Origin of the sequence: Serratia bockelmannii (assembly GCF_051803255.1) — a bacterium.
Lineage (GTDB): Bacteria > Pseudomonadota > Gammaproteobacteria > Enterobacterales > Enterobacteriaceae > Serratia > Serratia bockelmannii.
This window is the reverse complement of the sequence record NZ_CP196512.1, coordinates 3,915,196-4,028,260: the sequence shown is the minus strand read 5'-3', so window position 1 is coordinate 4,028,260 and position 113,065 is coordinate 3,915,196. Positions and strand designations below refer to the sequence as shown.

Annotated in this window: 108 protein-coding genes, 1 other RNA gene and 1 pseudogene (2 of these 110 running past the window's edge); 85 read left to right on the top strand and 25 right to left on the bottom strand. The window is 59.1% G+C overall.

What is annotated here, in order from left to right; genetic code table 11:
• Window positions 1-128: the beginning of a LexA family protein gene (locus ACSJLU_RS19220; protein WP_099816886.1), read on the bottom strand. The gene continues 544 nt to the left of window position 1, outside the view; 128 of the gene's 672 nt are visible here — the first part of the coding sequence; its start codon is at window positions 126-128; its stop codon lies off the left edge, out of view.
• Between the two features lie 232 nt (window positions 129-360).
• Here ACSJLU_RS19220 and ACSJLU_RS19215 point away from each other — a divergent pair, with 232 nt between their 5' ends.
• The 13 genes from ACSJLU_RS19215 (at window position 361) to ACSJLU_RS19155 (ending at window position 17,801) form a co-directional block, all read left to right on the top strand.
• Window positions 361-669 carry an antiterminator Q family protein gene (locus tag ACSJLU_RS19215; protein WP_244590519.1) on the top strand — a complete coding sequence of 103 codons (309 nt, stop codon included), beginning with the start codon at window positions 361-363 and terminating at the stop codon, window positions 667-669.
• A gap of 271 nt (window positions 670-940) precedes the next feature.
• Window positions 941-1,345 (top strand): phage tail terminator-like protein, encoded by a 405-nt coding sequence (locus ACSJLU_RS19210; RefSeq protein WP_168186788.1) that lies wholly within the window; start codon window positions 941-943, stop codon window positions 1,343-1,345.
• 126 nt (window positions 1,346-1,471) lie between these two features.
• A complete protein-coding gene (locus tag ACSJLU_RS19205; protein ID WP_019455562.1) occupies window positions 1,472-2,134 on the top strand; it encodes a phage tail protein in 663 nt (220 codons plus the stop codon).
• Between the two features lie 73 nt (window positions 2,135-2,207).
• Window positions 2,208-2,561, top strand: a complete 354-nt coding sequence (locus tag ACSJLU_RS19200; protein WP_380826195.1) for a phage tail assembly chaperone — start codon at window positions 2,208-2,210, stop codon at window positions 2,559-2,561.
• Between the two features lie 110 nt (window positions 2,562-2,671).
• The gene (locus ACSJLU_RS19195) at window positions 2,672-2,863 is read left to right on the top strand and encodes a DUF1799 domain-containing protein (RefSeq protein ID WP_244590518.1); all 192 of its coding nucleotides are present in this window, start codon (window positions 2,672-2,674) and stop codon (window positions 2,861-2,863) included.
• 55 nt (window positions 2,864-2,918) lie between these two features.
• Window positions 2,919-5,363, top strand: a complete 2,445-nt coding sequence (locus tag ACSJLU_RS19190; protein ID WP_380826191.1) for a phage tail tape measure protein — start codon at window positions 2,919-2,921, stop codon at window positions 5,361-5,363.
• A 74-nt stretch (window positions 5,364-5,437) separates the two neighbouring features.
• Window positions 5,438-5,779: a phage tail protein gene (locus ACSJLU_RS19185; RefSeq protein ID WP_099816880.1), complete on the top strand. Its 342-nt coding sequence runs from the start codon at window positions 5,438-5,440 to the stop codon at window positions 5,777-5,779.
• An 8-nt stretch (window positions 5,780-5,787) separates the two neighbouring features.
• Window positions 5,788-6,540: a phage minor tail protein L gene (locus ACSJLU_RS19180; RefSeq protein WP_169541376.1), complete on the top strand. Its 753-nt coding sequence runs from the start codon at window positions 5,788-5,790 to the stop codon at window positions 6,538-6,540.
• Window positions 6,541-6,542: 2 nt separating this feature from the next.
• Window positions 6,543-7,253 carry a C40 family peptidase gene (locus tag ACSJLU_RS19175; protein ID WP_380826188.1) on the top strand — a complete coding sequence of 237 codons (711 nt, stop codon included), beginning with the start codon at window positions 6,543-6,545 and terminating at the stop codon, window positions 7,251-7,253.
• Complete coding sequence (locus ACSJLU_RS19170; RefSeq protein WP_099816877.1) at window positions 7,250-7,870, top strand: tail assembly protein; 621 nt, start codon at window positions 7,250-7,252, stop codon at window positions 7,868-7,870. The genes ACSJLU_RS19175 and ACSJLU_RS19170 overlap by 4 nt, the downstream gene beginning before the upstream one ends.
• Window positions 7,871-7,924: 54 nt before the next feature.
• On the top strand, window positions 7,925-13,642 hold the full coding sequence (gene gpJ, locus ACSJLU_RS19165) for a TipJ family phage tail tip protein (RefSeq protein ID WP_380826185.1): 5,718 nt from the start codon (window positions 7,925-7,927) through the stop codon (window positions 13,640-13,642).
• 57 nt (window positions 13,643-13,699) lie between these two features.
• The gene (locus tag ACSJLU_RS19160) at window positions 13,700-15,733 is read left to right on the top strand and encodes a phage tail protein (protein ID WP_380826183.1); all 2,034 of its coding nucleotides are present in this window, start codon (window positions 13,700-13,702) and stop codon (window positions 15,731-15,733) included.
• 121 nt (window positions 15,734-15,854) lie between these two features.
• A complete protein-coding gene (locus tag ACSJLU_RS19155) occupies window positions 15,855-17,801 on the top strand; it encodes a hypothetical protein (protein ID WP_380826181.1) in 1,947 nt (648 codons plus the stop codon).
• Between the two features lie 78 nt (window positions 17,802-17,879).
• On the opposite strand, the gene ACSJLU_RS19150 is transcribed toward ACSJLU_RS19155, so the two are convergent.
• Window positions 17,880-18,293, bottom strand: a complete 414-nt coding sequence (locus tag ACSJLU_RS19150) for a DoxX family protein (protein ID WP_019452262.1) — start codon at window positions 18,291-18,293, stop codon at window positions 17,880-17,882.
• Window positions 18,294-18,485: 192 nt separating this feature from the next.
• Here ACSJLU_RS19150 and ACSJLU_RS19145 point away from each other — a divergent pair, with 192 nt between their 5' ends.
• Complete coding sequence (locus tag ACSJLU_RS19145; RefSeq protein ID WP_025303975.1) at window positions 18,486-18,716, top strand: (4Fe-4S)-binding protein; 231 nt, start codon at window positions 18,486-18,488, stop codon at window positions 18,714-18,716.
• 1 nt (window position 18,717) lies between these two features.
• Entirely contained in the window at window positions 18,718-18,996 is a 279-nt protein-coding gene (locus ACSJLU_RS19140; protein WP_049209586.1) for a GNAT family N-acetyltransferase, read from the top strand.
• A gap of 32 nt (window positions 18,997-19,028) precedes the next feature.
• Here the strand turns inward: ACSJLU_RS19140 and ACSJLU_RS19135 are convergent, their stop codons facing one another.
• Complete coding sequence (locus tag ACSJLU_RS19135; RefSeq protein WP_025303973.1) at window positions 19,029-19,211, bottom strand: YodC family protein; 183 nt, start codon at window positions 19,209-19,211, stop codon at window positions 19,029-19,031.
• 120 nt (window positions 19,212-19,331) lie between these two features.
• Between ACSJLU_RS19135 and ACSJLU_RS19130 the strand changes: the two genes are divergently transcribed.
• On the top strand, window positions 19,332-19,847 hold the full coding sequence (locus tag ACSJLU_RS19130) for a DUF1543 domain-containing protein (RefSeq protein WP_350428419.1): 516 nt from the start codon (window positions 19,332-19,334) through the stop codon (window positions 19,845-19,847).
• On the opposite strand, the gene ACSJLU_RS19125 is transcribed toward ACSJLU_RS19130, so the two are convergent.
• A complete protein-coding gene (locus ACSJLU_RS19125) occupies window positions 19,842-20,768 on the bottom strand; it encodes a LysR substrate-binding domain-containing protein (protein WP_369435382.1) in 927 nt (308 codons plus the stop codon). The two genes, ACSJLU_RS19130 and ACSJLU_RS19125, sit on opposite strands and share 6 nt — an antisense overlap.
• Before the next feature lie 85 nt (window positions 20,769-20,853).
• Between ACSJLU_RS19125 and ACSJLU_RS19120 the strand changes: the two genes are divergently transcribed.
• Window positions 20,854-21,351 carry a GNAT family N-acetyltransferase gene (locus ACSJLU_RS19120; RefSeq protein ID WP_099816870.1) on the top strand — a complete coding sequence of 166 codons (498 nt, stop codon included), beginning with the start codon at window positions 20,854-20,856 and terminating at the stop codon, window positions 21,349-21,351.
• A 62-nt stretch (window positions 21,352-21,413) separates the two neighbouring features.
• Here the strand turns inward: ACSJLU_RS19120 and ACSJLU_RS19115 are convergent, their stop codons facing one another.
• Window positions 21,414-22,148 (bottom strand): class I SAM-dependent methyltransferase, encoded by a 735-nt coding sequence (locus ACSJLU_RS19115; RefSeq protein WP_197824386.1) that lies wholly within the window; start codon window positions 22,146-22,148, stop codon window positions 21,414-21,416.
• Between the two features lie 98 nt (window positions 22,149-22,246).
• Here ACSJLU_RS19115 and ACSJLU_RS19110 point away from each other — a divergent pair, with 98 nt between their 5' ends.
• The 4 genes from ACSJLU_RS19110 to ACSJLU_RS19095 all read left to right on the top strand — a co-directional run bounded on the left by ACSJLU_RS19110 (window position 22,247) and on the right by ACSJLU_RS19095 (window position 25,412).
• Entirely contained in the window at window positions 22,247-22,699 is a 453-nt protein-coding gene (locus tag ACSJLU_RS19110) for a GNAT family N-acetyltransferase (protein WP_060434479.1), read from the top strand.
• Between the two features lie 112 nt (window positions 22,700-22,811).
• Complete coding sequence (locus ACSJLU_RS19105) at window positions 22,812-23,228, top strand: DUF2946 domain-containing protein (protein ID WP_380826173.1); 417 nt, start codon at window positions 22,812-22,814, stop codon at window positions 23,226-23,228.
• Between the two features lie 119 nt (window positions 23,229-23,347).
• Window positions 23,348-24,961: a DUF2534 family protein gene (locus tag ACSJLU_RS19100; RefSeq protein WP_380826170.1), complete on the top strand. Its 1,614-nt coding sequence runs from the start codon at window positions 23,348-23,350 to the stop codon at window positions 24,959-24,961.
• 103 nt (window positions 24,962-25,064) lie between these two features.
• Window positions 25,065-25,412 carry a DUF6404 family protein gene (locus tag ACSJLU_RS19095; protein WP_043138333.1) on the top strand — a complete coding sequence of 116 codons (348 nt, stop codon included), beginning with the start codon at window positions 25,065-25,067 and terminating at the stop codon, window positions 25,410-25,412.
• 97 nt (window positions 25,413-25,509) lie between these two features.
• Here ACSJLU_RS19095 and ssrA read toward each other — a convergent pair.
• Window positions 25,510-25,873, bottom strand: a transfer-messenger RNA (tmRNA) gene (gene ssrA, locus ACSJLU_RS19090).
• Between the two features lie 49 nt (window positions 25,874-25,922).
• Window positions 25,923-26,405 (bottom strand): SsrA-binding protein SmpB, encoded by a 483-nt coding sequence (smpB, locus tag ACSJLU_RS19085; protein WP_016929804.1) that lies wholly within the window; start codon window positions 26,403-26,405, stop codon window positions 25,923-25,925.
• 161 nt (window positions 26,406-26,566) lie between these two features.
• Between smpB and ACSJLU_RS19080 the strand changes: the two genes are divergently transcribed.
• On the top strand, window positions 26,567-27,001 hold the full coding sequence (locus ACSJLU_RS19080) for a type II toxin-antitoxin system RatA family toxin (RefSeq protein WP_033648948.1): 435 nt from the start codon (window positions 26,567-26,569) through the stop codon (window positions 26,999-27,001).
• Entirely contained in the window at window positions 26,994-27,278 is a 285-nt protein-coding gene (locus ACSJLU_RS19075) for an RnfH family protein (protein ID WP_049204931.1), read from the top strand. The genes ACSJLU_RS19080 and ACSJLU_RS19075 overlap by 8 nt, the downstream gene beginning before the upstream one ends.
• Before the next feature lie 118 nt (window positions 27,279-27,396).
• Here the strand turns inward: ACSJLU_RS19075 and bamE are convergent, their stop codons facing one another.
• From bamE to nadK, 3 genes are all read right to left on the bottom strand, one after another.
• The gene (bamE, locus tag ACSJLU_RS19070; protein WP_004929101.1) at window positions 27,397-27,735 is read right to left on the bottom strand and encodes an outer membrane protein assembly factor BamE; all 339 of its coding nucleotides are present in this window, start codon (window positions 27,733-27,735) and stop codon (window positions 27,397-27,399) included.
• Window positions 27,736-27,975: 240 nt separating this feature from the next.
• Window positions 27,976-29,637, bottom strand: coding sequence for a DNA repair protein RecN (gene recN / locus ACSJLU_RS19065; RefSeq protein ID WP_380826165.1), 1,662 nt, complete (start codon window positions 29,635-29,637; stop codon window positions 27,976-27,978).
• A gap of 86 nt (window positions 29,638-29,723) precedes the next feature.
• On the bottom strand, window positions 29,724-30,602 hold the full coding sequence (nadK, locus tag ACSJLU_RS19060; RefSeq protein WP_019452304.1) for an NAD(+) kinase: 879 nt from the start codon (window positions 30,600-30,602) through the stop codon (window positions 29,724-29,726).
• 125 nt (window positions 30,603-30,727) lie between these two features.
• Between nadK and grpE the strand changes: the two genes are divergently transcribed.
• Window positions 30,728-31,312, top strand: coding sequence for a nucleotide exchange factor GrpE (gene grpE, locus ACSJLU_RS19055; protein WP_025303955.1), 585 nt, complete (start codon window positions 30,728-30,730; stop codon window positions 31,310-31,312).
• Between the two features lie 56 nt (window positions 31,313-31,368).
• Here grpE and ung read toward each other — a convergent pair whose 3' ends face one another.
• Complete coding sequence (gene ung / locus ACSJLU_RS19050; protein WP_033635636.1) at window positions 31,369-32,052, bottom strand: uracil-DNA glycosylase; 684 nt, start codon at window positions 32,050-32,052, stop codon at window positions 31,369-31,371.
• 346 nt (window positions 32,053-32,398) lie between these two features.
• Between ung and grcA the strand changes: the two genes are divergently transcribed.
• The 3 genes from grcA (at window position 32,399) to ACSJLU_RS19035 (ending at window position 34,676) form a co-directional block, all read left to right on the top strand.
• On the top strand, window positions 32,399-32,782 hold the full coding sequence (gene grcA / locus ACSJLU_RS19045; protein ID WP_060434327.1) for an autonomous glycyl radical cofactor GrcA: 384 nt from the start codon (window positions 32,399-32,401) through the stop codon (window positions 32,780-32,782).
• A gap of 183 nt (window positions 32,783-32,965) precedes the next feature.
• A complete protein-coding gene (locus ACSJLU_RS19040) occupies window positions 32,966-33,928 on the top strand; it encodes a DUF2974 domain-containing protein (RefSeq protein WP_060434329.1) in 963 nt (320 codons plus the stop codon).
• Window positions 33,921-34,676 (top strand): ankyrin repeat domain-containing protein, encoded by a 756-nt coding sequence (locus ACSJLU_RS19035; protein WP_049209574.1) that lies wholly within the window; start codon window positions 33,921-33,923, stop codon window positions 34,674-34,676. Before ACSJLU_RS19040 ends, ACSJLU_RS19035 begins: the two co-directional genes overlap by 8 nt.
• Before the next feature lie 52 nt (window positions 34,677-34,728).
• On the opposite strand, the gene srmB is transcribed toward ACSJLU_RS19035, so the two are convergent.
• On the bottom strand, window positions 34,729-36,051 hold the full coding sequence (gene srmB / locus ACSJLU_RS19030) for an ATP-dependent RNA helicase SrmB (protein ID WP_025303951.1): 1,323 nt from the start codon (window positions 36,049-36,051) through the stop codon (window positions 34,729-34,731).
• A gap of 99 nt (window positions 36,052-36,150) precedes the next feature.
• Here srmB and trmN point away from each other — a divergent pair, with 99 nt between their 5' ends.
• The gene (gene trmN / locus ACSJLU_RS19025; protein WP_025303950.1) at window positions 36,151-36,930 is read left to right on the top strand and encodes a tRNA(1)(Val) (adenine(37)-N(6))-methyltransferase TrmN; all 780 of its coding nucleotides are present in this window, start codon (window positions 36,151-36,153) and stop codon (window positions 36,928-36,930) included.
• Window positions 36,931-36,968: 38 nt separating this feature from the next.
• Here trmN and nadB read toward each other — a convergent pair whose 3' ends face one another.
• A complete protein-coding gene (nadB, locus tag ACSJLU_RS19020) occupies window positions 36,969-38,570 on the bottom strand; it encodes an L-aspartate oxidase (protein ID WP_025303949.1) in 1,602 nt (533 codons plus the stop codon).
• A 214-nt stretch (window positions 38,571-38,784) separates the two neighbouring features.
• Between nadB and rpoE the strand changes: the two genes are divergently transcribed.
• From rpoE to rseC, 4 genes are read left to right on the top strand one after another with little or no spacing between them, the layout of a single operon-like run.
• Window positions 38,785-39,360: an RNA polymerase sigma factor RpoE gene (gene rpoE / locus ACSJLU_RS19015; protein WP_004929136.1), complete on the top strand. Its 576-nt coding sequence runs from the start codon at window positions 38,785-38,787 to the stop codon at window positions 39,358-39,360.
• Window positions 39,361-39,390: 30 nt separating this feature from the next.
• Window positions 39,391-40,044 (top strand): anti-sigma-E factor RseA, encoded by a 654-nt coding sequence (gene rseA / locus ACSJLU_RS19010; protein ID WP_016929795.1) that lies wholly within the window; start codon window positions 39,391-39,393, stop codon window positions 40,042-40,044.
• Complete coding sequence (gene rseB / locus ACSJLU_RS19005; RefSeq protein ID WP_025303948.1) at window positions 40,044-41,000, top strand: sigma-E factor regulatory protein RseB; 957 nt, start codon at window positions 40,044-40,046, stop codon at window positions 40,998-41,000. The genes rseA and rseB overlap by 1 nt, the downstream gene beginning before the upstream one ends.
• Complete coding sequence (gene rseC / locus ACSJLU_RS19000; protein WP_049209570.1) at window positions 41,000-41,476, top strand: SoxR-reducing system protein RseC; 477 nt, start codon at window positions 41,000-41,002, stop codon at window positions 41,474-41,476. The genes rseB and rseC overlap by 1 nt, the downstream gene beginning before the upstream one ends.
• On the opposite strand, the gene ACSJLU_RS18995 is transcribed toward rseC, so the two are convergent.
• Window positions 41,473-42,309 carry a hypothetical protein gene (locus tag ACSJLU_RS18995; protein ID WP_025303946.1) on the bottom strand — a complete coding sequence of 279 codons (837 nt, stop codon included), beginning with the start codon at window positions 42,307-42,309 and terminating at the stop codon, window positions 41,473-41,475. The two genes, rseC and ACSJLU_RS18995, sit on opposite strands and share 4 nt — an antisense overlap.
• 519 nt (window positions 42,310-42,828) lie before the next feature.
• Here ACSJLU_RS18995 and lepA point away from each other — a divergent pair.
• From lepA to acpS, 7 genes are all read left to right on the top strand, one after another.
• Complete coding sequence (gene lepA, locus ACSJLU_RS18990) at window positions 42,829-44,628, top strand: translation elongation factor 4 (RefSeq protein ID WP_049209569.1); 1,800 nt, start codon at window positions 42,829-42,831, stop codon at window positions 44,626-44,628.
• A gap of 32 nt (window positions 44,629-44,660) precedes the next feature.
• Complete coding sequence (gene lepB / locus ACSJLU_RS18985) at window positions 44,661-45,638, top strand: signal peptidase I (protein WP_015378805.1); 978 nt, start codon at window positions 44,661-44,663, stop codon at window positions 45,636-45,638.
• A gap of 235 nt (window positions 45,639-45,873) precedes the next feature.
• Window positions 45,874-46,554, top strand: coding sequence for a ribonuclease III (rnc, locus tag ACSJLU_RS18980; RefSeq protein WP_004929158.1), 681 nt, complete (start codon window positions 45,874-45,876; stop codon window positions 46,552-46,554).
• The gene (gene era / locus ACSJLU_RS18975; RefSeq protein ID WP_025303944.1) at window positions 46,551-47,459 is read left to right on the top strand and encodes a GTPase Era; all 909 of its coding nucleotides are present in this window, start codon (window positions 46,551-46,553) and stop codon (window positions 47,457-47,459) included. Before rnc ends, era begins: the two co-directional genes overlap by 4 nt.
• A gap of 6 nt (window positions 47,460-47,465) precedes the next feature.
• Entirely contained in the window at window positions 47,466-48,197 is a 732-nt protein-coding gene (recO, locus tag ACSJLU_RS18970) for a DNA repair protein RecO (RefSeq protein ID WP_004929165.1), read from the top strand.
• Between the two features lie 71 nt (window positions 48,198-48,268).
• Window positions 48,269-49,000 carry a pyridoxine 5'-phosphate synthase gene (pdxJ, locus tag ACSJLU_RS18965; protein ID WP_025303943.1) on the top strand — a complete coding sequence of 244 codons (732 nt, stop codon included), beginning with the start codon at window positions 48,269-48,271 and terminating at the stop codon, window positions 48,998-49,000.
• Window positions 49,000-49,380 (top strand): holo-ACP synthase, encoded by a 381-nt coding sequence (gene acpS, locus ACSJLU_RS18960; RefSeq protein ID WP_004929169.1) that lies wholly within the window; start codon window positions 49,000-49,002, stop codon window positions 49,378-49,380. Before pdxJ ends, acpS begins: the two co-directional genes overlap by 1 nt.
• 44 nt (window positions 49,381-49,424) lie before the next feature.
• Here the strand turns inward: acpS and ACSJLU_RS18955 are convergent, their stop codons facing one another.
• The 3 genes from ACSJLU_RS18955 to ACSJLU_RS18945 all read right to left on the bottom strand — a co-directional run bounded on the left by ACSJLU_RS18955 (window position 49,425) and on the right by ACSJLU_RS18945 (window position 52,313).
• On the bottom strand, window positions 49,425-49,685 hold the full coding sequence (locus ACSJLU_RS18955; protein ID WP_025303942.1) for a YfhL family 4Fe-4S dicluster ferredoxin: 261 nt from the start codon (window positions 49,683-49,685) through the stop codon (window positions 49,425-49,427).
• A 91-nt stretch (window positions 49,686-49,776) separates the two neighbouring features.
• Window positions 49,777-51,321, bottom strand: coding sequence for a phosphoethanolamine transferase (locus ACSJLU_RS18950; RefSeq protein ID WP_192973979.1), 1,545 nt, complete (start codon window positions 51,319-51,321; stop codon window positions 49,777-49,779).
• A 143-nt stretch (window positions 51,322-51,464) separates the two neighbouring features.
• Entirely contained in the window at window positions 51,465-52,313 is an 849-nt protein-coding gene (locus ACSJLU_RS18945) for a MurR/RpiR family transcriptional regulator (RefSeq protein ID WP_016929788.1), read from the bottom strand.
• 167 nt (window positions 52,314-52,480) lie between these two features.
• On the opposite strand from ACSJLU_RS18945, the gene murQ reads away from it, so the two are divergent.
• Genes murQ through yfhb form a run of 3 tightly spaced genes read left to right on the top strand, consistent with a single transcriptional unit; the run spans window position 52,481 to window position 55,420 of the window.
• Window positions 52,481-53,374: an N-acetylmuramic acid 6-phosphate etherase gene (gene murQ, locus ACSJLU_RS18940; RefSeq protein ID WP_025303940.1), complete on the top strand. Its 894-nt coding sequence runs from the start codon at window positions 52,481-52,483 to the stop codon at window positions 53,372-53,374.
• Between the two features lie 18 nt (window positions 53,375-53,392).
• Window positions 53,393-54,760, top strand: coding sequence for a PTS transporter subunit EIIC (locus ACSJLU_RS18935; RefSeq protein WP_148123883.1), 1,368 nt, complete (start codon window positions 53,393-53,395; stop codon window positions 54,758-54,760).
• A gap of 3 nt (window positions 54,761-54,763) precedes the next feature.
• Window positions 54,764-55,420, top strand: a complete 657-nt coding sequence (yfhb, locus tag ACSJLU_RS18930) for a phosphatidylglycerophosphatase C (protein WP_148123691.1) — start codon at window positions 54,764-54,766, stop codon at window positions 55,418-55,420.
• Between the two features lie 45 nt (window positions 55,421-55,465).
• Here the strand turns inward: yfhb and ACSJLU_RS18925 are convergent, their stop codons facing one another.
• On the bottom strand, window positions 55,466-56,518 hold the full coding sequence (locus tag ACSJLU_RS18925; RefSeq protein ID WP_148123690.1) for a DUF2157 domain-containing protein: 1,053 nt from the start codon (window positions 56,516-56,518) through the stop codon (window positions 55,466-55,468).
• A 117-nt stretch (window positions 56,519-56,635) separates the two neighbouring features.
• Here ACSJLU_RS18925 and tadA point away from each other — a divergent pair, with 117 nt between their 5' ends.
• On the top strand, window positions 56,636-57,142 hold the full coding sequence (gene tadA / locus ACSJLU_RS18920; protein ID WP_033644114.1) for a tRNA adenosine(34) deaminase TadA: 507 nt from the start codon (window positions 56,636-56,638) through the stop codon (window positions 57,140-57,142).
• Here tadA and mltF read toward each other — a convergent pair.
• A pseudogene (gene mltF / locus ACSJLU_RS18915) lies at window positions 57,143-58,602 on the bottom strand (membrane-bound lytic murein transglycosylase MltF).
• Window positions 58,603-58,877: 275 nt separating this feature from the next.
• Here mltF and purL point away from each other — a divergent pair.
• The 15 genes from purL (at window position 58,878) to ACSJLU_RS18840 (ending at window position 80,807) form a co-directional block, all read left to right on the top strand.
• Window positions 58,878-62,771, top strand: a complete 3,894-nt coding sequence (purL, locus tag ACSJLU_RS18910) for a phosphoribosylformylglycinamidine synthase (RefSeq protein ID WP_380826240.1) — start codon at window positions 58,878-58,880, stop codon at window positions 62,769-62,771.
• 887 nt (window positions 62,772-63,658) lie between these two features.
• Entirely contained in the window at window positions 63,659-65,095 is a 1,437-nt protein-coding gene (locus ACSJLU_RS18905; protein ID WP_025303933.1) for a sensor histidine kinase, read from the top strand.
• Between the two features lie 3 nt (window positions 65,096-65,098).
• A complete protein-coding gene (qseG, locus tag ACSJLU_RS18900; RefSeq protein WP_050505132.1) occupies window positions 65,099-65,971 on the top strand; it encodes a two-component system QseEF-associated lipoprotein QseG in 873 nt (290 codons plus the stop codon).
• Window positions 65,968-67,308 (top strand): two-component system response regulator GlrR, encoded by a 1,341-nt coding sequence (gene glrR, locus ACSJLU_RS18895; RefSeq protein WP_025303931.1) that lies wholly within the window; start codon window positions 65,968-65,970, stop codon window positions 67,306-67,308. Before qseG ends, glrR begins: the two co-directional genes overlap by 4 nt.
• 130 nt (window positions 67,309-67,438) lie before the next feature.
• Window positions 67,439-69,061 carry an NAD+ synthase gene (locus ACSJLU_RS18890; RefSeq protein ID WP_025303930.1) on the top strand — a complete coding sequence of 541 codons (1,623 nt, stop codon included), beginning with the start codon at window positions 67,439-67,441 and terminating at the stop codon, window positions 69,059-69,061.
• A gap of 11 nt (window positions 69,062-69,072) precedes the next feature.
• A complete protein-coding gene (glnB, locus tag ACSJLU_RS18885) occupies window positions 69,073-69,411 on the top strand; it encodes a nitrogen regulatory protein P-II (protein ID WP_004847623.1) in 339 nt (112 codons plus the stop codon).
• A 204-nt stretch (window positions 69,412-69,615) separates the two neighbouring features.
• Window positions 69,616-70,539, top strand: a complete 924-nt coding sequence (locus ACSJLU_RS18880) for a LysR substrate-binding domain-containing protein (RefSeq protein WP_015378793.1) — start codon at window positions 69,616-69,618, stop codon at window positions 70,537-70,539.
• Between the two features lie 115 nt (window positions 70,540-70,654).
• Complete coding sequence (locus tag ACSJLU_RS18875) at window positions 70,655-72,118, top strand: gamma-aminobutyraldehyde dehydrogenase (RefSeq protein ID WP_043138131.1); 1,464 nt, start codon at window positions 70,655-70,657, stop codon at window positions 72,116-72,118.
• Window positions 72,119-72,191: 73 nt separating this feature from the next.
• Window positions 72,192-73,346 carry a putative ABC transporter substrate-binding protein YdcS gene (ydcS, locus tag ACSJLU_RS18870; RefSeq protein WP_025303928.1) on the top strand — a complete coding sequence of 385 codons (1,155 nt, stop codon included), beginning with the start codon at window positions 72,192-72,194 and terminating at the stop codon, window positions 73,344-73,346.
• A gap of 53 nt (window positions 73,347-73,399) precedes the next feature.
• Complete coding sequence (locus ACSJLU_RS18865; protein ID WP_015378790.1) at window positions 73,400-74,428, top strand: ABC transporter ATP-binding protein; 1,029 nt, start codon at window positions 73,400-73,402, stop codon at window positions 74,426-74,428.
• A gap of 1 nt (window position 74,429) precedes the next feature.
• Window positions 74,430-75,374: an ABC transporter permease gene (locus tag ACSJLU_RS18860; protein WP_025303927.1), complete on the top strand. Its 945-nt coding sequence runs from the start codon at window positions 74,430-74,432 to the stop codon at window positions 75,372-75,374.
• Entirely contained in the window at window positions 75,364-76,170 is an 807-nt protein-coding gene (locus ACSJLU_RS18855; RefSeq protein ID WP_004941378.1) for an ABC transporter permease, read from the top strand. The genes ACSJLU_RS18860 and ACSJLU_RS18855 overlap by 11 nt, the downstream gene beginning before the upstream one ends.
• Before the next feature lie 35 nt (window positions 76,171-76,205).
• Complete coding sequence (gene patD / locus ACSJLU_RS18850) at window positions 76,206-77,630, top strand: aminobutyraldehyde dehydrogenase (RefSeq protein WP_033651578.1); 1,425 nt, start codon at window positions 76,206-76,208, stop codon at window positions 77,628-77,630.
• An 85-nt stretch (window positions 77,631-77,715) separates the two neighbouring features.
• Window positions 77,716-79,626 carry an NAD(P)/FAD-dependent oxidoreductase gene (locus tag ACSJLU_RS18845; protein ID WP_127146614.1) on the top strand — a complete coding sequence of 637 codons (1,911 nt, stop codon included), beginning with the start codon at window positions 77,716-77,718 and terminating at the stop codon, window positions 79,624-79,626.
• Entirely contained in the window at window positions 79,623-80,807 is a 1,185-nt protein-coding gene (locus ACSJLU_RS18840) for a c-type cytochrome (RefSeq protein WP_049209555.1), read from the top strand. Before ACSJLU_RS18845 ends, ACSJLU_RS18840 begins: the two co-directional genes overlap by 4 nt.
• Before the next feature lie 37 nt (window positions 80,808-80,844).
• Here the strand turns inward: ACSJLU_RS18840 and hmpA are convergent, their stop codons facing one another.
• On the bottom strand, window positions 80,845-82,035 hold the full coding sequence (gene hmpA / locus ACSJLU_RS18835; RefSeq protein WP_043138113.1) for an NO-inducible flavohemoprotein: 1,191 nt from the start codon (window positions 82,033-82,035) through the stop codon (window positions 80,845-80,847).
• Between the two features lie 357 nt (window positions 82,036-82,392).
• On the opposite strand from hmpA, the gene glyA reads away from it, so the two are divergent.
• Window positions 82,393-83,646 (top strand): serine hydroxymethyltransferase, encoded by a 1,254-nt coding sequence (gene glyA / locus ACSJLU_RS18830; RefSeq protein ID WP_025303922.1) that lies wholly within the window; start codon window positions 82,393-82,395, stop codon window positions 83,644-83,646.
• A 156-nt stretch (window positions 83,647-83,802) separates the two neighbouring features.
• Window positions 83,803-84,948, top strand: a complete 1,146-nt coding sequence (locus ACSJLU_RS18825; RefSeq protein ID WP_025303921.1) for a 3-phenylpropionate MFS transporter — start codon at window positions 83,803-83,805, stop codon at window positions 84,946-84,948.
• Here the strand turns inward: ACSJLU_RS18825 and csiE are convergent, their stop codons facing one another.
• The gene (gene csiE / locus ACSJLU_RS18820; RefSeq protein WP_049209552.1) at window positions 84,949-86,214 is read right to left on the bottom strand and encodes a stationary phase inducible protein CsiE; all 1,266 of its coding nucleotides are present in this window, start codon (window positions 86,212-86,214) and stop codon (window positions 84,949-84,951) included.
• A 182-nt stretch (window positions 86,215-86,396) separates the two neighbouring features.
• Here csiE and ACSJLU_RS18815 point away from each other — a divergent pair, with 182 nt between their 5' ends.
• The gene (locus tag ACSJLU_RS18815; RefSeq protein ID WP_028127507.1) at window positions 86,397-87,032 is read left to right on the top strand and encodes a DUF1007 family protein; all 636 of its coding nucleotides are present in this window, start codon (window positions 86,397-86,399) and stop codon (window positions 87,030-87,032) included.
• Window positions 87,023-88,045 carry a nickel/cobalt transporter gene (locus tag ACSJLU_RS18810; RefSeq protein WP_049204903.1) on the top strand — a complete coding sequence of 341 codons (1,023 nt, stop codon included), beginning with the start codon at window positions 87,023-87,025 and terminating at the stop codon, window positions 88,043-88,045. Before ACSJLU_RS18815 ends, ACSJLU_RS18810 begins: the two co-directional genes overlap by 10 nt.
• A gap of 56 nt (window positions 88,046-88,101) precedes the next feature.
• Here the strand turns inward: ACSJLU_RS18810 and suhB are convergent, their stop codons facing one another.
• On the bottom strand, window positions 88,102-88,905 hold the full coding sequence (gene suhB, locus ACSJLU_RS18805) for an inositol-1-monophosphatase (RefSeq protein WP_025303917.1): 804 nt from the start codon (window positions 88,903-88,905) through the stop codon (window positions 88,102-88,104).
• A 119-nt stretch (window positions 88,906-89,024) separates the two neighbouring features.
• Between suhB and trmJ the strand changes: the two genes are divergently transcribed.
• The 22 genes from trmJ (at window position 89,025) to ACSJLU_RS18695 (ending at window position 109,118) form a co-directional block, all read left to right on the top strand.
• Entirely contained in the window at window positions 89,025-89,759 is a 735-nt protein-coding gene (gene trmJ, locus ACSJLU_RS18800) for a tRNA (cytosine(32)/uridine(32)-2'-O)-methyltransferase TrmJ (RefSeq protein ID WP_025303916.1), read from the top strand.
• A 193-nt stretch (window positions 89,760-89,952) separates the two neighbouring features.
• Window positions 89,953-90,447: a Fe-S cluster assembly transcriptional regulator IscR gene (iscR, locus tag ACSJLU_RS18795; protein WP_004941404.1), complete on the top strand. Its 495-nt coding sequence runs from the start codon at window positions 89,953-89,955 to the stop codon at window positions 90,445-90,447.
• Between the two features lie 54 nt (window positions 90,448-90,501).
• Window positions 90,502-91,716: a cysteine desulfurase gene (iscS, locus tag ACSJLU_RS18790; RefSeq protein ID WP_380826123.1), complete on the top strand. Its 1,215-nt coding sequence runs from the start codon at window positions 90,502-90,504 to the stop codon at window positions 91,714-91,716.
• 24 nt (window positions 91,717-91,740) lie between these two features.
• On the top strand, window positions 91,741-92,127 hold the full coding sequence (gene iscU, locus ACSJLU_RS18785) for a Fe-S cluster assembly scaffold IscU (protein ID WP_004941408.1): 387 nt from the start codon (window positions 91,741-91,743) through the stop codon (window positions 92,125-92,127).
• A 54-nt stretch (window positions 92,128-92,181) separates the two neighbouring features.
• The gene (iscA, locus tag ACSJLU_RS18780) at window positions 92,182-92,505 is read left to right on the top strand and encodes an iron-sulfur cluster assembly protein IscA (protein WP_004941410.1); all 324 of its coding nucleotides are present in this window, start codon (window positions 92,182-92,184) and stop codon (window positions 92,503-92,505) included.
• Between the two features lie 62 nt (window positions 92,506-92,567).
• Window positions 92,568-93,089, top strand: coding sequence for a co-chaperone HscB (hscB, locus tag ACSJLU_RS18775; protein WP_043138098.1), 522 nt, complete (start codon window positions 92,568-92,570; stop codon window positions 93,087-93,089).
• Between the two features lie 32 nt (window positions 93,090-93,121).
• Window positions 93,122-94,972 carry a Fe-S protein assembly chaperone HscA gene (hscA, locus tag ACSJLU_RS18770; RefSeq protein WP_025303914.1) on the top strand — a complete coding sequence of 617 codons (1,851 nt, stop codon included), beginning with the start codon at window positions 93,122-93,124 and terminating at the stop codon, window positions 94,970-94,972.
• Between the two features lie 2 nt (window positions 94,973-94,974).
• Window positions 94,975-95,310: an ISC system 2Fe-2S type ferredoxin gene (gene fdx, locus ACSJLU_RS18765; RefSeq protein ID WP_004941417.1), complete on the top strand. Its 336-nt coding sequence runs from the start codon at window positions 94,975-94,977 to the stop codon at window positions 95,308-95,310.
• A gap of 32 nt (window positions 95,311-95,342) precedes the next feature.
• Complete coding sequence (iscX, locus tag ACSJLU_RS18760; RefSeq protein ID WP_006327336.1) at window positions 95,343-95,543, top strand: Fe-S cluster assembly protein IscX; 201 nt, start codon at window positions 95,343-95,345, stop codon at window positions 95,541-95,543.
• An 83-nt stretch (window positions 95,544-95,626) separates the two neighbouring features.
• Window positions 95,627-96,922: an aminopeptidase PepB gene (gene pepB, locus ACSJLU_RS18755; RefSeq protein WP_380826119.1), complete on the top strand. Its 1,296-nt coding sequence runs from the start codon at window positions 95,627-95,629 to the stop codon at window positions 96,920-96,922.
• Between the two features lie 88 nt (window positions 96,923-97,010).
• On the top strand, window positions 97,011-97,841 hold the full coding sequence (gene sseB / locus ACSJLU_RS18750) for an enhanced serine sensitivity protein SseB (RefSeq protein WP_439041020.1): 831 nt from the start codon (window positions 97,011-97,013) through the stop codon (window positions 97,839-97,841).
• Window positions 97,842-98,002: 161 nt separating this feature from the next.
• On the top strand, window positions 98,003-98,428 hold the full coding sequence (gene ndk, locus ACSJLU_RS18745) for a nucleoside-diphosphate kinase (protein ID WP_004941424.1): 426 nt from the start codon (window positions 98,003-98,005) through the stop codon (window positions 98,426-98,428).
• 236 nt (window positions 98,429-98,664) lie between these two features.
• Window positions 98,665-99,861: a bifunctional tRNA (adenosine(37)-C2)-methyltransferase TrmG/ribosomal RNA large subunit methyltransferase RlmN gene (locus ACSJLU_RS18740; protein WP_004941426.1), complete on the top strand. Its 1,197-nt coding sequence runs from the start codon at window positions 98,665-98,667 to the stop codon at window positions 99,859-99,861.
• 98 nt (window positions 99,862-99,959) lie between these two features.
• A complete protein-coding gene (gene pilW / locus ACSJLU_RS18735; RefSeq protein ID WP_127146618.1) occupies window positions 99,960-100,709 on the top strand; it encodes a type IV pilus biogenesis/stability protein PilW in 750 nt (249 codons plus the stop codon).
• Complete coding sequence (gene rodZ / locus ACSJLU_RS18730; RefSeq protein WP_025303910.1) at window positions 100,699-101,673, top strand: cytoskeleton protein RodZ; 975 nt, start codon at window positions 100,699-100,701, stop codon at window positions 101,671-101,673. Before pilW ends, rodZ begins: the two co-directional genes overlap by 11 nt.
• A gap of 45 nt (window positions 101,674-101,718) precedes the next feature.
• A complete protein-coding gene (gene ispG / locus ACSJLU_RS18725; RefSeq protein WP_016929756.1) occupies window positions 101,719-102,840 on the top strand; it encodes a flavodoxin-dependent (E)-4-hydroxy-3-methylbut-2-enyl-diphosphate synthase in 1,122 nt (373 codons plus the stop codon).
• 139 nt (window positions 102,841-102,979) lie between these two features.
• Entirely contained in the window at window positions 102,980-104,254 is a 1,275-nt protein-coding gene (hisS, locus tag ACSJLU_RS18720; protein WP_025303909.1) for a histidine--tRNA ligase, read from the top strand.
• Between the two features lie 13 nt (window positions 104,255-104,267).
• A complete protein-coding gene (locus ACSJLU_RS18715; RefSeq protein ID WP_025303908.1) occupies window positions 104,268-104,888 on the top strand; it encodes a YfgM family protein in 621 nt (206 codons plus the stop codon).
• A gap of 11 nt (window positions 104,889-104,899) precedes the next feature.
• Complete coding sequence (gene bamB, locus ACSJLU_RS18710; RefSeq protein WP_025303907.1) at window positions 104,900-106,081, top strand: outer membrane protein assembly factor BamB; 1,182 nt, start codon at window positions 104,900-104,902, stop codon at window positions 106,079-106,081.
• 255 nt (window positions 106,082-106,336) lie between these two features.
• Window positions 106,337-107,827, top strand: a complete 1,491-nt coding sequence (der, locus tag ACSJLU_RS18705) for a ribosome biogenesis GTPase Der (protein ID WP_004941442.1) — start codon at window positions 106,337-106,339, stop codon at window positions 107,825-107,827.
• 99 nt (window positions 107,828-107,926) lie between these two features.
• The gene (locus ACSJLU_RS18700; RefSeq protein WP_025303906.1) at window positions 107,927-108,883 is read left to right on the top strand and encodes an AEC family transporter; all 957 of its coding nucleotides are present in this window, start codon (window positions 107,927-107,929) and stop codon (window positions 108,881-108,883) included.
• A 13-nt stretch (window positions 108,884-108,896) separates the two neighbouring features.
• The gene (locus tag ACSJLU_RS18695; RefSeq protein WP_049296119.1) at window positions 108,897-109,118 is read left to right on the top strand and encodes a zinc ribbon domain-containing protein; all 222 of its coding nucleotides are present in this window, start codon (window positions 108,897-108,899) and stop codon (window positions 109,116-109,118) included.
• A 4-nt stretch (window positions 109,119-109,122) separates the two neighbouring features.
• Here the strand turns inward: ACSJLU_RS18695 and ACSJLU_RS18690 are convergent, their stop codons facing one another.
• The 3 genes from ACSJLU_RS18690 to ACSJLU_RS18680 form a co-directional block, all read right to left on the bottom strand.
• Window positions 109,123-109,464, bottom strand: a complete 342-nt coding sequence (locus ACSJLU_RS18690; RefSeq protein WP_033635587.1) for a protealysin inhibitor emfourin — start codon at window positions 109,462-109,464, stop codon at window positions 109,123-109,125.
• Entirely contained in the window at window positions 109,464-110,489 is a 1,026-nt protein-coding gene (locus ACSJLU_RS18685; RefSeq protein WP_033644087.1) for a M4 family metallopeptidase, read from the bottom strand. Before ACSJLU_RS18685 ends, ACSJLU_RS18690 begins: the two co-directional genes overlap by 1 nt.
• Before the next feature lie 62 nt (window positions 110,490-110,551).
• Window positions 110,552-111,634 carry a LacI family DNA-binding transcriptional regulator gene (locus ACSJLU_RS18680; RefSeq protein ID WP_380826110.1) on the bottom strand — a complete coding sequence of 361 codons (1,083 nt, stop codon included), beginning with the start codon at window positions 111,632-111,634 and terminating at the stop codon, window positions 110,552-110,554.
• 359 nt (window positions 111,635-111,993) lie between these two features.
• Between ACSJLU_RS18680 and ACSJLU_RS18675 the strand changes: the two genes are divergently transcribed.
• A protein-coding gene (locus ACSJLU_RS18675) for an MFS transporter (protein ID WP_099816858.1) crosses the window boundary here: on the top strand, window positions 111,994-113,065 show its 5' portion. Its footprint extends 239 nt past the window's final position; 1,072 of the gene's 1,311 nt are visible here — the first part of the coding sequence; it begins with the start codon at window positions 111,994-111,996; its stop codon lies off the right edge, out of view.

Genomic DNA, 113,065 nt, shown 5'->3' with positions numbered 1-113,065 from the left:
TTTTTGCCGATAACTCGGCTGATTTGCGTCGCTTCGCGATCCAACATGGCAGCGAAGTTTGAGTTGCCGCCCACGCCGTCGCGCAATTTTCTGGCGTTTTCCCGCCGGATTTCTTCGATCGTTTTCATATCATTATTACAGCATATGTACCAAAAAGGTACAAGTTACTTGTATAACTATTTTTTATATGCATAATGTATCCAAAGGGTACATTTATTGGTGGTTAAAGTCAGGTTTAATGTACCTTTAGTTCGTTTTTTGAGGGGAAGTGAATTCATAAGGTACATTCTAGGGAGGGGCATGAGAGACATACAGCAGATATTGATGCGGTGGGGAGGATGGGCACGGGAACATCCTTCGATGGGATACTCTCATATCGCTGCGGGCTTTAAGGGATTGTTGCCACATACGGCAAAGAATCGCCTTTCTTGTTGTGATGAAGACGGGTTGGCTGTCGATCGTGCCGTCGCTCGATTGCAGGCTATACGCCAACCAGAAGAGTTGGAATTGATTCTGCGTCACTATGTGTATGGCGAATCAAAATCGGCTATCGCACGTGGTTGGAAATGCTCTGAAGGGAGAGTTCGTCAGCAAATGCAAATTGCAGAAGGCTTTATAGATGGATGTTTATCTCATGAGGAAATAAAATTGCAGATGGAAAGTTATTAGCGCATTCATAATAAACATTGAGATTTCTTACATTTTTATATAGCCCCGTTTATCGGGGCGTTTTTGTTTGTTTTATTTTTTTTAATTTAAAAAATAATAAAATAATTCTTTTCGCTTCGAATTTTATCATGTAGCTTGATAACATCTGAAGTTGATATGCATGAGGCATTAATTCTAAATTTCATTCTCGTTTAGAAAAACACCGTGTAGGGTTGTGTCAATTCCTGATGCGCATGAGAGGATTTATGGATTAAATTATTTGGAGGTTGTGTTGAGTACCTTAAAGATAAAGGATTTGTTTGAGTCGGTACTGTTGCAATGGGCGGAAAAAAACAATATCGACTACACGTTGGCAAATTTCCCTTTTGAGGGAAGTGCGGTATTGCATCTTGAGCCATTTATTGTTCCTGCAGTCAATCAGGGGATTGGTGTTTCTCAGGATGTGACTGTATACAGCGGGAATTATCAGATCAATATTGTGATCAAAAAAGGCGAGGGGAGCCATGAAGGCTATCTGTTAGCGGAGCGGGTGTTGTCACTTTTTCCCAATGGTGCCGAGCTTTCCGATGATTATTTGAGCTGCAGTGTTAATGCTCCAGCCAGTATTTTACCTGCTATTCAGAAAGAAGATAGCTATATCATTCCTGTTAGTATCAGTTATTGGTCTCAGTCATAAGGTTTCTAATGCACTGAGACGTAACCGATTTTAAATGCAATGAAGAAGTACATCAAAATGATGTTTTTCTTTTTATCTGTTACCGCCTCCTGGCGGTTTTTTTATATCTAAAAATGGAGAATTACCATGAGTTTTGCATTACCTAATGGCGCAACTGTATTTGCCGGTATCCCTGCTACTTCGACGGTAGCAACGACGGCGGTGAGCAACGCTAATGGCGCGGTATTTACTCTGGCCACAGGCCATGGTTTGAAAATTGGGGACATTGTCATTGTCAATTCAGGCTGGGGGCTGATTGATGACTTGGTCGCCAAGATCACTGCCTCAACCGATACCAGCGTTACTATTGGCGCGATCAATACTTCGGATGTGAAGTTTTTCCCTGCCGGTATCGGTAAAGGTGCGCTGACTAAAGTCGCCAACTGGACCCAAATTCCGCAAATTACCGAAGTGGCTCAGTCGGGCGGCGATCAACAATATGCTCAGGTTCAGTTTCTTGAGGATGATCGTCAACGTAACCTGGCGACATTCAAGGCGGCGAAAACGCAGACCTTTACCTTCGCTCACGATTCGACACAGCCAATTTATAGCGTGTTGCAGAATGCGGATCGTAATGGCGATGTTTTGGCATTTTATATGTACGTCCCTAAAGCCAACGAGCTGCGCTATTGGTCAGCAATTCCATCTTTTGACCCTCAACCAACAACGGCTGTCAACCAGGTGGAAACTGTGGCCGTATCGCTGGCAATTCAGTCCAGCGACATGACTTTCTATAAAACTACCCTTTAATCGGTACGGCAAACAGGTCTTATCTCGGTAAGGCCTGTTTTTCAACGACACTATTTTTGCTTGGAGCTTTTTCATGATGGCTGAATTTACCCTTAACCCAACCCCAACCTTTAGCATTGACGTCGTTATTCCACGTGCGGGAAGCGAGGATGGAATATTGACATTTTCGTTCAAACATAAAAAACGCAGCCAATTGGAAACGCTGGAAAAATCGCTGCGCGAAGCAACCGAACAGCAATTGGAGGCGGGTAGCTACAACAATGAACCTATGGCCGATTTCTTGCACGAAATTTGTGATGGGTGGGCATTGCCCGATATGTTGAATAGAGAAAGCATTATCACATTGCTTGATAACTATCCGCGCGCGTTTGATGCAATTGCCACTGCGTATACCAAAGAGTTGATGGTGGTACGGGAAAAAAACTGACGGCGCTTGCCGAGGCTTTCTACACGTCTGAACCCCCTCCCGAAGAGCTTGCCGCATTTGGATTAACGAGAGATGACTACGAAACGGTCACTCTGGAAATCTGGCCGGATATGGTATCAGCTGTCACTATTTTCCAGATGATGGCGACGCAGTGGCGTATCGGAATGAATGGTGTCACCGGGTTGGATTATAACTGTCTGGCTTGGTTAATGAAGGTTTATGCGGTAGATGACGAGGCGAGCACATTAAATGATATCCGTATTATGGAAAACGCAGCGCTAAGAATCATTCACCGAAAATGATCGCCTGCGAGGGTGCCAGCCCCGTGCTGGCTTTTGTTGTGGTGAGGAGCCAGACATGGCAGATATTGCAACCATGACGCTGCGTATTCATACCGATGATTTGCAGCGTGCGAATAAAGAATTGAAAGACTTGCAACGTAACGCTTCGGCAACCGTCGGTAAAGTCGATGTGCTGAATCGCGCTTTTCGCAGTGGGGCACAGGATCTCCGCCGCTATAGCGATAGTTTACATCAGATGTGGACTCGGCTGAGTCCGTTAAATAATGAATTGGACAAGTTGATTCGGCAGCAACGTCAAACCCAGAGTTCAGTTTCCCGCAGCGCCTTCGATGAGCAAGGTTTAAGGCGCCATGGGGCGGCGCTGCAGCAACTAAGAAGGCAAATGGGTCAGCAAGCTGCTGATATGCATGCTGGTAATAATAATGCCAAAGCCTATAAGGAAACATTAAACACTCTATCAGCCAATATGTTGGGTTTGGTGTCGTCATTGGCGTCGGGGGAGCCTGTTTGGAAAGTTGCGCTAAATCATGGGGCACAACTGGTCACTTCCTTTGGTGGCGTAAGCAATACGCTGCAAGCATTACGCCCATTGTTGGCGACCACCAGCGCCGCTTTGGGTGGGGTTATCGGCGGTGTCGCAACGTTGGCCAGTTGGGGCTATAACGTCCGTGAATCATTCGACAATATGCGGACCTCCATCATTATGACCAACGGCCAGGCCTTCAACTCGATTGGCCAAATGGAGTCTCTGGCAGTTTCTATCGGTTCAATGACGAACAGCAGCATCAGTTCGAATGAATCATTGCTCGCTTCTTTGAACCGTTTGGGACGTTATTCCGCGCCGCAGATAGGCATTATTGCCAAAGCTACGCAGGATCTTGGTGCGGTGACCGAGGTGACCGCTGAAGAGGTTGAAGCCAACTTCCGTAAAATAGCGGACGATCCCGTTAGAGGATTGGCGGAGTTGGGTAAGCAATATGGTTTTGTCAACGTTGAGATGTTGGAGCATGTCTCTCGTTTGGTTGATGCGGGAAAAAGCACCGAAGCGACTACGTTGGCGATGCAGCTCTATGGTGATGAGACCGGCAGGCAGTCTGCGGCTATCATGGAAAGCATGTCTCCGCTGTCGCTGATGTGGATTGACGTGAAAAAATGGGCTTCTGATGCCGCACATGGCGTTGGCGTGGATATGTTGGCCATGGCCAGGCTGGTGAAGGACATCGTGGGCACGCTTATCGATGAAGTCAGGCTGTTAATCACAAAAGGCGATGGGTTGATTTCCGGCTTTATCATTGATTCTTTGGGGCCTATCGCCAAGATGGCCCACGTTGATTTTCTTAACGGTTTTATTGAGACGAATAAAAAAATTGTTGAGGACAGCCAGAAGACCTCCACTAAGTTAGAAGAGAGCATCTTTCAGGGGCACGCAAGAATCAGTGCCGGTCTTTCAGGGTATCGTGAGGCCATGACGGCGGAACAACCGCCTGTTCACAAGGGGGACAGCCGTGAGCAAATAGACACGTGGCTGGGTAAGCGCAATAAGCGCTCCGGATTTTATTCACCCACGGCGGTAGCGGCCCCTGTCTCATCGGCGAAAGGGCAAGAAAAGCCCGACTACGGCCATATTGCGGCGGATTACATTAATCAACAACGCTCAAAATCCCAGCAAGTACTGCAAGAAAGCGGAATGAGTGAACGTGAATTGCAACGCCGTCGTGAGCTTCAGCAGTTGAGTCGGGAGAATAAAGAAAACCCGTTTGCGGCAAATATGGTGAGTGAGCTGACAAACACATTCGCCGCTGAAGATAAGGTTCGTGGCGACTGGCTCGCCGGTGCGCGTAAAGGATGGAGCGAATATCTGGATACTGCGACCAACGTTTACGCCTCTATGGCGGATGTTGGGCGAGCCACCTTTAACGGCCTTTCCGGAATGTTGACGGATATGGTCACCACTGGAAAAACCAGTTTCCAAGAGTTTACTTCCTCTATCTTGAAAATGATCGTCCAGGTTATCAATCAGTTGCTGGTGGCATTTATGGTGCAAAAAGCCATGGGATGGATTGCCCGAGATGCTTCTTCGGGCGGTAACACTCCTGGGGCGGTGCCGATGGGGTTGAAGTCCTCCGGTGGGTATACCGGTGATGGCGGCAAGTATGATGCTGCCGGCGTTGTGCATCGCGGTGAATTTGTCATGACCAAGGAGGCGACGCAGCGTATTGGCGTAGGTCATCTTTACGCCATGATGCGCGGCTACGCTGACGGTGGTTTGGTTGGCGAGCGTGCACCGATGTTCGGACTGAAAGGCGATCGGGGAGGCGGTATTACGGTAAATAGTACTGTGGTGATGAGCCAGGATGGCAATGCGCGTAACGCCGGCGAGTCTCCTGCGGGAGGGATGGGGAAAATCGTACAGGGTATCGTCAATCAAGCGATTACCGAACGGTTGAGCAAAGAACTAAAACCGGGGGGATTAATTTGGAATGCCTCGGGAGCACACTGATTTTATCGGTGCTGAAACTACGAAATAAACGGTCACAACCCGCTACGGCGGGTTTTTTTATGTCTGGAGTAAATATGCCAATCGATACTTTCCAATGGCGCACGCAGGCGGCACCTGTCGGCAACTTTTCTCACAATGTCCGCAGCGCACAGTTTGGCGACGGATATAAGCAAATCAGCAGCAATGGGTTAAACAGCGTTACCCAATCCTGGCAGCTGGTCTATACCGGCCATCCTACGGTTACGGAGTCGCTGTTGTCTTTTTTAAATGCGCATGTGATCCGCGCCTTTTTCTGGACGCCGCCCGGCGGCAGAAAAAATCTGTTTAGAGTCAAATCTGACTCCATCACGGTATCACCGCTTTCACGCAATGTGTTTTCGGTGAGTTTTACCTTTGAACAGGCCTTCGGGGTGTAGGGGGAGCCATGTCATATCACAGCGATGTGCAAAAATTAGAGCCCGGTGAAGTTATCCAATTGATTGAAATTGATGGGACCAGTTTTGGCGCGGACATCCTGCGCTTCCATGCGCACAGCCTTCCTTGGGAGTCTGAGGAACTTGCCGCGTCTGCAGGGGAAGAGCAACGCCTGAAGCCCAGGTCAATTTGGTGGCGGGGCCAGGAATATGAAGCTTACCCGTATGAAATTACCGGCTTGGCCACGACAACCGATGGTTCACAGCCTACGCCGAAACTGCGCGTTGCTAATATCAGCAATGTGGTGACTGCGTTATGTCTGGCGTACAGCGATCTTGTCCAGGCCAAAGTCTCCGTGCATCAGACCTTTGTGAAATACCTTGATGCGCGCAACTTTCCGGCAGGCAATTCGCTGGCGGATGCCAGTCAGGAACGGGTGCAGGTATTTTATATCGATAGCAAAACTGCTGAGACTAACACCGTCGTGGAATTCCAACTGGCCACACCTTTTGATTTACAGGGGCAACAATTGCCGTCACGGCAAATCCATGGTTTGTGCACGTGGTGTATTCGCGGTTGGTATCGTACAGGAAGAGGTTGCGACTACGGCGGCGTTGCCGGCTTCGACAAAGATGATCAACCGGTGGACGATCCCGCGTTGGACGTTTGTGGTGGCCGTGTTTCTTCATGCAGAAAAAGGTTTGGTGACGCCCAGCCGCTCTCCTTCGGTGGTTTCCCTGGTTCAAATCTTTTAGGGAAATGAGCATGCAAGAACATGTTATGCAGGCCATATATGAGCATGCCCGCTCGGTGTATCCGAATGAAAGCTGCGGTTTTGTGGTGCTCAGTGGCCGCAAAGTACGGTATTTGCCGTGTGACAATGTGGCTGACAGCCCGATGGAGGGGTTTGTTATTGCTCCGCAGGACTATGCTCGTGCAGAAGCATGCGGGGAAATTATTCGCATTATTCACAGCCATCCCGATGTGCCAAATGTTGTTCCTTCTGAGTTGGACCGGGTTCAGTGCGATCATTCGGGTATTGTCTGGGGCATTTTGTCTTGGCCTGAAGGGGACTATCTCGAAATTGCACCGCGTGACGATCGTCCGTTGATTGGCCGCAACTGGCTACTGGGACATGCCGATTGCTGGTCATTGATCATGGATTATTACCACCGGCAGCATGGAATCACGCTGAATAATTACTCCGTAGAGCATGAGTGGTGGAGAGATGGCAATACCCGACTCTATGACGAGCATTGGTATCGTGAAGGGTTTCGTGAATTTGCGGGAGAAATACTGCTGGGTGACATGATCATGATGCAAATTTCAGCTCCGGTGACAAACCATGCGGGGATTTATTTAGGCGATAACATGATGTTGCATCATCTCTATGGCCAGTTAAGCCAACGTTATCCCTATAACGGCTATTTCCAAGAACGGACGGTACGAGTGGTCAGGCGTAAGGAATTGTTATGAACAAGGTAGCGAGAACAATCAGATTAGGAGGCCAACTGGGCAAGCGGTTTGGCAAGATTCACCGGTTGGTGGTCGAAGATACTTGTGAAGCCTTGCGCGCGTTGTGCGTCACGGTTGAGGGGTTTGAGAAATATATGATGTGCGCTCATCGCCAAGGCATTCATTTCGCTTTTTTCAACGGCGATCAAAATATCGGGGTTGAAGAGTTCGCAACCTCGAAAGGTGATGCCGTGATCCGCATCATGCCGATCATTGCGGGCAGCAAGAACGGCGGCATGTTCCAGATAGTGCTCGGCGTTGCCGCTTTGATAGGAGCCTTTTATACGGGAGGCGGCACGTTGGCGCTTTGGAAGGCGTCCATGGCAACTTCTCTCACCGTTTCAACGCTCAGCATGATGGGTGCTTCCATGGTGATGGGCGGTGTCATCCAGATGCTGACACCGCAACCTAGCTTCGGTATGTCTGTTTCACAATCGGTGGAGAACAAGCCCTCGTATGCTTTCGGTTCCCCGGTCAATACCACTGCACAGGGCTACCCTGTGCCCATTTTGTACGGTGAGCGCGAGATCGGGGGGGCAGTGATCTCGGCGGGCATTTACGCCGAAAACCAACAATAGGACGTTTCTTTATTCATCACGGTCGCTCAGGCGGCCTTTTTTTATGGGCGCAATATGGCACAGACACTTATTCGCGGGCGCAAAGGTGGTGGTGGAGCGGCGCATACACCGGTCGAATCACCTGATGACTTGCAGTCCAATGCAAAAATTAAAATCCTCCTGGCGTTATCGGAAGGTGAGATCGCCGGCGAACTGGACGGCACGCGCATTCTGCTGGATGGCACGCCGGTACACAATGCCGACGGCAGCGAGAATTTCACCGGACTGAAATGGGAGGTGCGCAATGGTACGCAAATGCAGGATTACATTCAGGGGATGCCGGACGTTGAGTCGGAAACCTCCGTCAACGTAAAACTGACGACGACCAATGCCTGGACACGTACTTTCACTAATACCGACATCGATGCATTGCGCATTCGAATGGGATTTCCATCGCTGTTTCGTTATGAAAATAACGGTGATATGCATGGCGCAGTTGTGGAGTACAAAATTGAACTCTCCACCGACGGGGCCGCTTATCAAACGGTCGTTGACGGAAAAGTAGAGGGTAAAACCACCAGTTTGTATGAGCGTGACCATCGGGTTAACTTGCCCAAGGCAACAAACGGCTGGACGTTGCGTGTAAGTCGTCTGACGCCGGACTCCACCAGCAGCAAACTGGTAAACAATACCCAGGTTCAGACTTATACCGAGATCGTTGACGCGAAGTTTCGTTATCCCAATACGGCACTGCTGTTCATTGAGTTCGACGCAGCTCAATTCAACGCGGTCCCTAAAATTACCGTCAGGCCAAAAGGCAAGATTATACGCATTCCCGCCAACTACGATCCGTTGGCTCGCAGTTACTCCGGCGCTTGGGATGGCAGTTTCAAATGGGCTTGGAGCAACAACCCTGCCTGGGTGTTCTACGATATTGCGCTTGATAAGAACTATGGGCTGGGGAATCGGGTTTCCGCATTGGAAATGGACAAATGGGGACTCTATCGAATCGCCCAGTATTGTGATGAGCTGGTCAGTGACGGACTGGGTGGTGAGGGCAAGGAACCGCGCTTTTTGTGCGATGTGTATATTCAATCTCAGCAAGATGCTTACACCGTTTTACGCGATATTTCGGCTATTTTCCGCGGTATTACCTACTGGGGTAACGATCAGCTATTTGCCTATGCGGATATGCCGCGCGATATGGATTTTGTCTATTCGCGAGCCAACGTGATTAACGGTGAGTTTACCTATGCCTCAGGTTCTTACAAGAATCGCTATACCTCGGCGTTGGTCAAATGGGGCGATCCATCCAATCATTATGCCGAGGCCGTCGAGGCGGCCTATGATAACGATTTGGTGAAACGGTATGGTGTGAACCAGACCGAAATAACGGCTATTGGCTGTACGCGCCGGACCGAAGCTCATCGCCGCGGTCGCTGGGCTATTTTAAGCAATGCCAAAGATCGTACCGTCAGTTTTAACGTTGGACTGGACGGCAATATTCCTCTGCCTGCGCGTATTATCGGCGTCGCGGACGCGATGTTGGCCGGTAAAGCCAATGGCGGCAGGATCCGATCTGCACAGGAACGAACAGTCGTTTTGGATCGTGAGGTTGAATTTAGCGCGGGCGATCGTTTGTGCATCAATCTGCCGGATGGCACGGCCCAACGCCGCACCATTGCCAGCATTGCCGCTGACAAGAAAACCGTAACGCTCACTGCGGCTTTTCGTCAGCAACCGGAAGCGGAAGCGGTGTGGAGCATCGATTCTGACGACTTGGCCGTTCAACAGTTCCGCGTGATTTCAGTGCAATCCAACGATGACGGCACTTTCACCATCAGTGCGGTAGAGCACGATCCAAATAAATACGCGTTTATCGATAACGGTGTTCGGTTGGATTCTCCGCCGCTCACTGTCACCCCCCCAGGCACGATAGCCGCACCCGCCAATATCACTATTTCCCGGTATGACTATGTCAGCCAAGGGATCAATATCGCCACCCTGCGCGTGCAATGGGCGGTGGTGACCGGTGCGCTGAAGTATGAAGCGCAATGGCGCAAAGACAGCGGCAACTGGGTGAATATCGGTGCGACCTCTTCGCTTGGGTTTGAAGTCAACGGTATTTTCGCAGGCAATTATGATGTTCGGGTGCGTGCGGTTAATGCAGTCGACGTCTCCTCACCTTGGGGCCGTTCGGAAACCACCTATTTGGCCGGTAAAGAAGGGGCACCGCCGCGAATCGTTGGGTTGCGCGCTTCTACCGATCGGGTATTTGGTATCCAACTTTCCTGGATGTTTGGTGCAGGGGCTGAGGATGGTCTGAAAACAACGCTAGCCGTTGCTGCACGGGCGGATTTCTCTGATGAGAAACTGCTGGCAGACGTGCCTTATCCGCAAAATCACTATGACATGCAAGGGCTCAGGGCGGGGCAAACGCTGTATTTTCGCGCGGCGTTTACGGATAAAAACGGCTTACAGTCTGAATGGACGGAGTTTGTACGCGGCATTTCCTCCGATAAAGCGGATATCGTTTTGGAGCAGATTGCCAACAGTATTACCGAGACGGAGTTAGGTAAAGAACTGTTGGATAAAATCTCCAGCCTGCCGTCCGATCAAAACGTTCAGGATCTGGCGAATAAGATCGCTAAGGCGCAGCGTGACATTGAGCAGAACAAGGAGGCACTGGCCGGCGATGTAGGTGCGTTGGAGCAGGCTCTCGAGAGTGTTAAAGAACAAGTTGCCGGCACCAATACCGATCTGAACATGACCGTAGAAGGTTTACAGCGCAACCTGGAGCAAATCAGCAAGGCGGCGATTGAGAACAGCCTGACACTCGATGTGGCACGCACTGATTTGACGATGGCGAAGCAAACGTTGGCCGGAGATATTCAAGATGCCCGGCATGAGCTCAGCGGGACGCGTGCGGCTCTGCAGCGGGCAGATGCCGAGCTGCAGGCTAAAGTAGACGCATTGACCGGTGGTGACGGCACCAGCATTGCAGAGGTGATTTCTCAGGTTAGCGTCTTGCGGGAACAGGACCAAGCGCTGGCAGAGCAATTGGCTGCCGTCGTGGCCAAATCAGCGGGCAACGCGGCGCAAATTGCTCAAGAAAAGCAGGCAAGGAGTGATGCCGATGAGGCGATGTCCCAAATTATCAATTCGGTAAAAGCCGTTTCCGATAAGCAGCAGGGAACGATCGCCCAATTGGAACAAACGCAGGCAGATGCTCAAGCGGCGTTGGCCAAAGTGGAGTCGGATGTGGCCGCCAGTGCCCAAATTGTCGATAACCATCAGGCGGAGCAAGGTCGGGTTAATGCGGCCGTTACGGCAAAAACGGAAGCATTGGCTAACCAGCAGCAGGCAATAGGTGAGCAGTTGAGCGGATTGGGCGCCGAGTTTAGCGATAATCAGGCCCAGGTTACGCAGCATCTGAAGACTTTGACGGATAGCGAGTCGGCTCTGGCGCGGCAACTCAGTGCCCTGGAATCACAAGCGGGCTCCAATACGGCAGCGATAGCAGCGGAATCGCAGACTCGCGCAGAAGCTGACAGCGCGCAGGCGAAAGCGCTTAACACGTTGGGAACGACCGTTGATGGCCAGGCTTCGGCCATCAATGTACTTCAGCAGGCAGCCAGCAATGCCGAAAGTTCAATGGCGGGCATTACGCAATCGCTGGAAGCACTCAGCAAAGCGGATATCGAGAACGCATTAAATCTTGATAACAGCAAAAAAGATCAGCACGAAGTTAACGCCACTATTACCGTCCAACAGCAAGTTCAGGCCGATCAGTTGGCGTCTCAGGCACGGCAGTTGACACGTTTGCAGGCCAACTTTGGTGATGTTTCTGCAGAACTCCAGCAAGAGTTAACCGTGCGTGCAACAGAAGACAGCGCGCTATCACGACGTTTGGACTCGCTCAATAGTCAAGTGGGCGATAGTCGTGCAACCTTGGCCCAACTGCAGCAGGTTGTCAGCGATGCCGAAAGCGCACGGGCGGGAATGACGCAGTCGCTGGAAGCCTTGAGTAAAGCGGATATTGAGAATGCGCTAAACCTTGATAACAGCAAGAAAGAACAGGTTGGGGTAAACGCCGGGCTTATTTCGAAACAGGAGGTTCATGCCGACAAGCTGGAGTCGCAGGCACGGCAGTTGCTTATGCTGCAGGCTAACTTTGGCGATGTTTCTGCCGGGCTGCGGCAGGAGCTGACCGTACGCGCGACCGAGGACAGCGCATTATCACAACGGCTGGATTCACTTAATAGCCAGGTAGGGGAGAGCCAGGCTGCAATTACGCAGCTGCAGCAAACGCAATCTGATGCCGATAGCGCCAATGCCAGTCTGTCACAATCGTTGGCAGCGACGGCGAAAGCCAATATTGAGCTGGCATTGAAGCAAAGTGGGGATGTTCAGCAACAAAACACCATTACTGCGGGGCTCCAGACTCAACAGACGGTTTTGGCCGATCAGCAACAAGCGCAGGCTAGGCAGTTGATTGGCTTGCAGGCCAATTTTGGTAGCGTTGCGGCTAAATTGGCCACAGAGTTGACGGTAAGGGCGCAGGCCGATAGCGCTTTGGCACAACAGTTGACGACGTTAAGCGGCACGGTTGATGAGAATCAAGCGAACGTTGAACAACAGCTGCAGGTTTTGGTGGATACGGGGAGCGCTCAGGCAAAACAGCTTACCGATATATCCAGTAAAACAGAGGGAAACCGCGCTGTACTTACCCAACTGGCGAAAACAGTTACCGATAACCAATCGGCCTCTTCACAACAGATTGTTCAACTTAATACTGAAGTGGGTAAGGTCAAAACCAATCTGCTGAATGAAAGCAGCGTACGTTCAAGCGCCGATAGCGCATTAGGACAACGTATTGATCACGTGACGGCGACCGCCGGTAATAACACTGCGGCGGTACAGGAGGTCAAACAGGCACAGGCTTCATTGAACGGCAAGATATCTGCATCATGGAGTTTGAAGGTACAGGCTGACAACGCAGGGCGGCAGTTTGTTGCAGGGATGGCGTTGGGCGTAGATGGCGCGGGCAACAGTCAGTTCTTGGTCCAGGCGGATCGTTTTGCGTTGCTGAATAATCCAAACGGAAGTGTCTCCTCCCCGTTTGCCGTGCAAAATGGCCAGACGTTTATTAACGCCGCGTTTATCGCCAATGCTTCGATAGACAGTGCAAAAATAGCACAGGAAATCACGTCGTCAAACTATGCTTGGCATGACGACCCCGCCTATCGGCAAGGATGGGCGATCAATAAGAATGGTTATGCCACGTTCAGTAATATGGATGTGCGCGGACGTATTTTCGCCACCTCAGGCGTATTCAACAACGTGACCATCAATGAGAACTGCGATGTCAGAGGCAAGGTTTATGCGAACAGGATAGATGGTGATATTGCCAGCATGCAGGCATTCAGTGCCCAGACACTACGCAAGCATGATGGCGTATACACCTACGTCTATGCGGGTGGAATGAACTATGCCGTGAGACTCGTCATTCCCAATATCAAGGTCGTGTATTACAGCAGCCCGCGAGGTTCGGTATGCAATATGCGAATCAAACTGAACGGGAATATCCTTCGTCAACATCGATTCAGTAGAGTGAGCGGAGGGGATGTTTATGAAGATGCTATTTCAATCGATATTCCCGCGTACGCCGGCGAGCAGCAAATTCGCATTGAGACTGACGCTATGGATGATCGAGATAGCACAATAGTTTCCTCTTTTGTCATGATGGTTTTCCCTCTTAAGAATAATAGATTCTGGTCCTGGAGAGGGTGACTGTTTTTTGGTGTTTAATTACCTTAAGTCAATATTTAGAAATATGGAGAAATAAGCATGTGGTATAAAACGGGTAAAATTAATGTTGTCGCTAATAGCGCCTCTGTTTCTGCGACCGGCACGCAATGGGGAGATGCAAAGTACGGCGTGATGCCGGGGATGATGTTGCTGGCGCCAGATAATAAACTCTATGAAATCAAGAGCGTTAACAGCAATGCTTCATTGACATTGAACAGTAATTATTCGGGTGAGACGGCCAATGGGCAACCCTATGCCATCATTACGACTTACGAGGGAGATATCAGTCAGTTCTCTGCTCGATTCAGTGCCTTGTTAACCTATTTTCAGGGAAGCCGTAGTGAGTTAATCGATGTATTGACTGGTACCGGCGACGTTAAATTAACCAAAGAAGATGGTTCGTTGATCACTGTGCCTTCGTACAGCAAATTGATGGCGGATATGCAAGACAAGGCACTTGTTTCCATCGACCGTTTACGTTTTGCGATGCCGGCGACAACAACAGCAGATGTCACTTATTTGTGGGGAACGCTGGTGAACTTCCCACAAAATGGCGCAACGGTGAGTATAGATATCGTTGGCGGGGCGGGATTTAATGGCCAAGTTTACAATAACACTGGAGCTCAGGTAATTATCAGAACGGGTACGCAGAATAACGTTGTTAATTCACGTGGGCGCATTTCAGCCAGAGTGGTTCACTCAGGTAATGAAGTTATTATTAAAGGTCTTTCTTTAGTAGAAACATCGGCAAATAATTACGATGTTTATGTGACTCTGGGCAGTTTCATGGCCTCCAACTACTATACGGTGCAAGGAGGGTCACTTTCGACCATGCTGAGCCGTTGGGTCAACAAAGGGACTCGTTTCGAGGGCGACCTTCCTGCCAGCAATATGAACGTGGGAATCTATGCGCAGTATGTCGAGAGTTTGGCAAACAAGAAAATAGATCTGCAGAAGTGCATTTGGGCTGGCGATGGTACCGGGATTGGCGGCACTTCTGTGCACAAAGATGATGCGTTTGAAATGCTCAACCGTTTTTATCGGATAAACCAAGACTCGGCTAACTATCCAGGTGGTGCGGGTAACGTAGCGGTGGTTTCCCTGCCACTGGATGGCAGCCCATCGGCGGCTTATTTGGCGGTGAGCGGGCAGCGGCATGCCTGGGTAGGACAAGGAAGCAACTATGGGGAAAATAAAGGAAAAATATTCTGGCAGCGCGTGTTTACCGATCTCTATGCTCCTGCCGTTTCGGAGTTGAGAAATGGCAAGGATTACGGATTGACGGGGGCAGTTACCGCTGCCGCTCGGCTTAATTTAGATTCGCTATACCAGTCCAGTCCGTTGATGGTGATTAATGACGCTATTAATCGACCGGCGGAATTGGGGGTGGGCGCCGCGTTTATTAAAGTTGAAAGCTGGAAAGTGGATGGCGGAGCGGAACCCGGTTCGCTTCGCACGCGGCAGGTGGTTTCCGGTTATGGCAGCCTTGGTTCTGAAAGCGGCAAGGTTTTTACCCGGGTGTGGAACGGTACGAAATGGACTGGATGGATTAAGGACTGGACAGAAGCGACGACGACGGTAGATGGCAACGGCTTTATCAAGAAAGCTTCGCCGATTGCTCGCTTGTCCAGCGATCCGCAGCGCATGAACAGTGATTTTTTAGCCGGCTTTATGCTTGCCGGCGTAGCGGCGATCAATCCCGAGGCGGCGGGAGTCACTGCAGAAAAGCTCACGACTGGCGTTTATCGTCTCACCGGTGCTCGTGGCTTCGCAAAGGAGGGGTGGACGTTTGAAATACCTCAAGATGGCAACGGCAACCGTTTGTGCTTCGTAGAGACGGAGACTGACGACGATGGCGTCGTCACGGTCAGAGTCAGTAAACGGCGCTTCGATGCAGATACGGCGATGGTTATTGCCGGTGAACCCATGGATATTCCGGCGGGGCGCTGGATCGATCTACGATTGGATGTCCTTCAGAATCAGGAAGTTGATGAGAAGGAAAAACATGCGGCAGATTTTCACGATATTGATCTTGCTGATGTAGATGATGCCAACGTTGGAGCTTTGCAGTAATTAGAATCGACTATTTATTTCTCTCTTTTGTGAGTTGCTAATTATAAATATGTCATTAACGGCAGGCATTGGCACGCCTGCCTTTTAATCATGATGCAATTGCATATCAAGGAATTTAAGCATGTGGTACAGAACGGGAAAAATTAATGTTGTCAGCAATGGGACATCCGTCGCAGGGGTGGGGACGCAATGGGCTGACGCAAAAAATGGCGTGATGCCTGGGACGATTTTGCTGGCTCCAGACAATCAACTTTATGAGATTAAATCTGTAAGTAACAACAATCTCTTTGTATTAAGTTCGCCTTATGCAGGCTCGACGGCCACTGGGCAAGATTACGCGGTTATCACTACTTATGAAGGTGATATCAGCCAGTTTTCCGCAAGATTGTCGGCTTTGCTAACTTACTTTCAAGGAAGCCGCAACGATTTGATGAATTTATTGACTTCATCAGGTGATGTCACCATAGAAAAAGACGATGGGCAACGTATTATCTTGCCGGGATATAGGAAAGTGCTCGATAGCATGGATGTCACGGTTAAAAAAGTCATTAATAACACTCGTTGGAAGATGCCTGGTACGGCAAAGAACCCAGGATGGTATTTGCTTGGTGAAATCAGCAAATTTACGCAAGGTGGAAGTACGCTAAAGATCGATGTTACCGGCGGACCAGGTTATAACGGAGCTTGGATCCATAATGCGATGGCGAGTATTGTTATACGTACCGGTGATGGGCAAGTTTCGACTGTCAACGCAGCTGGACGAGCGGGGGTGACATGTTGGAACGCACTGCAAGAGCGTGCGGCGGTCATTGACGTTTGTTTGATTGAGCGAACGGCGAATATGTATGAGGTACATGTCAATCTTGGTAGCTTTATCAATCAGTGTTTCTATGAGATTTCTAGCGTAGATATGGCTATGGTCGATAACTGGAATCATGTCGCCATCAAAGATAGCGTTATACCTGAGAGCTCTCTGGGTAAAAAAGTGATTGCGAACTTGACCGATGCAACTGTCGTTGATCGTGATTATCTCGACAGTCGGTTGATTTCAAAAGGGGAGTTTGGTCTGGGAGCAGGAGCCCAGCATAAAGATGATGCTTTTCAACGAATTTACAACATGTATCGAGTGACGCCGGCCTCTGACAATGCTCCACTTCCCAACAACATTTTTGGCTGTGTCTCGCTGCCGATCGATGGTGGCCCAACAACAGGGTATATGGCTGTGGGCTCATCGGGAGCACTCTTTACCGGTGTATCCAACTCGGTATCGGCGGGGAAAATCAACTGGGGGCGAACCTTCGGAGATACCTGTTTGCCGACGGTATCGGATATTCCCAACCTGAAAGATTGGGGATTGACCTATGGTGTAACGGCAGCGAGAAAGCTGGATTTTAATGATCGATACTTCTCGCGCAGAGGGATGGTAGGAACGGATCCTTTGGGGAATCCGTTCAAAGATGTCGGGACGTATTTTCTGGATGTGTATGGCTGGAAAGTCGGTCAAGAAGACACCAAAGAAAATTATCGCGCGGCCCAAACTTGTTACGGTTATGGGGTGTCGGGAAACCAGAGTGGGAAGATGTTTTTGCGTACCTGGAATGGTACCGAGTGGAGCCAGTGGTTCAAGGTTTGGACGGAGGCCTCCACGATCACGGACACCAATGGGTATCTCAAACCCGCCTCCCCGGTAGTCAAGCTCTTTGGTGATGGCCGCAGCGTATTCAATGAAGACGTTCTGGGGGTAAAAACGGAGAGGCTCAGCGAAGGGGTTTACCGCATGGAAGGGACGCTCGGATTCAATGCCGACCCAATTTGGGGGGGGATAAACGGTGGGATTGAAATTCCATTAGACAGTAACAAGCAAGCATTGATTTGGGTTGATTATCAGGTTGAAACCAATGGCGATATCATCATTCGCAGTTATCACCGTACTCACGACGGTGTTCCTGTTTTCGCGCGGAATATTAAAGAAGGGTATGTGGATGGTCAGCCTATCGACATTCCTGAGGGACGTCATATCGATCTGCGCGTACAAATGCCTGAATTGCCCATAGCGGCTGAGGTGTAAGCGAGACAACGTCTGATAGGTAGCGGAAAAGGGAGGAACGTCAATGGCAGCAGGAGCTGCCATTGACGTATCGATGAATTATTTATTAAATATTTTATAGTCCAGTGAATAACGGCCGGCGCCGGTTACCGCCAGCAACAGCAAGCCGCCAATGATGCTGATGTTTTTAAAGAAGTTGATTTCATTGCCCATCATTTCCATGCCGGTCATTTTCCAGAACGGATGGCCGATAAACGCGGTGCCCAACACGTACAGGGCGAAAATGACCGCGATAGGGCGAGTAAACAGGCCGAGAATAAGCGCGATGCCGAAAATAAACTCCACCACCACGGCGATAATCGCCGCCAAATAAGGCATCGGCGTGCCATAGCCTTCCATCGCCGTGACGGTTGCACCGAAGTTGACCAGTTTCATCCAGCCGAAAATGATAAACAGAACCATCAGTAGAATGCGGGACAGCAGAATTACGCCGTCTTTTGAGCTATCACCCATTTCGAACTCCTTAGCCACTGTCGGAATGATGTTGTCTTACTGAATAAATATTAGAACAATTTACGTTTTTTTCTAGCGGCGACGGGCGGTTGCGCCACTTTTTTCGTTGGGTGAGACGCGTGGTGAAGCCGACGGCATTGCCTATACTTGAGCCTGGAGCAAAAACAATAAAACAGGCAATGTGAGGCCAAGATGGATGAGGAATTGACCGCCGCCGGTTACCGCCGTTATTCCGGCGACAAGATTGACGTTTATTTTAACAGCGCGATATGCCGCCATTCCGCCAACTGCGTGCGCGGCAACGCGGCTATATTCACCTTGAACCGCCGGCCGTGGATTATGCCGGACAATGCCGAGCCGGCCGAGGTGAAACGCGTTATCGACACCTGCCCCAGCGGCGCACTTAAATATAGGGAGAAATAATATGGAACATAAAATACTGGCAGACGAGAAGCGTTTTTATATCAATGATGAGCAAGGCAAGCTGATCGCTGAGATCTCTTTCGTGCCGAGCGGCGACAAACTGACCATTATCGATCACACCTGGGTGGATGAGTCATTGAAGGGGCAGGGCATCGGTAAAAAGCTGGTGGCGCTGGTGGTGGAGAAAATGCGTGCGGAGCAGCGTAAAATCATTCCGCTATGCCCGTTCGCCAAGCATGAGTTCGATACCACCCCAGCCTATCAGGACATTCGCGCCTGAAGCGATAACGGGGCGCGGCGCGCCCCGGTCATTCAGCAGACGCCGAAATCGCCGTCTTCGTGGTACAGCGCCACGTCGCTGGCCTGCACTTCCGTGCGCTGCTCTTTGCCCAGTTCATTCCAGCTGCAAACCAGGGTTTCGCCGTCGATCGCTACCACGGTCATCTTTGGGCCGCCGGTGGTGCGTTGAACAAAATCACCGATATTGAATGCCATGCGTTCCTCCACAACAGATTAAACCTCATCTATTGATAACACAGAATGCCGCCGCCTTTGGCAGGAGTTTCATTATGTATTAATTTATACAGCGATTATCACTAAGGAGAGCAGACTAACATGCCGGGATTATTGATGTTTTATGTGGGCGGTACGGCGCCGGGCGCCAATATTGAGTTGCACGACGTGCAGTTCGCAGCGGCGGATCGGCCGGAAGAGGCGTATCCGCTGCTGCGTGAAAAGTGGTTCGGCGATAAGCGCAAGGTGCATGTCGACGGCTATGCGCGCATCGACTGGGCGGACGGTTACGACGTGAGCCTGGAGCCTGCGCCGTTCGCCGGTGAAGAGAAGCTGTTTTTCGTCAACGTGGGCGGGTACCGCAGCGATGAGCTGGCGGAGTTGCACCAGTTCGGCCTGTTTGTGGCGCGTTCCGCCGACGAGGCGAAGGAGAAAGCCAAACGGGTGCTGCTAACGGACAGTGCGCAGCAGCACAAGGATGACCTGGCCGACGTGGACGACTGCCTGCTGCTGCAGTCGCTGCAGGGCTACCACGTTCATTTGCGCGCCAACCCGCACGGCAAACCGGCCCGGCCGCTGTGGCAGGGGTATCTGCCAATCGGCGAACCCGCGTTATAACGCCGCCAGCGCCTGCAGCTGTTGCCGCAACCAGCGGCAGGCCTCCGGCCGGCCGTTCTTGCGGTGCAGGTAGATTTTGATCTGATACGGCGGCACCGGAAACGGCAGGGGATGGATATCCAGCGCCGCCGCCTGCCGCAATTTTTGCGCGGCGTAACGCGGCATGCTCATCACCAGTTTGCTGTCGGCGACGATGAACGGCGCGCCCAGCAGCGAAGGCGTGCGGATGGCGATATCGCGCTGCAGCCCCAGTTTGTCGAGCTGGTAGTCAATGACGCCACGCTGTTCGTTCCACGGTGTCACCACCAGATGACGCGCCTGCAGGTAGTTTTCCAGCGTCAGCTCGCCGTATTTCGCGCTGAACGTGGGCGAACAGATCGCCACATACTCATCCTCCAGCCAGCTCACCTCGTCGATCTCCGGGTAGCTTTCGCCATCGGTTTCGGTAAAGCCCAGCGCGAAGTCGATGCGCCCCGCCAGCAGATCGTTCAGCGCCACCTTGCGCTCGGAATAGCGCAGCTGAAACGATAACCCCGGCGCCAGGCGCTGCATCTGCGCCATCAGTGCGGGAAACACCGCGAAAGCGGTGTAATCGGTAATGGCGAAGGTGAAGCTCTCCCGGCTTTCGGCGGGGACGAAGCGCGGGCGCGGATGCAGCCCTTTGGCCAGCAGCGCCAGACTTTCGCTGACGGTCGGGGCCAGGCTGTCGGCATACACCGTCGGGTGCATGTCGTTGCCGACCCGGTAGAACAGCTCGTCTGCCAGCGCCTTGCGCAGCCGGATCAGCGCGTGGCTCAACGCCGACGCACTGAGGGCCAGCTCTGCTGCGGCGCGCGTCACCGATCGCAGCCGATACACTGCTTCGAACACCAGCAGCAGGTTGAGATCGAGGCGTTTCAAATCCAGATGCATGATATTCATTACCTGTTGATGAAAATGCAGTTCATACAGTATTGGAGGCGCGATATGCTGGCAAGCACAGTCATTAACACACTCAGGATTTGCCATGACCATTGAGATTTACCCGGCGCAGACAAGCGACGCCAAACTGATTCTGGATATGATTATCGAGCTGGCGGTGTACGAAAAGGCGCGCGAGCAGGTGCTGGCCAGCGTGGAAGATATCGAACGCAGCCTGTTTGGGCCGGGCGCCTGTTCCGAAGCGCTGATTTGTACGGTGAACGGCGAGCCGGCGGGTTATGCGGTGTTCTTTATGAGTTACTCCACCTGGCTGGGTAAAAACGGCATCTATCTGGAAGACCTGTACGTGGCGCCGAAGTATCGCGGCGCGGGCGCAGGTAAAAAGCTGCTGCGGCACATCGCCCAGCTGGCGTGCGAACGGCAGTGCGGTCGCCTGGAGTGGAGCGTGCTGGACTGGAACCAACCGGCCATCGATTTCTACCTCAGCATCGGCGCGCAGCCGCAGGGCGAGTGGGTGCGCTATCGTATGGAAGGCGAGGCGCTGACGCACTTCGCGGCGCACGGGGTGGCGTTGCCGGCATAATAGCCGTTGGGGGGAGGCGGCCTCCCCAACTGTGGTGGTGTGAACGGTTTACTGCGGATCAATCAGGCGGGTTTGCGGGCGGCGAGAATGAAGATCATCGGGCGCTCCTGCTCTTCGTCCAGCGCCGGATTAGCGGCGATTTGCTGCGCGCTGGGGCCCCATTCGTTCAAATGCTGGATGATAAACCCTTGCTGCGCCAGCGGGTTGATATAGCCGCCAAGCGTGCGGTGCTGCTTGATGACGCCTTCCGCCAGCCAGTTGGAAACGCGCTGGCCTTCTCGCTGGTAACCGTTGACCGGCCAGGATTTCTGCCCGTTGCCGTCGGTCAACCAGCCCTGCTGCGCCGGGGCGGTGTAGATCGGGTGCTCGGCGGTGAAGATGAACTGCCCGCCGGGTTTCAGCGCGGCGTACACCGTGGCGAATAGGGTGGACAAATCCTCGAGGTAGTGCAGCGTCAGCGAGCTGTAGACCAGATCGTAACGGTTTACAGGCAGCTGCAGCTGCGCCAAATCCTGCCGACGATACTCAATGCCCGCGTCGGCGGTCATCTCCCGCGCCTTGGCCAGCATCTTTTCCGAGACGTCCAGCCCCAGCACGCTGGCTGCGCCCTGTTCGCGCGCGCTGCGGCAGAACCAGCCGTAGCCGCAGCCGAGATCGACCACGCTTTTGCCCTGCAAATCCGGCAGGATGCGGCGGATGGCGGGCCATTCCGGCGCGCCGTCCAGGCCGTGCTGCGAGCGGCTTAGCTGCGCATAGCCGTCGAAGAAGGCCTGATTGTCATAGATGTTTTGCGTCATGATGACTCCTTAGTGAATGACGGCGGCGGAATACCGCTGCCATACCCTGCATATTGCTGCATAATTCTACGCTGACAACATGGATAACGGGAATGACGATGGACATGATTTCGGTGCGGCAAGCGCCCGAGCTGGCGCCGCGCGCCATTGCGTATTTTCAGCGGCACTGGGCCACGGCAGAGACGTTGATGATGTATGAAGACGCCATCAACTGCAGCCTCGGCGCCGCCAACCCGCTGCCGCAGTGGTACCTGCTGATGGAAAATGACCAGATCCTCGGCTGTGCGGGGCTCATCACCAACGACTTTATCAGCCGTGGCGAGCTGTATCCCTGGCTGTGTGCGCTCTACGTAGAGGAAACGCAGCGCGGCCGGGGCTACGGCGCCAAACTGATCGAGCATGTGGCTGCGGAAACCCGCCGGCTGGGCTTCCCGCAGCTACACCTGTGCACCGATCTGGAAGGCTACTACGAGCGCAGCGGCTTCGTTTATAACGGGCTCGGGTATCACCCCTGGGGCGAAGCCTCACGGGTCTATTCACGGGCGCTGTGATCGCCGCCGCCGGGGGCGCGTAAGAGAAACCTGACTTTTCTTTCACCTCATCGCGCAACGCGGGTTACACTGGCCGCTTGTTCGCCACCGACCGGGTTAATTCGCCGTCGCGATGAGAGTGCCACGTCAGCTACAGCAACGCGTTACCGCCTGCATCGCCATTATGGCGGTGCTGTTGCTGTTTGTGGCGCCGGTGGTGTCGAAATCGCTGATGCACCACCCGATGATGGGCGGCATGATGCAAACGGACGCCGCTATGCCGCACGACATGCACGCGATGGCGATGCCCGCCGCCGAGCATGCCGGCCACCACGGCATGGATCCTGCGGAGATGATTTTCTGTGGCTATTGCGAGCTGCTGATCCACGTGCCGCTGCTGCTGTGGGCATTCGTCCCGCTGCTGTGGCTGATGGCGCGCATCGCGCGCCTGCCTTGCGCGCCGCGCATCGTTTCTCCGCCCATTCGGCGCCTTACTCTGCGGCCGAGCCCGCGCGGGCCACCCGGCCAACCGTTTTTCCCTATTGCTTGATCATGGGTAACGCCGTCCGTATCGCTGCGGATGGTTTGCCTGCGCGCACAGTTTGAAAAACGAGAAAGGCCATGTCTTCAATAACCAAAACTCCACCTGCCGCATCGCCGCGTGGCGCGATGCTGAACTTGATCAGACGGCTGCATTTTTATATCGGCCTGCTGGTCGCTCCTTTTATTCTGGTCGCTGCACTGACCGGCACGCTGTATGTGCTGACGCCGCAGCTTGAAGAGGCGCTGTATCGCGATGCGCTTTTCACCGAACCGCATGGGCAGGCGAGATCGCTGGCTGACCAGATCGCCGCCGCCCGCCGTGCGGCGGGTGACGAGGCGCGCATTTACGCCGTGCGTCCGGCTCCCGGCGCAATGGATACCACGCGCGTACAGTTCGCGAGTGCCGATCTGGGCGCTTCCGAGTCGCGTGCGCTGTTTGTCGATCCCTATACCCTGGCGATCAAGGGCGATATGACGGTGTACGGCACTTCCGGCGTACTGCCGCTGCGCACCTGGCTGGACAAGCTGCACAGCAGCCTGCTGCTTGGCGATCTGGGCCGTAATTACAGTGAGCTGGCGGCCTCCTGGCTGTGGGTGGCCGCGCTGGGCGGCGTGGCGCTGTGGCTGGCGACGCGGCCGAAGCGCAAGCTGAAAAGGGTGAAAGGGGGCTTCGCCGCCAGCCGCCATTGGCATATCACGCTGGGCGTGGCGCTGCTGGCCGGGCTGCTGTTCTTCTCGGCCACCGGGCTGACCTGGTCGCAGTGGGCCGGCGGTAACATCGACGCGCTGCGGGCCAACCTGGGCTGGCTGACGCCGCAGGTCAACACCAGCCTGCAGGCCGATGCGCCGCAGACGCCGGTCGATCCGCACGCCGAGCACCGCGGGATGATGCCGGGCATGAAGATGGGTCCTGCCGCGCAGGCCAATGCGTTGAACGGTGATTGGGATCGGGCGCTGCACGCTGCGCGCGCCGCCGGGATCGACGCCGCCAAGGTCGAGCTGCGCCAGCCGAAAGGCGAGGGCAAAGCCTGGACGGTAACCGAAGTGGATCGCAGCTGGCCGACGCAGGTGGACGCGGTTGCCATCGCGCCGCAAAGCTTCGCCGTCATCGATCAGGTGCGGTTCGACACCTTCCCACTCATCGCCAAGCTGACCCGCTGGGGCATCGACGCCCACATGGGCATTCTGTTCGGCTTGCCGAATCAGCTGCTGCTGGCGGCGTTTGGCCTTGGGCTGTGCTTGATGATCGTGCTGGGTTACCGCATGTGGTGGAGTCGCCGCCCGGCGGCGGGGGCGCAGCATCCGGTGCAGACGCTGGTTGCCGCCTGGCTGGCGCTTTCCCTGCCGGCGCGCGCCGCCACGCTGCTGGTGGCTTCCGCACTGGGGTATTGCCTGCCGGTGATGGGCGTGAGCCTCGCGGCGTTGCTGCTGGTGGACGTATGGCGCTGGCGCGGCCAGCGGCAAGGCCTTCAGAACGAAACGCCGGAAGCGGCCGCCCGCCGCGCCGAGGTGCGCAAGTTCCGCGCGGCGGTGGCGACAGTGGCGGTGGCGGTCGGTTGCGTGATGGGCCGGGCGATCCTCGGCGGCACCGTCGAACAGTTTCAACTGCCGATCGGTGACTGGAGCGCACAGATGGTGATCATGCAGAGCCTGATGGTGCTGCTGTATACGCTGGTGTTCACCCTGCTGCTTTCCATTCCGCTGTGGTATTTCTTCCTGGGGGAAAAAGAGGAGCGGTGAGGTAGCGTCCGGCATGCCTGCGGGCATGCCGGATATTTGGGAATGGGGCTTAAGCGCGTATCATCTCACCGGATAGGCAATTTCCACTGAAAGGAAGCGAACGATGACGTTTGAACAACGAAGGGACAAGGCGATAGCGCTGATGGAGGAAAAGAAGATGTGGCGGAGCAACTATGCGCCGCCAATCTTGCGCCTGCTGTGGCGAATGGATGTGAATATGCCACCGCCGCCGTTTGCGCCTTTCTGGCTGAATATGCTGTTCTTCGGCATTTGGTTTGGCCCGCTGTGGGGCGTGCTGATGTGGTTCATGGTATGGAAAAATCAGGGATATACCGGTGAAGAGGCCCTGACATTAAGCCTCGCCGCCGGCCTGTTGTTTGGCTTTTTTATGGCGCTTTTCCACTACAGGCGGAAAAAGGCGAACAGGCTGCCGGACTGGAACTCGCTTTGACACGTTGGTGACGAACAGACACAAAAAAGCCCGCAACCGAAGTTGCGGGCTTTTTCGCTATTATCGCCGGGTCTATCTGGTTCACTGGCGACGTATTTGGTGGAGCTGGGGGGATTTGAACCCCCGTCCGAAATTACTACACCGTCGGCACTACATGCTTAGTCCAATCTTTACATTCGCCGGCCAGCTGCGGATGGACACGCTACTGACAGACTAGCCTGATTGAGTTTAACGCTTCAGCCCCAGGCAGGACATCCACGCGATCTCTTTTGGGTTTGACCTCTCTTGATCCCCGTCCTAAGAGCGGAGGCTAGGGAGAGAGGGCTCTAAGCAGGGTATTAAGCTGCTAAAGCGTAGTTTTCGTCGTTTGCGACTATTTTTTTGCGGCTTTTTACGAGGCCAACCGCCCCTCGGCATGCTCCTAGGGCTTCGCAAATCCCGTCGAATCCAGAATCAGCCCCAAGTAACTTTGTGCAGTATACCAGAAGTTTACCTCGATAAGCCAGCGGCTTAACGATTGGCGTGCTTCATGATACGGGCTTTCGCCGTCTGCCATTCGCGATCTTTGATGTCATCGCGTTTGTCGTGCTCTTTCTTGCCTTTGGCTACGCCGATCTTGATCTTGCTCCAGGCATTTTTCCAATACAGGGACAAGGCCACCACGGTGTAACCGTCGCGGTTGACGCGGCCGAGCAGGGTGTCCAGCTCGCGTCGGTTCAGCAGCAGTTTACGGGTACGCGTTGGATCGCACACCACATGCGACGAAGCCACGTTGAGTGGGGTGATGGTGGCGCCAAACAGGTAGGCTTCACCGTCACGGAACGTCACGTAGCTGTCGCTGAGGTTGGCTTTGCCTGCACGCAGCGATTTAACTTCCCACCCTTGCAGCGACAGGCCCGCCTCGAACTCTTCTTCAATGAAGTATTCGAAACGCGCGCGCTTGTTTTGGGCAATGGTGGCGGAACCGGGTTTGTGTGCTTTTTTCTTTGTCATAGTGCGTTCATTATACTGGATGCTCCAGCGAAAGAAATCCTTTCCCGTTCAGCACCTGCGCAATTTTTCGCATTTTTGGTTCCCTCATCCCGTAGCAGATTTTTTGTTTGCCGCCAGATAAATGGTATTATCTGTACGTTTTATGTCTTACAGGAAATGATATGCCCCAGATCAGTCGGTCTGCATTAGTGCCGTTCAGCGCCGAGCAGATGTATCAGTTGGTTAACGATGTTCATTCTTACCCCGATTTTCTGCCAGGCTGCACCGGCAGCCGGGTGCTTAATGCTACCTCCAACGAGATGACCGCCGCGGTGGACGTCGCCAAGGCCGGTATCAGCAAGACTTTCACCACGCGCAATACGCTACTGGATAACCAGAGCATCAATATGCAGCTGGTCGATGGCCCGTTCCGCAAGCTGATGGGCGGCTGGCAGTTCACGCCGCTGAGCGAAGAGGCCTGCAAGGTGGAGCTGCACCTGGACTTCGAGTTCACCAACAAACTGATTGAGTTGGCGTTCGGCAAGGTATTCAAAGAGCTGGCGGGCAACATGGTGCAGGCATTCACCCAGCGGGCGAAAGAGGTCTACAGTGTCTGACATCCAGGTCGAGGTGGTGTACGCCTTGCCGGAGCGGCAGTACCTGCGCAAGGTGAAGCTGGCCGAAGGCAGCAGCGTCGAGCAGGCGATCCAGGCTTCGGGCCTGCTGGAGCTGCGCCAGGATATCGATCTTAAAAGCAATAAAATCGGCATCTACAGCCGCCCGGCCAAGCTGGGCGATAGGCTGAACGATGGCGACCGGGTGGAGATTTACCGGCCGCTGATTGCCGATCCGAAAGAGCTGCGCCGGCAACGGGCAGAAAAGGCAAAAAAATAAGGCGCTTATAGCGCCTTATTTTTTTATCTGAAACTGATTTTCTCTTCCGCGTTGCAGCCTGCGACTGTCATGAGGAACACCATGCCCCCTCATGGGCCGGAAGAGCGGGCGGCGCCGATTACTTGGTCAGCGCCGGTTTGTTCTGGATATCGGTCAACACGCCTGCGCTGTCGAAGGTCAGCGTCAGCGTCTGCTGGGTGATATCTTCATGGCCAGGCTGCTGACGGAACACATAGAACCACGTCTGAGTCCCGAACGGGTCTTGCAGCATTGGGGTGCCCAATGTGTAAGCGACCTGTTGTTGGGTCATCCCTTTCTGAATTTTCGCCACGTCGGTCGACGTCAGGTAGTTCCCCTGGTTGATGTCAGGACGATAAACCACCTTTTCAAAAGTAGAACAGCCTGCAGTCAGCATCACAAGAACTACAGCGGCGGCAGTCAGCGTTTTACAGCGCATAGTAATCACATTCCTTTAGGGCATAGGATGCCGATGATAATAGACCTTGCGGCAGTTGGAAACCTTTATACCCTTCATCTTTCACGTTGCGACGCATTGGCTTTCCTTTAGCACCTCAAGCGCTTGACCTGTTTCGGGCCGTTGAGGAGGCTTAAGATCACCGCCGCGCCGCACTTTAGATATATTTCGGGTCAACAGCGTCACTGTCAGACCGCAGGAAAGTGAAAAAGTTGAGCTTTTTTATGCCGCCAGCAGTTCTTTGGCGTTCGCCAACGTATTGCGGGTGACTTCACTGCCACCGAGCAGGCGCGCCAGCTCCTGCAGCCGGGCGCGTTTATCCAGCGGCGCCATCTGGGTTTCGGTGACCGTGCCGTCGGTCTGCTTGCTGACGAACAGGTGCTGATGCCCGCATCCGGCCACCTGCGGCAGGTGAGTCACGCACATCACCTGGGTGGATTCGCCGAGCTGGCGCAGCAGACGGCCGACGATGGCGGCGGTCGGGCCGCTGATGCCCACGTCCACCTCATCGAAGATCAGCGCCGGGGTTTCCATCTTGCGGGCGGTGATCACCTGAATGGCCAGCGCGATGCGCGACAGCTCACCGCCGGAGGCGACCTTCGCCAGCGGTTGCAGCGGCTGCCCCGGGTTGGTGGAGACGCAGAACTCGGTGCGGCTGGCCCCTTCGGCGCTCAGATGCTGCGGTTCGAAGCGCACGTCGATGTGGAACTTGCCGTGCGGCATGGAGAGCGCCTGCATGCTGTCGGTGATGAGCGTGGTCAGCTCGGCCGCGTAGTGCAGGCGTTTCTGGTGCAGCTCTTCCGCCAGCGCCAGCGCCTGCTGATGATGCTGGGTGACCGCCTCGTTCAGGTGCTCATGATCGCTTTCCTGCTGTGAAAGCAGCTGCTGTTCATCCAGCAACTGCTGATGCAGCTGCGGCAGCTCTTCCGGCGTGACCTGATGTTTGCGCGCCAGGCTGATTTGGCGCGACAGGCGCTGTTCCAGCTCGTGCAGGCGGTTGGGATCGAGATCCATGCGATCGGCGTAGTGGCGCAGCTCGTCGCTGGCTTCGCTGATCTGGATAGAAGCCTCTTCCAGCATGTCCAGCAGGCCGCCGAGCTTGTCGTCCAGCCCGGCCAGTTCAAGCAGCAGGTGCTTGGCGCTGTAGAGCTGGCTGAGCATGTTGTTCTCGTCGCTGTCGGCGAGCAGCTGCAGCGTCTGCTGGCTGAGGGTCAGCAGCTGGCCGCTGTTGGCCAGGCGCTTGTACTCGGCGTCAGTCTGCTCGAACTCGCCGGCCTGCGGCGCGAATTCGTTCAGCTCTTTCAACTGGTATTGCAGCAGCTGCTTGCGCGCTTCGCGCTCGATGGACTGCTGCTGATGATGCGCCAGCTCGCGGCAGCTCTGGTGCCAGCGTTGGTAGGCCTGGCTCATCGCCGCCAGCAGGGCGGGTTCATCGGCGTAGGCATCGAGCAGCGCTTTCTGGTGCTCCGGTTTGAGCAGCAGCTGATGGGCGTGTTGGCCGTGGATTTGGATCAGACGTTGCCCCAGCTCGCGCAGCTGCGACAGCGGCACGGCGGTGCCGTTGATAAAGCCGCGCGAACGGCCGTCGGCGTTGATCACCCGGCGCAGCAGGCATTCGTTGCTGTCGTCCAGCTGGTTCTGTTCCAGCCACTCGCGCGCGGACGGGGTGTCCGCCAGCGAGAAGCGGGCGCAGAGGTCGGCGCGGGCGGCTCCCAGGCGCACCACGTTGCCGTCAGCGCGGTTGCCGAGGCACAGCCCCAGCGCATCGATGGCGATGGATTTGCCGGCGCCGGTTTCACCGGTGATCGCCGTCATACCCGGTTGAAAATCGATTTCCAACTCACGAACGATAGCAAAGTTGCTGATGGTTAATTGCGCCAGCATGGGAACCTTCCTGTGTATAAACACATAACTGTAGTTTCATACAGTATAAACTGGTTTTATATACAGTAAAGTGGCCGGCGCAGATTTTAGAACAATTTTTTCGACCAGCCCAGCTTGGTGCTTAACGTGTTGAAATAGCTGTAGTCCTTCGGGTGAATCAAATTCAGGTGGAAATCGCTGCGGCGGATCAGCACTTCTTCGCCTTCCTGGATAGGCAGCGCGATCTGGCTGTCGCAGCTGATCTCCAGATCGCTGCCGATCTGCGAAAACTTCAGGCGGATGGTGCTGTCGCCGTTGATCACCAGCGGCCGGGCGGAAAGGGTGTGCGGGAACATCGGCACCAGCGCGATCGCCTCCAGCGACGGGGTGAGGATCGGCCCACCGGCGGAGAGCGAGTAGGCGGTGGAGCCGGTCGGCGTGGCGATGATCAGGCCGTCGGAGCGCTGTGAGAAGGCGAAGCGATCGTCGATGTACACTTCGAATTCGATCATGTGCGCCACTTTGCCGGGGTGCAGCACCACTTCGTTGATGGCGGTGCTGATGCGGCACTGCTGGTGCTCTTTATGCACGATGGTTTCCAGCAGGAAACGCTGTTCGTCGATGTACTCGCCTTCCAGCACGTCCGCCAGCTGCTGTAGGGCGTTGTCGGGATCGAGATCGGTGAGGAAGCCGAGGTTGCCGCGGTTGACCCCGATCACCTTGATGTCGTAGCGCGCCAGCACGCGCGCGGCGCCGAGCATGTTGCCGTCGCCGCCGACCACCACCGCCAGATCGGCGCGCTGGCCGATATCCGCCAGGCTGCCGGTCACGGCGTCTTTCAGCCCCAAATCATGGGCGATCTGGCGTTCGACCATCACTGAATAGCCGCGGGCGACCAGCCAGTGGAACAGCATCTCGTGGGTTGCCAGCGCTGAAGGGTGACGCGGGTGGCCAACAATGCCAATACAGGCGAATTTTTTATTCATTTGTTGTGATTTTCCTCACCGGGACCCGTTTATGCCCCACATTGTGACCGGTTGACTTGAAACCCCGGTTTTGATCCCCATAATAAGCCAAGTTGCGAGATTAATGCTAAAACGCGGAGATATTCATGAGTAGTAAAGAACAGAAGACGCCAAACGAGCAAGTCTCGGAAGAAATGGAACAACACGCTCATCACGATGATACGCTGCCGGAAGCGGCGGAAGGCGTCGATCTGCGCGATGCGCGTATCGCCGAACTGGAAGCCCAACTGGCGGAAGCGCAGCAGCACGAGCGCGACAGCCTGCTGCGCGCCAAAGCGGAAGCGGAAAACATCCGCCGCCGCGCTGAACTGGACGTCGAGAAAGCGCACAAGTTCGCCCTGGAGAAATTCTCCGGCGATCTGCTGCCGGTGATCGACAACCTGGAGCGCGCGCTGGATCTGGCGGATAAAAACAATCCTGAACTGGCCGCGATGATCGAAGGCATCGAGCTGACGCTGAAATCGCTGCTGGACGTGGTGCGCAAGTATGGCATCGAAATCGTCGGCGACGTCAACGTGCCGTTCAACCCGGAAGTGCATCAGGCGATGAGCATGATGGAATCCGCCGATCACCAGCCGAACCACGTGATGATGGTGATGCAGAAAGGTTATACGCTGAACGGCCGCCTGCTGCGTCCGGCGATGGTCGCGGTCTCCAAAGCCAAGGCGTAATCGCCCCGGCAACGGCATAAAGAAAGGCACCCGAGGGTGCCTTTTTTGTCTCTGGACTATGCCTGCGGCAGGCGCGGCATCCAATCGATCGGCGTGAGTCCTTGCTGCTCCAGCAGCTGATTGGCCTGCGAGAAGTGGCGGCAGCCGAGGAAACCGCGGTGCGCGGAGAGCGGCGACGGGTGCGGCGCCTTCAGCACATGGTGGCGGTTGCGGTCGATAAAGTTGCCTTTCTTCTGCGCGTGCGAGCCCCACAGCAGGAACACCACGCCTTCGCGGTTCTCATTCAGGGCGGCGATCACCTTATCGGTAAAGGTTTCCCAGCCCAGGTTGGCGTGCGAGTGCGCGCGGCCGCCTTCCACTGTCAACACGGTGTTGAGCAGCAGCACCCCCTGTTCGGCCCAGCTTTGCAGGTAGCCGTGATCCGGGCGTTCGAAGCCGGGAATGTCGGTCGCCAGCTCTTTATACATGTTCACCAGCGACGGCGGCGCCGGCACGCCGGGGCGCACCGAGAAAGAGAGGCCGTGCGCCTGATTGGGCCCGTGATACGGATCCTGGCCGAGGATGACGACCTTGACGTCCGCCAGCTCGGTATAGCGGAAAGCGTTGAACACGTCCTTCTGCGGTGGATAAATGGTCTTACCGGCCTGGCGCTCAGCGGCAACAAAGGCGAGCGTTTCAACAAAATAGGGCTGCTCTTTCTCTTTGCCGATCACGTCATGCCAGGTGAGGGAGGTGGCCATAAACGCTCTCCTTTGTTTTCTTTAGCAATTCATGGGCTATAGCTTACCGTTTCGGCACGCGCAGCGAAACCCGCTTTTCATTTCTCACTGTCACGCGTAATGCAATTATTTTTGAAAATTTACAAAAATAATTGGTTTTTGCCGCAGTGGGAAAATTGATATAAAACATAAATTTGTCCCTTCATGCCCTGTGCCTACCCGGTAAAAATTGACTTTAATCAAGGAACTGGCCCGGTCAGGCTGGTATACAGAACAACAAGACAACAATGGTTTTACCAAATGGCCGAAACCAGAATTGGGTTTTCTCACGACGTGAATTTTTACGCCCTTGTACGGAGGCAACATAATGATTACCGGTATTCAAATTACCAAAGCGAACGACCAGGCGCTGGTGAATTCTTTCTGGCTGCTGGATGATGAAAAAGCGGAAGCTCGCTGCGTGTGCGCCAAGGCCAACTACGTGGAAGATCAGGTTGTCGCAGTGAGCGACCTGGGCCAGATCGAATACCGTGAAGTGCCGCTGGAAATGCAGCCGACCGTGCGCGTGGAAGGCGGTCAGCACCTGAACGTCAACGTGCTGCGTCGCGAAACCCTGGAAGACGCGGTCAAGCACCCGGAAAAATACCCGCAGCTGACCATCCGCGTGTCCGGTTATGCGGTACGCTTCAACTCTCTGACGCCGGAACAGCAGCGCGACGTTATCGCCCGCACCTTTACCGAAAGCCTGTAATTTGCGGCGCAGTCAATCAGGGAGCTTCGGCTCCCTTTTCTGCGTTTGGTGGCCGAAAACCGAACGCGGATCACATTCTGTACAAAGATAAGCATTTCTAATACAGAACTCATCCGACCTGCCGATAGCTAAATCAGCACCTATTCAGGTGCTCAATAAAAAGTCTATCGACAAGGAGTCGGCATGAGTATGCCTTTAAGTTTTACCTCTGCAGTATCCCCGGTGGCCGCGATCCCTACACCTCGCGCCGCTGCCGAGACGGCGACGGCGGCGCAGCCTGCGGCAGCGCCGGCAAATCCAGCGCCGGTGGCCACCCCTTCGCAGAACACGCTCAATGCGCAGAACCTGTTGAATACGCTGGTCGGCGATATCTCCGCGGCGGCCCCGACGGCGGCGGCAGCGCCGAGTGTGACACGGGGGCAACAATCGCAGGAAGGTGATTATGCGTTGGCGCTGTTGGCCAAGGATGTTTATTCACTGAACGGCCAGGGCGCTGCCGGGTTCAACCGCCTGAGCGACAGCGCGCTGCTCGGTTTTGGCATCGATCCCGCCAGCCTGCACGACGCGGGCAGCGGTTTCCAGGCCGGGGTTTACAGCAACGACAAGCAGTATGTGTTGGCGTTCGCCGGCACCAACGACTGGCGCGACTGGCTGAGCAACGTGCGGCAGGCGACGGGCTATGACGATGTGCAGTACAATCAGGCGGTTGCCGCTGCCAAAAGCGCCAAGGCGGCCTTTGGCGATGCGCTGGTGATCGCCGGTCATTCGCTTGGCGGTGGCCTGGCGGCCACGGCTGCGCTGGCGACCGGTACCGTCGCGGTCACCTTCAACGCGGCTGGGGTTTCGGATTACACCCTGAATCGCCTGGGTATCGATCCGGCGGCGGCGAAGAAAGATGCCGAAGCCGGCGGCATTCGCCGCTACAGCGAGCAATATGACATGCTGACCAGCACCCAGGAGTCGACTTCGCTGATCCCGGACGCCATCGGCCATAACATCACCTTGGCCAACAACGATACCCTGACCGGCATCGATGACTGGCGGCCGAGCAAGCATCTGGATCGCAGCCTGACGGCGCACGGCATCGACAAGGTGATAAGCTCGATGGCGGAACAAAAGCCGTGGGAGGCGAAGGCCAATGCCTGAAGGGCGTCGCTTGCGGCGGGCGCTGGCGATAGCCTTACTGGCGCTGGTCGCGGTGACCGGTTTACTGATGATGGCTAAGGAGCAACAGATGGGGCAGGAGATTTCGCCGTTTGACGGCCGCAGCAATCTGGCGCTGGCTCAGGCGGTGGCGCGTGGCGATACGCAGGGTATCCGTGCGCAGGCCACGCAGGATCGCTTGCGCGAACGGGGCGATCGGCAGGTCACGCTGTTGCAGTGGGCGGTGCTTTCGCAGCAGCCGGGTAGCGTGCAGGCGTTGCTGGCGCTCGGGGCAGACCCGGCGGCAGCGGGGCTGGACGGCAACAGCGCGTTGCACACCGCGGCGATGTTGCAAGATGCGCAGTACCTGCGGCTGTTACTGGCCGAAGGGGCACAGGTGAACGTGCGTAATGCCGTTACCGGCGCCACGCCGCTTGCGGCGGCGGTGCTGGCCGGGCGCGAAGAGCAACTGCGGCTGTTGCTGGCGGCCGGAGCGGACACCACCTTGAGCGATCGGCTGGGGGATACTCCGCTGCATCTGGCGGCGAAGATTAACGCGCCGCACCTGGCGCTGCTGCTGTTGCAGGCCGGGGCCGATGCCCGGGCACGCAACCAGCAGGGCGTCGTGTTCCAGTTTTACTTCTCGCAAACGCCGGCGCATTTGCAGAATGACGAGCTGAAGGCGCAGTTCCGCGAACTGGATAAATGGCTGCAGGGGCACCGTCTGGCCACGCACTACGCGCAGCAGTAAACGCCCATAAAAAAACCGCCTGTACAGGCGGTTTTTTCTTAGGCAGCGGTGGTTATTCCGCGTCGCCGGCCGGTTTGGCCTTCGCCTGACGGCGTTTGCCGACGTTTTTGGCGTCGCGATGGCGCACTTTCACCTTGGCCTTCTCTTTGTTCTTCGCTTTATCTTCCGCGCGCTTGGCCAGCACTTTCTTCGACGGTTTACCGTTGCTCTTCTCGTTCGGCACCTTGGTTTTCGGCCGCAGTTCGTCGATCACGCGCGCTTTCAGCGGCTCGTTCAGGTAACGGCCCACTTTGCCCAGCAGCAGATGGTCGTGCGCTTCCACCAGCGAAATGGCGGTGCCTTTGCGCCCGGCGCGGCCGGTACGCCCGATGCGGTGCAGGTAGGTATCCGCCGTGCGCGGCATGTCGAAGTTGAACACGTGGGTGATATCGAGGATATCCAGGCCACGTGCGGCCACGTCGGTGGCGACCAGCACGTTAACCCGGCCATCCATCATGCGTTTGACTGCTTCGTTGCGTTTGGCCTGCACCATTTCGCCTTCGAGATAGCAGGTGTTGATGCCCGCTTCGCGCAGCCAGGTGGCCAGCTCATGCACGCGCTCGCGCTTGCGCACGAAGATCACCGATTTCTGCACGTCTGGCTGCTGCAGCAGGTGGATTAGCAGCGCGGTTTTGTGCTGCACGTCATCGGCGCGGTAGTACCACTGCAGGATCTTTTTGCGTTCGCGGCGCGACGGATCGGCCTCCACTTCCACCGGCTCTTTCAGGATGCGCTCGGCGAATTCGCGGATCGCTTCGCCTTCCAGCGTGGCGGAGAACAGCAGCGTTTGGTTGCGCCAGCGGGTTTCGGCGGAGATGGTTTCGATGTCCTGCGCGAAGCCCATGTCGAGCATGCGGTCGGCTTCGTCGAGGATCAGGGTTTCCACCGCGCGGCAGTCGAAGTTCTCTTCTTTAATGTATTGCAGCAAGCGGCCGGTGGTGGCGACCACCACGTCCTGGTTTTCGCTGAACACTTCCGCGTGGTTCATGTAAGCGACGCCGCCGGTGATGGTGGCGATATCCAGCGAGGTATGAGCAGCCAATTCACGCGCCTGGTCGGCGACCTGCATCGCCAGTTCACGCGTTGGCGTCAGGATCAGCACGCGCGGCGGGCCGGATTTTTTGCGTGGAAAGTCCAGCAGGTGCTGCAACACAGGCAGCAGGAAGGCGGCGGTTTTGCCGGTGCCGGTCGGAGCCGAACCTAAGACGTCGCGCCCGTCCATCGCCGGCGGGATCGCTGCGGCCTGAATGGCGGTGGGGCGATCGTAGCCTTTGTCGCGCAGCGCGTCGATCAGGCGATCATCGAGTTCGAGTTCGGAAAAAGTGGTTGCTGTCATGGTCTACCTCTACTTGGGGCGCCGATTATAGACGGGTTGGCCGCGATCTTCACCTATTTAAGCGGAAAGCCGCTCTTTTCCCGCCGATCAGATTGCCTTATGCTACGCCAGTTTTATAGCCAGGTGGTGAGTGTGAGCAAGCGATCGAAAGCCGATTTTACCCCGCGCCGCGGGGGTTTTACCTTTAAACAATTCTTTGTCGCCCACGATCGTTGCGCCATGAAAGTGGGCACCGACGGGGTGCTGCTCGGCGCCTGGGCACCGCTGGGGCAGGCGCGCCGGGTGCTGGACATCGGCTGCGGCAGCGGGCTGATCGCGTTGATGCTGGCGCAGCGCAGCGGCGACGAAGTGACCATCGACGCGGTGGAACTGGATGAAGCCGCCGCCGGCCAGGCGCGCGAAAACGCGGCGGAATCGCCGTGGCCACAGCGCATCCGCGTGCATGCGCAGGATATTCATCATTATGCGCAGCGGCATGCCGCTGAGTATGATCTGATCGTCAGTAATCCGCCGTATTTCGAGCCGGCGGTGGCCTGCCGCGACCAGGCGCGCCACAACGCGCGCTACACCGAAACCCTGACGCACGGCGCGCTGTTGGCCTGCGCGGCGCAGCTGCTGGCGGAACAGGGGACGTTCTGCGTGGTGCTGCCGCACGACGTTGGCGCCGAATTCGAACGCCTGGCGCTGCAAAGCGGCTGGCATACGGCGGTGAAAGTGAACGTCAGCGACCGGGCCGATACGCCGCTGCACCGGGTGTTGCTGGCGCTGACACGGCGCGAAACGCCGCTGCAGGCGCAGGCGCTGGCGATCAAACAGGCCGATGGCAGCTACACCGACGATTTCCGCCGATTGATCACCGACTTCTACCTGTTCTACTGAAAAGAAAAGGGCGCCGATAAGGCGCCCTGTCGCAGAGTTTAAGGCTGCAAAATGGTCGGCAGCGCTTCCGGCAGCAAATCCGGGTAGTCCAGCGTGTAGTGCAGGCCGCGGCTCTCTTTGCGCGCCATGGCGCTGCGCACGATAAGCTCGGCCACCTGCACCAGATTGCGCAGCTCCAGCAGGTTGTTGGAGATGCGGAAGTGCGCGTAGTACTCGTCGATTTCCGCCTGCAGCGTGTTGATGCGGCGCAGGGCGCGCTCCAGCCGCTTGGTGGTGCGCACGATGCCGACGTAATCCCACATGAACAGCCGCAGCTCGTGCCAGTTGTGCTGAATCACCACCCGTTCGTCCGCATCGTCCACCCGGCTTTCATCCCAGTGCGGCACCTGTTTGGCCTGCTGGATGAACGGCAGGCGCTGCAGAATGTCTTCCGCCGCCGACCAACCGTAAACTAGGCATTCCAACAGCGAGTTCGACGCCATGCGGTTGGCACCGTGCAGGCCGGTGTAGCTGACTTCGCCGATGGCGTACAGCCCGTCGAGATCGGTGCGGCCGTGCTGATCGACCATCACGCCGCCGCAGGTGTAGTGCGCCGCCGGGACGATGGGGATCGGTTGCCGAGTCAGATCGAAGCCCAGCGTCAGCAGCTTTTCGTGGATCATTGGGAAGTGCTGGGTGATGAACTCCGCCGGCTTGTGGCTGATGTCCAGGTACATGCAGTCGGCGCCCAGGCGCTTCATTTCATGGTCGATGGCGCGGGCGACGATATCGCGCGGGGCCAGTTCGCCGCGTGGGTCGACATCCGGCATAAAGCGGCTGCCGTCCGGGCGCTTCAGGTAAGCCCCTTCGCCGCGCAGCGCTTCGGTCAGCAGGAAGTTGCGCGCCTGCGGGTGGAACAGGCAGGTCGGGTGGAACTGGTTGAACTCCAGGTTGGCGACCCGGCAGCCGGCGCGCCAGGCCATGGCGATGCCGTCGCCGGAGGAGATATCGGGGTTGGTGGTGTATTGGTACACCTTGGCCGCGCCGCCTGTCGCCAACACCACCGTTTTGGCGCGGTAGGTTTCCACCTGCTCCAGCTCGCGGTTCCAGACGTAAGCGCCCACGACTCGGCGGGTGCCCGGCAGGCCGATTTTATTCGAGGTGATAAGGTCAACCGCGTTGCGGCGCTCCATCACGCAAATATTGGGGTGAGCGCTTGCTTTCCCCACCAGCGTGGTCTCTACTTCCTTACCGGTCGCGTCCGCGGCGTGCAGGATGCGGCGATGGCTGTGGCCGCCTTCGCGCGTGAGGTGATAATGCGCCTCGCCCTGCGCGTTGATCTCGGTGTCGAACAGCACGCCCTGATCGATCAGCCACTGCACGCAGTGGCGCGCGTTGCCGGCGATGAATTCGACGGCCTCTTTGTCACACAGGCCGGCACCGGCAATCAAAGTGTCATCAACGTGTGAGGCAATGCTGTCCGTCTCATCGAACACCGCGGCGATCCCGCCCTGGGCGTAAAAGGTGGCCCCCTCGCTGAGCGGCCCCTTGCTGAGAACGGTAACCTTACAATGCTGCGCCAGGCGCAGCGCCAGTGACAGGCCCGCAGCGCCGCTGCCGACGATCAGGACATCGCTAACATGTTCAGATGATGGTTGCATAACGTATGATGTGTGCAGAAGAAGAGTGAATTTCATGTTAGCCTAACTGTCCGGGCAAAAGCCACGGATAGGGTGACATCAACAGAAAAAACAATGGCGATATGGAACTTCGTGTTCTATATGAACTCCAAGCGAGTGCTTGCTCAGGAAAATAATGTATGGCTGGCAGTACAATTTTACGCGTGGAGACGGATTTGGGGAGAGTTTACCTCGGATGAGCGAGCAGTTAACGGATCAAGTTCTGGTCGAGCGGGTCCAAAAGGGCGATCAGAAGTCGTTTAACCTACTGGTAGTGCGCTATCAGCATAAGGTGGCGAGTCTCGTTTCCCGCTATGTGCCGCAGGGCGATGTGCCCGATGTGGTGCAGGAGTCGTTTATCAAGGCCTATCGCGCACTGGAATCGTTCCGTGGCGACAGCGCTTTTTATACCTGGTTGTATCGAATCGCCGTGAACACGGCAAAGAATTATCTGGTTGCTCAGGGGCGCCGTCCGCCATCCAGTGATGTGGACGCCAACGATGCGGAAAATTACGAAAGTGCGGGCGCACTGAAAGAAATTTCGAACCCTGAGAACTTAATGTTGTCAGAAGAGCTGAGACAGATAGTTTTCCGTACCATTGAGTCTCTCCCTGAGGATCTTCGCATGGCGATTACCTTGCGGGAGTTGGATGGTCTAAGCTACGAAGAGATAGCCGCCATCATGGATTGCCCGGTCGGAACCGTACGTTCGCGTATTTTCCGCGCCCGGGAAGCTATCGATAATAAAGTTCAACCGCTGATCCAGCGTTAGCAATGGCGGGCACAGGAAGGGTACTTAGGCATGCAGAAAGAAAAGCTTTCCGCTCTGATGGATGGTGAATCGTTCGACAGCGAGCTGTTGAGTTCTCTGTCGCAAGATCGAACGCTTCAACAAAGCTGGCAGAGCTATCACCTGATACGTGACACACTGCGAGGTGATGTCGGACAAGTGATGCATCTCGACATCGCCGATCGCGTAGCCGCTGCACTTGAGAAAGAACCCGCCCGGCTGGTACCTTCCGCCGTTCAGGAATCTCAGCCGCAGCCTCACACCTGGCAGAAAATGCCGTTCTGGGACAAAGTGCGTCCTTGGGCGAGCCAGATTACGCAAATCGGTATGGCGGCCTGCGTGTCTTTGGCGGTGATCGTCGGCGTGCAGCAGTACAACCAGCCTTCTGCGCCATCGAACGCGTCCGAATCGCCGGCCTTCACCACGCTGCCGATCATGGGCCAGGCCTCGCCGGTCAGCCTGGGCGTGCCTGCCGACAGTTTCTCTACCGGCAGCGGTCAACAGCAGCAGGTGCAGGAACAGCGTAAGCGTATCAACGCCATGCTGCAGGACTATGAGCTGCAACGTCGCCTGCATTCGGATCAGCTGCAGCTTGAGCAAGGCAACCCACAACAGGCTGCCATTCAGGTTCCCGGAACTCAGTCTTTAGGAATGCAACAGCAGTAATGAAGCAAATCTGGTTCTCCGTTTGTTTATTGACGGGCAGCCTGCTCTATTCCAGCATCGCCCCGGCGCAGCCAACTGCGTCCGGGGCGTTATTGCAACAGATGAGCAGCGCCAGCCGTTCTCTCAATTACGAGCTCGCCTACATCAGCATCAGCAAGCAGGGAATCGAGTCGTTGCGCTATCGCCATGCGGTGATCGGCAACGTGCCGCTCGGCCAGCTGCTGCATATGGATGGCCCGCGTCGCGAAGTGTTGCAGCGCGGCGGCGGGATCAGCTACTTCGAACCCGGTCTGGAACCGTTCACGCTCACCGGCGATCACATCGTCGATGCGCTGCCGGCGATCGTCTATGCCGATTTCACTCGTCTGGCCAAGTATTACGACTTCATCTCCGTGGGCAGCACCCGCATCGCCGATCGGCCGTGTGAAGTGCTGCGCGTAGTGGCGCGCGACGGTTCCCGCTACAGTTACATCGTCTGGATGGACGAAGACACCAAGCTGCCGCTGCGGGTGGATTTGCTCGATCGCGACGGCGAAACGCTGGAGCAATATCGGGTGATCTCCTTCGCGGTCGGCGCCGACGTGCAGGGCGCGATGCAGGGGCTGCTCAAAGCCAACCTGCCGCCGCTGCTGTCGCTGCCGGCGGTGGAAAACGTCCAGCTGAGCTGGAGCACCGGCTGGTTGCCGGCCGGCGTGGACGAGGTGGCGCGCAATCGCCGCAAATTGCCGAATGTCGCCGTGCCGGTTGAATCCCGGCTCTACAGCGACGGCCTGTTCAGCTTCTCGGTCAACGTCAGCCCGGCGGGCAGCGGAGCCGGGCAGCAGTACTACCGTCAGGGGCGCCGCACCATTCAGACCGAAGTGCGCGCGGGCAACGAAATCACGATTGTGGGCGAATTGCCGCCGGCGACGGCCAAGCGCATCGCCGACAGCATTTCTTTCAAGGTATCGCCGTAATGATGAAAGAGTGGGCCACGGTGGTTTCGTGGCAACAGGGCGTAGCGCTGCTGCGCTGTGAACCCAAGGCCGGCTGCGGCAGCTGCACCGCGCGCTCCGGCTGTGGCGCGCGTGCGCTGAACGAGCTGGTGCCGGAAACCGAGCATCAGCTGCAGGTGCATATCGATCAGCCGCTCGAACCGGGGCAGCGCGTCGAGGTCGGCATCGCGGAAGGCAGCCTGCTGCGCTCCGCCATGCTGGTTTACCTGACGCCGCTGCTGGGCATGATGCTGGGCGGCACGTTGTTGCAATATTGTTTCGGCAGCGACGCCTCGGCGGCAGTCGGCGCCGTACTGGGCGGCGGGGCGGCCTTTATGCTGGCGCGCCGGTTGGCCCGGCATTTGGGCGAGCAGGCCGACTACCAGCCGGTGGTGCTGCAGATTGGGTTGCCGCCTACCGCGATGCGCATGCAGGCGGAAAACTCCCCGCTGATTTAAACCGACGGTCGCGTCATCGCCGGGTTGTGATAGGCGGTGATGCGGTTGTGGATCATATGCTCCAACAGCGCGATGAACAGATCGGCGCTGAGCAGCGAATCGTAGTTAATCGCGAACAGCAGATTTCCCTGGCCGTCGAGCAAGCGGATGCCGCGCTGCGGATGGTTTTCCAAGGTGCGGATCTGCTCGATCGGCACGTTTCCCCGTTCAGTCGTCAGCAAGGTGGCGCTCAGCCGCAGCGTTTCGGTCGGCGTGCCTTGCCGCTTGCCGAGCAGCAGCTGCCACAGCCAGCGCGCGTCGCCCTCAACGGTGTGAAACGACACCGTCTCCCCTTGATAGAGCGCATTCAACGCCAGCGGCCCGCGCTGTTGCAGCTGTTGGTCGACGATCACGTCCGCCAATCGCCACGAATGGGCGATATTGCTGAAAACCGTGCACCAGGGCTGATCTGCGCCGGTGCGAAACGCCGTGACGTCAAACAGCCCGCCAAAAGCCTTGCCGCCGCGAAAGCGATAGATATCACCGATCTTCTCAAACGGGATGAAACGCTCTTTGTGATGGTGGTCGTCAAAGACCCGCACGCCGTGCTCGTACAGGCGATAGGTCAGCGTTGGGCGCAGATAATGCCGCAGCGCCAGCAGCGTACAGCCGAGTAAAATCGTGCCCGCGCCGGCCTGCAACAGCGTGATGACCTCGCTCTCGTCAATGCTGCTCAGCAGCGGCAGCACCAACAGCGCCGCCCCCACGCTAAACAGCAGCGCCGCCGCTGCCAGAATGCCCCAGTTGACCTTCGAAAAATCGTGCCGGCTCAGCATTTGCCCTTTATCGATCATAATGCACCTTCCAATCAACGTACGCAGATATGCTGGTGAACCCCGGTGGGCTGCCGATGTTGTGCCCTGAATAATGTTTTGTCGCGGAGTTCATGTCCTTTCTATCCGAGGCGAGGTGGTGGCGTATATGGGGTTTTTCCTAAAGGATGTGGGGCAAAATCGAATTCTAAGAGGTTGATCCAAATATTCTTTTTCGATAATTTCAGAAGGGGTTTATTGCGCTGCGGCCGGTTATGTATTAGCACCGGGGTTTGATGGCCACGGAGCACCGGCAAGCCTCGGGTTCAGGCTGTATCGTCCGCGTTAACATCTGTTTTCACCCGCCGGGGCGACCTGTAACATTTAGCGGCGCATAATAGAATGCCTTCACTGCACCGATCGCTAGGTTTTCAGTGGTGTGGCATGTAGAATGCAGCGATTCAGGTGCAAGACGGCCTCACCCATTCACTGTCGCTTTAGGTCCATGCGGGTTTCTATAGGCGAGTAATTCAGAAATACCAAGGCAGAAAAACTTTTATAATGAAGCATATACGAAATTTCTCCATTATTGCCCATATTGACCACGGTAAGTCGACGCTGTCTGACCGCATTATCCAAATCTGCGGTGGCTTGTCCGACCGTGAAATGGCTGCGCAGGTGCTCGATTCCATGGATCTGGAGCGCGAGCGCGGCATCACCATCAAGGCGCAGAGCGTAACGCTGGATTATAAAGCGCTGGATGGGCAGACCTATCAGCTTAACTTTATCGACACCCCTGGCCACGTTGACTTCTCCTATGAAGTCTCCCGCTCGCTGGCGGCCTGCGAAGGCGCGCTGCTGGTGGTGGACGCCGGTCAGGGCGTAGAAGCCCAGACGCTGGCCAACTGCTACACCGCGATCGAAATGGATCTGGAAGTGGTGCCGGTGTTGAACAAAATCGACCTGCCGGCCGCCGATCCGGATCGCGCCGCGCAGGAAATTGAAGACATCGTCGGCATCGACGCTACCGATGCGGTGCGCTGCTCGGCCAAAACCGGCGTCGGTGTGCCTGAGGTACTGGAGCGTCTGGTGCGCGACATTCCTGCGCCGCAGGGCGATCCGGATGCGCCGCTGCAGGCGTTGATCATCGACTCCTGGTTCGATAACTACCTGGGCGTCGTGTCTCTGGTGCGCGTCAAGAACGGCACGCTGCGCAAGGGCGACAAGATCAAGGTCATGAGCACCGGCCAGGTGTATAACGCCGATCGTTTGGGCATCTTCACGCCGAAGCAGGTCGATCGCGACGTGCTGAACTGCGGCGAAGTGGGCTGGCTGGTCTGTGCGATCAAAGACATCCTCGGCGCGCCGGTGGGCGATACCCTGACGCAGGCGCGTCAGCCGGCGGAAAAAGCGCTGCCGGGCTTCAAGAAAGTGAAGCCGCAGGTGTACGCCGGTCTGTTCCCAATCAGCTCCGACGACTATGAATCTTTCCGTGATGCGTTGGGCAAGCTGAGCCTTAACGACGCGTCCCTGTTCTACGAGCCGGAAAGCTCCACCGCGTTGGGCTTCGGCTTCCGCTGCGGCTTCCTCGGTCTGCTGCACATGGAGATCATTCAGGAACGTCTGGAGCGTGAATACGATCTGGATCTGATCACCACCGCGCCGACGGTAGTCTACGAAGTGGAAACCACCGGCAAAGAAGTGATCTACGTCGACAGCCCGTCCAAGCTGCCGCCGCTGAACAACATCCAGGAACTGCGCGAGCCGATCGCCGAATGTCACATGCTGATGCCGCAGGAATACCTGGGCAACGTCATCACCCTGTGCGTTGAGAAACGCGGCGTGCAGACCAACATGGTTTACCACGGCAACCAAGTGGCGTTGACCTATGAAATCCCGATGGCGGAAGTGGTGCTCGACTTCTTCGACCGCCTGAAGTCCACGTCGCGCGGTTATGCGTCGCTGGATTACAACTTCAAGCGTTTCCAGGCCTCCGACATGGTGCGCGTGGACGTGCTGATCAACAACGAGCGCGTGGATGCGCTGGCGCTGATCACCCACCGCGACAACTCGCAGTACCGCGGCCGTGAACTGGTGGAGAAGATGAAAGAGTTGATCCCGCGTCAGCAGTTCGACATTGCGATTCAGGCGGCGATCGGCACGCACATCATCGCGCGCTCCACCGTGAAGCAGCTGCGTAAAAACGTGCTGGCGAAATGCTACGGCGGTGACGTCAGCCGTAAGAAAAAGCTGCTGCAGAAACAGAAAGACGGTAAGAAGCGCATGAAGCAGGTCGGCAACGTCGAGCTGCCGCAGGAAGCGTTCCTGGCCATTCTGCACGTCGGTAAAGACGGCAAGTAACCGCGACGAGTTCGCGAAACGAGGGAGTTTGCATGGCGAATATGTTTGCCCTGATCCTGGCGTTGGCCACCCTGGTCACTGGGATCATCTGGTGCTTCGAGCGCTTTAAATGGGCGCCGGCCCGCCGCGCGAAGATTGCGGCGGTCAACGAGCAGACCGCGGGCGCAGTAGACGATAAAACGCTGGCGAAAGTGGCGAAGCAGCCAGGCTGGGTAGAGACCGGGGCATCGGTCTTCCCGGTGTTGCTGCTGGTCTTTGTGGTGCGCTCGTTTATTTACGAACCGTTCCAGATCCCGTCCGGATCAATGATGCCGACGCTGTTGATTGGCGATTTCATTCTGGTGGAGAAATATGCCTACGGCATTAAAGATCCGATTACCCAGACTACGCTCATTGAAACCGGCCATCCGAAGCGTGGCGATATTGCGGTATTTAAATATCCGCTGGATCCGAAGCTGGATTATATCAAGCGCGTGATTGGCCTGCCGGGCGACCGTATTACTTACGATCCGGTGAATAAGCGCGTCACGGTGCAGCCGTCCTGCAACAGCGGGCAGTCCTGCGATACCGCGCTGGCCGTGACCTACGCCGATGCGCAGCCGAGCGACTTCGTACAGCTGTTCAGCCGCAGCGGCATGGGCGAGGCCAGCAACGGCTTCTATCAGATCCCGCTGAACGATAACGTGCCGTCGGGCGGTATTCGCATGCGTGAGCGCCAGGAAAGCCTCGGCAACGTCACGCATCGCATCCTGACCGTGCCGGACGCGCAGGATCGGGTGGGCGCTTACTACCAACAGCCGGGTAAACCGCTGGCGGAGTGGGTGGTGCCGGCCGGGCATTACTTCATGATGGGCGACAACCGCGATAACAGCGCGGACAGCCGTTACTGGGGCTTTGTGCCGGAGAAGAATCTGGTGGGTAAAGCCACGGCCATCTGGATGAGCTTTGAAAAACAGGAAGGTGAGTGGCCTACCGGCGTGCGTTTCAGCCGGATCGGCGGTATTCATTAATCGCTGACTGATTCCCTGTTAATTTCACGCCGCAGCCTACTGCGGCGTGAAGGATTAAGGGGATATAAACACAGCATTATGTTTCCACTCGTTGTAGAATACTTTCTCGAGCGATAAAAAGTTGGCCCCTGCTGGGAGCCACTGCAAACGAAACAGCTTTGGATCGGCTTTCGGCGAAGCAGGCCTGTTCCGTATGCTGCAAGTTTTTGACGCATTCTTGATCTATTGGTAACTCATGAACCCCATCGTAATAAACAGGCTGCAGCGGAAGCTGGGCTACACTTTTCAACAGCAGGAGCTTTTACTGCAGGCTTTGACTCACCGCAGCGCCAGCAGTAAACACAATGAACGTCTTGAGTTTCTGGGTGACTCGATTCTGAGCTTTGTCATCGCCAATGCGCTCTATCATCGCTTTCCTCGCGTAGACGAGGGCGACATGAGCCGCATGCGCGCCACGCTGGTGCGCGGCAATACGCTGGCGGAGATGGCACGCGAGTTTGACCTGGGCGAATGTCTGCGGCTTGGGCCGGGCGAATTGAAAAGTGGTGGGTTCCGCCGCGAGTCAATCCTGGCGGATACGGTGGAGGCATTGATCGGCGGCGTGTTCCTGGACAGCGACATCCAGACCGTCGAGCGCCTGATTTTGGACTGGTATCGCAGCCGGTTGGACGAAATCAGCCCCGGTGATAAGCAGAAAGACCCGAAAACCCGTTTGCAGGAATTTTTGCAGGGGCGTCATCTGCCGTTGCCTTCTTATTTGGTGGTGCAGGTTCGCGGTGAAGCGCACGACCAAGAGTTTACCATCCACTGCCAGGTGAGTGGTTTGAGCGAGCCCGTGGTGGGCACCGGCTCAAGCCGCCGTAAAGCCGAGCAGGCGGCAGCGGAACAAGCGCTGAAAAAGCTGGAGCTTGAATGAGTGAAGTAAAACAACACTGCGGTTTTATCGCCATCGTCGGCCGCCCGAACGTGGGCAAATCGACGTTGCTGAACCAACTGCTGGGGCAGAAGGTTTCCATTACGTCGCGTAAGCCGCAGACGACCCGTCACCGCATCATGGGCATCGACACCGATGGCGCCTATCAGGCGATCTACGTCGATACCCCTGGGCTGCACATCGAAGAAAAACGCGCCATCAACCGTTTGATGAACCGCGCGGCCAGCAGCTCGATCGGCGACGTCGAACTGGTGATTTTCGTGGTCGAAGGCACCAACTGGACCGCCGACGACGAAATGGTGGTCAACAAGCTGCGCAGCCTGCGCTGCCCGGTATTGCTGGCGATCAACAAGGTCGATAACGTCACTGACAAATCCAAGCTGTTGCCGCACATCGCCTTCCTCAGCCAGCAGATGAATTTCCTCGACGTGGTGCCTATCTCCGCCGAGAAAGGGATGAACGTCGACACCATCGCCGGCATCGTGCGCAAGCTGCTGCCGGAAGCGGAACACCACTTCCCGGAAGACTACATCACCGATCGCTCCCAGCGCTTTATGGCGTCCGAGATCATCCGTGAGAAGCTGATGCGTTTCCTGGGCGAAGAGCTGCCCTATTCGGTGACGGTAGAAATTGAACAGTTCGTGGCCAACGATCGCGGCGGTTACGATGTGCACGGCCTGATCCTGGTCGAGCGCGAAGGCCAGAAGAAAATGGTCATCGGCAATAAAGGCGCCAAGATCAAAACCATCGGCATCGAAGCGCGCCAGGACATGGAAAAGATGTTCGACGCCAAAGTGCATCTGGAGCTGTGGGTGAAAGTGAAATCCGGTTGGGCGGACGACGAACGTGCGCTGCGCAGCCTGGGCTATGTTGACGATCTGAAGTAACGACCCGTGGACGGCTGGGAGCGCGCTTTCGTCCTGCATGGGCGGCCGTACAGTGAAACCAGTCTGATGCTGGATCTGTTTACCGAAGGTCATGGGCGGGTGCGCTTGCTGGCGAAAGGCGCGCGCAGCCGCCGCTCCAATCTGAAGGGTTGCCTGCAGCCCTTTACCCCCCTGTTAGTGCGCTGGGGCGGGCGTGGCGAAGTGAAAACGCTGCGCAACGCCGAAGCGGTCTCCCTTGGTTTACCCCTCAGCGGCATGATGCTCTACAGCGGCCTGTATGTGAACGAGCTGCTGGCGCGCGTGCTGGAGCAGGAAACCAACTACTCGGTGCTGTTCTTCGACTACCTGCAATGCCTGCAGGCGCTGGCGGCGGAAGACAGTTCGCCGGAACAGGCGCTGCGTCAGTTCGAGCTGGCCTTGTTGCACCACCTGGGTTACGGCCTAGATTTCCTGCACTGCGCCGGCAGCGGCCTGCCGGTGGATGATGCCATGACCTACCGCTACCGCGAAGAGAAGGGCTTTATCGCCAGCCTGGTGGTGGATCACTACAGCTTCACCGGGCGCGAACTGCGCGCGCTGGCGGAGCGTCAGTTTCCCGATGCCGAAACGCTGCGCGCCGCCAAGCGTTTCACCCGCATGGCGCTGAAACCCTACCTCGGCGGCAAACCGTTGAAGAGCCGCGAACTGTTCCGCCAGTTTGTGCGCAAACAGCCGAATACGCCGGTCGACGACGCCTGACCTTTTCCCCTTTTGCCGCCCTGCGCCCGCGTGTAAACTGCTGACACTGAAAATCGTATTTAGAGGTTGTCATGGCTGATTTGCTGCTGGGCGTCAATATCGATCACATCGCCACGTTACGTAACGCGCGCGGAACCCAATACCCGGATCCGGTTCAGGCGGCATTCATTGCCGAACAGGCGGGGGCCGACGGCATTACCGTGCATCTGCGCGAAGACCGCCGCCACATCACCGACCGCGACGTGCGCTTGCTGCGCCAGACCATCCAGACGCGCATGAATCTGGAGATGGCGGTGACCGACGAGATGCTGGATATCGCCATTGAGCTGAAGCCGCATTTCTGCTGCCTGGTGCCGGAAAAACGCGAAGAAGTGACCACCGAAGGCGGCCTGGACGTCGCCGGTCAGCTGGACAAAATGAGCGTGGCGGTTGAGCGCCTGGCGCAGGCGGGCATTTTGGTCTCGCTGTTCATCGATCCCGATCATCGCCAAATCGACGCGGCGGTGGCGGTGGGCGCCCCGTATATCGAAATCCACACCGGTGCCTACGCCGAAGCGCAGGGCGAGCTGGCGGTACAGGCCGAGCTGCGCCGCATCGCGGTAGCCGCCGCCTACGCGGCCGAGAAGGGGCTGAAGGTCAACGCCGGCCACGGCCTGACCTATCACAACGTGCAGCCGATCGCCGCGCTGCCGGAAATGCACGAGCTGAACATCGGCCATGCGATTATCGGCCAGGCGGTGATGAGCGGGTTGCCGGCCGCGGTTGCCGACATGAAAGTGCTGATGCGGGAAGCGCGCCGGTAATGGCGGTGCTCGGGCTGGGTACCGACATCGTCGAGATGGCGCGTATCGAGGCGGTGGTGGAGCGCAGCGGCGATCGTCTGGCGCGCCGCGTGCTGAGCGACGCCGAGTGGGCGCTGTATCAGCAGCACCAGCAGCCGATTCGCTTTCTGGCCAAACGTTTCGCCGTGAAAGAGGCCGCTGCCAAGGCGTTCGGTACCGGCATTCGCAACGGCCTGGCGTTCAATCAGTTCGAAGTGTTCAACGATGCGCTGGGCAAGCCGAATATTCGTTTGCACGGCCGCGCCGCCGAGCTGGCGGGGGAGATGGGGGTCACCGCGATCCACGTTTCGCTGGCCGACGAGCGGCGTTATGCCTGCGCGACGGTGATCGTCGAAAGCTGAAAAGAGAAAGGGCGCCTATGGCGCCCTTGTCAGTCCTGCGGCGATTAAATGCGATCGGCGTGGTGCAACACCACGAACTTGTCCCACAGCTGTTCGTTGCTCTCGCGGTGCTGCGGATCGGTAATGATGGTGTTGTCGATCGGGCAGACCTGCTGACAGGTCGGCGTATCGTAATGGCCGACGCACTCGGTGCAGCGGTCGGTATCTATCTGATAAATTTCATCGCCCATCGAAATTGCCTGGTTCGGGCATTCCGGCTCGCACATATCGCAGTTGATGCATTTCTTGGTAATCAGCAGTGCCATTGTCAGTTATCTTTCCATCGGTGTGCTCGGGCTGGCGCGCAATCTATCATAGAATCGCCGCGCAACGGGCACTTTTTCGTCATCTTACCGCTTAGGGTAACTCAGGCGGATCGTCAGCCAACTGATCGAAATCAACCATTCTCTGCCCGTCAAACACCCAGCGTTTATCTGCATCTGCGATACGTATCGTAGGCATCACTTCGGGATGGGCAATCCGTATTCCCGCCTCTTGGGCAAACAACCCGATAAAATCGAACGCGCTTAAGGGGTCATCAATGATCTGGTGCTGTTGGTCGCGATCGCTCAGCACCAGCAACGGCACCTGGTAATTCTGCCGGGTATCGCCGCTGTGGCGTAAAGAACGCCCACCGCCGATATCCTTGTGGGAAAGGCCGTGATCGGAGAAATAGAACAGTTTAAACGGTGCGCCGCTCTGTTTCAGGCTGTGATAAACCTGCTCGATAAAACGGTCGGTCTTGCGGTAGGTAGAGAGATAGCAGGCCAGCTCCTTATTCGGCGACTCGACGCTCGGCGGTTCGCCGTTAAGCCGCTCGCAAAAGTCGGCGTGCGAGCCCATCAGATGCAGCACATACAGATTGCCTTGTCCCTGGCGACGCAATAATGGGTCAAATATCGGCAGCAGCGCATCGTCATCGGTATTGCGCGATTGGAAGTCGCCTTTCTTCAGGAAATAATGGCTATCGCTGAACATGGCGATTTTTGATACCGGCGTATCGAATTGTCCGAACATGCCCTGATTGGACAGCCAGTGGGTTTTGAGACCGGCGGCTTTTGCCAGGGTGATGATATTATCTCCGATGGCAATGTTGTGGCCGTTGCTCAAAGCCAGCGTGCGGGGAAGCGATTCGAACGTATTTGGCGCAGTGGAAATATAATTGCTGTAAAATCGTCCATTGGCATTATCCAGAAACGGCGTAGTGGACACCGGATAACCAAATAAGGACATATGATCCTTGCGCATACTTTCGCCGACGATAATGACATAGTTTTCATTCGTCGGTGCGCCTGCGGTTATTGACCAAGTATCCGGTGTTGTAGCACCGGCACTTAATTCGTCAACCTGCTGTTGGTATTGATGGTAAGCCGAGTAGAGGGATAAAAAGAAGTCAGGCAATTTAAGATTCGCCACACCGCCATTGAAGGCTCTGGCGATAATGATAACCATCAGCAGGGCTAGCAAGGGAAGTATAGTTTTTTTTGAAATGGCTTGCCGCCAAATAAATAGGCCGAGAATGGCCAGCATAACCAGAATGGCGGCGGGCAGCAGATAACAACTGGCCGGCAGGGTCTGCAAAAACTCCCTCGCTTCTATGAGGTTGGTTTGCAACAGGGCGGACATCACGGCAGCGGAAGGGGTACCGTAAATGGCCCCGACCGGCGCATACAGCGTGCACAGCAGAATAAACGGAATAATCAGGCCGTATCGGGTAAGCGAATGAATAGATAATAATAGCAAAGTAAGCGCAATAAAAAGAATATCAATACCTTTTCCACCGCTGTATCCCATCGCCTTGATTAGAATCAATGCAGTAATGATATAGAGCAAAAAGGTACGCAGAATCGGATGCGTCACGGAATGCCGCAACTTATCTAAAATAACAGTGTGTGTATTCATAATGGTATCGTTAAATAATGCTGTCCATGCACGCTCAATTATTGATCAATAATTGAGCAGGTCACCGCCCGCACATTATTTTTCGAATGCAGAGAAGGGAAATAATTGAACTGGCGGCGTTTTATCGGCCGCCATTATACGCGTCAAACCAACTTTTTCATTAACTGTTCGCTGTGCTTGATGCGATCGCGGGCATGATCGAGATCGTGCTGGATCAATGCCATAAACAGCAGGTCGGTGAGGGCGAACTGGGCGGTGCTGGAGGAGATGGCCGCGCTGCGGGTATGGGGCTCTTCGGCGATGGTATAGAGGCAGTGGTCCGCGCGCTGCTGCAGACCATTGGGCGAGAAGCTGGTCAGCGCCAGCACTCTGGCGCCGGCCTGGCGCGCCTCTTCCGCCGCCAGATTGATTTCACGCCGTTCGCCGCTGAAGGAGATGGCCAGCAGCAGATCGCGTTTGTCCAGCGCCTGCACCGCCGCCAGCTGGACGTGCATGTCCGCTTCGGCCACCGCCATCACGCCGATTTTCAGCAGCTTGAAGGAAAAATCCTTGGCCACCAGCCCGGAGGCGCCGATGCCGATCAGCATCACCCGGCGCGCCTGGCGCAGCATGTCCAGCGCCTGATGCAGCCGCTCTTCGCTGTTGATGTCCAGCGTCGCGCGCAGCGCCGCCTGCTTTTCCGCCAGCAGCTTTTCACCGACGGTTTTCAGCGTGTCGCTGCTGAGGATGTGGTTGTGGACGGTCACTACCGGTTCTGCCTGCGGCTGGGCCAGCGTCTCGCTCAGCGCCAGCTTCAGCGCCGGGAAACCTTTATAGCCCAGTTTTTGGGCGAACTTGACCACGCTCGACTGGCTGATGCCGGCCAGCTGGGCCAGCTTTTGCGAGCTGAGATGGCGCGCCTGCTCGGCGTTATTCAGCAGAAAGTCCGCCAGCTTGCGGTCGTTTTGCGCCAGTGTCGGATACATCTGGCGAATGCGCAGAAGGGTACTCATTGTTCTTTCCCTGGAAACCAGCGGCCATTTTGCCATGCAGAGGGCGAAAACGCGCGGTGAAAATTTTTGTGAGCTCACCGTTAAAATAGCAAATAGCGCTCGCTTTGTTGAATAAAATATTCAAATATTGATTTAATTTTGTGAATTAAAAATTCAAAGGTGAACAGATGAACTTAGGCGCACTGGTATCGGAAACCCGCAACCCGGCCACCATGGGGCTGGATGAGATGTCGACGTTGGACATGGTCCGCTGCTTTAACCAGGAAGACCGCAAGGTGCCGGAGGCGATTGAAAAGGTGCTGCCGGCGATTGCGCAGGCGGTCGATTTGGCTGCGGCGGCGCTGAAGGCCGGCGGCCGGCTGATTTATTTGGGCGCCGGCACCAGCGGCCGCCTGGGCGTATTGGATGCCTCCGAGTGCCCGCCGACCTTCGGCGTGCCGCACGGCGTGGTGGTGGGGCTGATCGCCGGCGGGCCGGGCGCGCTGCTCAAAGCGGTGGAGGGGGCGGAAGACGACGAGGCCCTGGGCGAAGCCGATCTCCGGGCGCTGAACCTCACCGCCGTCGATATGGTGGTGGGGTTGGCGGCCTCGGGGCGCACGCCCTACGTGATCGGCGCCCTGCGCTATGCGCGCGGGCTGGGCTGCCCGACGGCGGCCATCTCCTGCAACCCGGATTCGCCGATTGCGCACGAAGCGCAGGTGGCGATTTCGCCGGTGGTGGGGCCAGAGGCGCTGACCGGTTCGACGCGCCTGAAATCCGGCACCGCGCAGAAACTGGTGCTCAACATGCTGTCGACCGGCGCGATGGTCAAGCTGGGTAAGGTCTACCAGAACCTGATGGTGGACGTGAAGGCCACCAACGTCAAACTGGTGGATCGCGCCTGCCGCATCGTGGTGGAGGCCACCGGCGCTGAACGCGCTCAGGCGGAGGCGGCGCTGGCGCAGACCGGTTTTGAGGTTAAACCGGCGATCCTGATGATCTTGGCCGGCGTCAGCGCCGAAGAGGCGCAGCAGCGGCTGCAGCGGCACGACGGCTACCTGCGCGCGGCGTTGGTGCGTTAATTGACGGTGGGGGTGGCGATGGACAAGACAACGGCATTGGCGACACAGATCTTGGCGGGCGTGGGGGGCGAGGGCAATATCCTCAAACTGGAGAACTGCATGACGCGGGTGCGCATCGAGGTCAGCGACGAGCAGCGTCTGGATCTGGCCGCCCTCAAGCAGTTGCCCGGCGTGAAGGGCTATATCAAACAGGGTGAGCAGCATCAGTTTATCGTCGGCCCGGGCGCCGCCGCCAAGGTGGTGGACGCCATGCGCGGGCTGTTGAGCGGCAATGCACAGCCCGCTGCCGCCGTCGGTGACGCCGCCCGCACCAAGGCGCAGGTCAAGCAAAAATACGCTGCGCCGATGAGCGGCGCGCTGAAAAAGCTGGCCGACGTTTTTATTCCGCTGATCCCGGCGTTTATCGCCTCGGGGCTGATCACCGGCATCATCAACCTGCTGAAACGGCCCGACATCGCCGGTCAGCTGGCCGTGGACTACCCGAACGTGCTGGGGCTGCTGGCGATATTCGGCAGCGCGGTATTCGCCATCATGAACATTCTGGTTGGGGTGAACGCCGCGCGGGTGTTCGGCGGCTCACAGGCGATGGGCGGCGTGATGGCCGGGATCCTCTCCAGCCCTGCGCTGGCGCAGATCACGTTGTTCGGCGAGGCGCTGCAGCCGGGGCGCGGCGGGGTGATCGCCGTGCTGCTGGTGGTGGCGTTGATGTGCTGGGTGGAGAAACGCCTGCGTACGCTGTTGCCGGAGTCGGTCGAACTGATCCTTAACCCACTGCTGACCACGCTGGTCACCGCCTCGTTGGCGATCCTGATCCTGCAGCCGGTCGGGGGGGTTATTTCCGATGCCATCGCCCACGGCGCCAATCTGGCGATCGACAAGGGCGGGCTGCTTGTCGGGGCGCTGCTCTCGGGGCTGTTCCTGCCGCTGGTGCTCTCCGGCCTGCATCAGGGGCTGGTGCCGATCCACGTCGAGCTGGTGCAGGCGCACGGTTCCAACCCGCTGCTGCCGATCCTGGCGATGGCCGGCGTCGGTCAGGTGGGGGCGGCGCTGGCGGTGCTGTTGAAAACCCGCAATGCGCGGCTGAAGAAGGTGATCAAAGGGGCGTTGCCGGTCGGCATTCTCGGCATCGGCGAGCCGCTGATCTTCGGGGTGACGCTGCCGCTGGGGCGGCCGTTTATCGGCGCCTGCCTCGGCGGGGCGGTCGGCGGTGCGCTCATCAGCTACTGGAAGGTGGCGACGGTGATTACCTTCGGCATTTCGGGGCTGCCTTTGGCGTTGACCATCGTCTCAGGTAAGGTGATGTTGTATCTGGCGGGGATGCTGATTACGATTATCGCCGGTTTTCTCTTCACCTGGATGATGGGGTTCAACGATCCCGAGGAGTAGCGTTTGAGCGACAAGCAGCAACCATCGGCCGCAGAAGGGCGCCGCGTGGTCTTTTTCGATCTGGACGGCACTCTGCATCAGGAGGATATGTTCGGCAGTTTCTTGCGCTTCCTGCTGCGCTGTTTACCGCTGAATCTGCTGCTGGTGATACCGCTGTTGCCATTGATTGGCCTGGCGCTGTTGCTGCTGGGGCGCGCCGCGCGCTGGCCGATGAGCCTGTTGCTGTGGGCGATCACCTTCGGGCGCTCCGAAGCGACGCTGAAGGCGTTGGAGCGGCAGTTTATCGAGGCTTTCCGCCAGAAGGTGACCGCGTTTCCGGTGGTGCAAATGCGCTTGCGGCAGTATTTGGATGAGCACGATGCCGAGGTGTGGCTGATTACCGGCTCGCCGGAGCAACTGGTGGCGCAGGTCTATCGGGATTCGGCGTTTCTGCCGCGGGTGCGATTGGTCGGCAGCCGCATCGCGCGCCGCTATGGCGGCTGGGTGCTGACCTTGCGCTGTCTGGGCGTACAAAAAGTGGTGCAGCTGGAGCAACGGCTCGGTGCGCCGCTGAAGCTGTACAGCGGTTACAGCGACAGCAAGCAGGATAACCCGCTGCTGTTTTTTTGCGAACACCGCTGGCGGGTAAGCAAGCAGGGCGAGCTGCAGCAGCTGGAATAAACAAAGGGCGGAGAATTCCGCCCTTTGTTGTTATCGCTACCGCGATCAGTCGTCGGTTACGTCGTGCGGTTTGCGCCCCAGTTGCCAAATCTTCTCCGCATAATGCCCCAACGCCCACAGGCTCAGGCCGAGCAGCGCGAAGAAAATCGCCTTCGGCATGCTGTCCCAGAAAAACTCGAACAGGCGGGTATACAGGTTGATGCCGAGGAAGGTCAATCCAAAGCCGCGCAGCATGGCGTCGTCATGCTTCAACCCCAGCCAGATGGCGGCGAGGGCGGCCAGCCCGAACAGCAGGCTCCAGTGGAACAGCTCAATCTGGCGCGCGCGGTACCAGCTGTCGAGATCGCCGTAGTTGCCAAAGATGGATAGCAGCCACAGCGCGATGAACAGGTACAGCAGGCCCATCGCCAGCGACACCCGCTGCAGGCCGCGCTGCGCCAACAGCGGCCGCAGCAGCAATGCGGCGGCGATCAGCACCGCGCCGAAGGCGATAAAGCGAATCGGGTAGCTCATGCCGAGCCAGTAGGCGCCCCAGCCGGACAGGTAGCCGGTTTCGGCGCCGAAGGCATTGCCGAGCGACAGCAGGGCGAACCACCACACCAGCCCGGAGCGGCTGAACCAGCCGATCGCGCCGTACAGCAGCGCGGCGACCAGCAGCAGTACGGAAACCCGGCCGCTGCCGTTATCCAGCCAGACCCCCAACTGCCATAAGGCGCAGGCGGTGAGCAACACGGCGACAAACAGCGCCGCCTCATTGCCGTAGCGTTTTTCCGGGTGCTGTTGGCGGCGGCGCAGCGCCCAGACGTAGGCCAGCGCCGCCAGTACGCCGGCGATCGCCATGCGCACCGGCGCGTCGAAGCGGAACAGTTCGCTCAGCCATTCAAGCAGTGCGCTGTCGGCGAACAGGCTGGTGACGGCGATCAGCAACGAGGCCAGCGCGGCGAGAAACGCATAGCGCGCCAGCCGTCGCCAGTCGAAAGGTTGTACGTCCACATGCAGCAGCAACTGCTGCCGTTGCTCGGGTGTCAAGGCGCCTTCCCCAACCCAGCCGTCCAGCGCCTTGCGCACCACGACGGCGTTCTTTTTACTGAGTTTCATGTTTCTTGTCCCTGAATCACACGCTGATTCGGCCAGTATAGCCATTGGCGGGCGGCTACGACAAAGGGAGGCTAGTGTGTATAATGCCCGCCGCAAAAGCGCACGAGGAATTATGCGATGACTGAATATAACGATGAGTACTGGATGCGTCAGGCATTGCAGCTGGCCCTGCGCGCGCAGGAAGAGGGCGAGGTGCCGGTGGGTGCGCTACTGGTGCTGGACAATCAGGTCATCGGCGAGGGCTGGAACCGCCCGATCGGCCGACACGATCCAACCGCGCACGCCGAGATCATGGCGCTGCGCCAGGGCGGCGCGGTGCTGCAAAACTACCGCTTGTTGAACGCCACGCTGTACGTCACGCTGGAGCCCTGCGTGATGTGCGCCGGTGCGATGGTGCACAGCCGTATCCGCCGGTTGGTGTATGGCGCCGCCGACGAGAAAACCGGCGCTGCCGGTTCGCTGGTGGACATTTTGCGCCATCCGGGCATGAACCATCAGGTGGAGATCGTCTCGGGCGTGCTGGCGGACGAATGCGCCGCCACCCTGAGCAATTTCTTCCGCCTGCGCCGCGAACAGAAAAAAGCGCTCAAGCTGGCGCAGCGGGCGGCGGATAAGCCGGAATAATCAGTAGTTGAGCGCCAGTTCCGGCATCACCGTCGGATAGCCTTTCCCCAACGCTTCCTGCTCGGCGGCCGCTTGCGCCGCCTTTCTCTCTTTTCCTGCAGATAACCTACCAGGCTGACCTGGTAGCGGCGGATGTTCTCTACATAGTTGTAGGCTTCACGCCCGCGCGCATAGCCGTAGGTCAGCTGCGGGTAGTAGCGCTTTTGGCTGAGCATCGGCAGGCGCTGTTTGACGTCGACCCAGCTGTCCGGATTGCCTTTTTGCGTTTTGGTCAGCTTGCGTGCGTCCAGCATATGGCCCCAGCCCATGTTGTAGGCCGCCAGCGAGAACCAGATGCGCTCGTCTTCCGGCACGCTGTCCGGCACCTTGGCCATCAGTCGCTGCAGGTAGAGCGCGCCGCCCTGAATGCTCTCTTCCGGATCGAGGCGGTCGTTGACCCCCAGGCCGTCGGCGGTGGCGCGGGTCAGCATCATCAGGCCACGCACGCCGGTGGGGGAGGTGGCCTGCGGATTCCAGTGCGATTCCTGATAGGCGATGGCCGCCAGCAGCTTCCAGTCGATCTCGTTGGCGTGCTTCTCGAACAGCGGGCGGAAGTTGGGCAGCACCGAGTCGATGGCCGACAGGAAGGTTTTGGTGTCCACATAGTCGAAGCTGCCGACGTGGCCGAGGTATTTCTCCTCCAGCCGCGCCAGGGTGCCGTCGTCCACCATTTGACTGTAGAAATCCAGCATCGCTGCGTACAGGCTGTCGTCGCCGTCACGTTTGAGATACCAGGTGACCGGCTCTTCGTCGGTGACGTCGAACGCCACCGCCAGCTGCGGATGGATGCGCTGCAGCAGCGCGATGGTCACCGAATCGCCGAGGGTGTAGTCCAGCTTGCCGTCGGCAACCCGCTCCAGCAGCTCTTTGGAGGTGAGATCGCTGGAGGACTCCCAGGTGAGATCCGGGTATTTATCCTGCTTGAGCTGTTTTAGCGTGCTGACGTGCGCGGAACCGGAGGCGACCGCCAGCTTGCCTTTGATGTCGGCGAAGCTTTTCGGCCGCGGGGTGCCCAGTCGGTACACCAGCTGTTGGGAAACAGAGTAGTAGGCCGGGCCAGTGCGTGCGCGGCTGAGGCGTTCCTGGTTGTAGATAAGGCCCGCCGCCAGCAGGTCGGCGTCGTCGTCGTCCAGATCGTCGAACAGGTCATTGATATTCTGATGGGGGATCACCACCAGCTTCACCCCGAGGTAGTTGGCGAAGCGCTTGGCCAGTTCGTAGTCGAGCCCACCCGGCCCTTGCTTGGTGTTGAAATAGGTCAGCGGTGAATTCAGCGTGCTGATACGCAACTCGCCGCGGGAGATGATCTCCTGGAGTTGCCCGCCCTGGCCGCTGCGCCAGGTAATATTGGGCCACAGCGCGAGAGCCAGAAGCAGGGTGACAACGCCGATGAGGATGTAGTTTATTTTAAGACGTTTCAAATAGTTATCCAGTGGTGGCACAGGTACACCGGCGACGACAACCGCGACTTTTCTCATGGTTAAATCACCAGTGCGGGGGGCATTTTGCGCAACAAAACGCCAGTGTGCAACTTTATTGACACGTTATGACAATTCGTCGGTGCGGCACGCTTTTATCAATAATCCCTACGCAAACGGTTTCGTCGGCGGCGAGGATTCTCTATAATGACGCGCGTTTTCCCCTGTTGCGCCCAATGAAGCGTCTTATCCGTCGCTTCGAAGACGAGAGAACTTTGATTATGGAAATTCTGCGTGGTTCGCCCGCTTTATCGGCTTTTCGCATTACCAAACTGCTGTCCCGCTGCCAGGACGCTCACCTGCCCGTCAGTGATATCTACGCCGAGTACGTCCACTTTGCCGATGTTAGTGCACCGCTAAGTGCCGAAGAACACGCCAAGCTTCAGCGTCTGCTCAAGTACGGTCCTTCTCTCGCCGAACACGCTCCCGAAGGCCGGTTGCTGCTGGTTACGCCGCGTCCGGGCACCATTTCTCCCTGGTCTTCCAAAGCCACCGATATTGCCCACAACTGCGGTTTGCAACAGGTGCTGCGGTTGGAGCGCGGCCTGGCGTTCTATGTCAAGGCGCCCGAGCTGACGGAAACCCAGTGGCGCCAGCTCGCCGCGCTGCTGCACGATCGCATGATGGAAACCGTCTTCAGCGAGCTGCAACAGGCCGAACAGCTGTTCGCGCACCATCAGCCGGCGCCGTATCAGTCGGTCGATGTGCTGGGCGCAGGGCGCACCGCGCTGGAGCAGGCCAACGTCCGGCTCGGCCTGGCGCTGGCGCAGGACGAGATCGACTACCTGCTGAATGCCTTTACCGGTTTGGGGCGCAACCCGACGGATATCGAACTCTATATGTTCGCGCAGGCCAACTCCGAGCACTGCCGCCACAAGATTTTCAACGCCGACTGGATCATCGACGGCGAACAGCAGCCTAAATCGCTGTTCAAAATGATCAAGAACACCTATGAGCAGACGCCGGACTACGTGCTGTCGGCGTATAAAGACAACGCCGCCGTGATGGAAGGCTCGCAGGTCGGTCGCTTCTTCGCCGCGCCGGAGAACGGCACGTACGATTACCATCAGGAAGACGCGCACATCCTGATGAAGGTAGAAACCCACAACCACCCGACGGCGATCTCACCGTGGCCGGGCGCCGCGACCGGCTCCGGCGGCGAGATCCGCGACGAGGGCGCCACCGGCCGCGGCGCCAAGCCGAAGGCCGGCCTGGTGGGCTTCTCGGTGTCCAACCTGCGCATTCCCGGCTTTGAACAGCCGTGGGAGCAGGATTTCGGCAAGCCGGAACGCATCGTCACCGCGCTGGATATCATGACCGAAGGCCCGCTGGGCGGCGCGGCATTCAACAACGAATTCGGTCGTCCGGCGCTGCTGGGCTACTTCCGTACCTATGAAGAGCGCGTCAACAGCCATAACGGCGTTGAGCTGCGCGGCTATCACAAACCGATCATGCTGGCGGGCGGTATCGGCAACATCCGCGCCGATCACGTGCAGAAAGGGGAAATCACCGTCGGCGCCAAGCTGGTGGTGCTGGGCGGCCCGGCGATGAATATCGGCCTGGGCGGCGGCGCAGCCTCGTCGATGGCGTCAGGCCAGTCCGATGCCGATCTGGACTTCGCTTCGGTGCAGCGCGACAACCCAGAAATGGAGCGCCGCTGTCAGGAAGTGATTGACCGCTGCTGGCAGCTGGGCGACCAGAACCCGATCCTGTTTATCCATGACGTCGGTGCCGGCGGCCTGTCCAACGCCATGCCGGAGCTGGTGAGCGACGGCGGCCGCGGTGGCCGCTTCGAGCTGCGCGATATCCTCAACGACGAGCCGGGCATGAGTCCGCTGGAAGTGTGGTGCAACGAATCGCAGGAACGTTACGTGATGGCGATTGCCCCGGCGCAGATGGCACAGTTCGACGAGATTTGCCGCCGCGAGCGCGCACCTTATGCGGTGATCGGCGAAGCGACCGAAGAACAGCACCTGACGCTGAACGACCGCCACTTCGACAACCAGCCGATCGACATGCCGCTGGACGTGCTGCTCGGCAAGACGCCGAAAATGACCCGCGACGTTACCCGCCTGCAGGCGCATCGCGAGGCGGTGCAGCGTGAGAACATCACGCTGGCCGACGCGGTGAAACGCGTGCTGCATTTGCCGGCCGTTGCGGAGAAAACCTTCCTGATCACCATCGGCGACCGCACCGTTACCGGCATGGTGGCGCGTGACCAGATGGTCGGCCCGTGGCAGATCCCGGTGGCCGACTGTGCGGTCACCACCGCCAGCCTGGACAGCTATTACGGCGAAGCGATGTCGCTCGGCGAACGCGCGCCGGTGGCGCTGCTGGACTTCGCCGCCTCCGGCCGCCTGGCGGTCGGGGAAGCGCTGACCAACCTGGCCGCCACGGAAATCGGCAGTCTGAAGCGCGTGAAGCTGTCCGCCAACTGGATGGCCGCCGCCGGCCACCCGGGTGAAGACGCCGGCCTGTACGAAGCGGTGAAAGCGGTGGGCGAAGAGCTGTGCCCGGCGCTGGGCATCACCATTCCGGTGGGTAAAGACTCCATGTCGATGAAAACCCGCTGGCAGGAAGGCAATGAACAGCGTGAAATGACCTCGCCGCTGTCGCTTGTCATCACCGCCTTCGCTCGCGTGGAAGACGTGCGCCACACCGTGACGCCACAATTGCGCACCGATAAGGGCGACAGCGCGCTGCTGTTGATCGACCTGGGCAACGGCCATAACGCGCTGGGCGCCACCGCGCTGGCGCAGGTTTACCGCCAACTGGGCGACAAACCTGCCGACGTGCGCAACGTTGCGCAGCTGGCGGGCTTCTTCAACGCCATGCAGCAGCTGGTGGCCGATCGCGCGCTGCTGGCTTACCACGATCGCGCCGACGGCGGCCTGCTGGTGACGCTGGCGGAGATGGCCTTCGCCGGTCACTGCGGCGTAGAGGTTAACCTCGATGGCCTCGGCGACGATGCGCTGGCGGTGCTGTTCAACGAAGAGCTGGGCGCGGTGATCCAGGTGAGCGCCGAACGCCTCGACGACGTGAAGCGGGCGTTCGCGCAGCACGGTCTGACCGACAACGTGCATCACATCGGCAGCGTGCAGGCCGGCGATCGTTTCGTCATCACCCAGCACGGCAAGGCGCTGTACAGCGAAAGCCGCAATACGCTGCGCACCTGGTGGGCGGAAACCACCTGGCAGATGCAGCGCCTGCGCGATAACCCGGCGTGCGCCGATCAGGAACATCAGGCCAAGCAGGATGAACAAGATCCTGGCCTGAACGTGAAACTGACCTTCGCACCCGAGGAAGACATCGCCGCGCCGTACATCGCCAAGGGCGCTCGCCCGAAAGTGGCGGTGCTGCGCGAGCAGGGGGTGAACTCCCACGTTGAAATGGCGGCGGCGTTCCACCGCGCCGGCTTTGACGCGGTGGACGTGCACATGAGCGATCTGCTGGCAGGGCGCCGCGATCTGCAGGACTTCCACACGCTGGTGGCCTGCGGCGGCTTCTCTTACGGCGACGTACTGGGTGCTGGCGAAGGCTGGGCGAAGTCTATCCTGTTCAACGAGCGGGTGCGTGACGAGTTTGAGGCGTTCTTCCACCGTCCGCAGACGCTGGCGCTGGGCGTATGCAACGGCTGCCAGATGATGTCCAACCTGCGTGAGCTGATCCCGGGCGCCGAACACTGGCCGCGCTTCGTGCGCAACCTGTCGGATCGCTTCGAGGCGCGCTTCAGCCTGGTGGAAGTGGCGGCCAGCCCGTCGCTATTCATGCAGGGCATGACCGGTTCGCGCATGCCGATCGCCGTTTCCCACGGTGAAGGGCACGTCGAAGTGCGCGATGCGGCGCATCTGGCGGCGCTGGAAAGCCAAGGCCTGGTGGCGCTGCGTTTCGTCAACAACGCCGGTCAGGTGACGGAAGCTTACCCGGCTAACCCGAACGGTTCGCCGAACGGCATTACCGCCGTGACCAGCGCCAACGGACGTGCCACGGTGATGATGCCGCACCCGGAACGCGTGTTCCGCACGGTGAGCAACTCCTGGCACCCGGAAGAGTGGGGCGAGGACAGCCCGTGGATGCGCATGTTCCGCAACGCCCGTAAGCAGCTGGGCTAAAAACGGCCACCACCGTACAGAGGGCGCAAGCAATTGCGCCCTTTTTTATGGCCGGCGTTCGCCGAATGGCGGCAGTGTCTGCATTTTGCGACAGGCGCCATTTTTCCTGTCGCTAAATGGAGACATTTAACTGTTTGATTTTATTGATGGTAAGCGGGTTTGGCTTTAGTTGTCTGCATTTGGCGACAGCGCGGCGTTTTTTTCATCACTCATCGGGGCGTGATGCGCAAAGAAATTTGCTGATATAATTTTATTTTTTAATAAAATCATGTGATTATAATTTTAATTGCAAAGTTGGCACGCAACGTGCATTATTCTCGTCAGTTGCTCATTCAACTTTTTATGACGGCGCCGTCATTAGACGGCAAATCGCCTCATAAGCCTCCGAATGATGCCAAAGAAATGGTGCCTATCGTCCAACTAAACCGATAACAGACCGTGCAAGCGGCTTTATCAAGCATCGGGCGACACGTGGAGTGAGGCACCGCCTGTATCCAACTGTGATGAAGGGTTCATCAATCCTGGATACTTACGTATGCTATTCGTCCTGTTCGATGCCAGCCGCTGCGCTACATCACCCTGGGGACGAGGTTCAAGGGCATCCACACTTTCCTTGCGTTGGGGCAAGTTTCTTGCCCCGATGTCAATTCTCAACGCTGCGCTTATCCCTGTTTCGTTGCCTATGCCCTCGAACGCAGACGCTCTCCCCACACTCTCGTTTTCGCACCGGTTGATATTACCGGGGCCGCATGTCGTCGGCAGGCCAGGCCTATGGGCGCGGTTCACCAATCCCGCGGCTTTTTCCTTGTGCGTTCAGGATTCTCCCTTGCCGGGCTTTTTTCTTTCCGGCGAGTCAGTTAGCATCGTGACAGAGCTGAGAGAATGAGATGATTTCGTTGAAAAAATGGCGTTTATTTCCCCGTTCGCTGCGGCAATTGGTGCTGCTGGCCTTTCTGTTGGTGCTGCTGCCGCTGTTGGTGCTGGCCTATCAAGCCTACCAGAGCCTGGATCACCTCAGCGCGCAGGCGGCGGACATCAACCGCACCACGCTGGTGGACGCGCGGCGCAGTGAGGCGATGACCAGCGTGGCGCTGGAGATGGAGCGCAGCTATCGTCAGTACTGCGTGCTGGTCGATCCTACGCTGCAGAAGCTGTACCAGAACCAGCGCAAGCAATATTCGCAGATGCTGGACGCCCACGCGCCGATTCTGCCGGACGAGCGCTACTACCAAACGCTGCGTCAGTTGTTGACCCAGCTGGCGGCGATCAAATGCCATAACAGCGGGCCGGACCAAGAGGCTTCGGCCTTGCTCGAATCGTTCTCCCGTTCCAACGCCGAAATGGTGCAGGCCACGCGCGCGGTGGTGTTCTCGCGCGGCCAGCAGCTGCAGCAGGCCATCGCAGAACGCGGCCAGTTCTTCGGCTGGCAGGCGCTGCTGCTGTTCCTGGTCAGCGTGCTGCTGGTGGTGCTGTTTACCCGCATGATCATCGGGCCGGTCAAGGCCGTGGAACGGATGATCAACCGCCTGGGGGAAGGGCGCGCGTTGGGCAGCACTGCATCGTTCAAAGGGCCGCGCGAGCTGCGTTCGCTGGCGCAGCGCATCATCTGGCTGAGCGAGCGGCTGGCGTGGCTGGAATCGCAGCGCCACGAATTCTTGCGCCATATCTCGCACGAGTTGAAAACGCCGCTGGCCAGCATGCGCGAAGGCACCGAGCTGCTGGCCGACGAGGTGGCGGGGCCGCTGACTTCCGATCAGAAAGAGGTGGTGACGATCCTCGACAACAGCAGTCGCCACCTGCAGCAGCTGATTGAACAGCTGCTGGATTACAACCGCAAACTGGCCGATGGCCCGGCGGAACACGAGAACGTCGAGCTGCGCGAGATGGTCGATTTGGTGGTCGCCGCGCACAGTTTGCCGGCGCGGGCGAAGATGATTTCCACCGAAATCGTGCTGGAGGCGGAAATCTGCTGGGCAGAGCCTACGCTATTAATGCGCGTGCTGGATAATCTCTACTCCAATGCGGTGCACTACGGCAAGGAATCCGGTAACATTTGGATCCGCAGCCGTCAGGTTGGACAACGGGTGCAAATCGACGTCGCCAATACCGGCACGCCGATCCCCGAGGCTGAAAGAGCCATGATTTTCGAGCCTTTTTTCCAGGGTAGTCACCAGCGAAAAGGGGCGGTAAAAGGAAGCGGACTGGGGTTGAGCATCGCTCAGGACTGTATCCGTCGCATGCGCGGTGAGCTGCAACTGGCGACGGTCGCCGGTGCAGACGTCTGCTTCCGCATTGAACTGCCGTTAACCGCCGAGAATGAATAAATAATGTACACATGGTCTAAGCGCCTTCGTCTTTCACAGACCGAACGTTCACCGCGTGCCACGCACAGAGCGCCGCTCGGCAAACGCCCGATCAGCTGGTTGGGCGCAGTCTTCTTTATGCCGCTGTTGCTGGCGGGCTGCGTCGATCGCGCCGTCAGCGGCGGCCTGAACTCTCAGCAGCAAGAGGCGATCCCGGATACCAAGGTGATCGATTACCGCACCGCGGCTTGCGATACCCTGTGGCAGTTGGACGACAAGGATGCGCTGGATAATGCGCTCTACTGGCTGCGCGCGATGGACTGCGCCGATCGCATCGGGTCGACCCAGGCGCGCGCGCTGGCGAAAACGGTGCCTGGTGACAGCTGGTCCGGCGTTTTCAAACAGAGCATCCTGCTGGGTAGCGCACAGCCGACCTCCGGCGAACGCCGCCAGATGATCGACAGGATCAACAGCTATCGGATGGAGTTCCCCGGCTCGCTGCGTCCACTGACGCAGCTGTGGCGCCAGCAGCAGATGCTGCAGATCACGCTGTTCGATGAGAAAGCGCGCTATCAGCATCTGCAGGAGAGCAGCGACAGCCAGATCGATTCGCTGCGCCAGAGCCAGGCGCGTTTGCAATCGCAGCTGCAGGACACCTCGCGCAAGCTGGAAAACCTGACCGACATTGAGCGCCAGCTCTCTTCGCGCAAGCAGCTGCAAGGGGAAATCCCGGACAACGGCGCGGGCTCCCAAAAGGGCGAAGCCGCCGGTAAAAACGGCGCGGCCGCCAAAGGGGCTGAGCCGCAGGACGAGCCGGAAAAGGGCACCGCGCTGCCGGTTGAACCGGAAGACACCTATACGCCGCCCCCTGCCAATAAGGAGTCCCACGCGCAATGACCGCACGCAAACCGGCCAACCTGTTATTGGTTGACGACGATCCCAGCCTGCTGAAGCTGCTGGGCATGCGCCTGACCAGTGAAGGTTTTCACGTCACCACCGCCGAAAGTGGCCAGGAAGCGCTGCGCCTGCTGGCGCGCGAACAGATCGATCTGGTGATCAGCGATCTGCGTATGGACGAGATGGACGGCATGGCGCTGTTCGCCGAGATCCAAAAACATCAGCCGGGCATGCCGGTGATCATTCTCACCGCGCACGGTTCGATTCCCGATGCGGTGGCCGCCACCCAGCAAGGGGTGTTCAGCTTCCTCACCAAACCGGTGGATCGCGATGCGCTGTACAAGGCCATCGACGAGGCGCTTGCGCTGTCGGCCACCCCGGCCGGCGACGAGGCCTGGCGGGAAGACATCGTCACCCGCAGCCCGCTGATGCTGCGCCTGCTGGAGCAGGTGAAAATGGTGGCGCAGTCCGACGTCAGCGTATTGATCAACGGCCAGAGCGGCACCGGCAAAGAGGTGGTGGCGCAGGCGATCCACGCCGCCAGCCCGCGCGCCGGCAAGGCGTTCATCGCCATCAACTGCGGCGCGCTGCCGGAGCAGCTGCTGGAGTCCGAACTGTTCGGCCACGCCAAGGGCGCCTTTACCGGCGCGGTCAGCAGCCGCGAAGGGCTGTTCCAGGCGGCGGCGGGCGGCACGCTGTTCCTCGACGAAATCGGCGATATGCCGCTGTCGCTGCAGGTGAAGCTGCTGCGCGTGCTGCAGGAGCGCAAGGTGCGGCCGCTGGGCAGCAACCGCGATCTGGACATCGACGTGCGCATCATCTCCGCCACCCACCGCGATCTGCAAAAGGCGATGGCGAAGAACGAGTTCCGCGAGGATCTCTACTACCGCCTCAACGTGGTGAACCTGAAGATCCCGGCGCTCAACGAGCGCGCCGAAGACATTCCGCTGCTGGCCAACCACCTGTTGCGCGAGGCGGCTCAGCGGCACAAGCCGTTCGTGCGCAGCTTCTCGACCGACGCCATGAAGCGGCTGATGACCGCCAGCTGGCCGGGCAACGTGCGTCAGCTGGTCAACGTCATCGAGCAGTGCGTGGCGCTGACCTCGGCGCCGGTGATCAGCGAAGCCCTGGTGGAGCAAGCGCTGGAAGGAGAAAACACCGCGCTGCCGACCTTTGCCGAAGCGCGCAACCAGTTTGAGTTGCACTACCTGCGCAAGCTGCTGCAGATCACCAAGGGCAACGTGACCCAGGCCGCACGCATGGCGGGCCGCAACCGCACCGAGTTTTACAAATTGCTGTCGCGTCACGAGCTGGACGCCAACGATTTCAAAGAATGACAGATTCCCGCCGGTGCCTGCCACGCAGGTTCTCAACAAATCCGGCGGAATGATTTACACTCCGTTCTCTTTGCCGCGGCGCGCCCCGGCGTAGAGCACCATGGAACGTATTAAGCGGGATCGTACACAAATGAGCAGATCACTTTCCATCGCCCTGGCCCAGCTGAACCTGCTGGTCGGCGACATTGAAGGCAACACCGAACGCATGTTGCAAATCGTGCAGGAGCAGCAGAAGGCGGGAGCCGATCTGGTCATGTTCAGCGAACTGGCGCTGTCCGGCTACCCGCCGGAAGACCTGCTGTATCGCAATGATTTCTACCAGCGCTGCGACGCGCAGCTGCTGCGCCTGCAGCAGGCCTCCGCCGAGACGGCGATCCTGGTCGGCCACCCGTGGCGCGAAGGCGACAAGCTGTATAACGCGCTGTCGCTGTTTGCCGAAGGCCGCCTGCTGACCCGCTACTTCAAGCAGCAGCTGCCGAACTACGGCGTGTTTGATGAGAAGCGCTATTTCCATGCCGGCAACGACACCTGCGTGGTGGAGCTGAAAGGCTACCGTCTGGGGCTGCTGATTTGCGAAGATCTGTGGTTCCCTGAGCCGATCGACGCCGCCAAGGCGGCCGGCGCGGAGATTATCCTGTCGATCAATGCCTCGCCGTATAACCGCGAAAAACCATATATCCGTAAAACGCTGATGGCCGGCCACTGCCAGCGCACCCAGCTGCCGCTGGTGTACCTCAACCAGGTCGGCGGCCAGGATGAGCTGATCTTCGACGGCTGCTCCAAGGTATTCGACGCCGCCGGCACCATGACCCACCGTCTGGCGGCCTTCGACGAGCAGGTGACTCGTCTGGAATTCAACGAGCTGGCCGTGGTGCCGATGGCCGATCCGGCCGCTGAACTGCCGCAGCTGGCGCAGGTGTATCAGGCGCTGGTGCTGGCGGTGCGCGACTACGTGACCAAAAACGGCTTTAAAGGCGCGGTGCTGGGGCTGTCCGGCGGCATCGACTCGGCGCTGACGCTGGCGATCGCCGTGGATGCGTTGGGTAAAGACAAGGTGCAGGCGCTGATGATGCCGTTCCGCTATACCGCGGATATCAGCATCGCCGACGCCAAGGAAGAGGCGGAAATCCTTGGCGTGGAGTTCGATATCGTCTCCATCGAACCGATGTTCGACGCCTTTATGGGCCAGCTGTCGCCGATGTTCGCCGGCACCGAGCGTGACACCACCGAAGAAAACCTGCAGGCGCGTTGCCGCGGGGTGGTGCTGATGGCGCTGTCCAACAAACGCCGTAGCATCGTGCTGACCACCGGTAACAAGAGCGAAATGGCGGTGGGTTACGCCACGCTGTACGGCGATATGGCCGGCGGTTTCGACGTGTTGAAAGACGTGCCGAAAACGCTGGTGTTCAAGCTGTCCGAATACCGTAATACCGTCTCCTACGTGATCCCGCAGCGGGTGATCGATCGTCCGCCGTCCGCCGAGCTGGCGCCGGATCAGGTCGATCAGGACAGCCTGCCGCCGTACGATATCCTGGATGCGATCCTGGAAGGCTACGTTGAGCGTGACAAGTCGGTCGCCGATCTGGTGGCCGAAGGGTTCGACGAAGCGATCGTGCGCAAGGTGATCCGCCTGGTGGACATCAACGAATACAAGCGGCGTCAGGCCGCCGTCGGGCCGCGCATCACCGCCCGTAACTTCGGCAAAGACCGCCGCTACCCCATCACATCCGGTTTTGGCCGCAAAAATTGGTAAAAGGAAAGAAGATGAAAAAGATCGACGCGATTATCAAGCCGTTCAAACTGGATGACGTCCGCGAAGCACTGGCCGAAGTGGGCATCACCGGCATGACGGTCACCGAAGTGAAAGGTTTCGGCCGCCAGAAGGGCCACACCGAGCTATACCGCGGTGCCGAGTACATGGTCGACTTTTTGCCTAAGGTGAAGATCGAGATCGTGGTTGCCGACGACATCGTTGACACCTGCGTGGAAACCATCATGCAGACCGCGCAGACCGGCAAGATCGGCGACGGCAAGATCTTCGTCTTCGACGTGGCGCGCGTGGTGCGCATCCGTACCGGCGAGCAGGACGAAGAAGCGATCTGATCCTCTGCCATCAAGGGCGCAGCGTGCTGCGCCCTTGTCATTTCTGTCCTCCGCGCATCATGCTTCTTCGCCTCGCCGTTTCCCCCTTTTTGCCTGTCAGCATTCTAAAAAAGCGAACGCTATCGCGTTTTTGATACTTTTCCCGATCGCTTCGTGGCCGGCGTCTACACTCAACGCAATGTTTTTGCTTGAGGAATCCCCCCCATGATGACGTTACGCCAAATCCGCCACTTCATCGCCGTGGCGGAAACCGGGTCGATCTCCGCCGGCGCCCAGGCGGTGTTTGTCTCCCAGTCTTCGCTGACGCTCGCTATCCAGCAGCTGGAAACCGAGATCGGCGTGCGGCTGTTCGATCGCCACGCCAAGGGCATGACGCTGACCCATCAGGGGCACCAGTTTTTGCGCCAGTCGTATCTGATCCTGGCGACGGTGGACAACGCCAAGCGCAGCCTGCAGATCGGCACCGAAAGCCTGACCGGCAAGCTGACCATCGGCGTCACCAGCCTGGTGGCCGGCTACTTCCTGGTGGAACTGCTCACGCGCTTTAAATCGGCCTATCCCAACGTCACCGTGCAGGTGGTAGAAGACGAACGCCCGTACATCGAGCATCTGCTGGTCAGCGGCGAGATCGACATCGGCGTACTGATCTTGTCGAACATCGAGGACCGCGACGCGCTGCAGACCGAGGTGCTGATGCACTCGCCGTACCGCCTGTGGCTGCCGCCGCTGCACCCGCTGCTGGAGCACGAGAGCATCAGCCTGGCGGACGTGGCCAAACAGCCGCTGATCCAGCTCAACGCCGATGAAATGGACGTGCACGCGCGGCGCATCTGGGCGCGCGCCGGGCTGAAGCCGGAGATCGCCATGAAGACCGCCTCGACCGAGGCGGTGCGCAGTCTGGTGGCGGCGGGGATGGGGGTCTCCATCCAGCCGGACATGGCGTACCGCGCCTGGTCGCTGGAGGGCAACATGATCGAGGCGCGGAAGCTGGACGATCTGCTGGAGCCGCTGGATATCGGGTTGGCATGGCGGCGCGGCAGCGCGCGGCCGGAGCTGGTGACGCCGTTCCTCACCATCGCGCGCGAGAACGGCAGCAAACACGCCGCCGGGCTTAAGCATTCGATTTAATCGAACGCGTCGTTCAGTATTTAGAATTTGTTGCCCGCCAGAGGCTCGCTTAGGCTGATTAAAACTAACTTATTCACATTTGGTTAACGTTTTTGTCACTTAGGGGCGTCAGGCGATGGCGGATGTGCAGGTTCTCTCAGGTTTGTCCTGTCAGCAGTTCATTAACGGTCAGCTTATCGACGGCGAAGGCCAGCAGGAATGCATCGTCAATCCGGCCAACGGCGAGACGCTGATCGCCCTGACCGAAGCCTCTTCGGCGCAGGTCGGCAGTGCGGTGAAAGCCGCGCAGCAGGCGTTCAGCCACTGGTCGCGCACCACGCCGGCCCAGCGCGCCACGCTGTTGCTGCGCATCGCCGACGCCATCGAGCGGCAGGCGCCGCAGCTGGCGCAGCTGGAAGCCCTCAACTGCGGCAAACCGCTGCATCAGGCGCTCAATGACGATCTGCCGGCGGCGGTCGACGTGTTTCGCTTCTTCGCCGGCGCGGTGCGCACGCAGCAAGGGCAGCTGGCCGGCGAGTATGTGCCCGGCCACACCTCGATGATCCGCCGCGATCCGATCGGCGTGGTGGCCTCGATCGCCCCCTGGAACTATCCGCTGATGATGGCGGCGTGGAAAATCGCGCCGGCGCTGGCGGCGGGCAATACCGTGGTGTTTAAACCGTCCGAACATACGCCGCTGACCATTCTGGCGCTGGTGCCGGCGCTGCAGGAGATCCTGCCGCCGGGCGTGCTGAATATCGTCTACGGCGGCGGGGAAGGGGTCGGCAGCCAGCTGGTGGGGCACCCGCAGGTGCGGCTGGTGTCGGTCACCGGCGATATCGTTACCGGGCAAAAAATTCTTCAGGCGGCGGCCAAAAGCGTCAAGCGCACCCATCTGGAGCTGGGGGGCAAGGCGCCGGTGATCGTCTGCGACGACGCCGATCTCGACGAGGTGGTCAACGGCATTCGCACCTACGGCTATTACAACGCCGGCCAGGACTGCACCGCCGCCTGCCGCATCTACGCGCAGGCGGGCATCTATCCCAAACTGGTGGACGCGCTGGGCGAGGCGGTCGCCAGCCTGCGCTTCGCCCGCAAGCGCGATCAGGACAACGAGATCGGCCCGTTGATAAGTAGCCGCCAGCGCGATCGCGTCGCCAGCTTCGTCGAGCGGGCGCTCAGCCAACCGCATATCGAATTGATCACCGGCGCCGCGGCCCACTCCGGGCCGGGGTTCTACTACCAGCCGACCCTGCTGGCGGGCTGCCTGCAAAGCGACGAAATCGTGCAGCGCGAGGTGTTTGGCCCGGTGGTCAGCGTCACGCGCTTCGAGCATCTGGCGCAGGCGGTCGAGTGGGCCAACGACTCGGAATACGGGCTGGCTTCGTCGGTGTGGACGCAAAATATCGATCGGGCGCTGCACATTGCCGCCCATCTGCAGTACGGCAGCACCTGGATCAACACCCATTTCACCTTGGCGAGCGAGATGCCGCACGGCGGCCTGAAACGCTCCGGCTACGGCAAGGATCTGTCCAGCGATTCGCTGCAGGATTACAGCGTTGTCAGGCACGTAATGGCGAAGTTCAAAGCCAGCTTCTAGCGGTTCTATAAAGCAAAATCGGGCGGCAGCCGTTCCCTGCCGCACACAGATACGCAACACAGGGGTAATTACGATGAGAAAAACTACCGCAGTCACCACCACCGTCTCCGCGCTCTGTCTCACCGTGCTGTGCGGCTTGGCCCAGGCGGCCGATCTGCCGCAGTCGCTGGGCAAAGGCGAAGGCCGGCTGGATATCATCGCCTGGCCCGGCTACATCGAACGCGGCCAGTCCGACAAAAACTACGACTGGGTCACCCAGTTTGAAAAGCAAACCGGCTGCGCGGTGAACGTGAAGACCGCCGCCACCTCCGATGAAATGGTCAGCCTGATGGCCAAGGGCGGCTACGATCTGGTGACCGCCTCCGGCGACGCCTCGCTGCGCCTGATCTTCGGCAAGCGGGTGCAACCGATCAACACCGCGCTGATCCCGAACTGGAAGAACATCGATCCGCGCCTGCTGAACGGCGCCTGGTATACCGTGGACGGCAAAACCTACGGCACGCCGTACCAGTGGGGGCCAAACCTGCTGATGTACAACACCAAAACCTTCCCGACGCCGCCGGACAGCTGGGCGGTGATCTTCCAGCAGCAGAACCTGCCGGACGGCAAGAGCAACCAGGGCCGAGTGCAGGCTTACGACGGCCCGATCTACATCGCCGACGCGGCGCTGTTCCTGAAGGCCACCCAGCCGCAGCTCGGCATCAGCGATCCTTATCAGCTCAACGAAGAGCAGTATCAGGCGGCGCTGAAGCTGCTGCGCAGCCAGCACGCGCTGATCCACCGCTACTGGCACGATACCTCGGTGCAGATGAGCGACTTTAAAAACGAAGGCGTGGTGGCTTCCAGCGCCTGGCCGTATCAGGCCAACGCCCTGAAGGGCGAGGGGCAGCCGATCGCCACCGTGTTCCCGAAAGAGGGCGTGACCGGCTGGGCGGATACCACCATGTTGCACAGCGACGCCAAACACCCGAGCTGCGCCTACCAGTGGATGAACTGGTCGCTGGAGCCGAAGGTGCAGGGCGACGTGGCGGCCTGGTTCGGGTCGGTGCCGGCTTCGCCGGCGGGCTGCAAGGCCAGCGCGCTGCTGGGTGAGAAGGGCTGCGAAACCAACGGCTTCAACCAGTTCGACAAAATCGCCTTCTGGAAAACGCCGCAGGCGCAGGGCGGCAAGTTCGTGCCGTACAGCCGTTGGACCCAGGACTACATCGCCATCATGGGCGGCCGCTAAGCCGCGGGGCGCAGCCCGCTGCGCCCGAATCACATCCGTATGGAGCACAGAAAATGACCATTGCCGTGCAATTCATCGATGTTTCGCGGACTTTCGGCGATGTTCGCGCCGTGGATCGGGTATCCATCGATATTCAGGACGGGGAATTCTTCTCCATGCTCGGGCCGTCCGGCTCGGGCAAAACCACCTGCCTGCGCCTGATCGCCGGCTTTGAACAGCTGACTTCCGGCTCGATTCGCATCCACGGCCAGGAAGCCGCCAACCTACCGCCGTACCAGCGCGACGTGAACACCGTGTTTCAGGATTACGCGCTGTTTCCGCACATGTCGGTGCTGGAAAACGTCGCCTACGGTCTGATGGTGAAGGGCGTCGCCAAACGCGAGCGGCTGGCACGGGCGCAAGAGGCGCTGGAGAGCGTGGCGCTCGGTTTCGTTGCCGAACGCAAACCGGCGCACTTGTCGGGCGGCCAGCGTCAGCGCGTGGCGTTGGCGCGCGCGCTGGTCAATCGGCCGCGGGTGCTGCTGCTGGACGAGCCGCTCGGCGCGCTGGATCTCAAGCTGCGCGAGCAGATGCAGGGCGAGCTGAAGAAGCTGCAGCGCCAGCTGGGCATCACCTTTATCTTCGTCACCCACGATCAAAGCGAAGCGCTGTCGATGTCCGATCGGGTGGCGGTGTTCAATAACGGCCGCATCGAACAGGTGGATACGCCGCGTGAGCTTTACATGCGGCCGAAGACGCCGTTCGTCGCCGAGTTCGTCGGCACCTCCAACGTGGTACGTAGCGAGCTGGCGCAGCGCCTGCTCGGCGAAAGTCGAACCTTCTCGATCCGGCCGGAACATATCCGCCTGCTGGAGCAAGGCGGCGCGGCGCAGGACGAGATTCAGGTGCAGGGCACGCTGCAGGAAATCCATTACCAGGGCGCGGCCACACGCTATGAAATCGCGCTGAACGGCGGCGAAAAGCTGCTGGTCAGCCAGGCCAATCCGCAGTGGATCGCCGAAGGGCAACAGCGGCAGATCGGCCAGCCGATCGTCGCCTGCTGGCCGCGCGCGGCGATGGTGCCGCTGCTGGAGGAGAGGTGAGATGGACATGAGCATCGATTCCCCCTCGGCGCGCGGCGGTACCGTGCGCGCGCTGTCGACCTGGCTTTATCGCCGGCCGACGCTGTATCTGCTTTTGCTGCTGGTGCCGCCGCTGCTGTGGTTCGGCGCGGTGTACCTCGGTTCGCTGCTGACGCTGCTGTGGCAGGGGTTTTACACCTTCGACGATTTCACCATGGCGGTGACGCCGGACCTGACCTTCGCCAACCTGGCGGCGCTGTTCAACCCGGCCAACTACGACATCATCCTGCGCACGCTGACCATGGCGGTGCTGGTGTCGCTGGCCAGCGCGGTGCTGGCGTTCCCCATCGCCTATTATATGGCGCGCTACACCAGCGGCCGCGTCAAGGCGTTCTTTTATATCGCCGTGATGATGCCGATGTGGGCCAGCTATATCGTTAAAGCCTATGCCTGGACCCTGCTGCTGGCGAAAGACGGCGTGGCGCAGTGGTTCCTGCAGCACCTGGGGCTGGAGCCGCTGTTGGCTTCGCTGCTGACGGTGCCCGGCGTCGGCGGCAACACGCTGTCGACCTCGGGGCTGGGGCGTTTTCTGGTGTTCGTCTATATTTGGCTGCCGTTCATGATCCTGCCGATCCAGGCGGCGCTGGAGCGCCTGCCGCCCTCGCTGCTGCATGCCTCAGCGGATCTGGGCGCGCGACCGGCGCAGACTTTCCGCCACGTCATTTTGCCGCTGGCGGTGCCGGGTATCGCCGCCGGATCGATCTTCACCTTCTCGCTGACGCTGGGCGACTTTATCGTGCCGCAGCTGGTGGGGCCGCCGGGCTATTTCATCGGCAGCATGGTGTACGCCCAGCAGGGCGCGATCGGCAATATGCCGATGGCCGCGGCCTTTACGCTGGTGCCGATCGTCCTGATCGCCATCTACCTTTCCATCGTCAAACGTCTGGGGGCTTTCGATGCACTCTGAACGCGCGCCCTTAGGGCTGAAGCTGGCCGCCTGGGGCGGACTTGTCTTCCTGCATTTCCCGTTGGCGATCATCGCCATCTATGCCTTCAACACCGAGGATGCGGCCTTCAGCTTCCCGCCGAAGGGCTTCACGCTGCACTGGTTTAACGTCGCCGCCGGGCGGCAGGACATCCTCGATGCGGTACTGCTGTCGGCGCAGATCGCCTGCCTGGCGACCGCCATCGCGCTGGTGCTCGGCACCCTGGCGGCGGCGGCGCTGTATCGGCGCGATTTCTTCGGCAAGGACAGCATTTCGCTGCTGCTGCTGCTGCCGATCGCGCTGCCGGGGATCGTCACCGGCCTAGCGCTGCTGGCGGCGTTCAAGGCGCTGAACATCGAGCCGGGCATCCTGACCATCGTCGTCGGCCATGCGACGTTCTGCGTGGTGATCGTGTTCAACAATGTCATCGCCCGGTTCCGCCGCACCTCGTACAGCTTGATCGAAGCGTCGATGGATCTCGGCGCTGACGGCTGGCAAACCTTCCGTTACGTGATCTTGCCGAACCTCGGCTCGGCGCTGCTGGCCGGCGGCATGCTGGCGTTTGCGCTGTCGTTCGACGAAATCATCGTGACCACCTTTACCGCTGGCCACGAGCGCACGCTGCCGCTGTGGCTGCTGAACCAGCTTGGCCGCCCGCGCGACGTGCCGATCACCAACGTGGTGGCGCTGTCGGTGATGCTGTTGACCATGCTGCCGATCCTCGGCGCTTACTACCTAACCAAAGGTGGAGAAAGCGTCGCCGGCAGCGGCAAATAATTTCCTTACCCGACCTCTGATAAAAGGATAACCCTATGCAAAGCCAACTGTTGATTGACGGCCAACTGGTGAATGGCCAGGGCGCGACCCAGCCGGTGTATAACCCGGCGACCGGCGAAGTGATCGCGCAGGTGGCGGAGGCCAGCCCGGAGCAGGTCGATCGCGCGGTGCTGGCGGCGGATGCCGCGTTCGCCGCCTGGGGGCAAACCACGCCGAAGGAGCGCGCCGAGCATCTGCTCAAGCTGGCAGATCTGATCGACGAGCATGCCGAGACCTTCGCCAGGCTGGAGTCGCTCAACTGCGGCAAGCCTTATCACTGCGTGTTGAACGACGAACTGCCGGCGGTGGCCGACGTGTTTCGCTTCTTCGCCGGGGCCAGCCGCTGCCTGACCGGCATGGCCGCCGGCGAGTATCTGGCCGGGCATACCTCGATGATCCGCCGCGATCCGCTCGGCGTGGTGGCTTCGATCGCCCCGTGGAACTACCCGCTGATGATGGCGGCCTGGAAACTGGCGCCGGCGCTGGCGGCGGGCAACTGCGTGGTGATCAAGCCGTCGGAGCAAACGCCGCTGACCACTTTCAAACTGGCCGAACTGGCCGCCGGGCTGTTCCCGCCGGGCGTGCTCAACGTGCTGTTCGGCCGCGGCGCCGGCGTCGGCGATCGACTGACCGGGCATGACAAGGTGCGCATGGTGTCGCTGACCGGCTCGATCGCCACCGGCGAGCACATCATCGCCCACACCGCCGCCGGCATTAAGCGCACCCATATGGAGCTGGGCGGCAAGGCGCCGGTGTTGGTATTCGACGATGCCGATCTGCAGCAGGTGGTGGACGGCATTCGCGGCTTCGGTTTCTACAACGCCGGGCAGGATTGCACCGCCGCGTGCCGTATCTACGCGCAGAAAAGCATTTATCCCGAGCTGGTGAAGCGGCTGGGCGAGGCGGTGGCCAGCCTGAAGATTGGTGCGCCGGACGACGAGAGCACCGAACTGGGGCCGTTGATTACCGCCCAGCATCTGGAGCGGGTCGCCGGTTTTGTCGAGCGCGCCAAAGCGTTGCCGCACGTGCAGGTGGTGACCGGCGGCGAGAAGGTGAAAGGGCCGGGTTACTATTTCCAGCCGACGCTGTTGGCCGGCGCGCGCCAGGACGATGAGATCGTGCAGCGCGAAGTGTTCGGCCCGGTGGTGACGGTGACGCCGTTTGACGATGAAGAGCAGGTGCTGGCCTGGGCGAATGAATCCAACTATGGGCTGGCGTCGTCCGTGTGGACCCGCGACGTGGGCCGCGCGCATCGCTTAAGCGCCCGGCTGCAATATGGCTGCACTTGGGTGAACACCCACTTCATGCTGGTGAGCGAAATGCCGCACGGCGGCCAGAAACTGTCCGGCTACGGCAAGGATATGTCGATGTACGGGCTGGAGGATTACACGGCCATTCGTCATGTAATGTTCAAACATTGATTTTACAGTAATTATCCGCACAATAGCGCGGCCTTCGAGCCGGCTCCGGCCGGCTGATGATAATAAAAATTGAAAGGAAGCCTATATGGGTATCACCAGACGCGATTTTCTCAACGGGGTGGCGATCACCATCGCCGCCGGGTTGACGCCGCTGCAAATCTTGCGCGCGTCGCCGCAAACCGCCAATCAAACCCTGTACTACCCACCGGCGCTGACCGGGCTGCGGGGTAACCATCCGGGCTCGTTCGAGCATGCGCATCAACTGGGGCGCGACGGCAAAACCTTTGATTTCAGCAGCGTACCCGCCGTTGAAGAGTTCGATCTGGTGGTGGTCGGTGCCGGCATCAGCGGGTTGGCGGCCGCCTGTTTCTGGCAGCAGCTGAAAGGCGAGCAGCAGCGCATTCTTTTGATCGACAACCATGACGACTTCGGCGGCCACGCCAAGCGCAACGAATTCAACACCGACGACGGCATGCTGCTCGGCTACGGCGGCAGTGAATCGCTGCAGTCGCCGCGCTCCAACTTCAGCCCGGTGGCGATGGGGCTGCTGCGCAAGCTCGGCGTCGATATCGACCAACTGGAGCAGGCGTTTGACACCACCTTCTACCCGGATCTGAACCTGAGCCGTGGGGTTTACTTCGATCGCAAGAACTTCGGCGTCGACAAGGTGGTGAGCGGCGATCCGGGCCGCACGGTGGCGGACGACATTCCGCGCGATCGCCTCAACGGCCGCTCTTATGAAGCGTTCATCGGCGATTTCCCACTGCCGGAAAGCGATCGCCAGGCGCTGATCGCGCTGCATACGGTGGAGAAAGATTATCTGCCGGAGATGACGCTGGAGCAGAAGGTCGAGTGGCTCGATACCCACAGCTACACCCAGTTCCTGCGTGAAAAAGTGGGCCTGAGCGAGCTGGCGATCCGGTATTTCCAGCAGACCACCAACGACTTCCAGGCGGTGGGCATCGACGGCACCTCGTGCAGCGATGCACGCATCTGCGATCTGCCGGGCCTCGGCGGCATGAATCTGCCGCCGCTGGACGAAGAGTCGCAGGCGGATCTCGACGATCCTTACGTGTTCCACTTCCCGGACGGCAACGCCACGCTGGCGCGCCTGATGGTGCGCAAGCTGATCCCGGCGGTGGCGCCGGCCGGCAAAGACATGAACGACGTGGTGCTGGCCAAATTCGACTACAGCCAGCTCGATCGGCCGGAGTCGCCGGTGAAGCTGCGTTTAAACAGCACCGGGCTGCACGCGGCCAACGTCGGCGACAAGGTGGAAGTCACCTATATGACCGGCGAGAAGATGACCAAGGTGCGCGCCGGACAGGTGGTGATGGCCGGCTACAACATGATGATCCCGTATCTGGTGCCGGAGATGTCGCACGAGCAGCAGGAGGCGCTGAAGCAGAACGTCAAGGCGCCGCTGGTGTACAGCAAGGTGGTGATCCGCAACTGGCAGCCGTTCATCAAGCTGGGCGTGCACGAAATTTATTCGCCGGCCGCGCCGTACAGCCGCGTGAAGCTGGACTACCCGGTGAGCATGGGCGGGTACCAGCACCCGCGCGATCCGGATCGGCCAATCGGCCTGCATATGGTCTATGTGCCGACGCTGCCGGGCAGCGGCCTCAGCCCGCGCGAGCAGTCGCGCAAAGGGCGCGCGCTGCTGCTGGGCACGCCGTTCGAGGTGCACGAACAGATGATCCGCGAACAATTGCAGGGCATGTTGGGCGACGCCGGTTTCGACCATCAGCGCGACATTCAGGCGATCACCGTCAACCGCTGGTCACACGGTTACTCCTACTTCCTCAACGGGTTGTTTGACGACGAAGATGAAGCCAAGAAAATCATCGAAACGGCGCGGCAGCCGATCGGCAAGATCGTTATCGCCAACTCCGATGCCGACTGGAGCCCGTACGCCAACTCGGCGATCGATCAGGCGTGGCGTGCGGTGAATGAACTGGCCTACGGCAAGGTTGCCGCCAAGGAGGGAGCATGAGTCTGCGCTCGCTGTACCTGTTGAGCCTGCTGGCCGCCGGCGGTTCTGCCCAGGCGATGTCGGCCGGGGAATACGTCGCCAAAGCCGGTGATTGCACCGCCTGCCATACCGCGCCGGGCGGCGCAGAATTGGCGGGCGGCATGAAGTTCCCGACGCCGCTCGGGGCTATCTACGCCACCAACATCACGCCGGACAAGCTGCACGGCATCGGCGCTTACTCATTCGAAGAGTTCGATCGCGCCATGCGGCAGGGGATCGCCAAAGACGGTCACCGGCTTTATCCGGCGATGCCGTACACCTCGTACGCCAAAATGAGCGCGGAAGACATGCGCGCGCTGTATGACTATCTGATGAAAGAGGTGCCGGCGCAGAACGTCGCCAACCGCGACAGCGATATCAGCTGGCCGCTGTCGATGCGCTGGCCGCTGGCGGTGTGGAACTCGCTGTTCCACGACGACCAGCCGTATCAGGCAGATCCGCAGCAAAGCGCCGAGTGGAACCGCGGCGCCTATCTGGTGCAGGGCGCGGGCCATTGCGGCAGCTGCCACACGCCGCGCGGCTGGGCGATGCAGGAGAAGGGCCTGGACGGTAAGGCGCCGGTATTCCTGAGCGGCGCCGAGCTGGACGGCTGGTACGCCTCCAATCTGCGCGGCCTGCCGCCGGAAGAGGTGACGGCGCTGCTGAAAACCGGGCGCAGCCGCCATGCGGCGGTCGCCGGGCCGATGAGCGAGGTGGTAACCCACAGTACGCAGTATCTCAGCGACGGCGATCTGAACGCCATCGCGGTGTACCTGCGCAGCCTGGCGCCGGAAACTGCCGCCAAAGCCGCTGCGCCAGCCACGCAGGCGGATAACCCGGGTGGCAAGGCGACCTATGCAATGTACTGCTCGACCTGCCACGGCAATAAGGGGGAGGGTACCGACTTCGCCATTCCGGCGCTGGCAGGCAATGCCACGGTAACGGCGGACAATCCGCTGACCGCGCTGCGGGTGGTGCTGGAGGGGGCGCATACGCCGATCACGCAGCAGGCGATGGCGTTCGACATGCCGGCTTACGGCTGGGCGTTGAACGATCGGCAGGCGGCGGATCTGATGAGCTATCTGCGGGGAAGCTGGGGCAACCAGGCGGCGCCGGTGACGGTGCAGCAGGTCCAGGACGCGCGCCAACTGCAGGCGAAATGAAGAGGGAGCGCGGTCTGACGGCCGCGCTCCGCAAGCATTACAGCACCTTATGCGGGCCGAAGCATTCGTAGTGGATGCGTTCGGCCTCTACCCCCATCTCCAGCAGCTGTTTGCCCACGAACTGCATGAAGGCCACCGGGCCGCAGAAGTAATAGTGCATCTGCGGATCGGCCAGGCTGCCTTGCAGCGCGCTCAAATCCATCAATCCGCGGCTGTGGTAGTCGCGGCCTTCCACGTCATCGGCACCCGGCTCGCGGTACCACACATGGCGGCTCAGATTTGGCATACGGCCGGCAATATCCGCTACCTCATCGGCAAAGGCGTGTACGCTGCCGTTTTCCGCCGCGTGCAGCCAGTGGACCTGCGCCTGATGTTGGCTGTCGTGCAGGGTGTTGAGCATGCCGAGCATCGGAGTTTGGCCGACGCCGGCGGAGATCAGCGCCACCGGCGTGGTCGGCGCCACGTCGAGGAAGAAGTCGCCGTGCGGCGGGGCGATGTCGATCACGTCGCCTTCCTGCGCCTGCTGGTGCAGGTAGTTGGACACTTTCCCCTGATCTTCGCGCTTCACCGCGATGCGGTAGAACTCGCCGTTCGGTGAGGTGGTCAGCGAGTACTGGCGAATTTCCTGATGCTCCAGGCTGTCGTGCTTGATGTAGACCGCCAGGTATTGCCCCGGTTTGAAGTCCGCCACCCGGCCGCCGTCCACCGGCGCCAGCACGAAGCTGCAGATCACGTCGCTCTGCGGCTGTTTCTTCAGGATGCGGAATGCGCGCAGATCGCGCCAGCCGCCGTTGTCGGTTTCGCTCTGCTGATAAATCTGCTCTTCACGCTGGATAAATACGTTGGCCAGCACGCCGTAGGCTTTGCCCCAGGCGTCCAAGACTTCCTGGCCCGGGCTGAACATTTCGTCCAGCGTCGCCAGCAGGTGACCGCCGACGATTTGGTACTGCTCCGGCTGGATATTGAAGCTGGTGTGCTTCTGCGCGATGCGCTCCACCGCCGGCAGCAGCGCCGCCAGGTTCTCGATGTTGGCGGCGTAGGCGCAGATGGCGTCGAACAGCGCTTGACGCTGATCGCCGTTGCGCTGGTTGCTCATGTTGAAAATATCTTTCAATTCCGGGTTATGCGCGAACATGCGATCGTAAAAGTGGGCGGTCAGCTTCGGCCCGGTCGCAGCCAGCAGGGGAATGGTGGATTTCACGGTGGCGATGGTTTGGCTATCCAGCATGGAAGCGCTCCTTAGGTTAGGATCTTGACGATAATTGTAATGATGTATTTTAAATGCATCTTATTGGGTTCCGCGTCGCTTGTAAATACCCTTGTTTTCGTTGCGGTGTTCTTCGGGCGTCGATCGCGCTCACAGAACATGAAAAAAGCGCATTGTTCGCATGAGGAAATGTCCGTTGATAAACGGCGGCATTTAGCGGATCAAAGCCTTGCGCCACCTCATGCCAATCGTTTGCGTAAAAACCTCTGTCAAGACCTATCTTCGGTGGGGCGAAACGGTTTACACTGTGGCCCAGAACCCAAACGGGTAGTTATTTGGTGATTTTTTAGTTAGCTGATTTAAGTCAGGAGATGCCGGATGTTAAAGCGTGAAATGAACATTGCCGATTACGATGCGGAACTGTGGCGTGCCATGGAGCAGGAAGTGGTGCGTCAGGAAGAGCACATCGAGCTGATCGCGTCTGAGAACTACACCAGCCCGCGCGTGATGCAGGCTCAGGGTTCCCAGCTGACCAACAAATACGCTGAAGGCTATCCGGGCAAGCGTTACTACGGCGGCTGCGAATACGTGGATATCGTTGAGCAGCTGGCTATCGATCGTGCCAAAGAATTGTTCGGCGCCGATTACGCCAACGTGCAGCCGCACTCCGGCTCCCAGGCTAACTTCGCCGTGTACACCGCGCTGCTGCAGCCGGGCGACACCATTCTGGGCATGAACCTGGCGCACGGCGGCCACCTGACCCACGGTTCCCCGGTTAACCTGTCCGGCAAACTGTATAACGTGGTGCCTTACGGCATCGACGACAAAGGCCAAATCGACTATGACGATCTGGCCAAACAGGCGCAAACCCACAAGCCGAAAATGATCATCGGCGGCTTCTCCGCTTACTCCGGCGTGGTTGACTGGGCCAAAATGCGCGAAATCGCCGACAGCATCGGCGCTTACCTGTTCGTCGACATGGCGCACGTGGCTGGCCTGATCGCCGCCGGCGTGTATCCGAACCCGGTACCGCACGCGCACATCGTCACTACCACCACCCACAAAACCCTGGCGGGTCCGCGCGGCGGCCTGATCCTGGCGAAGGGCGGCGACGAAGAGCTGTACAAGAAGCTGAACTCCGCCGTGTTCCCTGGCGGCCAGGGCGGCCCGCTGATGCACGTGATCGCCGGCAAGGCGGTGGCGCTGAAAGAAGCGATGGAGCCTGAGTTCAAGGTTTACCAGCAGCAAGTGGCGGTCAACGCCAAGGCGATGGTGGACGTGTTCCTGCAGCGCGGCTACAAAGTGGTCTCCGGCGGCACCCATAACCACCTGTTCCTGCTGGATCTGGTCGATAAAAACCTGACCGGTAAAGAAGCGGACGCCGCCCTGGGCCGCGCCAACATCACCGTCAACAAAAACAGCGTGCCGAACGATCCGAAGAGCCCGTTCGTCACCTCCGGCGTGCGTATCGGCACCCCGGCCGTCACCCGTCGCGGCTTCAAAGAAGCCGACGTGCGCGAACTGGCCGGTTGGATCTGTGATGTGCTGGACAACATCAACGATGAAGCCACCATCGAACGCACCAAGAAGAAAGTGCTGGATATCTGCGCCCGCCTGCCGGTTTACGCATAATCCCGCTTTTGCCTGATAAAACCCGCTGCGGCGGGTTTTTTTGTGGCCGCTCGCGGTAAACTGTGAGCTGTCTGGCACTCTAACGCATTGAAGCGGAATGAAGATTGCGGGGCGGTGTGAGCTCTGTCAAAGTATTGCCCTCACTCCGGAGGGATCATGGTTCTGCAATCCACGCGTTGGCTCGCGCTCAGCTATTTCACCTACTTCTTTTCCTATGGCATCTTCTTACCGTTCTGGGGCGTGTGGCTGAAAGGCGAAGGCATCGCGCCGGAAACCATCGGCATATTGCTCGGCGCCGGTTTGGTGGCCCGCTTCCTCGGCAGTTTACTGATTGCACCCCGCGTTAAAGATCCCTCTCATTTAGTCTCCGCCCTGCGCCTGCTGGCGCTGCTGACACTGGCTTTCGCGGTTGGCTTCTGTTTCGGCAACGGCTGGGGCTGGCTGATGCTGGTGATAGCGGGGTTCAACCTGTTCTTCTCGCCGCTGGTGCCGCTGACCGACGCGCTGGCCGCCACCTGGCAAAAGCAGATCCGCATGGACTATGGCCGAGTGCGGCTGTGGGGCTCGCTGGCGTTCGTCATCGGCTCGGCGCTGACAGGGCAGCTTGTGGCGGTGTGGGGCCATAACGCCATTCTCTACAGCCTGATCTTCAGCGTGCTGGCGATGCTGCTGGGCATGTTGCTGAAGCCGAGCGTCATGCCGCAGGGCGAAGCGCGCACCCACAGCGATACCGAACGTTCGCTGTGGGCACTGCTGAAAGAAGGGCCGGTCTGGCGCTTCCTGTTGTGCGTCACGCTGCTGCAGGGGGCGCACGCCGGCTACTATAGCTTCGGCTCCATTTACTGGCAGGAGGCGGGCTATTCGGCCTCGACCATCGGCTATCTGTGGTCGCTGGGCGTGGTGGCGGAGGTGATTATTTTCGCCAGCAGCAACGTGCTGTTCCGCCGCTGGAATGCGCGCAACCTGCTGTTGCTCTCCGCCTGCTGCGGCGTGTTGCGCTGGAGCCTGATGGCCTACAGCACTGAGTTGGGCTGGCTGCTGCTGATCCAGATCCTGCATTGCGGCACCTTCACCGTCTGCCATCTGGCGGCGATGCGCTTTATCGCCGCGCGCCAGGGGCAAGAGGTGATCCGGCTGCAGGCGGTGTATTCGGCGCTGGCGATGGGCGGCGGTATTGCCGTCATGACGGTCATTGCCGGGTTCCTGTTCGAACATTGGCAGGGCGGGGTTTTCTGGGTGATGGCGGCGGTCGCGGTGCCGGCCTTGTTCATCCGGCCGCCGGCGGTCAGCGTCAGCCGCTGATTAAGGCGCTTCCAGCAGCGCGCGGATGGCCTGGCGCTGCCGGGTTTCCAGCGGCAGTTCGGTATAGATCAACGGCGGGTGCGGATCGCTGTGCACCGCCGCATAAGGGGTGATCACCAGCATGACGCCCTGCGGCGCTCCGCCGCGCAGATAGTCGCTCAACGGCAGATACTTGATGTTCAGCGGCAGCAGCGTGAGCTCGCGGATCTGGTATTCCACTTCCTCTTCCAACTGCGGGTTATCCAGCGTCAGCAGCAGCACCTGTTTCTCCTGCAGTGCGTTGTCCTGCATCAGCCAGGCGCCGAAGCTGATGGCCACCAGGCCCGCCTCCTCGTTGGAAAAATGCACGCCGTATTCCTGTTCCAGCGGTATCAGCGCTTCCTGCGTGGTACGCATTAGCCGCGGGTATTTGCGCACCACTTCTTCCAGCAGCATATTGTCGATGCCGATGGCGAAACGGCAGCGCTCCAGCGCTGGCGCCAGGTGGGCGAACAGCTGGCTGACCAGCTCCGTCTTGCTGCTGAAGGCCATGCCGGAGAGTTGCTGGAAACGCTCGACCATGCTGTCGATCGCCGCCATCAATCTCTGCTCTTGCGCCGAGTCATTGCTGTGGTAGCTGTGATTTTTCAACATGGTGAAGGTCAGCGCCAAAAAATCGCGCTCGTCTGCCTGCGGCGGCTGGTTAAACAGTCGGTTGCAGGCCTGATGCAGCCAAGCGGCGGCCTGCTGCTCCGGCTTTTGCCGCAGCCAGTCGCGTTGAACGGCGTCGAAATGCGGATGGCGCTGCAGGCGATTTTGCCAGGCGCAGTAGAGCAGGTAATGCTGCAGGAATTGGCGGTCGCGCGCGTCAAAGTGGCGGCTGAGCAGTGGCTCGCAGGCGTCGATCGCTTGAGCCAGCGCAGACGCTGGGGCGGCATCGGCCGCCAGCGCGTGCCGCAGGCGCGGGGCGAAATCGTCTTCGACGAACCGCGGGCTGCAGCGCAGGGCCCGTCGCAGCCAATGGATCAGACACAGGCGTTGGTTGAGCGCGCTGCCCCGCAGTTGGTAGCCATGGTCGGGATCGACGGCGATCTCCAGGTGATGGAAACGCTGGATTTCACTGGCCACCTCGGCTATATCTTGCCGGGTTATCGGGGGGGCGACGCCGTTGATTCGGCTTAGGGTCTCCAGCTGTAACTCGGGCTCCGGCGTGTACAGCATCAGCAGCAGATGGCAGCGCCGTTGTTGTCCGGAGAGCGCGGGCACGGGAGAGGTGTCCAGGCTCATTATCACCTTCCGGCATAAAAGGTTGAGATTATGCCTAAGCATAGCAAAAGGCTTTGTGCCGGCAGGGTTACCGCGCGGCTTTTACTTCGGCTTACAACTTTCGTCACAAATATCGCCGGGAGAGGCGGGCCGTTCGGCAGTTATTTGTGTTACGTTATAACAAATACAGGTAAGGCAGGATAATGATGAAGTTACGTCGTCTTTTGGCTGCCTTTGGCGCCGTGTTCAGCGCCGGTGCGATCGCGCATCCGCACAGCTTTATCGACATGAATACCACCTTCGTCGCCAAAGACCAGCGGCTGGTCGGCCTGAAAATGGTGTGGGTGATGGATGAAATCACCTCAGCGGATCTGCTTTACGATGCGAAAAACGCCAAGAGCGATTCGGAAGTGTGGAAAAAGCTGGCGGCGGAAGTGATGGCCAACGTGCTGGGGCAGCACTATTTCACCGATCTTTACCGCGACGGCAAGCCGGTGAAATATCTGAACTTGCCCAGCGAATATCACCTGTCGCGCCAGGGCAATCAGGCGGTGCTGGAGTTCGTGCTGCCGTTGGCCGAACCGCAGCCGCTGGCGGGCAAGCCGTTCGAACTTTCTACTTACGATCCGACTTATTTCGTGGATATGACCTATAAAGACCAAAATGCACTGCATCTGCCGCCGGAGATGGCGCAGCAGTGCAGCTACAAGCTGATGACGCCGCAGCCGAATGCGTCGCTGCAGGCCTATGCGCTGTCGCTCGACAAGAACGACTCGCCCGGCGAAGACCTGGCGCTGGGGCAACAGTTCGCCCAGCGGGTGACGCTGCAATGTCGTTAAATCTCTCGCAACCGACGACGAGCCGGCGTCACTGGGCCTTCGGCCTGTGGCCGCTGCTGCCGTTCACACTGGTGCTGGCTGCCGCCGCGCTGCTGGCGTGGCACTATTGGCCGCAGCTGCTGATGCAGAGCGTGGTGTGGCAAAAAGCGCTGCACCAGCAGATGTCGGGGCTGTTGCAGCAGGTGAAGGCCGCGCCGCAGCAGGCCGGGCTGGCGCTGATGCTGTTCAGCCTCGGCTATGGCGTCTTGCATGCGCTCGGCCCCGGCCACGGCAAAGTGGTGATCGCCACCTACCTGGCCACCCATCCGGCGCGGCTGAAAAGCAGCCTGAAGCTGACCTTCGCGGCTTCGCTGGTGCAGGGCGGGGTGGCGATCGCGCTGGTCACGCTGATGCTGGTGGTGTTACAGCTCTCTTCGCGCCAGCTGCACCAAAGCAGTTTCTGGCTGGAGAAGGGCAGCTTTATTCTGGTGATGCTGCTTGGCGTGCTGCTGAGTTGGCGCGCGCTGAAACGCCTGTTTGCGGCGATCAAGGCGATGCGCCCGGCGCCGGCGCTGCGCATCAACAGCCTGACGCCATTGGCGGCGGATCATGTGCACAGCGCCAATTGCGGCTGCGGCCACCGGCATCTGCCGAGCGACAGCGAGCTGCAGGCGGGAAGCGACTGGCGCACTCAGGCCGCCATCGTGCTGGCGATGGGCATGCGTCCCTGTTCGGGGGCGATTTTAGTGCTGCTGTTCTCCAAGGTGATCGGCGTGTTCGGCTGGGGAGTGATCTCCGCGCTGGCGATGGCGTTCGGCACCTCGTTGACCATCTCCATGCTGGCGCTGCTGGTGCATTATAGCCGCCGGCTGGCGGTGCGCCTCAGCCGTTCGCGCGCGCCCGCCGCCTGGAGCGCGGTGGCCTGGGGCTCGCTGGCGCTGGCCGGCGGTCTGATCCTGTTGGCCGCCGGGCTGTTGCTGTACGTCAGCGCGCAGCCGGAATTCGGCGGCGGCATCCGCCCCTTCTCCCGCTAACGGGCATAAAAAAAGCGCTGCATCGGCAGCGCTTTTTTTCGATTCGCTTCTGGCGATTAACGCTTCAGCGCTTCGCTCAGTTCTTCACGCATGGTGGCCAGCATGGCTTTCACCACGCGTGGGTTACCTGCGACCAGGTTACCTGAGCTGAAGTGGTTGTGGCCGCCGACGAAGTCGGTCACCAGGCCGCCGGCCTCACGCACCAGCAGCTCGCCCGCGGCGAAGTCCCACGGCTTCAGGCCGATCTCGAAGAAACCGTCTACGCGGCCGGCGGCCACATAGGCCAGATCCAGCGCGGCGGAACCGGTGCGACGGAAGTCTGCGCACTGGGTGAACAGCTTGCCGACGATGTTGATGTAAGGCGTTGCGTGCTGTTTGACTTTGAACGGGAAGCCGGTCGCCAGGATGGTGCCATCCAGATCTTTGGCGTTGGTACCGCGCAGGCGGTAGCCGTTGAGCTGAGCGCCCTGGCCGCGCGTGGCGGTGAACAGTTCGTTGCGCATCGGATCGTAAACCACGGCCACTTCAGTACGGCCTTTGATGCGTACGGCGATGGAAACGGAGAAATGAGGGAAACGTTTGATGAAGTTTGCAGTGCCATCCAGTGGATCGATCACCCATTGCACATCGCGATCTTCGCCGATCAGCTCACCGCGTTCTTCGCTCACGATACTGTGTTGCGGATAAGACTTGCGGATGACATCGATGATCAGATGCTCTGCATCGCGATCGACGTTGGTGACGAAGTCATTGGTCCCTTTCTGGCTCGCTTCTACAGCGTCCGGGGTTTCGTAGTTTTTGGCAATCAGGTTACCGGCCTTGCGCGCAGCGCGCACGGCGATAGTCAGCATCGGATGCATGGGTATCTTCCAACTAGGATGTTAAAGAACAGGAAACGGCGCGAAGTATAGCAGCTGTTCGGCAAATTGCCTACGGCTGTGTTAAGATGCTGCGATTTTCCGCCACGCTCAGAGTTTGTATGCTGCACAATATCCGCATTGTTCTGGTAGAGACTTCACATACCGGCAACATGGGCTCGACCGCCAGAGCCATGAAAACCATGGGGTTAACCAACCTTTATCTGGTTAATCCGCTGATCAAACCCGATTCTCAGGCCATCGCCCTGGCTGCCGGCGCCAGCGACGTGATCGGCAACGCCACCATCGTCGATACCCTCGATGACGCCATCGCCGGCTGTAGCTTGGTGGTGGGCACCAGCGCACGTTCTCGCACCTTGCCGTGGCCGATGCTGGAGCCGCGTGAATGCGGCGTGCGCGCGGTGCACGAGGGCGAGCACGCGCCGGTGGCGCTGGTGTTCGGCCGCGAACGCGTCGGGCTGACCAACGATGAATTGCAGAAGTGCCACTACCACGTCGCCATTCCGGCCAACCCGGACTACAGCTCGCTGAACCTGGCGATGGCGGTGCAGATCCTGGCGTATGAAGTGCGCGTGGCTTACCTCGATCGCCAACAGGCGGGCGCGCCGCAGCTGGAAGAGACGCCGTATCCGCTGGTGGATGACCTCGAGCGTTTCTATCAGCACCTGGAGCAGACGCTGCAGCGCACCGGCTTTATTCGCCCGTCCCATCCGGGCCAGGTGATGAGCCGCCTGCGCCGGCTGTTCACCCGCGCGCGCCCAGAAGGGCAGGAGCTGAATATCCTGCGCGGCATGCTGACGTCGATCGAGAAACAGGATAAACATCAAGGTAATTAATTGATGTGGCATAACGGTGGGTGACAATAGTATTAGTTATCCAAAGGTTATAACATGTATTTTATATACCTTTGTTCTTGCTAAGTTCAAAACGTGCTAATACTTGAGTTAATTACTAGGTTAAATAGTTGACTGTTTTACTCAGGAATGTCAGACTTTCGGCCATATTTGACCAACAGGTAACCATTGAGCTATGAGACTGACATCCAAAGGCCGTTATGCCGTAACCGCTATGCTTGACGTAGCGCTGCATTCCCAGGAAGGGCCGGTGCCACTGGCGGACATTTCCGAACGCCAGGGTATTTCGCTCTCTTATCTGGAACAATTATTCTCCCGTCTGCGCAAGAATGGCCTGGTGGCCAGCGTGCGCGGTCCGGGCGGTGGTTATCTGCTGGGTAAAGACGCGGGTGAGATCGCCGTTGGCGCTGTCATCACTGCCGTCGATGAATCGGTAGATGCAACCCGTTGCCAGGGCAAAGAAGGCTGTCAGGGCGGCGATCGCTGCTTGACCCACGCCCTGTGGCGCGATCTGAGCGAGCGCATCAGCGGGTTCCTGAACAACATTACGCTGGCAGAACTGGTCAATAACCAGGAAGTGCTGGTGGTGGCGGATCGTCAAAACAACGATACGCGCCGCACGGCCAACGGTCGTCCGCAAGAAACTATCAACGTTAATCTGCGCGCATAAGCAGCTGGCGAAATTATTTTAGTTTTTGGAAGTGATGTACGGAGCACAAGAGCAATGAAATTACCGATTTATCTGGATTACTCAGCAACGACGCCGGTTGACCCGCGCGTTGCTGAGAAGATGATGCAGTTTTTGACCCTGGACGGCACTTTCGGCAACCCGGCTTCCCGTTCCCACCGTTTCGGTTGGCAGGCGGAAGAGGCGGTAGACATCGCCCGTAACCAAATCGCCGAACTGGTGGGCGCCGACCCACGCGAAATCGTCTTCACCTCCGGGGCGACCGAATCCGACAACCTGGCGATTAAAGGCGCTGCCAATTTCTACCAGAAAAAAGGCAAGCACATCATCACCAGCAAAACCGAACACAAAGCCGTGCTGGACACCTGCCGTCAGCTGGAGCGCGAAGGGTTTGAAGTCACCTACCTGGCGCCACAGAGCAACGGTATCATCAGCCTGCAGGAGCTCGAAGCGGCGCTGCGCGATGACACCATCCTGGTCTCCATCATGCACGTCAACAACGAAATCGGCGTGGTGCAGGACATCGAAGCGATCGGCGAAATGTGCCGTGCGCGCGGTATTATCTACCACGTTGACGCCACCCAGAGCGTGGGCAAACTGCCTATCGATCTGAGCAAGCTGAAAGTCGACCTGATGTCGTTCTCCGGCCACAAAATCTATGGCCCGAAAGGCATCGGCGCGCTGTACGTGCGTCGCAAGCCGCGCATCCGCATCGAAGCGCAGGTGCACGGCGGCGGTCACGAGCGCGGCATGCGTTCCGGCACCCTGCCTGTCCACCAGATCGTCGGCATGGGCGAAGCTTATCGCATCGCCAAAGAAGAGATGACCGAAGAGATGTCGCGTCTGCGCACCCTGCGCGATCGTCTGTGGAACGGCGTGAAAGATATGGAAGAAGTGTATCTGAACGGCGATCTGGAGCACGGCGCACCGAACATCCTGAACGTCAGCTTCAACTACGTTGAAGGCGAGTCGCTGATCATGGCGCTGAAAGACCTGGCCGTTTCTTCCGGTTCAGCCTGTACCTCCGCCAGCCTCGAGCCGTCCTACGTGCTGCGCGCGCTGGGCATGAGTGATGAATTGGCGCACAGCTCGATCCGTTTCTCCCTGGGGCGTTTCACCACGGAAGAAGAGATCGACTACACCATTCAACTGGTGCGTAAATCCATCGGCCGTCTGCGCGATCTGTCCCCACTGTGGGAGATGTTCAAGCAGGGCGTGGACATCAACAGCATCGAATGGGCGCATCATTAATTCTCAGGTTTCAGGAGCAAGGTCATGGCTTACAGCGAAAAAGTAATCGATCATTATGAAAACCCGCGTAACGTGGGTTCTTTCGACAACGAAGATCCTACCGTCGGCAGCGGCATGGTAGGGGCACCGGCTTGCGGCGACGTGATGAAGCTGCAAATCAAGGTTAACGATGAAGGCATCATCGAAGACGCGCGCTTTAAAACTTACGGCTGCGGTTCCGCCATCGCCTCCAGCTCGCTGGTGACCGAATGGATGAAAGGCAAGTCGCTCGATCAGGCTGAAGCGATCAAAAACACCCAGATCGCCGAAGAGCTGGAATTGCCGCCGGTCAAAATTCACTGCTCGATCCTGGCTGAAGACGCCATCAAAGCAGCGATTGCCGACTATAAGAGCAAGCATAGCGCCAAGTAATTTGTCTGAATCGGCCCGGCCGCGCCGGGCTTTGATGTGAAGTGTGAGGTTGTGATGTCTATTACCATGAGCGACAGCGCTGCGCAGCGTGTTCAGGCGTTTTTGACGAACCGCGGCAAGGGTCTCGGCCTGCGTCTGGGAGTGCGAACTTCCGGCTGCTCCGGGATGGCCTATGTGCTGGAATTTGTTGACGAAGCCAACGATGACGACATCGTGTTTGAAGACAAAGGCATCAAGGTGATCATCGACGGCAAGAGCCTGGTCTACCTTGACGGTACCGAGCTTGATTTCGTTAAGGAAGGCCTGAACGAAGGCTTCAAGTTCAACAACCCGAACGTCTCAAGCGAGTGCGGCTGCGGCGAGAGTTTCAACGTCTGACAGTCCATCGTGCTCCCCCGTTTCGGCGGGGGAACTTCATCCGCTAACGCCCAGAGCACGCTATGGATTACTTTACTTTATTCGGGCTGCCCGTTCGCTACACCGTGGACGGCAGCCTGCTTGCGTCCCGCTTCCAGGATCTGCAGCGCCAATTTCACCCCGATCGTTTCGCCAACCAGCCGGAGCGCGAACGCCTGATGGCGTTGCAGCAGGCGGCGACCATCAACGAAGCCTACCAGGCGCTGAAGCACCCGTTAAAACGCGCGGAGTATATGCTATCTTTGCACGGCTTCGATCTGGGCAACGAACAGCATACGATGCGCGACACCGCCTTTCTGATGGAACAGCTGGAGCTGCGCGAAGAGCTCGACGCCATTGAGCGCAAGCCGGAGGCGGAAAGCCTGCTGGCCGATTTCGGCGCGCGGCTGGCCACCTCCATCAAGCAGCGCAGCGCGCTGATGCTGCAGCAGTTGGACAGTGAACAGTGGGCGGATGCCGCCGACACCGTGCGCAAGCTGCGCTTTTTGGACAAACTCCAGCAACAGGTTGAACAACTCGAAGAAAAACTGCTGGGTTTTGAGTAACACCTTCTGATTCTGATTGTGGAAGCTTCAACATGGCCTTATTACAAATTAGTGAGCCTGGCCTCAGCGCCGCGCCGCACCAGCGACGCCTGGCCGCCGGCATCGACTTAGGCACCACCAACTCGCTGGTCGCCACGGTGCGCAGCGGGCAAGCGGAAACGCTGGCCGACGATCAGGGACGCCATTTGCTGCCTTCGGTGGTGCATTATCAGGCGGACGCGCAGCGCGTCGGCTGGGATGCGCGCCAACAGGCGGCGCAGGATCCGGCCAATACCGTCAGCTCCATCAAACGCATGATGGGCCGTTCGTTGGCGGACGTGCAGCAACGTTACCCGAACCTGCCGTATCAATTTCAGGCCAGCGACAACGGCCTGCCGCTGATCGTCACCGCCGCCGGCCCGGTTAACCCGGTTGGCGTCTCCGCCGATATCCTGCGGGCTCTGTCCGCGCGCGCGCAAGCGGCGCTGGAAGGCGAGCTGGATGGCGTGGTGATCACCGTTCCCGCTTACTTCGACGACGCGCAGCGCCAGGGCACCAAAGACGCGGCGCGTCTGGCCGGCCTGCACGTCCTGCGCCTGCTGAATGAACCGACCGCGGCGGCGATCGCCTACGGGCTGGATTCCGGCCAGGAAGGGGTGATCGCGGTTTACGATCTGGGCGGTGGCACCTTTGATATCTCCATTCTGCGCCTCAGCCGCGGCGTGTTCGAAGTGCTGGCCACCGGCGGCGATTCCGCGCTGGGCGGCGACGATTTCGATCACCTGCTGGCCGACTGGCTGCGCGAGCAGGCCGGCGTGGCCGATCGCAGCGATCACGGTGTGCAGCGCCAACTGCTGGACGCCGCCATCGCCGCCAAAATCGCGTTGAGCGATGCCGACAGCGTGTGCGTTGAGGTAGCCGGCTGGCAGGGCGAGGTGACCCGCGCCCAGTTCGAAGCGCTGATCGCTCCGCTGGTGAAACGTACGTTGATGGCCTGCCGCCGCGCGCTGAAAGATGCCGGCGTCGCCGCCGACGAGGTGCTGGAAGCGGTGATGGTCGGCGGTTCCACCCGCGTGCCGCTGGTGCGTGAGCAGGTGGGGGCCTTCTTCGGCCGCACGCCGCTGACGTCGATCGATCCGGATAAAGTGGTCGCCATCGGCGCCGCGATCCAGGCCGACATCCTGGTGGGCAACAAGCCGGACAGCGACATGCTGCTGCTGGACGTGATCCCGCTGTCGCTGGGCCTGGAAACCATGGGCGGTCTGGTGGAGAAAGTGATCCCGCGCAACACCACCATTCCGGTGGCGCGCGCGCAGGAGTTCACCACCTTTAAAGATGGCCAGAGCGCGATGATGATCCACGTGCTGCAGGGCGAGCGCGAGCTGGTGCAGGATTGCCGTTCGCTGGCGCGCTTCACGCTGCGCGGCCTGCCGCCGCTGCCTGCCGGTGGCGCGCACATTCGCGTCACCTTCCAGGTGGATGCCGATGGTCTGCTGAGCGTCACCGCGATGGAGAAATCCACCGGCGTTGAAGCCTCGATCCAGGTCAAGCCGTCATACGGTCTGTCGGACAGCGAAATCGCCGGCATGATCAAGGATTCGATGGCCAACGCGCAAAGCGACGTGGGCGCGCGCAAGCTGGCGGAGCAACGCGTGGAAGCCGCGCGGGTGCTGGAAAGCCTGCAGGGTGCGCTGGCCACCGACGCCGCGCTGCTGAGCGAGGCGGAAAGCCAGGCGATCGCCGCCGCGACCCAGGCGTTGCAGCAGGCGGCGCAGGGTGAAGATCCCGCCGCTATCGAAGACGCCATCAAAACATTAGATGCACAAACGCAAGATTTTGCCGCGCGCCGCATGGACGCCTCCATTCGCCGCGCGCTGGCTGGCCATTCTGTGGATGAGGTTTAACCATGCCTAAAATTGTTTTCCTGCCCCATCAAGACCTTTGCCCGGAAGGGGCGGTTCTGGAAGCCGAAAAAGGGGAGTCGATCCTCAACGTTGCGCTGCGCAACGGCATTGAAATCGAGCACGCCTGCGAGAAATCCTGCGCCTGCACCACCTGCCACTGCATCGTGCGCGAAGGCTTCGATTCGCTGGAAGAGAGCAGCGAGCTGGAAGACGACATGCTGGACAAAGCCTGGGGGCTGGAGCCGGAAAGCCGTCTGAGCTGCCAGGCGCTGGTCGCCGACGAAGATCTGGTGGTCGAAATGCCGCGCTACACCGTCAACCACGCGCGTGAGCATTAATTGTTAGCCGCAGCGTCAACCCGGAGATCATAATGGGACTGAAGTGGACCGACAGCCGTGAAATCGGCGAAGCCCTGTACGACCAATACCCGGACACCGATCCGAAAACCGTGCGTTTTACCGACATGCATCAGTGGATCTGCGATCTCGAAGAGTTCGACGACGATCCGCAGGCTTCCAACGAAAAAATACTGGAAGCGATCCTGCTGGTCTGGTTAGATGAAGCGGAGTAAATAGCGTAACGGGCTGCCATGGGCGGCCCGTTTATTTTGTATCCGACAAGATTAATAAAAGAATAATCCGGAGTAAGAAGGCTATGACAACAGAATTCATGCAGGTCACGCTGTCGCAACAACCTGCCGACGCCCGCTGGGGCGAGAAAGCGCTGCTGAGCACCAACGGCGAAGGGATGACCATCCACCTGACCGGGGCCGACAAGCTGGGCGCGATCCAGCGCGCGGGCCGCAAAATTGATGGCCAGGGCATCAAAAACGTCAAGCTGGCCGGCGACGGTTGGGATTTGGAAAACAGCTGGGCGTTCTGGCAAGGCTATCGCGGGCCGAAAGGGCAGCGCAACGTCGAATGGGCTGAACTGCCGGAAGCCGCGCGTCAGGAGCTGGATAAGCGCCTGAAGATCGTTGACTGGGTGCGTGACACCATCAACATGCCGGCGGAAGAGCTGGGGCCGGAGCAACTGGCGACCCGCGCTGTCGATTTGATGTGCGACGTCGGCTGCGATGCCGTCAGCTACCGTATCACCAAGGGCGAAGATCTGCGCGAGCAGAACTATGCTGGCATCCACACCGTCGGCCGCGGTTCCGAACGCCCGCCGGTGCTGCTGGCGCTGGACTTCAACCCGACCGGTAACCCGGACGCGCCGGTGTTCGCTTGCCTGGTCGGCAAGGGCATCACCTTCGATACCGGCGGTTATAGCCTGAAACAGAGCGCCTTTATGGATTCGATGAAGGCTGACATGGGCGGTGCGGCCACCATCACCGGCGCCCTGGCGCTGGCGGCGGCGCGCGGCCTGAAGCAGCGCGTGAAGCTGTACCTGTGCTGCGCCGACAACATGATCAGCGGCAACGCCTTCAAACTGGGTGACATCATTCGCTACCGCAACGGCAAAACCGTTGAGGTGATGAACACCGATGCGGAAGGGCGCCTGGTGCTGGCCGACGGCCTGATCGACGCTTCTGAGCAGAATCCGCAGCTGATTATCGACTGCGCCACCCTGACCGGCGCGGCCAAAACCGCAGTGGGCAACGACTACCACGCCCTGTTCAGCTTCGACGATGCGCTGGCGCAGGAATTGTTGAGCAGCGCCGCCGCCGAGCAAGAGCCGTTCTGGCGTCTGCCGCTGGCCGAGTTCCACCGTAGCCAGCTGCCGTCCAACTTCGCCGAGCTGAACAACGTAGCCGGCCCGGCCTACACCGCCGGCGCCAGCACCGCGGCGGCCTTCCTGTCGCACTTCGTCAAGAATTACCAACAGGGCTGGCTGCACATCGACTGCTCCGCCACCTACCGCAAAGGCGCGGTGGATCAGTGGTCGGCCGGCGCGACCGGTTTGGGCGTGCGTACCCTGGCCAACCTGCTGCTGAGCAAAGCCAAATAATTGAACGCCCGCCGCGTCGGGCGCTAGAATGCGCATTATCTTCGGGGCCCAGCATGCTGGGCCTCGCTATTTGATCCTGGAGTTTGCCATGAGTTCCCATCATCACGATGCCGCCCCGAGCGAGAACGAACTTGAACGCCTGCTGAAGCTGGCGGTGACGGAGCCGGCCCACCGCCCGGCGTTCTTCCGTGAACTGCTCGAGGCCACGGTGCTGCTCCTCGGCGACAGCGAACAGGTGCAGCAGGACGGCGACATCACGCTGAACGCGGATACGCCGGTCAATATCCAGCATTGGGAAAAGCAGGACGGCGGCAGCATCATTCCGTTCTTCACCTCGCTGGAAGCACTGCAGAAGGCCGTTGAGGACGAACAGCCGTTCATCGCCATGCCGGCGCGGGTGCTGTTCGAAATCACCCAGGGCGCGGATCTGTTCCTCAACCCGAAGGCGGAGTACGGCAAAGAGTTCTATCCGGAAGAGGTGGCGATGCTGCTGGCGACCGGCGGCGTCGTCAAACCGGTGGAGCATTACGTCGATAAAGAGACCCAGATCCTGCTGGGGCAGCCCGAGGAATATCCGTCGGCGATGGTGGATGCGTTGACCACGCTGTTCAGCCAGCGCAAACCGGTGCGCCGCGCGTTTCTGGCGCTGATGCACGACCAGGCGGCGGACGAGAAGCCGAATCTGCTGGTCGGGCTGGAAGTGGACGCCGAGCCGGCGGAGATCGAGGCGTTGATCAACGAGGCCGGCAGCGTCGCCAGCGAAACGGCGCCGAACGACGAACCGGTGGATTTCTGCCTGGTGTCGGAGAACGAGCGCGGCATCAGCCACTATCTGATCGCCCATACGCAGCCGTTTTACCAGCGCCGCTGGGGCAGCTGGCTGCGCAATTTGATCCCGTCTACCGACAAGACCCAGTAGCGCCGCCGCGTGGTTAAAATGACCCATGAAGATCATATTTTTTTAATGAAATGTTGATTTTCCCGTAGGCAAGCGTTAACGGCGCACATATAATCTGCGCCACTTGAGAAGGCCGGCAACATTGCAGACCGGCCTGTTTTGGAAGTCATACAGAGGCCATCATGACCGTAGAACGTACCTTTTCCATCGTTAAACCAAACGCAGTAGCCAACAACGACATCGGCGCTATCTACGCGCGTTTCGAGCGCGCCGGTTTCAAAATCATCGCCGCTAAAATGCTGCGTCTGACTCGCGAACAAGCTGAAGGCTTCTACGCTGAGCACAAAGGCCGCCCATTCTTCGACGGTCTGGTTGAGTTCATGACCTCCGGCCCGATCATGGTGCAGGTTCTGGAATCTGAAAACGCCGTGCAGCGCAACCGCGACATCATGGGCGCAACCAACCCGGACAACGCACTGGCCGGCACCCTGCGCGCCGACTACGCGGACAGCTTCACCGCTAACGCCGTTCACGGTTCCGACTCCGTTGAATCCGCACAGCGCGAAATCGCTTACTTCTTCAACGAAAGCGAAATCTGCGCACGTTAATCGTGCATTTCTGAGCTGATAGCCAGGCATTCACCGGCTGAAACAATAAAAATGCCCTGAATGCCTTTCAGCCGTAGCCACCCGCTACTAAAATTTGTACAATGCCGCGCCCCTGATAAGACGACTTGTCAGGGGCGTGTTTTTAGTGCCGCCACCCGAATCATGCGGGCTGAAATGCACAACTTACTGTCCATTCTTTAGCGCCATAACGTGTAATAACGAGGCCAGAGATCATTATGTTAGAACCCATCACGTCCGAGCACACCGTGTCTGAAAATAATTCGCTGACTACCCCCTCCGTTAACGTGGAGCAACCGGCTGCGGCCAAAATCAACCTGCTGGATCTGAACCGCCAGCAAATGCGCGAGTTCTTCGCCGAAATGGGCGAGAAGCCGTTCCGCGCCGATCAGGTGATGAAGTGGATTTACCACTACTGCTGCGACGATTTCGAGCAGATGACCGACATCAACAAAGTCCTGCGCGGCAAGCTGCAGCGCGTGGCGGAAATCCGCGCGCCGGAAGTGGCGGAAGAACAGCGTTCGGCCGACGGCACCATCAAGTGGGCGATTAAAGTCGGCGATCAGCAGGTCGAAACCGTGTACATCCCGGAAGCCGACCGCGCGACGCTGTGCGTCTCCTCGCAGGTAGGCTGCGCGCTGGAGTGCAAATTCTGTTCGACGGCGCAGCAGGGCTTCAACCGCAACCTGCGCGTGTCGGAAATCATTGGCCAGGTGTGGCGCGCGGCGAAAATCATCGGCGCGCTGAAGGTGACCGGCCAACGTCCGATCACCAACGTGGTGATGATGGGCATGGGCGAGCCGCTGCTCAACCTGAACAACGTGGTGCCGGCGATGGAAATCATGCTGGACGACTTCGGCTTTGGCCTGTCCAAACGCCGCGTGACCCTGTCTACTTCCGGCGTGGTGCCGGCGCTGGACAAGCTGGGCGACATGATCGACGTGGCGCTGGCTATTTCGCTGCACGCGCCGAACGACACCATCCGCGATGAGATCGTGCCGATCAACCGCAAATACAACATCGAGACCTTCCTGTCCGCAGTGCGTCGCTATCTGGAGAAATCCAACGCCAACCAGGGCCGCGTGACCGTCGAGTACGTGATGTTGGATCATATCAACGACAGCACCGACGATGCGCATCAGCTGGCGGAAGTGCTGAAAGACACGCCGTGCAAGATCAACCTGATCCCATGGAACCCGTTCCCGGGCGCTCCCTACGGCCGCAGCTCCAACAGCCGGGTGGATCGTTTCTCCAAGGTGTTGATGGAATACGGCTTTACGACTATTGTTCGTAAAACCCGTGGTGACGATATCGACGCCGCCTGCGGGCAACTGGCGGGTGAAGTGATCGACCGTACCAAGCGTACCCTGAAGAAGAAAATGGCCGGGGAACCTATCAACGTACGGGCGGTCTGAATCCTATAGCACCATTTTTTGTTATCTAACAGCCTGTTATGCGCAAGCATGTCGCTGGCGGGCGTTAGCTGACGGCCGATAAGGAAATGAATGCGGGCATGAAGCTGAAACTGTGGGGTATGTGGCTGGCGGCCGGGTTGTTGGCCGGGTGTTCCGGTTCAGCGCCGGAAAAGGAAGCACAAGTCTCTGAGGCGGGCCAGACGCGGTTGCAACTGGGCCTGGAGTACCTGCAGCAAGGCGACATGGACGCCGCGCGCCAGAACCTGGAAAAGGCGCTGGACGCGGCCCCGCAGGATTACCGCACGCAGTTGGGCATGGCGCTCTACGCGCAGCGGAACGGTGAAAGCGCCGAGGCCGAACAGCGTTATCGGCAAGCGCTCAAACTTGCGCCGGGCAATGGCACCGTATTGAATAATTACGGTGCGTTTCTTTGCGGTTTAGGGCAGTATGTACCGGCGCAACAGCAGTTTAGCGCTGCGGCGCTGGTGCCCGATTATGGCCAGGTCGCCGACAGCCTGGAAAACGCAGGTTACTGTTTTCTCAAGGCCGGACAAAACGATGAGGCGCGCACGCTGTTGAGCCGCGCGCTAAAAGTCGATCCGGACAAAGGCACTCCGCTGTTGGCGGAGGCCGAAAAGCAATTTGGAGAAGGGAAGCGCGCCCAGTCGCAACTTTTATTGGATGTTTATCAGCATGTTCTGCCGGCCAGCGCCAGCAGCTTATGGTTACAGATTCGTTTCGCCGCGTCAGCCGGCCGCCAGGATAGCGTTCAACGCTATGGCAAGCAGCTAGCGCGAAGTTTTCCACAATCCAAACAGTACCAGCAGTTCTTAGCTAATGAATACTGAAGCCTCCCAAGATAAAACCGTATCCATGACGACGGGCCAGCGCCTGCGTCAGGCCCGTGAGCAACTCGGGCTGAGCCAACAGACCGTTGCAGAACGCCTGTGTCTCAAAATGTCCACCGTGCGCGATATCGAGGAAGACAGCGTGTCTGCTGACCTCGCGTCCACCTTCGTGCGCGGCTACATCCGTTCCTACGCCAAGCTGGTGCATCTGCCGGAAGACGAACTGTTGCCGATGCTGGCCAAGCAGGCGCCGTTGAAGATGGCGAAAGTGGCGCCGATGCAAAGCTTCTCGCTGGGCAAGCGCCGCAAGAAACGCGACGGCTGGCTGATGAGCTTCACCTGGCTTATCGTGTTCGTGGTGATCGGCCTGACCGGCGCTTGGTGGTGGCAAAACCACAAGGCGCAGCAGGAAGAGATCGCCACCATGGCCGATCAATCCTCGGCGCAGCTTTCACAGAATAACGAAGGGCAGTCCGTGCCGCTGACCGACGGCAATGCCGACGCCGGCACCAACGTGCCGTTGGTCGACAACAGCGCTACGCCGGCTGATACCGGCGCAGCGGCTCAGACGCCTGCGGCGACCGCCCAGGCGCCGAGCGCGGCCCAGCAGCAGCCTGCCGTGGTGTCGCCAAGCCAGACAACCCTGCCGGAAACCGCGCCGGCGGCACAAGCGCCGTTGCCGACCGCCGATGCGGGCGTGGCTGCGCCGGCGGCCGATCCGAACGCGCTGGTGATGGATTTCTCCGCCGACTGCTGGCTGCAGGTGACCGACGCGAGCGGTAAAACGCTGTTCAGCGGCACCCAGAAGCAAGGTGGCAAGCTGAACCTGACCGGCACTGCGCCGTATAAACTGACCATCGGCGCGCCGGCGGCAGTTCAGATCCAGTATCAGGGTAAACCGGTTGATTTAAGCCGGTTCGTTAAGTCAAACCGTGTTGCTCGCCTGACCGTCGCCGCGCAGTAATCGCGCGGCTGGTCGTGATGTCAGAGCAGCAATGGAGAGTAAGTAATGCATAACCAAGCGCCCATCAACCGTCGAAAATCTACACGCATTTACGTCGGCAAGGTGCCTATTGGTGATGGCGCGCCGATTGCCGTGCAGTCGATGACCAACACCCGTACCACCGATGTTGAAGCAACGGTTAATCAGATCAAAGCGCTGGAGCGCGTGGGCGTCGACATCGTCCGCGTTTCGGTTCCTACCATGGACGCCGCCGAGGCGTTCAAACTGATCAAGCAGCAGGTCAACGTGCCGCTGGTCGCCGATATCCACTTCGATTATCGCATCGCGCTGCAGGTTGCCGAATATGGCGTAGACTGCCTGCGCATCAACCCGGGCAACATCGGCAACGAATCGCGCATTCGCTCGGTGGTGGACTGCGCCCGCGACAAGAACATCCCGATTCGCATCGGCGTCAACGGCGGCTCGCTGGAGAAAGACCTGCAGGAAAAGTACGGCGAACCTACGCCGGAAGCGCTGTTGGAATCCGCCATGCGCCACGTGGACATCCTCGATCGTCTCAACTTCGACCAGTTCAAGGTCAGCGTCAAGGCGTCGGACGTGTTCCTGGCGGTGCAATCCTACCGCTTGCTGGCGTCGCGCATCGATCAGCCGCTGCATCTGGGCATCACCGAAGCCGGCGGCGCGCGCAGCGGGTCGGTCAAATCGGCCATCGGCCTGGGCATGCTGCTGTCTGAAGGCATCGGCGATACCCTGCGCATCTCGCTGGCGGCGGATCCGGTTGAAGAAGTGAAGGTCGGTTTCGACATTCTGAAGTCGCTGCGCATCCGTGCGCGCGGCATCAACTTCATCGCCTGCCCGACCTGTTCGCGTCAGGAGTTCGATGTGATTGGCACGGTGAACGCGCTGGAGCAGCGCCTGGAAGACATCATCACGCCGATGGACGTCTCGATCATCGGTTGCGTGGTGAACGGCCCGGGCGAAGCGCTGGTGTCCACCATGGGTGTGACCGGCGGCCACAAGAAGAGCGGCTTCTATGAAGACGGCGTGCGCCAGAAAGAGCGTTTCGACAACGAACAGATGATCGACCAGCTGGAAGCGAAAATTCGCGCTAAGGCCGCGATGATGGACGAAAGCAACCGCATCACGGTCAACCTGCTGGAAAAATAAGCGTTATCGCTACACGGCGGGCCAGTTGGCCCGCTTGTTTATGAGCCTGAAGGGCAGAAAACCGCATCCGCGTTGAATACCGGGCGGCAAAGTCCCTATAATCGGGTTCATTTTTACAGACAACGGACAGAGAACTCACGTGGCAAAGAACATTCAAGCCATTCGCGGCATGAACGACTACCTGCCGGAAGAAACGGCATTATGGCAGCGTATTGAAGGCACCCTCAAGCAGGTGCTGGGCGGCTACGGTTACAGCGAAATCCGGTTGCCGATTGTAGAGCAGACCCCGTTATTCAAACGCGCGATCGGCGAAGTGACCGACGTCGTGGAAAAAGAGATGTATACCTTCGAAGACCGCAACGGCGAAAGCCTGACGCTGCGTCCGGAAGGGACGGCCGGCTGCGTGCGCGCCGGCATCGAACATGGTCTGCTGTACAATCAGGAACAGCGTCTGTGGTACATCGGCCCGATGTTCCGCTACGAGCGCCCGCAGAAGGGCCGCTATCGCCAGTTCCATCAGCTGGGCGCAGAAGTGTTCGGCCTGCAAGGCCCGGATATCGACGCCGAGTTGATCCTGCTGACCGCCCGCTGGTGGAAAGCGCTGGGCATCGCCGAGCACGTCAAGCTGGAGCTGAACTCCATCGGTTCGCTGGAGGCGCGCGCCAACTACCGCGACGCGCTGGTGGCGTTCCTGGAGCAGCACGTCGAGGTGCTGGACGAAGACTGCAAACGCCGCATGTACAGCAACCCGCTGCGCGTGCTGGACTCCAAGAATCCTGAGGTGCAGGCGCTGTTGAACGATGCGCCGCGCCTGTCCGAGTACCTGGATGAAGAATCCCGTGCTCACTTCGCCGGTCTGTGTGAACTTTTGGCGCAGGCAGGTATCCCATATACCGTTAACGAGCGCCTGGTGCGCGGTCTGGATTACTACAACCGCACCGTGTTTGAGTGGGTGACCACCAGCCTGGGCGCGCAGGGCACCGTCTGCGCGGGCGGCCGTTACGACGGCCTGGTCGAGCAATTGGGCGGCCGCGCCACCCCGGCGGTCGGTTTCGCCATGGGCCTCGAGCGTCTGGTGTTGCTGGTGCAGGCGGTCAACCCGGAATTCAAGGCACCGTCGGCTATCGACGTATACGTCATCTCTTCCGGCGCGGGCACCCAGAGCGCGGCGATGCAGCTGGCTGAACAGGTGCGCGACGCGGCGCCGCAGCTGAAGCTGATGACCAATTACGGCGGCGGCAACTTCAAGAAACAGATCACCCGTGCGGACAAATGGGGCGCGCGCATCGCGCTGATCCTGGGTGAGAGCGAAGTGGCGGCGCAGCAGGTGGTGGTGAAAGACCTGCGCAGTGGTGAACAAGAAACGCTGGCGCAAAGCGAAGTCGCTGCGCGTCTGGCTTTGATGTTAGGTTAAGGAGAAGGACACCGTGGAAGTCTATACCACTGAAAACGAACAAGTCGACGCACTGCGTCGGTTCTTTGTCGAGAACGGCAAAGCGCTGGCGGTGGGCGTGGTGCTCGGAATTGGTGCCCTGGTTGGCTGGCGTTACTGGCAGAGCCATGAAAACTCCAACATGATGGCGGCATCGCAATCCTATCAGGAAGCCAGCGATCGTCTGGCGGCCGGCAAGCCGGATGACGTGGCTGCCGCAGAGAAATTTGTCCAGGCTAACGGCAACAGCTACGGCGTACTGGCCGCGCTGCAGTTGGCCAAGCACTTTGTCGAACAGAATGATTTCGCCAAGGCGGAACAGCAGCTGGTGCTGGCGCAGGGCCAGACCAAAGACGACAACCTGTTGGCGATGATCGACCTGCGTCTGGCGCGTGTCCAGCTGCAGGAGAAAAAGCTGGATGAAGCGCTGAAAACGCTGGATGGCGTGAAAGGCGAAGGCTGGGCGGCGATGATGCAGGATGTGCGCGGCGATGTATTGCTGGCCAAGGGCGACGCCAAGGGCGCGCGCGAAGCTTACAGCAAAGGCATTGAGTCCAATGCTTCTCAGGCGCTGCAGGTTCTGCTGCGCATGAAATTGAATAACTTGTCCAGCTAAGGGGAATTCCCATGCAATTGCGTAAAACACTCTTGGTCGGACTGGTTTCCGCTGCCTTGCTGAGTGGTTGCTCGCTGTTTAACAGCGAAGAAGACGTGGTTACCATGTCGCCGTTGCCGAAAGTTGAAAATCAGTTCACGCCGAGCAAGGCGTGGAGTACCTCGGTGGGCGACGGCATCGGTGAGTATTACTCCCACCTGCGTCCGGCCTATCAGGACAGCACCATTTACGCCGCCGATCGCTTTGGCATCGTGAAAGCGATGGACGCCGACAGCGGCAACGAGAAGTGGAAGGTCAACCTCTCCGAGAAGACCGGCTTCTTCTCCAGCAACCTGTCTGCGCTGCTGTCGGGCGGCCTGACGGTTGCGGGCGACAAGGTTTACGTCGGCAGCGAAAAAGCGGTGGTTTACGCATTGAACACCGCCGACGGCGCCATCGCCTGGCAGACCAAAGTGGCCGGCGAAGCGATTTCACGTCCGGTTATCAGCGACGGCATGGTGTTGGTGCACACCTCCAACGGCATGCTGCAGGCGCTGAACGAAGCCGACGGCGCGGTGAAGTGGACGGTTAACCTGGACATGCCTTCGCTGTCGCTGCGCGGTGAATCCGCGCCGGCCGTCGCCTTTGGCGCCGCCATCGTCGGCGGTGACAACGGCCGCGTCAGCGCCGTGCTGATGCAGCAGGGCCAACTGATCTGGCAACAGCGCATTTCTCAGCCGAGCGGCGCGACCGAAATCGATCGCCTGAACGACGTGGACACCACGCCGGTAATCGTTGACGGCGTGGTCTACGCGCTGGGTTACAACGGCAACCTGACGGCGCTGGATCTGCGTTCCGGTCAGATCATCTGGAAACGCGAGCTGGGTTCGGTGAATGATTTCATCGTCGACGCGGGCCGCATCTACCTGATCGACCAGAACGATCGCGTGGTGGCGCTCAGCACCGAAGGCGGCGTGACCGTGTGGACGCAAAGCGATCTGCTGCACCGCAACCTGACGCCGCCGGTGATGTATAATGGTTATCTGGTGACCGGTGACGCCGAAGGCTATCTGCACTGGGTCAACACCACCGATGGCCGTTTTGTCGCCCAGCAGGAAGTGGACAGCTCCGGCTTCCTGTCTGCGCCGATGGTGGCCGGCGACAAGCTGGTCATCCAGGCTCGCGGCGGGAAAGTTTACGCTTTCACCCGCTAACGCCGCTCGTCGTGATCCTTCTTGCGCCCGAAAGATTTCGGGTTGCAGCCAGGCGGCAAGCGCATGAGTCCTCGGGAGCTTAGTGAGCTAAGTGACCGAGGCGAAGGTGCGCAGACAACGCCGCTGTGGCGCGAAAGATGAAGGGGAAAACGGCTCCTGAATGTTCAGGGGCCGTTTCGTATTTTATAAGCTGCACCGCTGGTGTCTATCCACAGTGCAGTAACGCATTGATTATTAAGTAATGAGGCTTCAACAATGATACCTGTCGTCGCGCTGGTCGGGCGCCCGAATGTGGGTAAATCCACCTTGTTCAACCGTTTAACCCATACGCGTGATGCGCTGGTGGCGGATTTCCCGGGGCTGACGCGTGACCGCAAGTATGGTCGTGCTGAAATCGAAGGCAATGAATTCATCATCGTCGATACCGGTGGCATCGACGGCACCGAAGACGGCGTCGAAACGCGCATGGCCGGTCAGTCGCTGCTGGCGATCGAAGAAGCGGACATCGTGCTGTTCATGGTCGACGCCCGCGCCGGCCTGATGCCGGCGGATCAGGGCATCGCCCAGCACCTGCGCAGCCGCCAAAAGGCGACCTTCCTGGTGGCCAACAAGACCGACGGCCTGGATCCGGACACCGCCACCGCCGATTTCTACTCGCTCGGCCTGGGTGAAGTGTTCGCTATCGCCGCTTCTCACGGCCGTGGCGTGACCCAGCTGATTGAACACGTGCTGGTGCCGTTCGTGCCGGAAAAACCGGAAGACGTCGAGCTGACCGAGGAAGAGGCCAACGCCGCTTACTGGGCCGAGCAAAACGGTGAAACGCTGGAAGGCGAAGAAGACGAAGAGCCGGAAGAAGCGTTCAACCCGCAGGATCTGCCGATCAAACTGGCGATCGTCGGCCGCCCGAACGTCGGTAAGTCTACGCTCACTAACCGTATCCTCGGCGAGGAGCGCGTGGTGGTGTATGACATGCCGGGCACTACCCGCGACAGCATCTACATTCCGATGGTGCGCGACGAACGCGAATATGTGCTGATCGACACCGCCGGGGTGCGTAAACGCGGCAAGGTGACTGAAACCGTCGAGAAGTTCTCGGTGATCAAGACCCTGCAGGCGATTGAAGACGCCAACGTGGTGCTGCTGGTGATCGACGCGCGTGAAGGCATCTCCGATCAGGATCTCTCGCTGCTCGGCTTTATCCTCAACAGTGGGCGCTCACTGGTGATTGCGGTCAACAAGTGGGACGGCATGAGCGAAGAAGATCGCGAGCACGTGAAAGAGATGCTAGATCTGCGTCTGGGCTTCGTCGACTTCGCGCGCGTGCACTTTATTTCCGCCCTGCACGGCAGCGGTGTCGGCAACCTGTTCGAATCGGTACAGGAAGCCTACGAGTGCGCAACCCGTCGCGTAAACACCTCGATGCTGACCAAAATAATGCAGATGGCGGTTGACGATCACCAGCCGCCGTTGGTGCGCGGCCGCCGCGTGAAGCTGAAATACGCTCACGCCGGCGGTTACAACCCGCCGATCGTGGTGATCCACGGCAACCAGGTCAGCGATCTGGCCGATTCGTACAAGCGCTATCTGATGAACTACTTCCGCCGCTCGCTGAACGTGATGGGGACGCCGATCCGCATCCAGTTCAAAGAGGGTGACAACCCGTTCGCCGGCAAACGCAACCTGCTGACGCCGACCCAGATGCGTAAGCGCAAGCGCCTGATGAGCCATCTGAAAAAGAGCAAGTAATTGCTCATGAGGGGCGCGGCAGTGATGCCGCGCCCCTTTTTTATTGGCCCGAAATCGTTTTATTATCTGAAGATTACCTCGCCTGCCTGAAGGAACACCATGTCCTGGGAAACCTGGAGTTTTGCGTTCAACGTCACCGTGCCGAATCTGCTGATGATGCTGCTGGGGATCCTGCTACGCCATTGGCGCCTGATGGATGACCGCTTTGTCGACGGCGCGACCCGCCTGGTGTTCAATCTGGCGCTGCCGTGCCTGCTGTTTTTCAGCATCGCCACCAACCACCCGCAGCTGCTCGGCAACCTGCCGCTGGTGCTGTTCGGCGCGGTCGGCACGCTGGCGACCTTCCTGCTCTTGGAGCTGGCGGCCAAGTGGCTGGTGAAAGAACCGCGTGAGCGCGGGGTGTTCGTGCAGGGCGGTTTCCGCGCCAATACCGCCATCGTCGGCCTGGCCTACGCCATGACCGCCTATGGCAGCGAAGGCATTGCGCTCGCCTCGCTGTACCTGACGGTGACGGTGATTCTGTTCAACATACTGTCGGTGATCACCCTCACGCGCAGCCTACAGGGTGGGCAGGGCAAGAAAATCAGCCACCTGTCGCTGCTGCGCAGCATCGTTACCAACCCGCTGATCATCGGCCTGGTGTGCGGGCTGCTGTATGCGCAAACCGGGCTGGGCATCCCGACCGTGATCCGCCAGACCGGCAGCTATATCTCCGCGCTGTCGCTGCCGCTGGCACTGCTGTGCACCGGCGCCAGCCTGGATTTTCGCGCCATGTTCCGCTCGTCCAACGTGGCGGCGCTGTCGTCGGCGGCCAAGCTGTTTCTGGTGCCGTTCCTGATGACGCTGGCCGGCTGGCTGTGCGGGTTTCAGGGGGCGGCGCTGGGCATTATCTTCCTGTTTTCCGCCACGCCGACCGCTTCGGGCAGCTATGTGATGACGCGCGCCATGGGCGGCAACGCCACGCTGGCGGCCAACATTATCGCTATCACCACCGTCGGGTCGTTCTTCACCACCGCGTTGGGGATCTATTTCTTGCGCTCATGGGGCGCGATTTAACCTGGGAGCCGTTATGGATGCGCATTGTCCGCACTGTCGTCAAACCATGAAGTGGGTAGCGGGTCATTACCATTGTGAAGCCTGCCTCTGCGATTATCGGCAGCTGGCGAGCTGCCCGGAGTGCGGGCAGCCGCTGCAAGAATTGAAAGCCTGCGGGGCGGTGGATTACCTGTGCCAGAACGGGCACGGGCTGATCTCCAAAAAACGGGTGAATTTCAGCTATCAGCCGCTGTAAGCCCTCACTCATCCACCTGGCCGGTTTTCCACAAATCCACCAGCGCCTGCGGCGCGCTGCTTTCCGGGATTAACAGCACGATCTCGGTGCTCAGGGTGGGGCTGGTGTAGTTGATCTGTACGCGGTAGTAGCGCTGGTCGCCGCAGCCGGGGGAGGTGGGTTGGCCCTCTTCCTGGGCGTACGGCAGCGTCTGATTCAGCAACTGATTCAGGCGCTGCCGTTGCTCCGGCGTGATATCGGCCAGCGCAATGCGGCGCTGGCCCGCCAGTTTGGGAATGTAGGCGAAGCCTCCCTCGCGCGCCAGCTCAATGACCGTATCCTGATTGAGCGTCGGCAGCGGTTTCATTACTCCACCCCCACCTGATGCCAGGCCTGTTGCACCTTGTCCGCCACGCTTTGATCGAAACGCGCCTGCGCGTGTTTCACCGTGGCGCGGGCGAAGGTGGCGAAGTCGGCGTTTTGTGGCAGCGCTTTGTCGCACACCGTGTCATACCAGACGTAGCCGGCTTTTTCCCAGGCGAAGCCGCCCAGCGCGGTTGCCGCCAGGTAGAACGCGCGGTTGGGAATGCCGGAGTTGAGGTGTACGCCGCCGTTGTCTTCCTTGGTCTGGATATAATCCTTCATGCTGGCGGGCTGCGGGTCTTTGCCCAGCAGCGGGTCGTCGTAGGCGGTGCCGGGTGCCGACATCGAGCGCAGCCCTTTGCCTTTGATGCCCTTGGCGAGCAGCCCGGCGCCGATCAGCCAGTCGGCTTTATCCGCGGTTTGCTGCAGGTGGAACTGCTTGACCAACGAGCCGAATACGTCGGACAGCGACTCATTGAGCGCGCCGGACTGCTGGTAGTAGATCAGCCCAGCCTCGCTCTCGGTCACGCCGTGCGCCAGCTCGTGGCCGACCACGTCGATGGCGATGGTGAAACGGTTGAAGATCTCGCCGTCGCCGTCGCCGAACACCATCTGCTGGCCGTTCCAGAAAGCGTTCTGGTACTCCTTGCCGTAGTGCACACTGCCGACCAGCGGCAGCCCTTTATTATCCAGCGAATTGCGCCGGTAGGCCTGCCAGAAGAAATCGTAGGTGACGCCGAGATAGTCGTAGGCCTCGTCCACCGCCACGTCGTGGTTGCTGGGCTGCCCCTCCTTGCGCACCTGTTTGCCGGGCAGTTGGGTGCCGTTCTGGGCGTCGTAGATATCGCGGAGCGCTTCGCCGGCTCGGGCGTTTTTCTCGGTCGGTGAACGCAGCGGCTTGTTGCCGAGCAGGCTTTGCACGTGGTTCAGGGTGTGCAGCGCGCAGTCGCGCTGCGGGGCGTTACCGTGTTCAATAATGCGGCGCAGCATGTAGGGAGGAATGACGGAACGCATGCGCTGGGCTGGCATACTGGCTCTCCTTAGGCAAAAAATTTACCTCATCGAATGAATGCACTGAGCCTAAGTGTAGCCTACTCGTCATAAAGCCTGTGGTCATGCGTGCTCACCGCAGGGGTGGTCTTGTGGGGACTGATGCGCCGCACCGAGGCGCGTACCGCCAGCCGGCCGTGCAGCAGCAGATTGCACGGCGGCGCGTCGGCGCGCAGCATGCGCCGCTGCAGCAGCTGGATCGCCTCGTAGCCCAGCTCATCGCGCGGCACCTGCACCGAGGTCAGCGGCACATCGTGGATTTCTGCCAGATTGAAGCCGTCGGTGCTCATCACCGAGACGTCGCCCGGCACGCTCAGCCCCCGCTTGTTGAGCGCCTTGACCGCCCCGACCGCCATGTAGTCGCCGCCGGCCAGGATCGCCGTCGGCAGCGGGGAGTGGCCGTGGAGGCCATCGAGATAGGTGGTCAGCGCCTGCTCGGCCTCTTCACTGCCGAAGCCGGAGGTGGTGACCAGATGGCGGCCATCGTCGAACGGCAAATGATGCCGGGCGTAGGCCTGCCGGATGCCCGCCAGCCGCAGCTCCATGGTGTGGCGGCGCAGACACTGCAGATTGAGGATATGGCTATGCCCCTGCTGAAACAGGTAGCTGGCGGAATAGTCGCCGATCAGCTGATGATCCGGCGAGACGCTGTCCAGCCGCATCTGCCGATCGCTGCAGTTGATCAGCACGCAGGGCTTGTGCAGATCGGCGGCCAGGGTGTGGATATGCTCGTCGTCGATGCCGATGATCAGCGCCGCTTCGGTGTGCGGGTCGCTCATCTTTTCCAGAAACAGCGCGCCGTCGCTGTGCCGTTCTTCCAGCCCGCAGTAGCGGATGCGCACCTCGTGCTCCATCAGTGCGGCGGCAATGCCCTGAATGACCTTGTAGTAGAAGATGTCGGTGCGCACGTCGAACGCGCGCTGCGGCGCGAACACCATCACGTTGTTCAGCATCAGCCGGCCGCTGGAAATGCCCTGCAGAATGCCGTTTTGCTGCGCACAGTCCAGCACCTTACGGCGCGCCTCGGCGCTGGTGTTGGCCTTACCCGCCAGCACGCGGGAAACGGTGCTGATCGACAACCCGGTTTGGCGAGCGATCTCCTGAATTTTCAGCTTTCCGTTCATTTTGTGATCTCCTTCAAATTCGTCCATGAGAATATTTTCACTGCGCATTTTCAGCGTCTTGACCGGCTTTCATGCCCATTATGGCTATTTTTTCACCCACCCGTGAAAATATTTGCAAAAAACTCCGTTTCGCTGCGCGCTATCGCTGAGTAGTCTGCATTGGTACACCAATTTTACCGACCTGTCAGTCCAATTTTAACGGTGTGCGAAAAAGAAAACAAAAAATAAATCATGGGGTTGTGATTGTCTGTCGGCCAATGATACGGCGCCGACCCGTTTTCATCGTCCCGTGTTTGATAGCGCAACGTACCCTACCAAAACGCGCGTCGCCGTAGCCGGTGGCCGCGGGGAGAGAACCGATGAGTGTGGAGATCAATCAGGCGGTCGCGCAGAGCGGCCGGCGCAAGTTCAAATCGCTGCGCTGGTGGATGCTGGCGCTGTTCTTGCTGGGCGTGACGGTCAATTACATCACCCGCAACTCGCTGGGCATTCTGGCGCCGGAGCTGAAAACCAGCCTGAACATGAGCACCGAGCAATATGCCTGGGTGGTGGCGTCGTTCCAACTGGCCTACACGGTGTTCCAGCCGATCTGTGGCTGGCTGATCGACGTTATCGGCCTGAAGATGGGCTTTCTGATCTGCGCCGGCATTTGGGCGGTGGTATGCATGTTGCACGCCGGCGCCGGCAGCTGGCTGCAACTGGCCATTCTGCGCTTCTTCATGGGGGGCGCGGAGGCGGCGGCCACCCCGGCCAACGCCAAGGCGATCTCCGATTGGTTCCCGAAGAAGGAGCGGCCGATCGCTGCCGGCTGGGCGGGCGTCGGTTTCTCCATCGGCGCCATGCTGGCCCCGCCGATCATCGTCATCGCTCACGTCTCCTTCGGCTGGCAAGGCGCCTTCCTGTTCTCCGGCGGGCTGGCGCTGATCTGGGTGGTGCTGTGGTGGCTGTTCTACCACTCGCCGCAGCAGCACCCGAACCTCAGCCAGCAAGAATTGGATCTGATCCGCGAAGACAACGAGCCGGTGTTGCCGAAGCTGCCGTTTCTCACCTCGCTGGCCAGCCTGTGCAAGAACAAGAAATTCTACGGCATCGCCATCCCGGCCTTTCTCGCCGAGCCGGCCTGGGCGGTCTTCAGCTTCTGGGTGCCGCTGTACCTGGCCACCGAACGCGGCATGGATCTGAAACAGATCGCGATGTTCGCCTGGCTGCCGTTCCTGGCGGCGGATATCGGCAGCGTCGCCAGCGGCTATCTCACCACCCTGTACCGCAAATGGTTCGGCTGCAGCCGCGTTAACTCGGTGGTCGCCAGCTCGGTGACCGGCGCTTTCCTGATGGTGTCGCTGGCGTTTGTCGCGATCACCCAAGATCCCTATGTGGCGATCGCGCTGATCTCGATCGGCGGATTCGGCCACCAGGTGATCTCCTGCATGC

Bases quoted from the DNA above. Each gene is read 5' to 3' on its own strand.
- ACSJLU_RS19215 (WP_244590519.1), top strand. From the start codon at position 361: ATGGGATACTCTCATATCGCTGCGGGCTTTAAGGGATTGTTGCCACAT.
- ACSJLU_RS19205 (WP_019455562.1), top strand. From the start codon at position 1,472: ATGAGTTTTGCATTACCTAATGGCGCAACTGTATTTGCCGGTATCCCT.
- ACSJLU_RS19200 (WP_380826195.1), top strand. From the start codon at position 2,208: ATGATGGCTGAATTTACCCTTAACCCAACCCCAACCTTTAGCATTGAC.
- ACSJLU_RS19195 (WP_244590518.1), top strand. From the start codon at position 2,672: ATGGTATCAGCTGTCACTATTTTCCAGATGATGGCGACGCAGTGGCGT.
- ACSJLU_RS19190 (WP_380826191.1), top strand. From the start codon at position 2,919: ATGGCAGATATTGCAACCATGACGCTGCGTATTCATACCGATGATTTG.
- ACSJLU_RS19185 (WP_099816880.1), top strand. From the start codon at position 5,438: ATGCCAATCGATACTTTCCAATGGCGCACGCAGGCGGCACCTGTCGGC.
- ACSJLU_RS19180 (WP_169541376.1), top strand. From the start codon at position 5,788: ATGTCATATCACAGCGATGTGCAAAAATTAGAGCCCGGTGAAGTTATC.
- ACSJLU_RS19175 (WP_380826188.1), top strand. From the start codon at position 6,543: ATGCAAGAACATGTTATGCAGGCCATATATGAGCATGCCCGCTCGGTG.
- ACSJLU_RS19170 (WP_099816877.1), top strand. From the start codon at position 7,250: ATGAACAAGGTAGCGAGAACAATCAGATTAGGAGGCCAACTGGGCAAG.
- gpJ (WP_380826185.1), top strand. From the start codon at position 7,925: ATGGCACAGACACTTATTCGCGGGCGCAAAGGTGGTGGTGGAGCGGCG.
- ACSJLU_RS19160 (WP_380826183.1), top strand. From the start codon at position 13,700: ATGTGGTATAAAACGGGTAAAATTAATGTTGTCGCTAATAGCGCCTCT.
- ACSJLU_RS19155 (WP_380826181.1), top strand. From the start codon at position 15,855: ATGTGGTACAGAACGGGAAAAATTAATGTTGTCAGCAATGGGACATCC.
- ACSJLU_RS19150 (WP_019452262.1), bottom strand. From the start codon at position 18,293: ATGGGTGATAGCTCAAAAGACGGCGTAATTCTGCTGTCCCGCATTCTA.
- ACSJLU_RS19145 (WP_025303975.1), top strand. From the start codon at position 18,486: ATGGATGAGGAATTGACCGCCGCCGGTTACCGCCGTTATTCCGGCGAC.
- ACSJLU_RS19140 (WP_049209586.1), top strand. From the start codon at position 18,718: ATGGAACATAAAATACTGGCAGACGAGAAGCGTTTTTATATCAATGAT.
- ACSJLU_RS19135 (WP_025303973.1), bottom strand. From the start codon at position 19,211: ATGGCATTCAATATCGGTGATTTTGTTCAACGCACCACCGGCGGCCCA.
- ACSJLU_RS19130 (WP_350428419.1), top strand. From the start codon at position 19,332: ATGCCGGGATTATTGATGTTTTATGTGGGCGGTACGGCGCCGGGCGCC.
- ACSJLU_RS19125 (WP_369435382.1), bottom strand. From the start codon at position 20,768: ATGAATATCATGCATCTGGATTTGAAACGCCTCGATCTCAACCTGCTG.
- ACSJLU_RS19120 (WP_099816870.1), top strand. From the start codon at position 20,854: ATGACCATTGAGATTTACCCGGCGCAGACAAGCGACGCCAAACTGATT.
- ACSJLU_RS19115 (WP_197824386.1), bottom strand. From the start codon at position 22,148: ATGACGCAAAACATCTATGACAATCAGGCCTTCTTCGACGGCTATGCG.
- ACSJLU_RS19110 (WP_060434479.1), top strand. From the start codon at position 22,247: ATGGACATGATTTCGGTGCGGCAAGCGCCCGAGCTGGCGCCGCGCGCC.
- ACSJLU_RS19105 (WP_380826173.1), top strand. From the start codon at position 22,812: ATGAGAGTGCCACGTCAGCTACAGCAACGCGTTACCGCCTGCATCGCC.
- ACSJLU_RS19100 (WP_380826170.1), top strand. From the start codon at position 23,348: ATGCTGAACTTGATCAGACGGCTGCATTTTTATATCGGCCTGCTGGTC.
- ACSJLU_RS19095 (WP_043138333.1), top strand. From the start codon at position 25,065: ATGACGTTTGAACAACGAAGGGACAAGGCGATAGCGCTGATGGAGGAA.
- smpB (WP_016929804.1), bottom strand. From the start codon at position 26,405: ATGACAAAGAAAAAAGCACACAAACCCGGTTCCGCCACCATTGCCCAA.
- ACSJLU_RS19080 (WP_033648948.1), top strand. From the start codon at position 26,567: ATGCCCCAGATCAGTCGGTCTGCATTAGTGCCGTTCAGCGCCGAGCAG.
- bamE (WP_004929101.1), bottom strand. From the start codon at position 27,735: ATGCGCTGTAAAACGCTGACTGCCGCCGCTGTAGTTCTTGTGATGCTG.
- recN (WP_380826165.1), bottom strand. From the start codon at position 29,637: ATGCTGGCGCAATTAACCATCAGCAACTTTGCTATCGTTCGTGAGTTG.
- nadK (WP_019452304.1), bottom strand. From the start codon at position 30,602: ATGAATAAAAAATTCGCCTGTATTGGCATTGTTGGCCACCCGCGTCAC.
- grpE (WP_025303955.1), top strand. From the start codon at position 30,728: ATGAGTAGTAAAGAACAGAAGACGCCAAACGAGCAAGTCTCGGAAGAA.
- ung (WP_033635636.1), bottom strand. From the start codon at position 32,052: ATGGCCACCTCCCTCACCTGGCATGACGTGATCGGCAAAGAGAAAGAG.
- grcA (WP_060434327.1), top strand. From the start codon at position 32,399: ATGATTACCGGTATTCAAATTACCAAAGCGAACGACCAGGCGCTGGTG.
- ACSJLU_RS19040 (WP_060434329.1), top strand. From the start codon at position 32,966: ATGAGTATGCCTTTAAGTTTTACCTCTGCAGTATCCCCGGTGGCCGCG.
- ACSJLU_RS19035 (WP_049209574.1), top strand. From the start codon at position 33,921: ATGCCTGAAGGGCGTCGCTTGCGGCGGGCGCTGGCGATAGCCTTACTG.
- srmB (WP_025303951.1), bottom strand. From the start codon at position 36,051: ATGACAGCAACCACTTTTTCCGAACTCGAACTCGATGATCGCCTGATC.
- trmN (WP_025303950.1), top strand. From the start codon at position 36,151: ATGCTACGCCAGTTTTATAGCCAGGTGGTGAGTGTGAGCAAGCGATCG.
- nadB (WP_025303949.1), bottom strand. From the start codon at position 38,570: ATGCAACCATCATCTGAACATGTTAGCGATGTCCTGATCGTCGGCAGC.
- rpoE (WP_004929136.1), top strand. From the start codon at position 38,785: ATGAGCGAGCAGTTAACGGATCAAGTTCTGGTCGAGCGGGTCCAAAAG.
- rseA (WP_016929795.1), top strand. From the start codon at position 39,391: ATGCAGAAAGAAAAGCTTTCCGCTCTGATGGATGGTGAATCGTTCGAC.
- rseB (WP_025303948.1), top strand. From the start codon at position 40,044: ATGAAGCAAATCTGGTTCTCCGTTTGTTTATTGACGGGCAGCCTGCTC.
- rseC (WP_049209570.1), top strand. From the start codon at position 41,000: ATGATGAAAGAGTGGGCCACGGTGGTTTCGTGGCAACAGGGCGTAGCG.
- ACSJLU_RS18995 (WP_025303946.1), bottom strand. From the start codon at position 42,309: ATGATCGATAAAGGGCAAATGCTGAGCCGGCACGATTTTTCGAAGGTC.
- lepA (WP_049209569.1), top strand. From the start codon at position 42,829: ATGAAGCATATACGAAATTTCTCCATTATTGCCCATATTGACCACGGT.
- lepB (WP_015378805.1), top strand. From the start codon at position 44,661: ATGGCGAATATGTTTGCCCTGATCCTGGCGTTGGCCACCCTGGTCACT.
- rnc (WP_004929158.1), top strand. From the start codon at position 45,874: ATGAACCCCATCGTAATAAACAGGCTGCAGCGGAAGCTGGGCTACACT.
- era (WP_025303944.1), top strand. From the start codon at position 46,551: ATGAGTGAAGTAAAACAACACTGCGGTTTTATCGCCATCGTCGGCCGC.
- pdxJ (WP_025303943.1), top strand. From the start codon at position 48,269: ATGGCTGATTTGCTGCTGGGCGTCAATATCGATCACATCGCCACGTTA.
- acpS (WP_004929169.1), top strand. From the start codon at position 49,000: ATGGCGGTGCTCGGGCTGGGTACCGACATCGTCGAGATGGCGCGTATC.
- ACSJLU_RS18955 (WP_025303942.1), bottom strand. From the start codon at position 49,685: ATGGCACTGCTGATTACCAAGAAATGCATCAACTGCGATATGTGCGAG.
- ACSJLU_RS18950 (WP_192973979.1), bottom strand. From the start codon at position 51,321: ATGAATACACACACTGTTATTTTAGATAAGTTGCGGCATTCCGTGACG.
- ACSJLU_RS18945 (WP_016929788.1), bottom strand. From the start codon at position 52,313: ATGAGTACCCTTCTGCGCATTCGCCAGATGTATCCGACACTGGCGCAA.
- murQ (WP_025303940.1), top strand. From the start codon at position 52,481: ATGAACTTAGGCGCACTGGTATCGGAAACCCGCAACCCGGCCACCATG.
- ACSJLU_RS18935 (WP_148123883.1), top strand. From the start codon at position 53,393: ATGGACAAGACAACGGCATTGGCGACACAGATCTTGGCGGGCGTGGGG.
- ACSJLU_RS18925 (WP_148123690.1), bottom strand. From the start codon at position 56,518: ATGAAACTCAGTAAAAAGAACGCCGTCGTGGTGCGCAAGGCGCTGGAC.
- tadA (WP_033644114.1), top strand. From the start codon at position 56,636: ATGACTGAATATAACGATGAGTACTGGATGCGTCAGGCATTGCAGCTG.
- ACSJLU_RS18905 (WP_025303933.1), top strand. From the start codon at position 63,659: ATGATTTCGTTGAAAAAATGGCGTTTATTTCCCCGTTCGCTGCGGCAA.
- qseG (WP_050505132.1), top strand. From the start codon at position 65,099: ATGTACACATGGTCTAAGCGCCTTCGTCTTTCACAGACCGAACGTTCA.
- glrR (WP_025303931.1), top strand. From the start codon at position 65,968: ATGACCGCACGCAAACCGGCCAACCTGTTATTGGTTGACGACGATCCC.
- ACSJLU_RS18890 (WP_025303930.1), top strand. From the start codon at position 67,439: ATGAGCAGATCACTTTCCATCGCCCTGGCCCAGCTGAACCTGCTGGTC.
- glnB (WP_004847623.1), top strand. From the start codon at position 69,073: ATGAAAAAGATCGACGCGATTATCAAGCCGTTCAAACTGGATGACGTC.
- ACSJLU_RS18880 (WP_015378793.1), top strand. From the start codon at position 69,616: ATGATGACGTTACGCCAAATCCGCCACTTCATCGCCGTGGCGGAAACC.
- ACSJLU_RS18875 (WP_043138131.1), top strand. From the start codon at position 70,655: ATGGCGGATGTGCAGGTTCTCTCAGGTTTGTCCTGTCAGCAGTTCATT.
- ydcS (WP_025303928.1), top strand. From the start codon at position 72,192: ATGAGAAAAACTACCGCAGTCACCACCACCGTCTCCGCGCTCTGTCTC.
- ACSJLU_RS18865 (WP_015378790.1), top strand. From the start codon at position 73,400: ATGACCATTGCCGTGCAATTCATCGATGTTTCGCGGACTTTCGGCGAT.
- ACSJLU_RS18860 (WP_025303927.1), top strand. From the start codon at position 74,430: ATGGACATGAGCATCGATTCCCCCTCGGCGCGCGGCGGTACCGTGCGC.
- ACSJLU_RS18855 (WP_004941378.1), top strand. From the start codon at position 75,364: ATGCACTCTGAACGCGCGCCCTTAGGGCTGAAGCTGGCCGCCTGGGGC.
- patD (WP_033651578.1), top strand. From the start codon at position 76,206: ATGCAAAGCCAACTGTTGATTGACGGCCAACTGGTGAATGGCCAGGGC.
- ACSJLU_RS18845 (WP_127146614.1), top strand. From the start codon at position 77,716: ATGGGTATCACCAGACGCGATTTTCTCAACGGGGTGGCGATCACCATC.
- ACSJLU_RS18840 (WP_049209555.1), top strand. From the start codon at position 79,623: ATGAGTCTGCGCTCGCTGTACCTGTTGAGCCTGCTGGCCGCCGGCGGT.
- hmpA (WP_043138113.1), bottom strand. From the start codon at position 82,035: ATGCTGGATAGCCAAACCATCGCCACCGTGAAATCCACCATTCCCCTG.
- glyA (WP_025303922.1), top strand. From the start codon at position 82,393: ATGTTAAAGCGTGAAATGAACATTGCCGATTACGATGCGGAACTGTGG.
- ACSJLU_RS18825 (WP_025303921.1), top strand. From the start codon at position 83,803: ATGGTTCTGCAATCCACGCGTTGGCTCGCGCTCAGCTATTTCACCTAC.
- csiE (WP_049209552.1), bottom strand. From the start codon at position 86,214: ATGAGCCTGGACACCTCTCCCGTGCCCGCGCTCTCCGGACAACAACGG.
- ACSJLU_RS18815 (WP_028127507.1), top strand. From the start codon at position 86,397: ATGATGAAGTTACGTCGTCTTTTGGCTGCCTTTGGCGCCGTGTTCAGC.
- ACSJLU_RS18810 (WP_049204903.1), top strand. From the start codon at position 87,023: ATGTCGTTAAATCTCTCGCAACCGACGACGAGCCGGCGTCACTGGGCC.
- suhB (WP_025303917.1), bottom strand. From the start codon at position 88,905: ATGCATCCGATGCTGACTATCGCCGTGCGCGCTGCGCGCAAGGCCGGT.
- trmJ (WP_025303916.1), top strand. From the start codon at position 89,025: ATGCTGCACAATATCCGCATTGTTCTGGTAGAGACTTCACATACCGGC.
- iscR (WP_004941404.1), top strand. From the start codon at position 89,953: ATGAGACTGACATCCAAAGGCCGTTATGCCGTAACCGCTATGCTTGAC.
- iscS (WP_380826123.1), top strand. From the start codon at position 90,502: ATGAAATTACCGATTTATCTGGATTACTCAGCAACGACGCCGGTTGAC.
- iscU (WP_004941408.1), top strand. From the start codon at position 91,741: ATGGCTTACAGCGAAAAAGTAATCGATCATTATGAAAACCCGCGTAAC.
- iscA (WP_004941410.1), top strand. From the start codon at position 92,182: ATGTCTATTACCATGAGCGACAGCGCTGCGCAGCGTGTTCAGGCGTTT.
- hscB (WP_043138098.1), top strand. From the start codon at position 92,568: ATGGATTACTTTACTTTATTCGGGCTGCCCGTTCGCTACACCGTGGAC.
- hscA (WP_025303914.1), top strand. From the start codon at position 93,122: ATGGCCTTATTACAAATTAGTGAGCCTGGCCTCAGCGCCGCGCCGCAC.
- fdx (WP_004941417.1), top strand. From the start codon at position 94,975: ATGCCTAAAATTGTTTTCCTGCCCCATCAAGACCTTTGCCCGGAAGGG.
- iscX (WP_006327336.1), top strand. From the start codon at position 95,343: ATGGGACTGAAGTGGACCGACAGCCGTGAAATCGGCGAAGCCCTGTAC.
- pepB (WP_380826119.1), top strand. From the start codon at position 95,627: ATGACAACAGAATTCATGCAGGTCACGCTGTCGCAACAACCTGCCGAC.
- sseB (WP_439041020.1), top strand. From the start codon at position 97,011: ATGAGTTCCCATCATCACGATGCCGCCCCGAGCGAGAACGAACTTGAA.
- ndk (WP_004941424.1), top strand. From the start codon at position 98,003: ATGACCGTAGAACGTACCTTTTCCATCGTTAAACCAAACGCAGTAGCC.
- ACSJLU_RS18740 (WP_004941426.1), top strand. From the start codon at position 98,665: ATGTTAGAACCCATCACGTCCGAGCACACCGTGTCTGAAAATAATTCG.
- pilW (WP_127146618.1), top strand. From the start codon at position 99,960: ATGAAGCTGAAACTGTGGGGTATGTGGCTGGCGGCCGGGTTGTTGGCC.
- rodZ (WP_025303910.1), top strand. From the start codon at position 100,699: ATGAATACTGAAGCCTCCCAAGATAAAACCGTATCCATGACGACGGGC.
- ispG (WP_016929756.1), top strand. From the start codon at position 101,719: ATGCATAACCAAGCGCCCATCAACCGTCGAAAATCTACACGCATTTAC.
- bamB (WP_025303907.1), top strand. From the start codon at position 104,900: ATGCAATTGCGTAAAACACTCTTGGTCGGACTGGTTTCCGCTGCCTTG.
- der (WP_004941442.1), top strand. From the start codon at position 106,337: ATGATACCTGTCGTCGCGCTGGTCGGGCGCCCGAATGTGGGTAAATCC.
- ACSJLU_RS18700 (WP_025303906.1), top strand. From the start codon at position 107,927: ATGTCCTGGGAAACCTGGAGTTTTGCGTTCAACGTCACCGTGCCGAAT.
- ACSJLU_RS18695 (WP_049296119.1), top strand. From the start codon at position 108,897: ATGGATGCGCATTGTCCGCACTGTCGTCAAACCATGAAGTGGGTAGCG.
- ACSJLU_RS18690 (WP_033635587.1), bottom strand. From the start codon at position 109,464: ATGAAACCGCTGCCGACGCTCAATCAGGATACGGTCATTGAGCTGGCG.
- ACSJLU_RS18685 (WP_033644087.1), bottom strand. From the start codon at position 110,489: ATGCCAGCCCAGCGCATGCGTTCCGTCATTCCTCCCTACATGCTGCGC.
- ACSJLU_RS18680 (WP_380826110.1), bottom strand. From the start codon at position 111,634: ATGAACGGAAAGCTGAAAATTCAGGAGATCGCTCGCCAAACCGGGTTG.